Origin of the sequence: Streptomyces griseus subsp. griseus (genome assembly GCF_000720255.1) — a bacterium.
GTDB lineage: Bacteria > Actinomycetota > Actinomycetes > Streptomycetales > Streptomycetaceae > Streptomyces > Streptomyces griseus_I.
This window is the reverse complement of record NZ_JOJE01000009.1, coordinates 1-113,457: the sequence shown is the minus strand read 5'-3', so window position 1 is coordinate 113,457 and position 113,457 is coordinate 1. Positions and strand designations below refer to the sequence as shown.

General features: G+C 69.8%; 105 protein-coding genes, 1 pseudogene and 1 riboswitch (1 of these 107 only partly in view). Of the genes and pseudogenes, 49 read left to right on the top strand and 57 right to left on the bottom strand.

Translation table 11 applies throughout. The features are described from left to right. The 7 genes from rsrA to IG99_RS15205 all read left to right on the top strand — a co-directional run. Positions 1-268, top strand: the 3' portion of a protein-coding gene (gene rsrA, locus IG99_RS15235; RefSeq protein WP_037674159.1) for a mycothiol system anti-sigma-R factor. The gene continues 44 nt to the left of window position 1, outside the view; only the last 268 of its 312 coding nucleotides appear in the window; its start codon lies beyond the left edge, outside the window; its stop codon occupies positions 266-268. A 155-nt stretch (positions 269-423) separates the two neighbouring features. After that, positions 424-1,728: an HD-GYP domain-containing protein gene (locus IG99_RS15230; protein ID WP_037674157.1), complete on the top strand. Its 1,305-nt coding sequence runs from the start codon at positions 424-426 to the stop codon at positions 1,726-1,728. After that, on the top strand, positions 1,725-2,972 hold the full coding sequence (locus tag IG99_RS15225; protein WP_037674155.1) for an HD-GYP domain-containing protein: 1,248 nt from the start codon (positions 1,725-1,727) through the stop codon (positions 2,970-2,972). Before IG99_RS15230 ends, IG99_RS15225 begins: the two co-directional genes overlap by 4 nt. A gap of 107 nt (positions 2,973-3,079) precedes the next feature. Then, positions 3,080-4,060, top strand: a complete 981-nt coding sequence (locus IG99_RS15220; protein WP_037674153.1) for a tetratricopeptide repeat protein — start codon at positions 3,080-3,082, stop codon at positions 4,058-4,060. A gap of 83 nt (positions 4,061-4,143) precedes the next feature. After that, positions 4,144-4,794 (top strand): peptide deformylase, encoded by a 651-nt coding sequence (gene def / locus IG99_RS15215; RefSeq protein ID WP_037674152.1) that lies wholly within the window; start codon positions 4,144-4,146, stop codon positions 4,792-4,794. A 277-nt stretch (positions 4,795-5,071) separates the two neighbouring features. Next, positions 5,072-6,169 carry an epi-isozizaene synthase gene (cyc1, locus tag IG99_RS15210; RefSeq protein WP_199815522.1) on the top strand — a complete coding sequence of 366 codons (1,098 nt, stop codon included), beginning with the start codon at positions 5,072-5,074 and terminating at the stop codon, positions 6,167-6,169. Then, a complete protein-coding gene (locus tag IG99_RS15205; RefSeq protein WP_037674144.1) occupies positions 6,166-7,536 on the top strand; it encodes a bifunctional albaflavenone monooxygenase/terpene synthase in 1,371 nt (456 codons plus the stop codon). The genes cyc1 and IG99_RS15205 overlap by 4 nt, the downstream gene beginning before the upstream one ends. A gap of 24 nt (positions 7,537-7,560) precedes the next feature. Here the strand turns inward: IG99_RS15205 and IG99_RS15200 are convergent, their stop codons facing one another. Next, complete coding sequence (locus tag IG99_RS15200) at positions 7,561-8,523, bottom strand: GlxA family transcriptional regulator (RefSeq protein ID WP_037674142.1); 963 nt, start codon at positions 8,521-8,523, stop codon at positions 7,561-7,563. A gap of 92 nt (positions 8,524-8,615) precedes the next feature. Between IG99_RS15200 and IG99_RS45430 the strand changes: the two genes are divergently transcribed. Then, the gene (locus IG99_RS45430; RefSeq protein ID WP_078947721.1) at positions 8,616-8,822 is read left to right on the top strand and encodes a hypothetical protein; all 207 of its coding nucleotides are present in this window, start codon (positions 8,616-8,618) and stop codon (positions 8,820-8,822) included. Here IG99_RS45430 and IG99_RS15195 read toward each other — a convergent pair. The 3 genes from IG99_RS15195 to IG99_RS15185 all read right to left on the bottom strand — a co-directional run bounded on the left by IG99_RS15195 (position 8,735) and on the right by IG99_RS15185 (position 12,944). After that, on the bottom strand, positions 8,735-9,748 hold the full coding sequence (locus IG99_RS15195) for a ribonucleotide-diphosphate reductase subunit beta (protein ID WP_037674291.1): 1,014 nt from the start codon (positions 9,746-9,748) through the stop codon (positions 8,735-8,737). The genes IG99_RS45430 and IG99_RS15195 overlap by 88 nt on opposite strands. A 14-nt stretch (positions 9,749-9,762) precedes the next feature. Further along, positions 9,763-12,135: a ribonucleoside-diphosphate reductase subunit alpha gene (locus tag IG99_RS15190; protein WP_037674140.1), complete on the bottom strand. Its 2,373-nt coding sequence runs from the start codon at positions 12,133-12,135 to the stop codon at positions 9,763-9,765. Between the two features lie 121 nt (positions 12,136-12,256). Next, positions 12,257-12,385: riboswitch (cobalamin riboswitch) on the bottom strand. A gap of 52 nt (positions 12,386-12,437) precedes the next feature. Next, positions 12,438-12,944 carry a GNAT family N-acetyltransferase gene (locus tag IG99_RS15185; protein ID WP_037674138.1) on the bottom strand — a complete coding sequence of 169 codons (507 nt, stop codon included), beginning with the start codon at positions 12,942-12,944 and terminating at the stop codon, positions 12,438-12,440. 163 nt (positions 12,945-13,107) lie between these two features. On the opposite strand from IG99_RS15185, the gene IG99_RS15180 reads away from it, so the two are divergent. Beyond that, complete coding sequence (locus IG99_RS15180; protein WP_037674136.1) at positions 13,108-16,728, top strand: NACHT domain-containing protein; 3,621 nt, start codon at positions 13,108-13,110, stop codon at positions 16,726-16,728. 137 nt (positions 16,729-16,865) lie between these two features. Here the strand turns inward: IG99_RS15180 and mctP are convergent, their stop codons facing one another. From mctP to IG99_RS15165, 3 genes are all read right to left on the bottom strand, one after another. Further along, positions 16,866-18,494, bottom strand: coding sequence for a monocarboxylate uptake permease MctP (mctP, locus tag IG99_RS15175; protein ID WP_037674133.1), 1,629 nt, complete (start codon positions 18,492-18,494; stop codon positions 16,866-16,868). Beyond that, positions 18,491-18,757, bottom strand: a complete 267-nt coding sequence (locus IG99_RS15170; RefSeq protein WP_078947720.1) for a DUF3311 domain-containing protein — start codon at positions 18,755-18,757, stop codon at positions 18,491-18,493. The genes mctP and IG99_RS15170 overlap by 4 nt, the downstream gene beginning before the upstream one ends. A gap of 129 nt (positions 18,758-18,886) precedes the next feature. Next, positions 18,887-19,651 (bottom strand): GntR family transcriptional regulator, encoded by a 765-nt coding sequence (locus IG99_RS15165; protein WP_037674129.1) that lies wholly within the window; start codon positions 19,649-19,651, stop codon positions 18,887-18,889. 366 nt (positions 19,652-20,017) lie between these two features. Here IG99_RS15165 and IG99_RS15160 point away from each other — a divergent pair, with 366 nt between their 5' ends. The 4 genes from IG99_RS15160 to IG99_RS15145 all read left to right on the top strand — a co-directional run bounded on the left by IG99_RS15160 (position 20,018) and on the right by IG99_RS15145 (position 24,753). Beyond that, on the top strand, positions 20,018-21,301 hold the full coding sequence (locus tag IG99_RS15160; RefSeq protein WP_037674126.1) for an extracellular solute-binding protein: 1,284 nt from the start codon (positions 20,018-20,020) through the stop codon (positions 21,299-21,301). Between the two features lie 75 nt (positions 21,302-21,376). Further along, entirely contained in the window at positions 21,377-22,366 is a 990-nt protein-coding gene (locus IG99_RS15155; RefSeq protein WP_037674123.1) for a carbohydrate ABC transporter permease, read from the top strand. A 32-nt stretch (positions 22,367-22,398) separates the two neighbouring features. After that, on the top strand, positions 22,399-23,250 hold the full coding sequence (locus IG99_RS15150; RefSeq protein ID WP_394298019.1) for a carbohydrate ABC transporter permease: 852 nt from the start codon (positions 22,399-22,401) through the stop codon (positions 23,248-23,250). A gap of 9 nt (positions 23,251-23,259) precedes the next feature. Beyond that, entirely contained in the window at positions 23,260-24,753 is a 1,494-nt protein-coding gene (locus IG99_RS15145; RefSeq protein WP_037674121.1) for a glycoside hydrolase family 3 protein, read from the top strand. 126 nt (positions 24,754-24,879) lie between these two features. Here the strand turns inward: IG99_RS15145 and nagB are convergent, their stop codons facing one another. Together nagB and IG99_RS15135 are read right to left on the bottom strand one after the other, a co-directional pair. Next, entirely contained in the window at positions 24,880-25,665 is a 786-nt protein-coding gene (gene nagB, locus IG99_RS15140; protein ID WP_037674117.1) for a glucosamine-6-phosphate deaminase, read from the bottom strand. Between the two features lie 119 nt (positions 25,666-25,784). Beyond that, the gene (locus tag IG99_RS15135) at positions 25,785-26,537 is read right to left on the bottom strand and encodes an SDR family oxidoreductase (protein ID WP_037674114.1); all 753 of its coding nucleotides are present in this window, start codon (positions 26,535-26,537) and stop codon (positions 25,785-25,787) included. Between the two features lie 97 nt (positions 26,538-26,634). Between IG99_RS15135 and IG99_RS15130 the strand changes: the two genes are divergently transcribed. Then, positions 26,635-27,267, top strand: a complete 633-nt coding sequence (locus tag IG99_RS15130) for a TetR/AcrR family transcriptional regulator (RefSeq protein WP_037674112.1) — start codon at positions 26,635-26,637, stop codon at positions 27,265-27,267. A 418-nt stretch (positions 27,268-27,685) separates the two neighbouring features. Beyond that, complete coding sequence (locus tag IG99_RS15125) at positions 27,686-29,152, top strand: sensor histidine kinase (protein WP_037674109.1); 1,467 nt, start codon at positions 27,686-27,688, stop codon at positions 29,150-29,152. Between the two features lie 204 nt (positions 29,153-29,356). Here the strand turns inward: IG99_RS15125 and IG99_RS15120 are convergent, their stop codons facing one another. Both IG99_RS15120 and IG99_RS15115 read right to left on the bottom strand, forming a co-directional pair. Beyond that, positions 29,357-29,614 carry a WhiB family transcriptional regulator gene (locus tag IG99_RS15120; protein ID WP_003992873.1) on the bottom strand — a complete coding sequence of 86 codons (258 nt, stop codon included), beginning with the start codon at positions 29,612-29,614 and terminating at the stop codon, positions 29,357-29,359. A gap of 320 nt (positions 29,615-29,934) precedes the next feature. Further along, positions 29,935-30,903, bottom strand: a complete 969-nt coding sequence (locus IG99_RS15115) for a diacylglycerol/lipid kinase family protein (RefSeq protein ID WP_037674107.1) — start codon at positions 30,901-30,903, stop codon at positions 29,935-29,937. A gap of 131 nt (positions 30,904-31,034) precedes the next feature. Between IG99_RS15115 and IG99_RS15110 the strand changes: the two genes are divergently transcribed. Continuing rightward, positions 31,035-31,484, top strand: coding sequence for a hypothetical protein (locus IG99_RS15110; protein ID WP_234311858.1), 450 nt, complete (start codon positions 31,035-31,037; stop codon positions 31,482-31,484). A 36-nt stretch (positions 31,485-31,520) separates the two neighbouring features. Here the strand turns inward: IG99_RS15110 and IG99_RS15105 are convergent, their stop codons facing one another. The 3 genes from IG99_RS15105 to IG99_RS15095 all read right to left on the bottom strand — a co-directional run bounded on the left by IG99_RS15105 (position 31,521) and on the right by IG99_RS15095 (position 33,591). Continuing rightward, entirely contained in the window at positions 31,521-32,660 is a 1,140-nt protein-coding gene (locus IG99_RS15105) for an RNA polymerase sigma factor SigF (protein WP_107055928.1), read from the bottom strand. After that, the gene (locus tag IG99_RS15100) at positions 32,657-33,070 is read right to left on the bottom strand and encodes an ATP-binding protein (RefSeq protein ID WP_004925829.1); all 414 of its coding nucleotides are present in this window, start codon (positions 33,068-33,070) and stop codon (positions 32,657-32,659) included. The genes IG99_RS15105 and IG99_RS15100 overlap by 4 nt, the downstream gene beginning before the upstream one ends. Positions 33,071-33,330: 260 nt before the next feature. Further along, the gene (locus IG99_RS15095) at positions 33,331-33,591 is read right to left on the bottom strand and encodes a UBP-type zinc finger domain-containing protein (protein ID WP_037674099.1); all 261 of its coding nucleotides are present in this window, start codon (positions 33,589-33,591) and stop codon (positions 33,331-33,333) included. Positions 33,592-33,651: 60 nt separating this feature from the next. Between IG99_RS15095 and IG99_RS15090 the strand changes: the two genes are divergently transcribed. After that, a complete protein-coding gene (locus IG99_RS15090) occupies positions 33,652-35,250 on the top strand; it encodes a Na+/H+ antiporter (protein WP_037674096.1) in 1,599 nt (532 codons plus the stop codon). Here IG99_RS15090 and IG99_RS15085 read toward each other — a convergent pair. Continuing rightward, positions 35,232-36,158, bottom strand: coding sequence for a 1-aminocyclopropane-1-carboxylate deaminase/D-cysteine desulfhydrase (locus IG99_RS15085; RefSeq protein WP_037674094.1), 927 nt, complete (start codon positions 36,156-36,158; stop codon positions 35,232-35,234). The two genes, IG99_RS15090 and IG99_RS15085, sit on opposite strands and share 19 nt — an antisense overlap. 140 nt (positions 36,159-36,298) lie before the next feature. Then, positions 36,299-36,889, bottom strand: coding sequence for an N-acetylmuramoyl-L-alanine amidase (locus IG99_RS15080; RefSeq protein ID WP_037674091.1), 591 nt, complete (start codon positions 36,887-36,889; stop codon positions 36,299-36,301). A gap of 305 nt (positions 36,890-37,194) precedes the next feature. Between IG99_RS15080 and IG99_RS15075 the strand changes: the two genes are divergently transcribed. The 3 genes from IG99_RS15075 (at position 37,195) to IG99_RS15065 (ending at position 40,721) form a co-directional block, all read left to right on the top strand. Further along, on the top strand, positions 37,195-38,601 hold the full coding sequence (locus IG99_RS15075; protein ID WP_037674088.1) for a family 2B encapsulin nanocompartment shell protein: 1,407 nt from the start codon (positions 37,195-37,197) through the stop codon (positions 38,599-38,601). Between the two features lie 112 nt (positions 38,602-38,713). Continuing rightward, positions 38,714-39,847, top strand: a complete 1,134-nt coding sequence (locus IG99_RS15070) for a family 2 encapsulin nanocompartment cargo protein polyprenyl transferase (RefSeq protein ID WP_107055927.1) — start codon at positions 38,714-38,716, stop codon at positions 39,845-39,847. 274 nt (positions 39,848-40,121) lie between these two features. Next, positions 40,122-40,721 carry a GNAT family N-acetyltransferase gene (locus IG99_RS15065; RefSeq protein ID WP_037674085.1) on the top strand — a complete coding sequence of 200 codons (600 nt, stop codon included), beginning with the start codon at positions 40,122-40,124 and terminating at the stop codon, positions 40,719-40,721. Positions 40,722-40,755: 34 nt separating this feature from the next. Here the strand turns inward: IG99_RS15065 and IG99_RS15060 are convergent, their stop codons facing one another. Further along, on the bottom strand, positions 40,756-41,346 hold the full coding sequence (locus tag IG99_RS15060; protein WP_037674084.1) for a TetR/AcrR family transcriptional regulator: 591 nt from the start codon (positions 41,344-41,346) through the stop codon (positions 40,756-40,758). A gap of 109 nt (positions 41,347-41,455) precedes the next feature. Here IG99_RS15060 and IG99_RS15055 point away from each other — a divergent pair, with 109 nt between their 5' ends. Both IG99_RS15055 and IG99_RS15050 read left to right on the top strand, forming a co-directional pair. After that, positions 41,456-42,040 (top strand): dihydrofolate reductase family protein, encoded by a 585-nt coding sequence (locus IG99_RS15055; protein ID WP_037674082.1) that lies wholly within the window; start codon positions 41,456-41,458, stop codon positions 42,038-42,040. Between the two features lie 275 nt (positions 42,041-42,315). Further along, positions 42,316-42,516, top strand: a complete 201-nt coding sequence (locus tag IG99_RS15050; protein WP_051865424.1) for a hypothetical protein — start codon at positions 42,316-42,318, stop codon at positions 42,514-42,516. 54 nt (positions 42,517-42,570) lie between these two features. Here IG99_RS15050 and IG99_RS15045 read toward each other — a convergent pair whose 3' ends face one another. The 4 genes from IG99_RS15045 to sodN all read right to left on the bottom strand — a co-directional run bounded on the left by IG99_RS15045 (position 42,571) and on the right by sodN (position 44,748). Then, entirely contained in the window at positions 42,571-43,323 is a 753-nt protein-coding gene (locus IG99_RS15045) for a VOC family protein (RefSeq protein ID WP_037674080.1), read from the bottom strand. Positions 43,324-43,366: 43 nt separating this feature from the next. Further along, on the bottom strand, positions 43,367-43,783 hold the full coding sequence (locus IG99_RS15040) for a VOC family protein (RefSeq protein WP_037674078.1): 417 nt from the start codon (positions 43,781-43,783) through the stop codon (positions 43,367-43,369). Between the two features lie 9 nt (positions 43,784-43,792). Next, positions 43,793-44,185: a helix-turn-helix transcriptional regulator gene (locus IG99_RS15035; RefSeq protein ID WP_037674077.1), complete on the bottom strand. Its 393-nt coding sequence runs from the start codon at positions 44,183-44,185 to the stop codon at positions 43,793-43,795. 167 nt (positions 44,186-44,352) lie between these two features. Next, positions 44,353-44,748, bottom strand: a complete 396-nt coding sequence (gene sodN / locus IG99_RS15030) for a superoxide dismutase, Ni (protein ID WP_037674075.1) — start codon at positions 44,746-44,748, stop codon at positions 44,353-44,355. Between the two features lie 145 nt (positions 44,749-44,893). Between sodN and sodX the strand changes: the two genes are divergently transcribed. Further along, the gene (gene sodX / locus IG99_RS48730) at positions 44,894-45,346 is read left to right on the top strand and encodes a nickel-type superoxide dismutase maturation protease (protein ID WP_158973189.1); all 453 of its coding nucleotides are present in this window, start codon (positions 44,894-44,896) and stop codon (positions 45,344-45,346) included. Here sodX and IG99_RS15025 read toward each other — a convergent pair. Further along, the gene (locus IG99_RS15025; protein ID WP_037674073.1) at positions 45,232-45,879 is read right to left on the bottom strand and encodes a CGNR zinc finger domain-containing protein; all 648 of its coding nucleotides are present in this window, start codon (positions 45,877-45,879) and stop codon (positions 45,232-45,234) included. The two genes, sodX and IG99_RS15025, sit on opposite strands and share 115 nt — an antisense overlap. A 100-nt stretch (positions 45,880-45,979) precedes the next feature. Here IG99_RS15025 and IG99_RS15020 point away from each other — a divergent pair, with 100 nt between their 5' ends. Continuing rightward, the gene (locus IG99_RS15020) at positions 45,980-46,750 is read left to right on the top strand and encodes a class I SAM-dependent methyltransferase (protein ID WP_037674071.1); all 771 of its coding nucleotides are present in this window, start codon (positions 45,980-45,982) and stop codon (positions 46,748-46,750) included. Positions 46,751-46,838: 88 nt separating this feature from the next. Here the strand turns inward: IG99_RS15020 and IG99_RS15015 are convergent, their stop codons facing one another. From IG99_RS15015 to IG99_RS15005, 3 genes are read right to left on the bottom strand one after another with little or no spacing between them, the layout of a single operon-like run. Continuing rightward, on the bottom strand, positions 46,839-47,645 hold the full coding sequence (locus IG99_RS15015; protein ID WP_051865421.1) for an amino acid ABC transporter ATP-binding protein: 807 nt from the start codon (positions 47,643-47,645) through the stop codon (positions 46,839-46,841). Continuing rightward, the gene (locus tag IG99_RS15010) at positions 47,642-48,580 is read right to left on the bottom strand and encodes an amino acid ABC transporter permease (RefSeq protein ID WP_037674069.1); all 939 of its coding nucleotides are present in this window, start codon (positions 48,578-48,580) and stop codon (positions 47,642-47,644) included. The genes IG99_RS15015 and IG99_RS15010 overlap by 4 nt, the downstream gene beginning before the upstream one ends. A 39-nt stretch (positions 48,581-48,619) precedes the next feature. Then, positions 48,620-49,585: an ABC transporter substrate-binding protein gene (locus IG99_RS15005; protein ID WP_037674065.1), complete on the bottom strand. Its 966-nt coding sequence runs from the start codon at positions 49,583-49,585 to the stop codon at positions 48,620-48,622. 550 nt (positions 49,586-50,135) lie between these two features. On the opposite strand from IG99_RS15005, the gene IG99_RS15000 reads away from it, so the two are divergent. The 4 genes from IG99_RS15000 (at position 50,136) to IG99_RS14985 (ending at position 53,405) form a co-directional block, all read left to right on the top strand. Next, positions 50,136-51,359 carry an NAD(P)-dependent malic enzyme gene (locus tag IG99_RS15000; protein WP_037674062.1) on the top strand — a complete coding sequence of 408 codons (1,224 nt, stop codon included), beginning with the start codon at positions 50,136-50,138 and terminating at the stop codon, positions 51,357-51,359. 194 nt (positions 51,360-51,553) lie between these two features. Next, a complete protein-coding gene (locus tag IG99_RS14995; RefSeq protein ID WP_037674058.1) occupies positions 51,554-52,522 on the top strand; it encodes a zinc-binding dehydrogenase in 969 nt (322 codons plus the stop codon). Positions 52,523-52,626: 104 nt separating this feature from the next. Continuing rightward, positions 52,627-52,836 carry a helix-turn-helix domain-containing protein gene (locus IG99_RS14990; RefSeq protein WP_037674056.1) on the top strand — a complete coding sequence of 70 codons (210 nt, stop codon included), beginning with the start codon at positions 52,627-52,629 and terminating at the stop codon, positions 52,834-52,836. After that, positions 52,836-53,405, top strand: a complete 570-nt coding sequence (locus IG99_RS14985) for a Clp protease N-terminal domain-containing protein (RefSeq protein WP_037674054.1) — start codon at positions 52,836-52,838, stop codon at positions 53,403-53,405. The genes IG99_RS14990 and IG99_RS14985 overlap by 1 nt, the downstream gene beginning before the upstream one ends. A 40-nt stretch (positions 53,406-53,445) precedes the next feature. On the opposite strand, the gene IG99_RS14980 is transcribed toward IG99_RS14985, so the two are convergent. The 7 genes from IG99_RS14980 to IG99_RS14950 all read right to left on the bottom strand — a co-directional run bounded on the left by IG99_RS14980 (position 53,446) and on the right by IG99_RS14950 (position 62,735). Further along, positions 53,446-54,522 carry a PadR family transcriptional regulator gene (locus IG99_RS14980; protein WP_037674052.1) on the bottom strand — a complete coding sequence of 359 codons (1,077 nt, stop codon included), beginning with the start codon at positions 54,520-54,522 and terminating at the stop codon, positions 53,446-53,448. A 1-nt stretch (position 54,523) separates the two neighbouring features. Then, entirely contained in the window at positions 54,524-55,546 is a 1,023-nt protein-coding gene (locus tag IG99_RS14975) for a DUF4097 family beta strand repeat-containing protein (RefSeq protein ID WP_158973187.1), read from the bottom strand. A gap of 175 nt (positions 55,547-55,721) precedes the next feature. Then, positions 55,722-55,907 (bottom strand): DUF6104 family protein, encoded by a 186-nt coding sequence (locus IG99_RS14970; RefSeq protein WP_037674049.1) that lies wholly within the window; start codon positions 55,905-55,907, stop codon positions 55,722-55,724. A 90-nt stretch (positions 55,908-55,997) separates the two neighbouring features. Next, a complete protein-coding gene (locus IG99_RS14965; protein WP_037674047.1) occupies positions 55,998-59,792 on the bottom strand; it encodes a multifunctional oxoglutarate decarboxylase/oxoglutarate dehydrogenase thiamine pyrophosphate-binding subunit/dihydrolipoyllysine-residue succinyltransferase subunit in 3,795 nt (1,264 codons plus the stop codon). Between the two features lie 290 nt (positions 59,793-60,082). Next, the gene (locus IG99_RS14960) at positions 60,083-61,189 is read right to left on the bottom strand and encodes a HAMP domain-containing sensor histidine kinase (protein ID WP_037674044.1); all 1,107 of its coding nucleotides are present in this window, start codon (positions 61,187-61,189) and stop codon (positions 60,083-60,085) included. Beyond that, on the bottom strand, positions 61,186-61,923 hold the full coding sequence (locus IG99_RS14955) for a response regulator transcription factor (protein ID WP_037674041.1): 738 nt from the start codon (positions 61,921-61,923) through the stop codon (positions 61,186-61,188). Before IG99_RS14955 ends, IG99_RS14960 begins: the two co-directional genes overlap by 4 nt. Positions 61,924-62,057: 134 nt before the next feature. After that, positions 62,058-62,735 (bottom strand): spermidine synthase family protein, encoded by a 678-nt coding sequence (locus tag IG99_RS14950; protein WP_037674039.1) that lies wholly within the window; start codon positions 62,733-62,735, stop codon positions 62,058-62,060. 161 nt (positions 62,736-62,896) lie between these two features. Here IG99_RS14950 and IG99_RS14945 point away from each other — a divergent pair, with 161 nt between their 5' ends. Then, positions 62,897-63,694, top strand: a complete 798-nt coding sequence (locus tag IG99_RS14945; RefSeq protein ID WP_037674036.1) for a rhomboid-like protein — start codon at positions 62,897-62,899, stop codon at positions 63,692-63,694. Here IG99_RS14945 and IG99_RS14940 read toward each other — a convergent pair. Further along, complete coding sequence (locus tag IG99_RS14940; protein WP_037674034.1) at positions 63,666-64,328, bottom strand: GNAT family N-acetyltransferase; 663 nt, start codon at positions 64,326-64,328, stop codon at positions 63,666-63,668. The genes IG99_RS14945 and IG99_RS14940 overlap by 29 nt on opposite strands. Positions 64,329-64,505: 177 nt before the next feature. Between IG99_RS14940 and lon the strand changes: the two genes are divergently transcribed. Both lon and IG99_RS14930 read left to right on the top strand, forming a co-directional pair. Beyond that, positions 64,506-66,929, top strand: coding sequence for an endopeptidase La (gene lon, locus IG99_RS14935; protein ID WP_037674033.1), 2,424 nt, complete (start codon positions 64,506-64,508; stop codon positions 66,927-66,929). Between the two features lie 217 nt (positions 66,930-67,146). Further along, positions 67,147-67,578: a MarR family winged helix-turn-helix transcriptional regulator gene (locus tag IG99_RS14930; RefSeq protein ID WP_037674032.1), complete on the top strand. Its 432-nt coding sequence runs from the start codon at positions 67,147-67,149 to the stop codon at positions 67,576-67,578. Between the two features lie 45 nt (positions 67,579-67,623). Here IG99_RS14930 and IG99_RS14925 read toward each other — a convergent pair whose 3' ends face one another. After that, positions 67,624-68,412 (bottom strand): protein phosphatase 2C domain-containing protein, encoded by a 789-nt coding sequence (locus tag IG99_RS14925; protein ID WP_037674030.1) that lies wholly within the window; start codon positions 68,410-68,412, stop codon positions 67,624-67,626. A 404-nt stretch (positions 68,413-68,816) separates the two neighbouring features. Here IG99_RS14925 and IG99_RS14920 point away from each other — a divergent pair, with 404 nt between their 5' ends. Genes IG99_RS14920 through IG99_RS14900 form a run of 5 tightly spaced genes read left to right on the top strand, consistent with a single transcriptional unit; the run spans position 68,817 to position 74,842 of the window. Further along, positions 68,817-72,017 carry a sensor histidine kinase gene (locus IG99_RS14920; protein WP_037674028.1) on the top strand — a complete coding sequence of 1,067 codons (3,201 nt, stop codon included), beginning with the start codon at positions 68,817-68,819 and terminating at the stop codon, positions 72,015-72,017. Continuing rightward, entirely contained in the window at positions 72,014-72,517 is a 504-nt protein-coding gene (locus IG99_RS14915) for a roadblock/LC7 domain-containing protein (protein ID WP_037674027.1), read from the top strand. The genes IG99_RS14920 and IG99_RS14915 overlap by 4 nt, the downstream gene beginning before the upstream one ends. Beyond that, positions 72,514-72,924: a DUF742 domain-containing protein gene (locus IG99_RS14910; protein WP_037674025.1), complete on the top strand. Its 411-nt coding sequence runs from the start codon at positions 72,514-72,516 to the stop codon at positions 72,922-72,924. Before IG99_RS14915 ends, IG99_RS14910 begins: the two co-directional genes overlap by 4 nt. Next, positions 72,905-73,576, top strand: a complete 672-nt coding sequence (locus IG99_RS14905; protein ID WP_037674022.1) for a GTP-binding protein — start codon at positions 72,905-72,907, stop codon at positions 73,574-73,576. The genes IG99_RS14910 and IG99_RS14905 overlap by 20 nt, the downstream gene beginning before the upstream one ends. A 12-nt stretch (positions 73,577-73,588) precedes the next feature. Beyond that, positions 73,589-74,842 (top strand): styrene monooxygenase/indole monooxygenase family protein, encoded by a 1,254-nt coding sequence (locus tag IG99_RS14900; RefSeq protein ID WP_037674019.1) that lies wholly within the window; start codon positions 73,589-73,591, stop codon positions 74,840-74,842. Here the strand turns inward: IG99_RS14900 and IG99_RS14895 are convergent. From IG99_RS14895 to IG99_RS14845, 11 genes are all read right to left on the bottom strand, one after another. Further along, positions 74,839-75,951: a C40 family peptidase gene (locus IG99_RS14895; RefSeq protein WP_078947729.1), complete on the bottom strand. Its 1,113-nt coding sequence runs from the start codon at positions 75,949-75,951 to the stop codon at positions 74,839-74,841. The genes IG99_RS14900 and IG99_RS14895 overlap by 4 nt on opposite strands. A gap of 150 nt (positions 75,952-76,101) precedes the next feature. Then, positions 76,102-76,431, bottom strand: coding sequence for a hypothetical protein (locus tag IG99_RS14890; protein ID WP_037674016.1), 330 nt, complete (start codon positions 76,429-76,431; stop codon positions 76,102-76,104). Positions 76,432-76,445: 14 nt separating this feature from the next. Then, positions 76,446-77,102: a TetR/AcrR family transcriptional regulator gene (locus IG99_RS14885; RefSeq protein WP_037674013.1), complete on the bottom strand. Its 657-nt coding sequence runs from the start codon at positions 77,100-77,102 to the stop codon at positions 76,446-76,448. Between the two features lie 38 nt (positions 77,103-77,140). Further along, positions 77,141-78,079: an AurF N-oxygenase family protein gene (locus IG99_RS14880; RefSeq protein ID WP_037674010.1), complete on the bottom strand. Its 939-nt coding sequence runs from the start codon at positions 78,077-78,079 to the stop codon at positions 77,141-77,143. Positions 78,080-78,773: 694 nt separating this feature from the next. After that, the gene (locus IG99_RS14875) at positions 78,774-79,283 is read right to left on the bottom strand and encodes a DUF3291 domain-containing protein (protein WP_037674007.1); all 510 of its coding nucleotides are present in this window, start codon (positions 79,281-79,283) and stop codon (positions 78,774-78,776) included. A 45-nt stretch (positions 79,284-79,328) separates the two neighbouring features. Next, positions 79,329-80,786 carry a penicillin-binding transpeptidase domain-containing protein gene (locus IG99_RS14870; protein ID WP_037674003.1) on the bottom strand — a complete coding sequence of 486 codons (1,458 nt, stop codon included), beginning with the start codon at positions 80,784-80,786 and terminating at the stop codon, positions 79,329-79,331. Next, a complete protein-coding gene (locus IG99_RS14865) occupies positions 80,783-82,153 on the bottom strand; it encodes an FtsW/RodA/SpoVE family cell cycle protein (RefSeq protein WP_037674001.1) in 1,371 nt (456 codons plus the stop codon). The genes IG99_RS14870 and IG99_RS14865 overlap by 4 nt, the downstream gene beginning before the upstream one ends. Before the next feature lie 67 nt (positions 82,154-82,220). Then, complete coding sequence (locus IG99_RS14860) at positions 82,221-82,559, bottom strand: SH3 domain-containing protein (RefSeq protein ID WP_037673998.1); 339 nt, start codon at positions 82,557-82,559, stop codon at positions 82,221-82,223. Positions 82,560-82,628: 69 nt separating this feature from the next. Next, positions 82,629-83,897: an ATP-binding protein gene (locus IG99_RS14855; RefSeq protein WP_037673996.1), complete on the bottom strand. Its 1,269-nt coding sequence runs from the start codon at positions 83,895-83,897 to the stop codon at positions 82,629-82,631. Further along, the gene (locus IG99_RS14850) at positions 83,894-84,640 is read right to left on the bottom strand and encodes a hypothetical protein (protein ID WP_037673995.1); all 747 of its coding nucleotides are present in this window, start codon (positions 84,638-84,640) and stop codon (positions 83,894-83,896) included. Before IG99_RS14850 ends, IG99_RS14855 begins: the two co-directional genes overlap by 4 nt. A 111-nt stretch (positions 84,641-84,751) precedes the next feature. After that, entirely contained in the window at positions 84,752-85,258 is a 507-nt protein-coding gene (locus tag IG99_RS14845; protein ID WP_037673994.1) for a protein-tyrosine phosphatase family protein, read from the bottom strand. Positions 85,259-85,357: 99 nt separating this feature from the next. Here IG99_RS14845 and IG99_RS14840 point away from each other — a divergent pair, with 99 nt between their 5' ends. Continuing rightward, positions 85,358-86,161, top strand: coding sequence for a nuclease-related domain-containing protein (locus IG99_RS14840; RefSeq protein WP_037674277.1), 804 nt, complete (start codon positions 85,358-85,360; stop codon positions 86,159-86,161). An 87-nt stretch (positions 86,162-86,248) separates the two neighbouring features. Here IG99_RS14840 and ligD read toward each other — a convergent pair whose 3' ends face one another. Further along, entirely contained in the window at positions 86,249-87,130 is an 882-nt protein-coding gene (ligD, locus tag IG99_RS14835) for a non-homologous end-joining DNA ligase (RefSeq protein ID WP_037673993.1), read from the bottom strand. Between the two features lie 85 nt (positions 87,131-87,215). On the opposite strand from ligD, the gene ku reads away from it, so the two are divergent. From ku to IG99_RS14815, 4 genes are all read left to right on the top strand, one after another. Next, a complete protein-coding gene (gene ku, locus IG99_RS14830) occupies positions 87,216-88,262 on the top strand; it encodes a non-homologous end joining protein Ku (protein ID WP_037674276.1) in 1,047 nt (348 codons plus the stop codon). An 87-nt stretch (positions 88,263-88,349) separates the two neighbouring features. Then, a complete protein-coding gene (locus IG99_RS14825) occupies positions 88,350-89,336 on the top strand; it encodes a DJ-1/PfpI family protein (protein ID WP_037674274.1) in 987 nt (328 codons plus the stop codon). Then, on the top strand, positions 89,333-90,115 hold the full coding sequence (locus tag IG99_RS14820; protein WP_037673990.1) for a DJ-1/PfpI family protein: 783 nt from the start codon (positions 89,333-89,335) through the stop codon (positions 90,113-90,115). Before IG99_RS14825 ends, IG99_RS14820 begins: the two co-directional genes overlap by 4 nt. A gap of 90 nt (positions 90,116-90,205) precedes the next feature. Continuing rightward, the gene (locus tag IG99_RS14815; protein ID WP_037673988.1) at positions 90,206-90,472 is read left to right on the top strand and encodes a hypothetical protein; all 267 of its coding nucleotides are present in this window, start codon (positions 90,206-90,208) and stop codon (positions 90,470-90,472) included. On the opposite strand, the gene IG99_RS14810 is transcribed toward IG99_RS14815, so the two are convergent. Next, a complete protein-coding gene (locus IG99_RS14810) occupies positions 90,473-90,883 on the bottom strand; it encodes a DUF6234 family protein (protein ID WP_037673986.1) in 411 nt (136 codons plus the stop codon). Between the two features lie 142 nt (positions 90,884-91,025). Beyond that, positions 91,026-91,610, bottom strand: a complete 585-nt coding sequence (locus tag IG99_RS14805; protein WP_037673982.1) for a DUF488 domain-containing protein — start codon at positions 91,608-91,610, stop codon at positions 91,026-91,028. Between the two features lie 166 nt (positions 91,611-91,776). Here IG99_RS14805 and ctaD point away from each other — a divergent pair, with 166 nt between their 5' ends. Both ctaD and ctaF read left to right on the top strand, forming a co-directional pair. Next, positions 91,777-93,495, top strand: a complete 1,719-nt coding sequence (ctaD, locus tag IG99_RS14800; RefSeq protein WP_037673980.1) for an aa3-type cytochrome oxidase subunit I — start codon at positions 91,777-91,779, stop codon at positions 93,493-93,495. Continuing rightward, positions 93,492-93,881: an aa3-type cytochrome oxidase subunit IV gene (ctaF, locus tag IG99_RS14795; RefSeq protein WP_037673977.1), complete on the top strand. Its 390-nt coding sequence runs from the start codon at positions 93,492-93,494 to the stop codon at positions 93,879-93,881. Before ctaD ends, ctaF begins: the two co-directional genes overlap by 4 nt. A gap of 38 nt (positions 93,882-93,919) precedes the next feature. On the opposite strand, the gene qcrB is transcribed toward ctaF, so the two are convergent. Further along, positions 93,920-95,557 (bottom strand): cytochrome bc1 complex cytochrome b subunit, encoded by a 1,638-nt coding sequence (qcrB, locus tag IG99_RS14790; protein ID WP_051865420.1) that lies wholly within the window; start codon positions 95,555-95,557, stop codon positions 93,920-93,922. A 159-nt stretch (positions 95,558-95,716) separates the two neighbouring features. Between qcrB and IG99_RS14785 the strand changes: the two genes are divergently transcribed. Both IG99_RS14785 and IG99_RS14780 read left to right on the top strand, forming a co-directional pair. Further along, positions 95,717-96,280, top strand: a complete 564-nt coding sequence (locus IG99_RS14785) for a hemerythrin domain-containing protein (RefSeq protein WP_037673976.1) — start codon at positions 95,717-95,719, stop codon at positions 96,278-96,280. 103 nt (positions 96,281-96,383) lie between these two features. Further along, positions 96,384-96,947 carry a hemerythrin domain-containing protein gene (locus tag IG99_RS14780; RefSeq protein WP_037673974.1) on the top strand — a complete coding sequence of 188 codons (564 nt, stop codon included), beginning with the start codon at positions 96,384-96,386 and terminating at the stop codon, positions 96,945-96,947. Between the two features lie 160 nt (positions 96,948-97,107). Here the strand turns inward: IG99_RS14780 and IG99_RS14775 are convergent, their stop codons facing one another. The 6 genes and pseudogenes from IG99_RS14775 to IG99_RS50270 form a co-directional block, all read right to left on the bottom strand. Further along, the gene (locus IG99_RS14775) at positions 97,108-98,217 is read right to left on the bottom strand and encodes an enolase C-terminal domain-like protein (RefSeq protein ID WP_037673972.1); all 1,110 of its coding nucleotides are present in this window, start codon (positions 98,215-98,217) and stop codon (positions 97,108-97,110) included. Then, positions 98,214-100,037, bottom strand: a complete 1,824-nt coding sequence (locus IG99_RS14770; RefSeq protein WP_037673970.1) for a thiamine pyrophosphate-requiring protein — start codon at positions 100,035-100,037, stop codon at positions 98,214-98,216. The genes IG99_RS14775 and IG99_RS14770 overlap by 4 nt, the downstream gene beginning before the upstream one ends. A gap of 133 nt (positions 100,038-100,170) precedes the next feature. Continuing rightward, positions 100,171-103,251 carry an FAD-binding and (Fe-S)-binding domain-containing protein gene (locus tag IG99_RS14765; RefSeq protein WP_037673968.1) on the bottom strand — a complete coding sequence of 1,027 codons (3,081 nt, stop codon included), beginning with the start codon at positions 103,249-103,251 and terminating at the stop codon, positions 100,171-100,173. Positions 103,252-103,530: 279 nt separating this feature from the next. Continuing rightward, on the bottom strand, positions 103,531-104,142 hold the full coding sequence (locus IG99_RS14760; RefSeq protein WP_051865415.1) for a MarR family winged helix-turn-helix transcriptional regulator: 612 nt from the start codon (positions 104,140-104,142) through the stop codon (positions 103,531-103,533). A 439-nt stretch (positions 104,143-104,581) separates the two neighbouring features. Continuing rightward, positions 104,582-105,247, bottom strand: a complete 666-nt coding sequence (locus IG99_RS14755; protein ID WP_037674270.1) for a hypothetical protein — start codon at positions 105,245-105,247, stop codon at positions 104,582-104,584. A 194-nt stretch (positions 105,248-105,441) separates the two neighbouring features. Next, positions 105,442-105,608 (bottom strand): annotated as a pseudogene (locus IG99_RS50270) (IS630 family transposase); the annotation flags it as partial. A gap of 235 nt (positions 105,609-105,843) precedes the next feature. Between IG99_RS50270 and IG99_RS14750 the strand changes: the two are divergent. From IG99_RS14750 to IG99_RS45390, 4 genes are all read left to right on the top strand, one after another. Beyond that, positions 105,844-107,193, top strand: a complete 1,350-nt coding sequence (locus IG99_RS14750; RefSeq protein ID WP_037673967.1) for a hypothetical protein — start codon at positions 105,844-105,846, stop codon at positions 107,191-107,193. A 1,006-nt stretch (positions 107,194-108,199) separates the two neighbouring features. Further along, positions 108,200-109,273, top strand: a complete 1,074-nt coding sequence (locus tag IG99_RS14745; RefSeq protein WP_051865412.1) for a DUF262 domain-containing protein — start codon at positions 108,200-108,202, stop codon at positions 109,271-109,273. Further along, a complete protein-coding gene (locus tag IG99_RS45395; RefSeq protein WP_078947717.1) occupies positions 109,270-110,022 on the top strand; it encodes an MAE_28990/MAE_18760 family HEPN-like nuclease in 753 nt (250 codons plus the stop codon). The genes IG99_RS14745 and IG99_RS45395 overlap by 4 nt, the downstream gene beginning before the upstream one ends. Continuing rightward, positions 110,019-111,110, top strand: coding sequence for a DNA cytosine methyltransferase (locus IG99_RS45390; protein WP_078947716.1), 1,092 nt, complete (start codon positions 110,019-110,021; stop codon positions 111,108-111,110). The genes IG99_RS45395 and IG99_RS45390 overlap by 4 nt, the downstream gene beginning before the upstream one ends. 185 nt (positions 111,111-111,295) lie before the next feature. Here the strand turns inward: IG99_RS45390 and IG99_RS14735 are convergent, their stop codons facing one another. Both IG99_RS14735 and IG99_RS14730 read right to left on the bottom strand, forming a co-directional pair. Next, positions 111,296-112,030: a phospholipase D-like domain-containing protein gene (locus tag IG99_RS14735; protein ID WP_158973186.1), complete on the bottom strand. Its 735-nt coding sequence runs from the start codon at positions 112,028-112,030 to the stop codon at positions 111,296-111,298. 4 nt (positions 112,031-112,034) lie between these two features. Then, on the bottom strand, positions 112,035-113,180 hold the full coding sequence (locus IG99_RS14730; RefSeq protein ID WP_158973185.1) for a hypothetical protein: 1,146 nt from the start codon (positions 113,178-113,180) through the stop codon (positions 112,035-112,037). Positions 113,181-113,457 lie beyond the last annotated feature (277 nt).

Genomic DNA, 113,457 nt, shown 5'->3' with positions numbered 1-113,457 from the left:
CGACCACCTCTACGAGTTCCTCGACAGCGAGATGCCGGACGTCGACCGCGACAAGTTCCAGCACCACTTCGAGGAATGCTCGCCGTGCCTCGAGAAGTACGGCCTGGAGCAGGCCGTGAAGAAGCTGGTCAAGCGCTGCTGCGGGCACGACGACGTGCCGACCGATCTGCGGGCCAAGGTCATGGGGCGGATCGAGCTGATCCGCTCCGGCCAGGCCGTGCCCGAGCACGACGTGACGGCCGCGCCCGTCGCCCCGCGGGAGTCCTGACTCCCGGAGCACGGCCGGCCGACGGCCGCTGCGTTCATCGAACCCGGCCGTCACCCGAACGTAGTAATCCGCGGGTGATACGCCCGCGCGCCTCCCCTTGGCCGCCCTAGGCTCCCAGCCTGGTAGGGCACCGTCATGCCGGGGGAGGGGCGACAATGGAGGCGGTTCCGGCACGAGCACGCGTGTACGTCATCGCCATCGGCCTTGTCGCGCTCCTCTGTCTGCTGCCCCCGCCGACGGCGCGTACGCACGCGTGGGTGGTCCTCGCGCTCGCCGCGCTGTACGCCGGCTGCGAACAGGTCGCCCGCAGGCGCTTCGCCGGCACCTTCTACCCCGTGCTGCTCGCATCGGTCTTCCTGCTGCCGCCGGCCGCCGCCGCGTTCGTCCCGCTACCCGCGGCACTGCTCTCCCACGTCGAGCGACGGCCCTTCCTGCTGCGCCGCGTCTGGCGCGCCGCCCGGCTGGTCCTCGGCGTGTGGGCCGCGGCCGGCGTCCACGAGGCGCTCGACGGCTGCGACGCCGTCGACACCTCCGACTTCCCGTACGCCCTCGGCCCGGCCGGGGCGGCCGTCCTGGTGCTCTGTCTGGTGCTCGCCCTGCTGGACGGCGGGATCCTCGCGCTGGCCGAGAAAGCGCCGGCGCGGCGGGCCTGGCGCGAACTCCTCCCGCGGTCGCTCGCGCCGGTCGCGGTGCACGGCACGGCCGGGCTGATGATGGCAGTGCTGTGGCGCAGCCCCTACGGACCCGTCGCCGCGCTGCTCGTGCTGTTGCCGATGGGGGTGTCGTGGTGGGTGTACGCCCAGTACCACCGGGAGCGGGACGCGCACCGGGCCACCATCCGGGCGCTGGTGCAGGCCGTCGACATCAAGGACGGCTACACCCGCGGGCACAGCGAACGGGTCGGTCAGGCGTCCGTGCTGATCGCGCGCGAACTCGGCATGGACGAGGAGCGGGTGGAGGTCCTGCGCTTCGCCGGGATCCTGCACGACGTGGGAAAGCTGGGGGTGCCCACCCGGCTGCTGCGCAAGGACGGGCCGCTGACGCCCGAGGAGCGGCGCGTGATCGAACTGCATCCCGAGTACGGGCACGAGATCGTGCGCGGCATCTCCTTCCTCGGCGAGGCCCGGACGGCGGTGCTGCACCACCATGAGCGGCTGGACGGCAGCGGGTACCCGTACGGGCTGGCGGGCGGTCAGATCCCGGAGTGCGCGCGGGTCGTCGCCGTCGCGGACGCGTTCGACGCGATGACCTCCAACCGGTCGTACAGCAGGGCCCGGCCGGTCCCCACGGCGCTGGAGGAGCTGGAGCGGTGCGCCGGGACGCACTTCGATCCCCGGATGGTGGCCGCCCTCGTGCGCGCCGTGAGCCGGTCCGGCTGGCACCCCGCGGTGACGGCCGACGAGCCCGCGCGGCCCGGGGAGCGTCCGCAGGTCTCCAGCCTGCCGGGAGCGAGGCCATGATCCGGCACCGGTGCCCCCTCTCCCTCCCCGTCATCCACACCTCCGCCGCCGTCCTCACCCTCACCTCCCTCTGTGTCACCTTCCGCACCGGCGTCCACGAGGGCTTTCTCGCCCTCGCCTTCGGAGCCCTCGTCGCCGTGGGAGAGCTCACCCGGTGGAGGGGGCCAGGGCTGCGGGAGATCGCGCCGCTCGGCGCGGCCGGGGCGCTGGCGTACGCGCTGCTCGGGGAGAACGCCGGACTCCACACCCACCACGGCGTCTGCCAGTCCGTCACCATCGTGTTCGCCGCGTCCCTGCTCGGCAGCGTGCCGCACATCGCCCGCGGGCGCAGTCCCACGCTCGACCACCTGGCCCGGCGGGTGCTCACCGTGGGATTCGCCGCCGTCTGCTTCCAACCCCTCTGCCACAGCGGCACGTTGGCCGCCTGGAGCGGGCCCGCCCACGCCCTGCTGCTGCTCGCGCTGCTCACCCTCACCGTCCTGTGCGACGCCGTCCTCGCCGCCGCGCTGGCCCACGCCCGCACCGGCTGGCCCTTCGGTCCGCTGCTGCGGGACGAGCTGCGTTCCACCCTCTGCATCGGGTCGGCCGTGTGCGCCACCGGCGCCGTGATGGCGCTCGCGGTGGCCGTGGCGGGCCTGTGGGCGCTGCCCGTGTTCTCGCTCCCGCTGCTGCTCACCCAGCTGTCCCTGCGCCGGTACGCCGCCGTGCGGACCACCTACCGGCAGACCATCGCCTCCCTCGCCCGGGCCACCGAGATCGCCGGGTACACCCCGGCCGGGCACGCCCTGCGGGTCGCGGCCCTCAGCCAGGCCGTCGGGCGGGACCTGGGCCTCACCGAGCCCGAACTCACCGTGCTGGAGTACGCGGCACTCATGCACGACATCGGCCAGCTCAGCCTCGTGGACCCGGTACCGGCGGGTGCCACGGCCGCGCTGCCCGTGGAGCGGCAGCGGCGGATCGCGCTGCTGGGCGGGGCCGTCGTACGGCAGACCGGGGTGAGCCCACAGGTCGCGGTCGTCGTGGAGCGGCAGGCCGACCCGTGCCGGGAGCAGCCGCTCGCCGCGCGGATCGTGCGGGCGGTGAACGCCTACGAGGAGAAGGCGCGGGACGCCGGGCCGGACGGGCCCCTGAAGGCGCTGGAGGAACTGCGGCTGGGAACCGCCGACGACTACGCGCCCGAGGTCGTGGAATCACTGGCCCGCGTTCTGGCGCGGGGCTGTCTTACCCTGCCCGGAGTGGGGTAACCCATGGGTAATGAGCGCCCTTCCAGCCGTACGTGGTTGGATGCGAAGGAGAGAGAGTGTCCGGGGGCACTGGCCAGCCCACACCACGGAACTGGCAGGCGGGAATCGTGAGGATCTTCGGCAAGGGACGGCACCGGCCCTCCGCCTCCTGGCGGCAGGCCACCGACCGTGCGTTCACCCTGATCGGTGACGGTCGGTACGAGGACGCGGGTGCGTTGTTGACACGTGCCGCCGATCTGGAGCCGTGGTTGTCGGAGTCCTGGTTCAACCTCGCACTGCTGCACAAGTTCCGGCACGACTGGGAGCAGGCCCGGGCCGCCGGCCTGCGGGCAGTGGCGCTGCTCGACCGGGAGGCCGGGGCGCCCGACTGGTGGAACGTCGGCATCGCGGCGACCGCCCTGCAGGACTGGCCGCTGGCCCGGAGGGCCTGGCAGGCGTACGGGTTGCAGGTGCCGGGCGGAGCCACCGCTTCGGGTGAGCCCCTCGGCATGGATCTGGGCAGCGCGGCGGTCCGGCTGTCGCCCGAGGGCGAGGCGGAGGTCGTGTGGGGCCGGCGGCTCGACCCCGCCCGGATCGAGGTGCTGTCCATCCCGCTGCCGTCGTCCGGGCGGCGCTGGGGCGAGGTCGTGCTGCACGACGGCGTACCGCACGGAGAGCGGACCACGGCGGCCGGGCACGCGTACCCGGTGTTCGACGAGATCGAACTGTGGGCGCCGTCGCCCGTGCCGACCTGGGTGGTACTGCTGGAGGCGGCGACGGAGGCGGACCGGGACGCGCTGGAGCGGCTGGCCGCCGACGCGGGGTTCGCGGCGGAGGACTGGTCGTCGTCGGTGCGGCTGCTGTGCCGGACGTGTTCGGAGTCACGGATGCCCTCCGACGAGGGGGACGGTGAGCATCTGGACCCCCATGATCACAGCGAACCCGGGCATCCGGGGCCGCTGGGGCACCGGACGGACGGGCAGCTGTGGGTGCCGGAGCGGGAGTGCGGGGTGGCCGCGCCGGCTTCGCTGGTTCGGGGGTTGCTGGACGGGTGGGTCGCGGACAGTCCGGATTCCCGGGACTGGCGGGACCTGGAAGAGGTCTGCTGAGGAGCAGCCTGTGCCTTCCCTGAACCACCCTTAGGCTGTACAAGCAGAAAATTCTCATGGTTGCAGGAAGGCTCACGTCGGTCATGGCGCAGCAGGACATCGATCAGCAGCACGAGGGCGTGCTCCCCGTGGACGACGACGGCTTCGTCATCGACACCGAGGAGACGGAAGAGCGCGAGTCCGCCTGGCGGGAGGCCGGCACCTCGCGGCCGATCACCGTCGTCGGGAACCCGGTGCTGCACAAGGAGTGCAAGGACGTCACCGAGTTCGGCGAGGAACTCCAGCAGCTGGTCGCGGACATGTTCGCCTCGCAGCGCACCGCCGAGGGCGTGGGGCTCGCCGCCAACCAGATCGGGGTGGACCTGAAGGTCTTCGTCTATGACTGCCCCGACGACGAGGGCACGCGGCACGTCGGTGTGGTGTGCAACCCGAAGCTGGTCGAGCTGCCGGCGGACAAGCGCAGGCTGGACGACAGCAACGAGGGGTGTCTGTCGGTGCCGACGGCGTACGCGCCGCTCGCTCGGCCCGACTACGCCGAGGTGACCGGGCAGGACGAGAAGGGCAACCCGATCAAGGTGCGCGGCACCGGCTACTTCGCTCGGTGTTTGCAGCACGAGACCGACCACCTGTACGGGTACCTGTACATCGACCGGCTCTCCAAGCGTGAACGCAAGGACGCGCTGCGGCAGATGGCCGAGAACGAGCCTCGGTACCCCGTGGTCGCCAACGACTGACGTCCCACTGGCCCCGTACGTACGGCGTCTGTTCAGGTCTCGCGGCCGAACAGGCGCCGTTCGTGTATGCGTCGTACGTTCGATCGCTTCTCGTCCTCTAATGATCCAGAACCAGTCAGGCAAGGGGCATTCTCGGCACTGTGGGGTAGTGAATGGTGCAAATCCGTTCCCACGAAGGTCAGTTGTGGGGCTGAATAGGGGTGCGGGGATTCGCAACGGCGCACGCCCGGCACAACGGGAGGGGCGTGCGGCCACTGGCGGCTGAGAGGGGTAGTTCGTGCCTGCTTTCCCACACAGCACCACATACAGCACCACTTCGACGGCGACGGTGGTGGCGGTCCCACCCTCGCTCTCCCTTCCGTTGATCGAGGCGGCCTTTCCTCGGCAACTCCACCCGTATTGGCCGAGGCTTCAGGAGAAGACGCGTACCTGGCTCCTGGAAAAACGGCTGATGTCCGCGGACAAGGTCGCGGAATATGCCGATGGTCTGTGCTACACCGACCTCATGGCGGGGTACTACCTCGGCGCCCCGGACGACGTCCTGCAGGCGATCGGGGACTTCAGTGCCTGGTTCTTCGTCTGGGACGACCGGCACGACCGCGACATCGTGCACGACCGTCCTGCCGCCTGGCGCCGGCTGAAGGCCAGGCTGCACCGAGCACTCGACTCCCCACGGACCCACCTGCACCACGAGGACCCGTTGGTGGCAGGGTTCGCGGACAGCGTGGGGAGGTTGTACTCGCTCCTGCCCCGGACCTGGAACGGGCGGTTCGCCCGGCACTTCCACGCGGTGATCGAGGCCTACGACCGGGAATTCCGCAACCGTCGCGAGGGGATCGTCCCGACGGTCGAGGAGTACCTCGCGCTGCGCCGCCTCACCTTCGCCCACTGGATATGGACGGATCTGCTGGAGCCCAGTGCGGGCTGCGAACTCCCGGATTTCGTGCGGAAGTACCCGGCATTCCGTCGGGCGGCACTGCTGAGTCAGGAATTTGCCGCCTGGTACAACGACCTCTGCTCACTTCCCAAGGAAATGGCGGGCGACGAGGTGCACAATCTCGGGATCAGTCTCGTCACCCACGAGGGACTGACCCTGGAAGAGGCGGTCGAAGAAGTCAGACGACGCGTCGAGGAATGCGTCACCGAATTCCTCCACACCGAGCGGATGGCTCTTCGGTTCGTCGAAGACCTCGACGACGGCACGGTGCGCGGAAAGGAATTGAGCTGTGCGGCCCGGGCCTGCCTGGCCAACATGAGGAACTGGTTCAGTTCCGTCTACTGGTTCCACCACGAGTCCGGCCGCTACATGGTCGACAGCTGGGACGACCGGTCCACGCCCCCCTACGTCAACAACGAAGCGGCAGGTGAGAAATGACGGTCGAGTCCGTGCAGCCGGTGGAACCCCGGATACCCGAGCTGCGGGAGCCGCCCCTCGCGGGTGGTGGCGTTCCGCTTCTCGGCCACGGCTGGAAGCTGGCACGCGACCCGCTGGCGTTCATGTCACGGCTGCGCGACCACGGCGACGTGGTCCGCCTCAAGCTCGGTCCGAAGACGGTGTACGCCGTCACCACCCCAGCCCTCACCGGAGCGCTCGCGCTGAGCCCCGACTACAAGATCGGCGGGCCGCTGTGGGAGTCCCTGGAAGGCCTGCTCGGCAAGGAGGGCGTGGCCACCGCCAACGGCTCCCGGCACCGGCGGCAGCGCCGCACCATCCAACCCGCCTTCAAGCTCGACGCGATTCCCGCCTACGGGCCGATCATGGAGGAGGAGGCGCACGGCCTCACTGAGCGCTGGACGTCCGGCGAAACCATCGACTGCACCTCGGAGTCGTTCCGGATCGCCGTGCGGATCGCGGCGCGCTGTCTGCTGCGCGGCGACTACATGGACGAGCGGGCCGAGCGGCTGTGCGTCGCGCTCGCCACCGTCTTCCGCGGTATGTACCAGCGGATGGTGATCCCGCTCGGGCCGCTGTACCGGCTGCCGCTGCCGCCGAACCGTGAATTCAACCGGGCGCTGGCCGATTTGCATCTCCTCGTCGACGAGATCGTGGCCGAGCGCCGGGCATCCGGTCAAAGACCGGACGATTTGCTGACGGCATTGCTGGAGGCGAAGGACGACAATGGTGACCCCATCGGGGAACAGGAGATCCACGACCAGGTCGTCGCGATAGTCACTCCCGGCAGTGAAACCGTCGCGTCCACGATCATGTGGCTGCTCCAGGTCCTCGCGGAACACCCGGAACACGCGGACAAGGTGCGCGCCGAGGTGGAATCGGTGACGGGGGGCCGTCCTGTGGCATTCGAGGACGTCCGCAGGCTCACGCACACCAACAATGTCGTCGTCGAGGCCCTGCGACTGCGGCCCGCCGTATGGATTTTGACCCGGCGGGCCATCACCGACACCGAACTCGGCGGGTATCGCATTCCGGCCGGGGCCGACATCGTCTACAGCCCTTACGCGATCCAGCGCGACGCCCGCTCCTACGCCGGGCACCTCGACTTCGACCCCGACCGCTGGCTTCCGGAACGGGTGAAGGACGTCCCCAAACACGCCATGAGCCCCTTCAGCGTGGGCAACCGCAAGTGCCCGAGCGACCACTTCTCCATGGCACAGCTCTCGCTGATCACGGCGGCCGTGGCGACGCGGTACCGACTGGAGCAGGTGCCCGGCTCCAACGACGCGACCCGGGTCGGCATCACCCTGCGCCCGCACAAGCTGCTGCTGCGACCGGTGCCGAGGTGAGGGGACAGCAGGTCGGTTGAGGAGTCAGGCGGCCTCGGGGCCACGGAACGTGCGGCGGTAGGCGTTCGGGGTGGTGTCCAGGGCCCGTACGAACTGGTGGCGCAGCGCGGCCGCGGTACCGAACCCCGTTCGGCCGGCGATCGCGTCCACCGTCTCGTCCGTCGCCTCCAGCAGATGCTGGGCCAGCAGCACACGCTGCCGCAGGAGCCAGCGGTAGGGAGTGGTGCCGGTCTCCTGCTGGAAGCGGCGGGCGAAGGTGCGCGGGGACATGTGGGCACGCGCGGCGAGCTGCTCGACGGTGACCTCCTCGTGGAGGCTGCGCTCCATCCACGCGAGCACCTCGCCGACCGTGTCGCAGGAGGAGCGCGGCAGCGGCCGCTCGATGTACTGGGCCTGGCCGCCGTCGCGGTGCGGCGGTACGACCATGCGCCGGGCGATCTTGTTGGCGACCTCCGGCCCCTGCTCCTTGCGCACGATGTGCAGACAGGCATCGATGCCGGCGGCGGTGCCGGCCGAGGTGATCACCGGGTCGGCGTCGACGTACAGAACGTCCGGCTCGACGGTGATCCGCGGATAGCGCCGGGCCAGTTCCTCGGCGTGCCGCCAGTGCACCGCGCAGCGCCGGCCGTCTAGCAGCCCGGCCGCAGCCAGCACGAACGCCCCTGAGCAGACGCTCAGCACTCGCGCCCCCCGGTCCACGGCCGTGCGCAGCGCCGCCAGCAGCGCCGGCGGAAAGGCGCGCGCGGCGTAGGCCTGCCCGGCCGGAACGGTGATCAGGTCGGCGCTCTCCAGCCGCTCCAGGCCGTGCTCGAGCAGCATGGAGAAGCCGGCGGGCGTGGTCAGGGTCGGGCCCTCGGCGGAGACCACCGCGAAGTCGTACACCGGCAGGCCCTCGTCGCTGCGGTCGATGCCGAACACTTCGCAGACGACACCCAGTTCGAAGGGATGCACACCGTCGAGGAGCACGGCGGCCACGTTCTTCAGCATGCCGACAGTGTGCCCACAAAGTGGCAGGAATTTGAAGGTGCGCGGCAGTCCTGCCACTGTCAGGAGTGTCGAGGCCACAAGATGCTTACCTCATGAACGAACTCACGGAATTCATCACCGTCCTCGCCATGTTCCTCCTCCTCGCGGGTCCGGCGCTCGTGGGGCTGGCCCACGAGCGCCGGATCGACCGCCAGTTGCGGCAGGCGCAGGATCAGAAGTCCTCGTCGAAGTCGACGGTGCCCTCCACCGCGACCTGGTACGCCGAAGGACGCCGCTCGAAGAAGTTGGTCAGCTCCTGAACCCCCTGCAGCTCCATGAAGGAGAAGGGGTTCTCCGAGCCGTACACCGGCGCGAAGCCCAGGCGCGTCAGGCGCTGGTCGGCGACGCACTCCAGGTACTGCCGCATCGAGTCGGTGTTCATGCCCGGCAGGCCGTCACCGCACAGGTCGCGCGCGAACTGCAGCTCGGCCTCGACGGCCTCCCGCAGCATGTCGGTGACCTGCCGGCCGAGCTCGTCGTCGAAGAGTTCCGGCTCCTCCTTGCGCACGGTGTCGACGACGTCGAACGCGAAGCTCATGTGCATCGTCTCGTCGCGGAACACCCAGTTGGTGCCGGTCGCCAGGCCGTGCAGCAGACCCCGGCTGCGGAACCAGTAGACGTACGCGAAGGCACCGTAGAAGAACAGGCCCTCGATGCACGCGGCGAAGCAGATCAGGTTGAGCAGGAAGCGGCGGCGGTCGGCCTGGGTCTCCAGGCGGTCCAGTTTCTCCACCTCGTTGATCCACCTGAAGCAGAACTCCGCCTTCTCGCGGATGGACGGGATGTTCTCGACCGCCGCGAAGGCGGCCGTCCGGTCCTCCGGGTCGGGCAGATAGGTGTCCAGGAGCGTCAGATAGAACTGGACGTGCACGGCCTCCTCGAAGAGCTGCCTGCTCAGGTACAGGCGCGCCTCGGGGGAGTTGATGTGCTTGTACAGCGTCAGCACCAGGTTGTTCGCGACGATCGAGTCGCCCGTCGCGAAGAACGCCACCAGACGGCCGATGAGGTGCTGCTCTTCGGGGCTGAGCTTGGCGAGGTCGGCCACGTCCGAGTGGAGGTCGACCTCCTCCACGGTCCAGGTGTTCTTGATGGCGTCCCGGTAGCGCTCGTAGAAGTCGGGGTAGCGCATGGGGCGCAGGGTCAGCTCGAAGCCGGGGTCGAGCAGGTTTTTGGAAGATGCAGCCATGGCTTCGGTGGTCATTACTGGCAGGCCTCGCAGGACTCGGGGTTTTCCAGGGAGCAGGCGACGGCGTCGGGGTCGGCCACCTGCTGGACGGGAATGGTCTTCTCGGGCTGGGCCTGGGCTCGGGCGGCGCGGGCGATGCGGGTCGCCGGGCGCGAGCGCAGGTAGTACGTCGTCTTCAGGCCCGACTTCCAGGCGTACGCGTACATCGAGGAGAGCTTTCCGATGGTCGGCGTCTCCAGGAAGAGGTTCAGCGACTGCGCCTGGTCCAGGAACGGGGTCCGGGCGGCGGCCATGTCGATCAGGCTGCGCTGCGGGATCTCCCACGCCGTGCGGTACAGGGCCCTTACGTCCTCGGGGATCCAGGCGAAGTCCTGCACCGAGCCGTTGGCGTCACGCAGCGCCTCGCGGGTGCGGGCGTCCCACACGCCCAGCTCCTTGAGGTCGTTCACCAGGTAGGAGTTGACCTGGAGGAACTCGCCGGACAGCGTCTCGCGCTTGAACAGGTTGGAGACCTGCGGCTCGATGCACTCGTAGACGCCCGCGATGGAGGCGATGGTGGCGGTCGGGGCGATGGCGAGGAGCAGGGTGTTGCGCAGGCCGCCGATCGCCATCTCGCGGCGGAGTGCCTCCCAGCGCTCCGGCCAGGTCAGGCGGACGCTCGCATAATGGTCGGGTTGCAGCCAGCCCATGGCGGTACGGGTCTTCTCGAAGGCCGGTGCCGGAGCGGTGCCCATGGCGAGGTCGACGGACGTCTCGTACGCGGCGAGCATGATGCGTTCGGCGATCCGGGTCGAGAGCTCACGGGCCTCGGCGGAGTCGAAGGGCAGGCGCAGCTTGAAGAAGACGTCCTGCAGGCCCATCGCGCCCAGGCCCACCGGCCGCCACTTGGCGTTCGAGCGGCGCGCCTGCTCGGTCGGGTAGAAGTTGATGTCGACGACGCGGTCGAGGAAGGTGACGGCCGTGCGGACGGTCGCGTCCAGCCGCTCCCAGTCGATGTCGCCGTTGTCCACGAAGGCCCCGAGGTTGATGGACCCCAGGTTGCAGACCGCCGTCTCCCCGTCGTTCGTGACCTCCAGGATCTCCGTGCAGAGGTTGGAGGAGTGGATGACATTGCCCGGGAGCGCCGTCTGGTTGGCCGTCCGGTTGGCCGCGTCCTTGAAGGTCATCCAGCCGTTGCCGGTCTGCGCGAGGGTGCGCATCATGCGGCCGTACAGGTCACGGGCGGGAATGGTCTTCTTGGCGAGGCCCGCGGCCTCCGCCTTGCGGTAGGCGGCGTCGAACCACTCGCCCCACAGGTCGACCAGCTCGGGCACATCGGCGGGGGAGAAGAGGGACCACTGCTCGTCGGCGTTCACGCGGCGCATGAACTCGTCCGGCACCCAGTGCGCGAGGTTCAGGTTGTGCGTACGGCGGGCGTCCTCGCCCGTGTTGTCACGCAGCTCCAGGAACTCCTCGATGTCGGAGTGCCAGGTCTCCAGGTAGACCGCGGCCGCGCCCTTGCGCCGGCCGCCCTGGTTCACGGCGGCGACGGAGGCGTCGAGGGTCTTCAGGAACGGGACGATGCCGTTGGAGTGCCCGTTGGTGCCCCGGATCAACGAACCGCGGCTGCGGATGCGGGAGTACGACAGACCGATGCCACCGGCGTGCTTCGAGAGGCGGGCCACCTGGTGGTAGCGGTCGTAGATGGAGTCCAGCTCGTCCTTCGGGGAGTCGAGGAGGTAGCAGGACGACATCTGGGGGTGGCGGGTGCCGGAGTTGAAGAGCGTGGGGGAGGAGGGGAGGTAGTCGAGGCGGCTCATGAGCCCGTAGAGCGAGGCGACTTCGTCGACGGACCGGGACGTGTCGCCCTTGGCGAGGCCCGCGGCGACGCGCAGCATGAAGTGCTGCGGGGTCTCCACGACCTTGCGGGTGAGGGGGTGCCGCAGCAGGTAGCGGCTGTACAGGGTGCGCAGACCGAAATAGCCGAAGCGGTCGTCGGCGTCCGTGTCGACGAGGGCGTCGAGCCGCTCGGCGTGCGCGCGCACGAACTTCGCGGTGCCGTCGGCGATGAGGCCTTCCCGGTGCCCCACGGCCACCGACTCGGTGAAGCACGTGACGCCCTGCGAGGCGGCCTCGGCGCGGATGGAGATCGTCAGCAGGCGGGCGGCCAGCCGGGAGTAGACGGGGTCCTCGGAGATGAGGCCGGCGGCCGCCTCCGTGGCCAGCTCGCGCAGCTCCGTCTCGTCCGCCCGCGCGGACCGGCCCCGCAACGCGGCGGCGGCGACCCGGCCGGGGTCGGCGTCGGGGAGGTCTGCGGTCAGCTCGGTCAGGTTCCGCAACAGCGCGGCACCGGGACCGTCGGACTCCGGCTCGATGGCTGAAGCCGGATCGGCTGGCGCGATGGTCACGTGGGGCTCTCCCTCGCTCGGCACGGGGCCTGGCGGAGGGCAGGGGGCGGCACGAGCGCACGCGGCGTCGCGTCCACCGGCCCATTCCACGAGGCCCGGACGTCGGGCACCCGGACCGGACGGGCCGGGCGCGCTGTCGGCAGGTCCTCGGACTGAAGCTCATACGCGGGCATACGCGCATGAGTACACCGTTGCGGGACAGTTCCGGATTCGCACCGGATTCCCCTGCGGCGACAGCGAGCATGAGCATACATCTTGTGCCGGGCTGCGGTGTCACCCCCAGATGTTGTGTTGCGATGGTTTCAGAGCGTCAACTCGTAGGTGAGGAGAGTGATGTCGTCCAGCTCCGGCAGCGGGTTCCAGTCGCGCTCGGGGGTGCGGGTGAAGCCGAGGCGTTCGTAGATGCGGTGGGCTGTGTGCATGGTGCGCTGGGTGGAGAGCACCATCGCCGTGCAGCCCTCGACGGCGCGTGCGCGCTCGACGCAGACCCGGACGAGGGCCTCTCCGACACCCCGCCCGCGTGCGCTGTGCGCGACCGCGAGCATCCGTATCTCGGCCTCTCCCGGCCGGGCGATGTCCGCCATGGGACCGCCCGCCGGCACGAACGTGACGCCGCCGAGCACCCGCCCCCGCTCCACCGCGACCAGCACCTCCGCGGCCGCGGCCCGCTTGCCGACGTCTCTCAACTCTCCCAGGTACGCGTCGCTCTCACCGAAGTCGAGGAGACCGTCCTCGAGGTAGGCCTGAGCGGTGATCTCGCCGACGGTCGCGTACTCGTCGGGGTGTGCCGGTCGGATGACGATGTCCATGCGCGCGAGTCTGCCGGACCCGCAGACGATGATCCCGCGGTTTCCGCACCGGTTGCGAGGCCGCCCGCAAGTGCTTCCATGGAAGTAGGTGCCGGTACCCCGCGGAGCCCTCCGTCCCGAGAACGCACTCGGGTCCCGAGAACGCACTCGGAGGGAGCGCACGATGACGAGTGTCGTCCGCCGCCCACCCGGCAAGGAACGACCGCGCAACGCGCCGATGGCCACGCTGGACCTGAGACGCGCGTGCAGTCGGGTGCGCAGCGCCCTCGTGGGCCGCTGGCACACGCTGACCATGCGTCTCGAGGCGCGGCGCGGCGCCACCCGGCCCAAGAAGTGGCGGAGATGGTTCTCCTACGCCAACGCGACCAGGTTCGTCTGGGCCCTCGCCGTCCTCGCGCTGCTGGCCTGGTGCGGGGAGGGCCTGTACATCTGGATCACGGGGGAGTCGACCCGCTTCGAGGAACTGCGCAAGCACGGGGCGCTGGACGCCGTGTTCCAGTTCGTCGGCCCCGTCCTGACCGCCTCGATCGCCGCCGCGCTCTTCCTGTTCTGCTGGTACGGCTGGACCAAGCGGCGCTACCTCGGGAAGGCGAGCAGGAGCCCCGGCCGGCTGGTCCTCCCCGTCGGCCAGGACACCGGCGACATCGTGGGCCGCGACGACGTCGCCGAGGTCATCGCCGAACGGCTGCGGGACCGCGACACCCGGCGGCCCTATCTGCTCGTCGGCGGCGTCGGAGTGGGCAAGACCGCCGTCCTCGTACGGCTGACCGAACTGCTCGCCCGGCAGCACGCGGTGCCCGTGCCGGTCCGGCTGCGGGACGCGGCCGGCGAGGCCGACCTGAACTTCGAGCGGATGGCCAAGCAGCGCTTCGCCGACGAGACGCCCCAGGGAACCCTGGCGCGCACGAAGAACGACCGGGTCTGGCAGCAACTGCTCGCCGACGACAAGCCGGTCGTCATCGCCGACGGACTGGAGGAGGCGCTCCTCGACGACAGCCTCCAGCAGAACCGGGACAACATCATCCGCCGGGCCATCGAGCGCGCCCACCGTGAGAAGCTCCCGCTGGTCATCGCCTCCCGGCCGCACAGCCCCCTGGAGAGCACCGCCGCCGCGATCGTGGAGCTGGAGCCGTTGAGCGAGGAGGAGGCCCTGCACTTCGTCGAGGCCCGCGCGTCGGGCAGGGACGAGCAGTACCTGGACGCCGTCGTCGAGACGGCCGAGGTCACCGAGTCGCCCGTCTACCTCCAGATCGTGCGCGAGCTGCACCGCGACGGCCTGCTGCGCCACGACGACTCGGAGCCCCTGGACACCTCCGGCCGGGACCGCAGCACGCTGCGGCTGCAACTGCTGGAAAAATGGGAACGAGCCCTGTGCGAGGGGCGGCTGCGGCAGGACGTGGCCCTGAGCCGGCAGGAGCGCGGCGACACCGTGGAAGTGGTGTCCGCCCTGGCCTGCATCGGCCTGCTCAACGACACCCTGGAGGTCGGCTTCGCGGAGCTGCTCGGCGACGACGCGCACCCCGGCCCGCTGCGGCGCGCGAGGACCCGGGCAGAACACCTGTGGACCAGCTCACGCGGCTTCGACCAGTACGGCAAGCGCGACACGGTCTTCTCCGAGTGGCATCGGGAGCGGATCTGGAACACGCTCTGCGCACGGCTCAGCGCTGAGGAGGGCAGGCGGCTCAGGGAGGGGAGCAGGGACCAGTGCCAGGCCATCCTGGCCCGTTTCGCGGCCAACGCGAACAAGCTCAGGCTGCTGGAAGGCCTGGAGCGGAAGGTCCGCTTCCCGCACAGCATCATCCAGGCGTACCTCGGCTTCCGCGCCCTGGACAAGCTGGGAGAGCGGGTCGCCGGCGAGCTGGTCGAGGAGGCGCTGCAACCGCCGGGCCCCGGCCGTGAGCTGCTGGTCGCCCTGGTGTTCCTGTCCCGCCGATCGGCGTCCAGGCGCGCGATCCGCAGCGGTGGCGTCCGGGCCGAGGCGAAAAGGGAGATCCAGGAGCTGGTGCGGCAGGCACCCGTGCACGGGCGCACTCTGACTCAACTGCTCCGCACCGCCGCGAGTCGCCGCACGGACGACCCGAAGGTCCTGGACCTCTACGCGGCGGCGCTGGAGGTCGAGAGCGTGGAGGAAGCTCCGGAACGGCTCAAGGACATCGTCCGCGCGGTGCACGACTGCTGGCCCGGCATCAAGGGAGACCGGCGCACCCTCGACGACGCGAAGCTGACGCTGATCAAACAGCTGGGCGCGGTGTTGCGCAGGGTCTCCGACCGGATCGACACCGGCGGGCTGTACTGGCGGCTCTTCGTCCTCGGAGTCGAGGAACCCTCCTATGGCATCAGCCTGGCCGCCGCCCAGGAGTGCGGCAGCGGGGGCAGTGCCGCGTTCGCCGTGATACGCGAGCACTTCGGTCTCCACAACGACCCCGTGCGGGAGTACAACGACGCGGTCGCGGATCTGAAGGCCCGCAAGAGCGCGCGATACGCGGCCTGGGCCAAGGAGATGGCGGCAGCGCAGGAGACGAACGCCGGTGTGCGCTCCGGGACCCCGTCGCCCGACCGTACCCAGCGGCAGCAGGACGAGCTGCGCGCACTCAACGCGGAGTACGGGGGCGAACGGGTGCGGCTGCTCCGGAACTTCGTGATGCGGGCCTGGATACTTCCCATGCTGCTGGGGTCCGTCGACGAGGCCCACCGCGACGAGGCCCAGGACCGCCTCGCCAGGTGGCTGAGCCACCTCGACCCGGTCCACGCCGGGGGCACCGCTGACCTGCCGCTCGCCCTGGAGGCCGCGCTGGCCAAGGGCTTCAAGTACGCGGCCAACCGGCGCAGGAGCCACCCGCACACGGACCAGGGCAGCCGCGCCGACCTGATCCGGCAGGCCGAGACGTTCCTGCAACGGAGCCGCTGCTGGTACGCGCAGCTCAGCCTGCTCCACGCCCTGTGCCTGTGGGAACTCCCGGACGCCGTCGGCCCCCCTGGGCAGGTCGACGGTGACCTGTCCGGCCGGCCGCCCAGGAGGATCGGCGGGACGACCGCCGTGGACACCGTCAAGCGCTGGCTGTCGACGGCGGGTACGGTCAACAGAGCCCCCGGTTCGCTCGGTGGGAACGGCGGGAACGGCGGGAACGCGGGGAACGACTGGACCGGCTTGCCCCGGCGGTGTCTGCATCCCTTCGTCAGCGAGGCCGGAGACCTGGTGGCGCTCGCCCTGGAGACGGGGCAACCCGAGCGTTTCCTGTGGATCGACGAGAAGGGTGTCGCCGACAACATCGGCTCCCGTGTCGGCCATGTCGACGGATCCCGTCGGCACAACCTGTGGGTCCCGCCCTCGGTCGGCTGGAGCACGCTGGACGGGCGCGCCCAGCGACTCGTCGCCGACGTACTGGTCCTGCTGAACCTCGTCGAACGGGACGGGAACCCCGACGAGGTCGAGGAACGGATGGCCCGCGCGGAGCAGCCGGGCATGTCGCTCCCGCCGTGCATCCGGACGAGACGGGAGCCGCTGGAACCCGGCATGCCGGCCGGTACCGCCGTCCCGCCCGCGCCGGGTTCGAACTGCCTGCCCGACTGCAAGTTCAAGCTGTGCCCCTATCCGCCGCGCGGCAGTGTGCCCCGGGACGAGATCCGTGAGCCGTTCTGCCGGCAGCAGCAGGCCCTGCTGCCCGGGCGGGTGCGGCGGTGCTTCCCCCGGGGGCTGCGGAGGAAGACGCCGCCGTGGGTCAGCATGCGGGTGCGCGAGCTGGACGGGTTCTGGGACGCGATGGCCCGGCGTACGCGTTCGTAGTGACGGTGCCGGCAAACGGGTGGCGGGCCGCCGGTGGAGGTGCTGTCCGGCGGCCCGCCGCGGGTGGTGTTCGGTTGTTCGCGCCCTCGCGGCGGGGCCGCAAAGTGTCACAGCCCCGCACCCCTGCGGGGCACGTCTCAGTGGCTCGTGCCCGCGGTGGCCGGCGGCAGTTCCACCTGGACGCCCGGGTCGCCCGCGTCCGCCGTGTAGTCCTCCGGGCTTGTCTCGTCGATGCCCTCGGGGGCCTTCGCGGCCTTCAGGACGAAGGTGAGGATCACGGTGACGACGACGTTCAGGACGAAGGCCGTCAGGCCGATGTAGCCGATCTCGCCGATGCCGGGGATCTCCTTGGCGGAGCCGCCGAAGTGCTTCTGGGTCGGTGAGGCGACTCCGTACGCCGCGACCGTGCCGTAGACCATGCCGACGGCCCAGCCGGCCAGGAGGGCCCAGCGGTGGAACCAGCGGGTGAACAGGCCGCCGACGAGGGCCGGGAAGGTCTGCAGGATCCAGATGCCGCCGAGGAGCTGGAAGTTGATGGCGACGGTCTTGTCCATGGTGAGGACGAAGACCAGGGCGCCGACCTTCACCAGGAGCGAGACGAGCTTGGAGACACGGGTCTCCTCCTTCGGCGTCGCGTCCGGCTTGATGAAGTCCTTGTAGATGTTGCGGGTGAAGAGGTTCGCGGCCGCGATGGACATGATGGCCGCGGGGACGAGGGCGCCGATGCCGATCGCGGCGAAGGCCACGCCCGCGAACCAGGCCGGGAACATGGTCTCGAACAGCTGCGGGATGGCCAGCTGACCGTTGGTCACCTTCACGCCGGCGGCGATGGCCATGAAGCCGAGCAGGGCGAGCAGCCCCAGCATCAGCGAGTACAGCGGCAGGATCGTGGTGTTGCGGCGGATCACGTTACGGCTGCGCGAGGACAGCGTCGCCGTGATCGAGTGCGGGTACATGAAGAGGGCCAGCGCCGAGCCCAGTGCCAGCGTGGCGTACGTCCACTGGCCCGCCTCGGCCGGTGCCAGCGCGCCGCGCGGCTTGCCGGTCGCCGGGTTGGTCTGGCTGAACGCCTCGCCCGCCTTGGCGAAGATGTCGTCGAAGCCGCCCAGCTTGATCGGGATGTAGATGATCGCCACCGCGATGACGATGTAGATCAGCGTGTCCTTCACGAACGCGATCAGCGCGGGAGCCCGCAGACCCGACGAGTAGGTGTACGCCGCGAGGACACCGAAGGCGATCAGCAGCGGGAGGTCCTTCACGAACCAGTTCGTGTTCTCGCCGCCGCCGACGCCCATCACGTCCAGTACGGCCTGGATGCCGACCAGCTGGAGCGCGATGTACGGCATCGTCGCGAGGATGCCGGTCACCGCCACCGCCAGCGACAGCCCCTTGGAACCCCAGCGGCCGCGCACGAAGTCGGAGGTCGTCACGTACCCGTGCTTGTGGGAGACCGACCACAGGCGGGGAAGGAACGTGAAGATCAGCGGGTACACCAGGATCGTGTAGGGCACCGCGAAGAAGCCGGCCGCGCCCGCCGCGTAGATCGCCGCCGGTACGGCGACGAAGGTGTACGCCGTGTACAGGTCGCCGCCGAGCAGGAACCAGGTGATCCAGGTGCCGAAAGACCGTCCGCCCAGACCCCATTCGTCGAGGCTGTGCTCGTTCTCGGCCTTGCGCCAGCGCGCGGCCAGGAAGCCCAGGACCGTGACGGCCAGGAAGAAGAAGATGAAGACGCCGAGCGCCACGCCGTTCACGCCGTCGTTCACTGCGACGCACCGCCCTTCTCCGCGGTACGGGCGCGCTGGTCAAGCTGCCACAGCTTGTACGCGATCATGGTCAGCACCGTGGAGATGAGCACCCACAGCATCTGGTACCAGTAGAAGAACGGGATGCCGATGAAGGTGGGATCCGTCTTGGCGTACGAGCCCACCCACAGCATCGCCACGAAGGGCGCGACGAGGCAGAGGGCGATGACGACGCGCACAGGCGTCACCACCGGTCCTCGGCTCACTTCCGGGGCTTGCGACATGTGTGATTCCGTCCCCTCACTGATCACCTGTAATGCGCAGGAAATCTAGGTGACGGCGTCACGACAACGGAAGCCCCCGTCCGCATATCGATCCACAAACGTTGCAGGTGGGCTGGGCTGACGGGGTGCCTAATCGGTGGGGCGCTTGAGGCGGGCCACGAACTTGTAGCGGTCGCCCCGGTATACCGAGCGCACCCACTCCACCGGCTGCCCGTCGTGGTCCAGCGAGTGCCGGGAGAGCATCAGCATCGGCAGGCCCACGTCCGTGCCGAGCAGGCCCGCCTCGCGCGGGGTGGCCAGGGAGGTCTCGATGGTCTCCTCGGCCTCCGCGAGATGGACGTCGTACACCTCCGCCAACGCGGTGTAGAGAGAGGTGTACTTGACCAGTGACCTGCGCAGCGCCGGGAAGCGCTTGGCGGAGAGGTGGGTGGTCTCGATGGCCATGGGCTCGCCGTTGGCCATGCGCAGCCGCTCGATGCGCAGGACACGGCCGCCCGCGGTGATGTCCAGGAGGTCGGCGAGGGTGTCGTCGGCCGTGATGTAGCCGATGTCGAGGAGCTGCGAAGTGGGTTCGAGGCCCTGGGCGCGCATGTCCTCGGTGTACGAGGTCAGTTGCAGCGTCTGGGAGACCTTCGGCTTGGCGACGAACGTGCCCTTGCCCTGGATGCGCTCCAGACGGCCCTCGACCACCAGCTCCTGCAGCGCCTGGCGGACGGTGGTGCGGGAGGTGTCGAACTCGGCCGCCAGCGTCCGCTCGGGCGGGACCGGCGTACCGGGCGCCTGGGTCTCCGTCATGTCGAGCAGGTGCTTCTTCAGGCGGTAGTACTTGGGCACGCGCGCGGTACGGACCGTCGCCCCAGCCTCGTTCTCCGCACTGCTGACGTCGGTGCTCATGGCCTGCCTTCCCGGCTCCGGGTGCCGAAATGACCGACACACCGTCGGCCGCGGATCACATCGTGGCACGTATGCGGCGGTACTGCCCCGCCGCTTGCCTGATCTCTTCTGTATACCGTCGCAACCTTCTCTGGTCTAGTCCACCAGGCAAGTGGTCTACCTGGCACGTGCCTCCGAGCCTGATGTTTTCGACGGTTTCTTACTTAAAGGTTCCTGCATATGTAGGTCCCATAACGGCTGGTCGGAGGGGGTTCGGCCACTCTTGACAGGTCGATTGGTCTGAGCCAAGCTCTGCGCACTGGTCTACACCATTGGTCCAGGTCCCGGCCCGTGGGCGGGGGGTGTGGCATCCCTGAGGAGGGTGGCGTGAAGCGCAAGCTGATAGCCGCGATCGGTATCGCGGGCATGATGGTCTCCATCGCGGCGTGCGGGGACGACAAGGGCAGCGGGGGCTCGGACAAGGGCGCGGACGCGAAGGAGCTGACCGTCTGGCTCACCGTCGACGCCCAGAACAACTGGCCGGACCTGGTGAAGGCCGCCGACGCGGCGGTGCAGAAGAAGCACCCCGGCGTGAAGATCAACCACGAGTACTACGGCTGGCCCGACAAGAACGCCAAGCTCGACGCGGTCCTCGCCACCGACAAGGCCCCCGACGTGGTCGAGATGGGCAACAGCGAGATGCTGAGCTACATGGTCAAGGGCGCCTTCGCCCCGGTCGACCCGGCGAAGTTCACCAACTCCGACCAGTGGCTGGACGGCCTCAAGACCTCCGTCACCTACGACGGCAAGACCTACGGCGTGCCGTACTACGCGGGCGGCCGCGTCGGCAACTGGCGCAAGGACGTCTTCGCCTCCGTCGGCGTCAAGTCCACCCCCAAGACGTACAAGGAGCTGACCGCCGCCCTGGACAAGGTCCAGAAGAAGGAGGGCAAGAAGTTCAGCGCCTGGTACCAGCCCACCCGCGACTGGTACGCGGCCATGTCCTTCGTCTACGACGCCGGCGGCTCGATCGCGGTCGAGTCGGGCGGCCAGTGGAAGGCCAACCTCTCCTCGCCGGAGTCCGTCAAGGGCCTGAAGGAGTTCAAGAACGTCGTCGACAAGTACATGCACGGCGACAAGACCAAGGACGAGTCCGACCGCTACATCGTCTACGGTCAGGGCAAGTCCGGCATGATCTTCGGTGCCGCCTGGGAGGGCGCGACCTCCGAACTCCCGGACAACGACAAGACCGGCAAGCTCAAGGGCAACCTCGAGAACTTCGTGATGCCCGGCCCGTCCGGCAAGAACCTCCCCGTCTTCCTGGGCGGCTCCGACCTCGCCATCCCGGTGAAGTCCGACGCGCAGGCCCTCGCCGCCGAGTGGATCAACGCCTTCACCGGCCCCTCCGGCCAGAAGGGCCTGATCGCCAAGGGCAACCTGCCCAACAACAAGACCGACCTCGCGCCCCTGAAGAACGACCCCGCGACGGCGGTCCCGGCCACCGCGGCCGAGTCCAACTGGTTCGTCCCGATGGCGCCCGGCTGGGGCCAGGTCGAGAAGGCCCAGGTCCTGCAGACCATGCTGCAGAACATCGGCACCGGCAAGGAGTCGGTCGAGGACGCCGCGAAGGAAGCGGACGCCGCGATCGACAAGGTCATCAACACGAAGTGACCTGAACGCGGGGCCCTGTCCGGCGACGGGGCCCCGCTTCTCGTACGACCCGAGGGACCGCTGAGGAGCGCGCGGATGAGTGCCGCAGACACGACAACCCCCGCCAAGGTGCCGCCGACGCGGCCGTCACCGCCACCACCGACCGCCGTGACCAAGCCACCGGGACGGCCGAAGTCCGCCGCCGTCGCGACCCCCTGGCTGCTGCTCGCGCCCTGTCTGCTGATCCTCGCCCTCGTCATGGGCTATCCGCTGGTCCGCCTGGTCACCCTGTCGTTCCAGAAGTTCGGGCAGTCCCAGCTGTGGGGCTTCCAGCCCGCCGAGTCGGTCGGCTTCGCCAACTTCTCGAACGTGCTGGACGACGGCGAGTTCTGGCAGGTCGTCGTCCGCACGATCGTCTTCGCCGCCGGCTGCGTGATCTTCACGATGGTCGCCGGCATGCTGATCGCGCTGCTGCTCCAACGGGTCTCCGGCTGGGTGAAGACCCTCGTCAACATCGCGCTGGTGGCCAGCTGGGGCATGCCGATCATCGTCGCCACCACCGTGTTCAAATGGCTCTTCGACGCCGACTACGGCATCCTCAACGCCCTGCTCAGCAAGTTGCCCGGAGTCGACTTCGTCGGCCACAACTGGTTCGCCAGCGGGCCGCAGGGGCTGGCCGTGATCATGCTGCTCGTGGTGTGGGGAGCCGTGCCCTTCGTCGTGATCACCCTCAGCGCCGGTCTCACCCAGGTCCCCGCCGAACTGGAGGAGGCCGCCCGGCTGGACGGCGCCGGTCCTTGGGGGGTCTTCCGGTACGTCACCCTGCCCATCCTCAAGCCGATCATCGTGATGCTCACGACCCTGTCGGTCATCTGGGACATGGGTGTCTTCCCGCAGGTCTTCGTGATGCGCAACGGCCACCCGGAAGCCGAGTTCCAACTCCTCACCACCTATTCCTACGACCGTGCCTTCGTGGTCAACGACTACGCGCAGGGCTCGGCGATCGCTCTCATCACCGTGGTGCTGCTGCTGGGCGTGGTCGCCGTCTACATGCGTCAGATGCTGAAGATCGGAGAGGTGGAATGAGCAGCGTGAGCAGCACAAGCGGCACGACCGACATGAAGGGCATGAGCGCGCTCGCCTCCGCACCGCCCCGGAAGAGGAAACTCGGCTGGAACCTCCTCGGCCTCCTCGTCTTCGTCACCGTCGGCTTCCCCGTCTACTGGATGCTCAACACGGCCGTCAAACCGGCCAAGGACGCCATCGACCCGGACCCGAGCCTGCTGCCCACCGGGGTCACCCTGGCCAACTTCCGCCGCGCGTTGGCCATCGCCGACTTCTGGGGCCCGGTCGGCCGCAGCCTGATCGTGTCCCTCGCGGTGGTGGCGATCGGCATCGTGGTCGGCATGCTGGCCGCGCTCGCCATCTCCCGGTTCGCCTTCCGGGGTCGCAAGATCGTGATCGTGGGCATCCTCGCGGTCCAGATGGTCCCGCTGGTCGCCATGATCATCCCGGTCTTCCTGCTCCTCAACGACCTGGAGCAGTACGACAAGCTCACCGGCCTGATCATCACCTATCTCACCTTCATCCTCCCCTTCACGGTGTGGACCCTGCGCGGCTTCATCGTCAACATCCCCAAGGAGCTGGAGGAGGCCGCGATGGTCGACGGCTGCTCCCGCACCGCCGCCTTCGTCCGCGTCGTCTTCCCGCTCCTCGCCCCCGGCATGGTCGCCACCTCGGTGTACGGCTTCATCCAGGCCTGGAACGAGTACCTCTACGCCCTCATGCTCCTCAGCCAGAAGCACCAGACCGCGACCGTCTGGCTCGGCAACTTCACCACCAAGCACGGCACGGAGTACGCCCCGATGATGGCCGGCTCCACCATGATGGCCGTGCCCATCGTGGTCCTGTTCCTCCTCGTCCAGCGCAAGATGGCCGCGGGCCTGACCGCGGGCGCCGTGAAGGGATAACGACACCCGATGACGACAATCGCCGGCGGTACCGACACCCTGACCCGAGACGCCCTCACCGTCCTCCAGCCCGGCTTCCCGGGCACCACCGCCCCCGACTGGCTGCTGCGCCGCCTCGGTGAGGGACTCGCCTCCGTCGGCCTGTTCGGCCGCAACATCACCTCGCCCGAGCAACTGGCCGCCCTCACCGCCCAGCTGCGCGCCGAACGCGACGACGTGCTCGTCGCGATCGACGAGGAAGGCGGCGACGTCACCCGCCTCGACGTGCGCACCGGCTCCAGCTTCCCCGGCAACCACGCCCTCGGCGCGGTGGACGACGTCACCCTCACCCTGGAGGTCGCCGCCGAGCTGGGCCGCCGGCTGGCCGCCTGCGGGGTGAACCTCAACTGGGCCCCGTCCGCCGACGTGAACTCCAACCCGTCCAACCCGGTCATCGGCGTCCGCTCCTTCGGCGCCGACCCCGCCCTCGTCGCCCGCCACACCGCGGCCTACGTCACCGGCCTGCAGTCCGCCGGCGTCGCCGCCTGCACCAAGCACTTCCCCGGTCACGGCGACACCTCCGTCGACTCCCACCACGCCCTCCCTCGCATCGACGCCGACCCCGCGGTCCTCGCAGAACGCGAACTGGCTCCCTTCCGCGCCGCCATCGCCGCCGGTACCCGTGCGGTGATGAGCGCCCACATCCTGGTCCCCGCCCTGGACCCCGACCGCCCGGCAACGTTGTCCCGCCGCATCCTCACCGACCTCCTGCGCGGCGAACTCGGCTACCGGGGCCTGATCGTCACCGACGGCATGGAGATGCAGGCCATCGCGGGCACCTACGGCATCGAACGCGGCAGCGTCCTCGCCGTCGCGGCCGGCGCCGACGCGATCTGTGTGGGCGGCGGCCTGGCCGACGACGAGACCGTACGGCGCCTGCGGGACGCCCTCGTCTCCGCGGTGCGCACGGGCGAACTCCCCGAGGAGCGGCTCGCCGACGCGGCGGAACGCGTCCGGGCGCTGGCCCGCTGGACTGCGGCGGCCTCACCCGGGGACGGCGTCGGGGGACGGCCCGACGTCGGCCTCGTCGCCGCCCGCCGTGCCCTCCGCCCCACCGGCGCCGAGCGCTTCACCCCCCTCACCGAACCGCCCTACGTCGCCGCCCTCACGCCCGTCGCCAACTTCGCCGTCGGTGACGAGACACCCTGGGGCGTGGCCGCCGAGCTGTCGCGCCGACTGCCCGGCACGCGGACCGGCAGCTTCGCGGGAGAGGACGCGGCGACCGCGGCGTCCGCCGTGCTCAGGGCGGCCGGGGAACACCGGATCGTCGCCGTCGTCCGCGACGAACACCGCCACCCCTGGATGACGCAGGCCCTGGACACCCTCCTCACGGCCCGCCCCGACACCGTGGTCGTCGAGATGGGCCTGCCCCAGGCCCCTTCACGCGGCGCCCTGCACATCGCCACCCACGGCGCGGCCCACGTCTGCGGCCGCGCTGCGGCGGAGTTCCTCACGGGGCAGTAGGGCCGAAGCAGGGTCCCGAGCAAGAGCAGCAGCACAGCAGCGCTGAGAATGAGGCAGCGGGGCAACAGAGCCCAAGAAGAAGGCGCCGGATTCCCCACGGGACCGGCGCCTTCGGGCGTTCGGCGCTCAGATCCCCTGCCAGTCCGGCTTGTTGGCGTAGGTGTGGCGGAAGTAGTCCGCGAGCTTCAGCTTGGACGCGGCAGCCTCGTCCACCACGACGGTCGCGTGGGGGTGGAGCTGGAGCGCGGAGGCCGGGCAGACCGCCGCGACCGGACCCTCGACGGTCGCCGCGACCGCGTCCGCCTTGCCCTCGCCCGTGGCGAGCAGCACCAGGTGACGCGCCTCCAGGATGGTGCCTATGCCCTGGGTGATGACGTGGTGCGGGACCTGGTCGATGTCGCCGTCGAAGAAGCGCGCGTTGTCGATCCGGGTCTGCTCGGTCAGCGTCTTGATGCGGGTGCGCGAGGCCAGCGACGAGCACGGCTCGTTGAACCCGATGTGCCCGTCGGTCCCGATCCCGAGCAGTTGGAGGTCGACCCCGCCGGCCTCGGCCAGCGCCCTGTCGTACGCCTCGCTCGCCGCCTGGACGTCCTGAGCCGTGCCGTCCGGCCCGAGGAAGGCGTCCATACCGATCCCCAGCGGCTCCAGCACCTCGCGCCTCACCACGGAGCGGTAGGACTCCGGATGGTCCGCGGGCAGCCCCACGTACTCGTCGAGCTGGGCTATCCGCGCGCGTGAGGTGTCCACCGCGCCGGAGCACACCCTGGCCGCGAGGGCCTGGTAGATGGGCAGCGGGGTCGAGCCGGTGGCCACACCGAGCAGCGCGTCGGGTTTGCGCCGCAGGAGCCCCGCCATGGCCTCGGCGATGAGCTCGCCGCCCGACTCGGCGTCCGGAACGATGACTACTTCCACGCTGGGCCTGCCGTCCTGGAGTGATCTGCGGAATCTGAAGGGGCCGAAAGAGGTATGTGGTTTAGACCAATCTAGCAGAGTTGGGTCATCGGGGAATGGCCGGTGCGAGGCCAATCGGGCTAGGTCAGCGAGCCTCCCGTCGCGTCCACCCAGCTTCCCGTGATCCACCGGCCGCCGTCGCCGGCCAGGAACGCCACCACGTCCGCGACGTCGGCCGTCTCGCCCACTCGTCCCAGCGCGGATATCCCGGCCGCCCGGGCCCACGCGCCCTCGTCGGCGTGCAGCAGCTCATGTGTGTTGTCGGTGGCGATGATGCCGGGCGCCACCGAGTTCACCGTGATGCCCCTGGGTCCCAGCACCTTGGACAGGTCCCGGGAGAAGACGTCGAGGGCGCCCTTGGTCATCGCGTACGCCATGTTGTGCGGAAAGACGGCCGTCCTGGACAGCCCGGACGAGATGTTGATGATCCGGCCTCCCTCGCGCAGCCGCGTCATGCCGTGCTTGACGACGAAGAACGGCGCTTTCACGTTCACCGCGAAGACCCGGTCGTATTCGAGCTCGTCGATCTCCTCGATCGGCCGCGAGACGCCGATCCCTGCGTTGTTCACCAGGATGTCCAGCCCGTCGGCGTGCCGGTCGAACTCCTCCCACAGTGCCCGCGCGTCCCCGGGCTGCCCCAACTCGGTGCCGATCGCGAACGCCGAGCCGCCGGCCGCCTCGATCGCGGCCACCGTCTCCTTCGCCGCCGCCTCGTTCCTGCCGTAGTGCACGGCGACCCGTGCGCCGTCGCGTCCCAGCCGCTCGGCGATCCCTCGCCCGATCCCCCTGCTCGCCCCCGTGACGAGTGCCGTCCTGCCGGTGAGCACGCCCATGTCGGCGCCCCCCTTCTCATTTTCTAGCGGTCGCTACAGAAAAGACCGTACAACAGCCGGCCGACATTTCTCTAGCGCCCCCTATAGAATTCACCCCATGGTGGACAGTGGCACGGAGAAGGCGCAGGTCGGGAAGGTTTCGAGGCCGCGGGGCCGTCCTCGCTCCTTCGACCGGGCGACGGCGCTGGAGAAGGCGCTCATGGCCTTCTGGGAGCACGGCTACGAGGCGACCTCGGTCTCCGAGCTCACCTCCGCCATGGGCATCGGCGCCCCCAGCCTGTACGCGGCGTTCGGCGACAAGCAGGCGCTCTTCGCGGAGGTCGTGCGTGAGTACGGCGTGCGGTACGGGTCCTTCGGCGACCGCGCCCTCGCCGAGGAACCCACGGCCCGGGCCGCCGTCGAGCGGATGCTGCGCGAGGCCGCCGTCGAGTACACGGCCCCCGGCCGCCCGCACGGCTGTCTCGTCATCCACGCGGCCACCAACTGCACCAGCCCCGAGGTGGAGGGGTCCCTCAGGGATCGGCGCAACGCGAGCATCGCCGCGTTCGAGCGCCGGATGAGGGACGACGTCGAAGCGGGGGAGCTGCCGGCGGACACGGATGTCGCCGCACTGGCCCGGCACACCGGAGCGATCATCCAGGGCATGTCCCAACAGGCACGTGACGGGGCGAGTCGGGAGGAACTGGAGGCGCTCGCCGAAATTGCCATGGCCATCTGGCCCCGCACATGAACCCACAAGCGTTAGGCTGCGTGGAGGACGCCAGGGCGTTCGACCCTTGCAGACCGCTCCCGGGACATCGCGGAACGCCCCGGGAAAGCGCCAACAACAAACAGGCTTCAACGCATGGACACGCACAGTGGTCTAGTCCAGAATGCGTAGGAGAAGCGCAGTCGAGAACAACGCAGACCTCCGTCTTCCCCGCACAGGAAGGCGGATCGAGGATCCGGAGCTCTCTGCCCTGACTGCCCCGGTTCCTCATCCTTCGGCCGAACGGGACCGCACACCCCGCGGCCGATATTGCTCCGGGCTGCGGTGCCGGGAGGGTTGAGGGTCCCTCTCAGGCGCCGCGGCCCGCGGGTGGTTTCGGGGCCGTGGCCGCCTAGGGGCCTCGCCCGTACCGCCAGGTACGCTCGCACACGTGCCCTCCATGAACGAACTCGTACGCCAGCACACCGCCCTCGACGACTCCGATCTCGAGTGGCTCCACCTGCTGGTCTCGGAGTGGCAGCTGCTCTCCGACCTCTCCTTCGCCGACCTCGTCCTGTGGGTTCCCACGAGCGACGGCACCCGCTACGTCTCCGTCGCCCAGATGCGGCCGAACACCGGTCCCACCTCCTACCAGGACGACATGGTCGGCCACCTCGTCCCGCGTGGCCGCCGCCCGATGCTGGACGCCGCCCTCGACGAGGGCCGGATCGTTCGCGAGGGCGATCCCGAGTGGCGCGAGGAGGTCCCGGTCCGGGTCGAGTCGATCCCCGTACGGCGCGACGGACGTGTCCTCGGTGTCATCGCCCGCAACACCAACCTCCTCACCGTGCGCACCCCGAGCCGCCTGGAGCTGACCTACCTCCAGAGCGCGTCCGACCTCGCGCAGATGATCGCGGCGGGCTCCTTCCCCTTCCCCGACCAGCAGATGGACATGGACGCCGCGCCCCGCGTCGGCGACGGTCTGATCCGCCTGGACGGGGACGGCATCGTCCAGTACGCCTCCCCGAACGCGCTGTCCGCGTACCACCGCATGGGCCTCGCCTCGGACCTGGTCGGCCAGCACCTGGGTCAGATCACCGCCGAACTCGCCCCGACCCGGGGCCCGGTGGACGAGGCGCTCTCCAAGGTGGCCAGCGGCTGGGCGCCGCGCGAGTTCGAGATCGAGGCCAACGACGGGGTGATCCAGTTCCGGGCGATCCCGCTCAAACCCAAGGGGATCCGCATCGGTTCACTGGTGCTGCTCCGTGACGTCACCGAACTCAGGCGGCGTGAGCGTGAGTTGATCACCAAGGACGCGACCATCCGGGAGATTCACCACCGGGTGAAGAACAACCTCCAGACGGTCGCGGCCCTGTTGCGTCTCCAGGCGCGGCGCATCGAGTCCGAGCGCGGCCGGGAGGCACTGGAGGAGGCCGTACGGCGGGTGGGCTCGATTGCGATCGTGCACGAGACGCTCTCTCAGAACCTCGACGAGCGCGTGGAGTTCGACGAGATCGCCGACCGTGTCCTGGCGATGGTCGCCGAGATCTCACCGGGCAAGGTCACCGGCCGGCGCAGCGGCCGCTTCGGCATCCTGGACGCGGAGGTGGCCACCCCGCTGTCGATGGTGCTGACGGAGATCCTCCAGAACGCCCTGGAGCACGGCTTCCGCGAGGGCGACACGGGCACCGTCGAGGTCTCGGCGGTCCGCGGCGGCACCACGAAGGAGGCCCGCCTCCTGGTCACCGTCCAGGACGACGGCGTCGGCCTGCCCGACGGCTTCGACCCGCACACCTCCGGCAACCTGGGCCTTCAGATCGTACGGACGCTGGTGGAGGGGGAGTTGGGGGGAACGTTCGACATGGTCCCGGCGCCGGAGCGGGGGACGCGCGTGATCCTGGACGTCCCCGTGCGGGCACAGAAGTAGCGCCGGGCCGCATCGCGGTCGTACCTGGGCGGGGTCGCACATGGGCAGCAAGAAGCCCCGGACCGTTCAGGGGGCCGGGGCTTCGAATGCTCGTTGCCAGCTTGTGCTGCGCATCGGGGGTACTGCGCGCTGCGGCTCGGGGGCGGGAGAAGCGTACGCGGTGTACGCGCCGCCAAGCTCAGGCTGTCAGCAGGGGTGGGTGTGTCAGGCGGAGGCCTGACGGGCCCGGTTGCGGGCGGCGCGGCGCTTCATGGCGCGGCGCTCGTCCTCGCTGAGACCACCCCAGACGCCGGAGTCCTGGCCGGACTCGAGCGCCCACTGCAGACACTGCTCGATAACCGGGCAGCGACGGCAGACGGCCTTGGCTTCCTCGATCTGCAGCAGCGCAGGACCGGTGTTGCCGATGGGGAAGAAGAGCTCGGGGTCTTCCTCGCGGCAAACGGCGTTGTGACGCCAGTCCATGGCTGCTACCTCTCCTTGGTATTACGTGCAGGGTTGCTTGTGAATGTGAACGCTTTCACGAATCCCTCAACAAGTGAAGGGCCTACTGCCAGGTACCCTGGCGTGGTCCTTTGATTCGTAGAGGGGTTCTGGTGATCAGTGGAGGCCGGTCCTGCGGGCCGTCCCGATCGCCACGTAGAGACTCGCAAACCTCAGCGGCGGATACAACCCCTTCTGGAAAGTTTTTTTTGATTCCTCGGTGTCGACTAGGTCACAGCCGTACTTCCATGGGGTGGACCCTGGTCTAAACGTTCGAGTGAAAGGACTTTAGCCAGTTCTGCTCACACAATCACACGCAGTGCACGGCGTACGCCTGTGAACGTCACGCTGGTACGCAGCCCGAGGTGGTCGCCGTCCATCTGGAGGGGCAGCGGGACCTTCGAATGCAAGGTGAACTGGGTCAAGTCATGCAGGGAGACCGCGTGCTTGCCACGGGGCCCGCGCTCGGGGGACGAAGTGAGCAACTGGGTGCCATATCGGGCAACCGAGGCGGTGGAGAGGCGGCTCAGACCGAAGATGTCGAGCCCGGTATCGAACGAAGCCTTAGGCGACGCGTACACCGGGCGATTACCCAAATACGTCCACGGAGACGTGTTGCAGACTATGGACAGCACCAAATCGGTCACCGGGTCGGCGTCCGGCCGCTCCAGCGTGATCGTCCCGTGCCGACGGTGCGGTTCCCCCAGCAGTTGGCGCACGGCCTGGCGGACGTAAAGAGCGTGTGTGGATTTCCTGCCACGTTCGCGGTGCTGTTCCACCCGCCCCACCACACCCGCGTCGAAGCCGAGCCCCGCGTTGAAGGTGAACCAACGGGAGGGGACCGCCTCGTCGTCGGTGCCCGGCGTGCCCGAGGCCAATCCCAGGCCGACCGTGCGCTCGCGGCCCTCGCGCAGGGCGTCCAGCAGGGCGCCGGTGGCCTCGACGGGGTGGTTCGGCAGGTCCAGGGCGCGGGCGAAGACGTTGGTGGAGCCGCCGGGGACCACGGCGAAACCGGGCAGGCGCTCCGGGTCGGGGCCGGCGTGCAGCAGGCCGTTGACGACCTCGTTGACCGTGCCGTCGCCGCCGAGGGCCACCACCAGGTCGACGTCCGCGCTCTCGGCAGCCTGGCGTCCCAGGTCACGCGCGTGTCCGCGGTACTCGGTGGTGACCGCGTCGAGCTTCATCTCGCTCGCCAACGCATGGATCAATACATCGCGCGTACGTGCGCTTGTGGTGGTAGCCGCCGGATTGACCACGAGAAGTGCACGCATGCATCGCAGCGTACCTACTGGGTGGTACCGGGCACAGGGCGAGGTGGGGATCCGGTAAGAGATCGCCGCGTGAGCCTCGACACGGGAGCGCGCGGGGTGCGGGCTACCCTTCAAGGGTGAGCAGTGAGCAGATGTCCAGCAGCCCGGAACGCAGCCCGCAGGGCACTCCGGCAACCGACGGTCCGCGTCCGCGGCGGCTGACGTACGCCGCCGTGCTCGCCGCGTTGGAGGGACTGGCGCTGGTGGTCGGCGGGGTCTGGATCCTCGTCCTCGGGCTGACGGGCGACCCGGACGACCGTCAGCAGGCCGTCACCGGTGGGGTGACGCTGGTCGTCCTCGCGCTGCTGCCGCTGCTCGCCGCCCGCGGACTGCTCGCCCGGCGCAGCTGGAGCCGGGGGCCCGCCGTGATCACGCAGATCATGGCGCTGCCGGTGGCCTACAACCTGCTCCAGGCCGACAGTATGGCGATCCCCGCGGGCATCGCTCTCGCGGCCGTCGCCATCGCGGCGCTCGTCCTGCTCCTCAACGGCGAGACGACCCGGGCCCTCGGGATCCGCGGGCCCGGCAACGCGCAGAAGTAGCCGTCACTTCCGCGCCGTCACTGCGGCGACGAGCCGTCATTCCTCCACGAGAAGCTTCTCCCGCAGCTGTGCGAGGGTTCGCGCCAGCAGCCGTGAGACGTGCATCTGGGAGATGCCGACCTCCTGCGCGATCTGCGACTGGGTCATGTTGCCGAAGAAGCGCAGCAGCAGGATCCGCTTCTCGCGCGGCGGCAGGTCCTCCAGGAGCGGCTTGAGGCTCTCGCGGTACTCGACGCCCTCCAGGGCCTCGTCCTCCGCGCCCAGGGTGTCCGCGACCGCCGGGGACTCGTCGTCGGTGTCGGGAACGTCCAGGGACAGCGTGGAGTAGGCGTTGGCGGACTCCAGGCCCTCCAGGACCTCCTCCTCCGAGATCGACAGCTTCTCGGCGAGCTCGTGGACCGTGGGGGAGCGGCCGTGCAGCTGGGACAGTTCGGCCGTCGCCGTGGTGAGCGCCAGGCGCAGCTCCTGGAGCCGGCGCGGGACACGCACCGCCCAGCCCTTGTCGCGGAAGTGCCGCTTGATCTCGCCGACGACCGTCGGGGTCGCGTACGTCGAGAACTCCACGCCGCGGTCCGGGTCGAAGCGGTCGACCGACTTGATCAGGCCGATGGTGGCGACCTGGGTGAGGTCGTCCAGCGGCTCGCCACGGTTGCGGAACCGACGCGCTAGGTGCTCCACGAGCGGCAGGTGCATACGGACCAGCTGGTTGCGCAGCTGCGCGTACTCGGGGCTGCCGTCCTGAAGTCCGCGCAGCTCGACGAACATGGCCCGTGCCCCACTCCGGTCGTGGGGGTCGTGCCGCGCGGCCTGCACGGCCCGCGTCCGGTGTTCGTCGTCTCGCTCGTGCTCGCTCATCGTCCCGCCCGTAGCCCTTCCCCGAGCCCTCGCCTCGTCCCCCAGTCCCGGCTTCGCTCGAGCGGGGGTGCCCCCATGGACGGGGGAGCTCCCGATCCGTTGCTCCCGAGGCGCGCTGTGCACGGCACCGTCCCGATCCCGCTGCCGTTCGTCGTCCTGGAAGCTGGCCTCCGTGGAGTCGTCCTCCGGATGCGGCCGGGCCTGCTCGGGGATGCCGTCGATGCCGTCCGTCATGGGTTGGGAACCACCCGGGGCCTCCTCGGCCCGGCGTCCCCGTGTGCCGCGCTCTTCGTCGCGCACCGGCCCGTCCCCGTTCCTCACGCCGGCCCGGGTCCCGCGCCGCGCTGTTTGTAGAGACTGATCGACACGGTCTTGTCCTCGTCCACGGCGGAGGAGACCTTGCCCGCGAGAGCGGACAGGACGGTCCAGGCGAAGGTGTCCCGCGAGGGGGCGTGGCCGTCCGTGGTCGGAGCCGAGACGGTGACCTCCAGTGAGTCGTCGACCAGCCGGAAGACGCAGCTCAGCACGGAGCCGGGAACGGCCTGCTGGAGCAGGATCGCGCAGGCCTCGTCGACCGCGATGCGCAGGTCCTCGATCTCGTCCAGGGTGAAGTCCAAACGGGCCGCGAGGCCGGCCGTGGCCGTCCGCAGCACCGACAGGTAGGCACCCGCAGCCGGCAGCCGGACTTCGACGAAGTCCTGGGTCGCGGGCTCGCCTGCGATCTGGGACACCCTCACCTCCATGGTGGTACAAGCTTTTCAGGGCCGAGGGTCGCCCCCCGGGTAACGCGACATGTGGTTCAGCGGTGACGCTACCGCGCTCCGAAGTCTCCTGTCCCCAGGACCCCAACCCCTTGCTGTCACTCATAGTAAACACATGAATACACACAGTGGCTAGAGGTTCTGCGGGCCCAAATGGGAAGAGCGCGCGCCGGATTGACGTACCCAGACGTCAGACGGTCGAACCGTCCGGGCCCGGGGGCGTCCCGGGGTCATACGAGTACATGGTCCACGAAGCACCAACGCCAGTTCTCGCCGGGCTCGAAGGTCCTCATCACGGGATGGTCGGAGCCCTTGTAGTGCTCCGTGGCGTGCCGACCCGGTGAGGTGTCGCAGCAGCCGACGTAGCCACAGACCAGACACTTCCGCAGCTGTACCGGATGAGAGCCTTCGGCCAGGCACTCCGGGCACGTCTCGCTGAGCGGAACGGGTTCGGGGTCCGGCAGCGCGTCGGCGTGCGTGCACTGTTTCATGATTGCCAGGTTACGACGGGCGCGCGGGGGACCGCGCGGAAAAACGAGGGCGGGCGGGACATGGACGTGATGCCACTGCTGTTGCTGGTGGCGGGCAGCGCGGCGATCGCCGCGGCGGCCCGGCGCACCCCGGTGCCGGCCCCCCTCCTGCTGGTCGCGGTGGGCCTCGCGGTGTCGTACGTCCCCGGGGTCCCCGACTACACCCTCGACCCCGACGTCGTCCTGCCCCTCCTGCTGCCGCCGCTGCTGTACACCTCGGCCATCGACAGCTCCTACCTCGATCTGAGGGCGCAGATGCGGCCGGTGGCGCTGCTGTCGGTCGGGTACGTGCTCTTCGCGACCTTCGCCGTCGGCTGGGCCGTCTATCTGATCGTGCCCGGGCTGCCGCTGACCGCCGCGCTGGTGCTCGGCGCGGTCGTGGCACCGCCGGACGCGGTCGCGGCCACCGCGGTGGCACGGCGGGTCGGTCTGCCGTCGCGGATCACCACGATCCTCCAGGGCGAGTCCCTGCTGAACGACGCCACGGCGATCACCGCCTACAAGGTCGCCCTAGCGGCGGTGATCGGCGAGGGTGTGACGTGGGCGGGCGGGTTCGGCGAGTTCCTGCTCGCGGCGGTCGGGGGCGTCGGGGTCGGCCTCGTCCTGATGGCACCGATCCACTGGCTGCGCACGCACCTCAAGGAGCCGCTGCTCCAGAACACCCTCTCCCTGCTGATCCCGTTCGTCGCGTACGCGACCGCCGAGCAGTTCCACGCCTCCGGCGTCCTCGCCGTGGTCGTCGTGGCGCTCTACCTGGGTCACCGCGCGTGGGAGGTCGACTTCGCCACCCGTCTCCAGGAGGAGGCGGTGTGGAAGATGGTCGCCTTCCTGCTGGAGTCGGCGGTCTTCGCCCTGATCGGCCTGCAATTGCAGGTCGTCCTCAGGGGCCTCGGCGAGTACGAGGGGATCGACGCCGCCTGGTACGCGATCGTCGTCTTCCTCGTGGTCGTGGCCTGTCGGTTCCTGTGGGTGTATCCGGCGACGTTCCTGCCGCGCCTGCTGTCCGCGCGGATCAGGGAACGCGAGGACAATCCCACCTGGCGGGGCCCGATCGTCATCGCCTGGGCCGGCATGCGGGGCGTGGTCTCCCTCGCCATCGCCTTCTCGATCCCGCTCACCGTGGACCACGGCGACGCGCCCTTCCCCCAGCGCAACCTGATCCTCTTCCTGACGTTCACGACCGTCATCGGCACGCTCGTCGTGCAGGGACTGACCCTGCCCCCGCTGATCCGGTTGCTCAAATTCCCCGAGGCCCACCCGCAGCAGGCGACGCTCGCCGAGGCCAACGCCCAGGCGCAGGCGTCCCGGCTCGCCGAGGAGCGCCTCGACGCCCTCCTGTCCGACGAGCGCAACTCCCTGCCGCCACCTCTCGCCGACCGTCTGCGCAGCGTCCTGGAGCGCCGCCGCAACGCCGTCTGGGAGCGGCTCGGTCAGGTCAACCCGGTCACGGGGGAGACCGTCGACGACACCTACCGGCGGCTCGCCGGCGAAATGATCAGCACCGAACGAGAGGTGTTCGTCCGGCTGCGCGACGGCCGCTACATCGACGACGAGATGCTGCGGACGCTGCTGCGCAGACTCGACCTGGAGGAGGCGGCGGCCTACCGGGAGGCGACGTAGGAGTGCTGGGGCCGTCCCGTGACGATCGCCGTCAGAGTGGTGCCCCGGGGGAAGGCGCCTTCCTCCGTGAGGGTGACAAGTCCGCAGAGCAATTTGGCGACATAGAGACGCTCGACGGGCAATCCGTGCCGTTGCTCGAAGTCGTCCGCGAAGGCCTCCAGCTCGGGGGTGGTACGTGCGTAGCCGCCGCAGTGGAAGCGGTCGTCGAGGGTCCAGTCGCCGCGGCGGGAGCCGAAGGCCCGTATCTGGAGGGCCTCGGTGGCGGCGGTCAGGAAGCCGCCCTTCAGGACGGATATGCCGAGGGCGCGCTGACCGGGGGCGAGCCCCGCCGTCAGGCCGGCGAGGGTACCGCCGGTGCCGCAGGCGACGGCGACGACGTCGGCGTGCCCGCGCAGCTCCTCGCCGAGCGCCCGACAGCCCCGTACGGCCGCCTCGTTGCTGCCGCCCTCTGGGACCACGTACGCGTCCTCGGCCTCCGTCGCGCGCAGGATCGCCGCGAGAGTGCCGGGCTCGGTCTTGCGGCGGTACGTCGCCCGGTCGACGAAGTGCAGCCGCATGCCGTCGGCCGCGCACCGGGTCAGGGTGGGGTTCAGGGGGCGGTCGGCCAACTCCTGTCCCCGGACCACGCCCACCGTGGACAGGCCCAGCAGGCGGCCCGCGGCGGCGGTGGCGCGCAGGTGGTTGGAGTACGCGCCGCCGAACGTGAGGACCGGCCGCCCCGCCGCGGCGGCCAGGTTGGGTGCGAGCTTGCGCCACTTGTTGCCGATCAGCTCCGGGTGGATCAGATCGTCGCGCTTGAGCGACAGCCGGACCCCGCGCCGCTCGAACCGCTCGTCCACGACACCCACCAGCGGAGAGGGCAGCCGTGGACGCAGCGCGGCGAGGTCGGGGACGTCATGGCTGCTCACACCACCATTGTCGCCCGCGTCCGCGCCCTCGCCGGATCGGAGACGGAGACGGGCGCCGGCCCGGCCGCCACGGCCACCGTCGGCGCGGTCCGCCGCCCGTACACAGCCCCTGCTGCCGCCCCTCAGCCGTCAGGCGATTCCTACTTCAGGCGGTCGCGTACCCGTTGCCGCATCGACGCCATCGTGAACCCGCGCGGGTCCACCTTTCCGGGGCGCCACTCCAGGTGGCCGATGACCGACCGTTCCGTCCAGCCGTGGTGGCGGCAGATCGCCGCGGCGGCGCGTGCGATCGCCTCCAGCTGGGCCGCGGGCCAGGGGTCCTCGCCGTCTCCGAGGTTCTCGCACTCGAAGCCGTAGAAGTGCCGGTTGCCGTCGGTGTTCTTCTCGTTGTCCGGGGGCAGCGCCTTCTCCGCGATCACCGCGCGCAGGACGTCGTCGTCCCCGGATCCCGCGTGGTTGGCGCGTCCGTAGCCGACGAGGTGGACGGTGCCGTCCTTGGTGATGACGCCGTGGCACAGCGGCCCCGGCAGATCGTCGTGGCCCTCCCGGCAGATCCGCACGGTCCGCTCGGTGCCCTGGCTCACCGTGTGGTGGATCATCACGCCGTGGACGGGGCCCCACGGCCCCTTGTGGTTGCGGTTGTGGTGTCGCCAGTCACCGACTTCGACGACCCTGAGCCCTTCGGCTCTCAAGGCTTCAAGGAACGCGCCCGCGGACATGGGAAGGGCCATGACCCCCTCCTTCGTGCTGCGGACAGCCGCCGGTCGCGGCCGCCTCGTACCGCATGCTTCTACCGAAACCGGACGCCCCGGGTCACCATCAGTCGCACATTGTGCGAGTAGTTCCGGACAAGTCGGGAATCTCGTCCTTCAGTGGGCGAGGAGGAGGCGAAATCCCTCTCCCTGCCCCGCGGCGCAGTGATCCATTCCCGCTCTTTCGGGTAATAGCACCGGCACGCTGCGTGATGGAAGGCTTGCCCGTGAGATCAGTGCCCGGCGCAGACCGGCGCCGTGGCATCACTTGGAGGGCATTCTCTATGTCGGTAGGCGAAGAGGTCCGCTCGGATCAGGGCAAGCCGCAGCAGAGCCTCGGCACGGCGGCCGCGCGGAACCTGGCCACCACCACCAAGTCCGCACCGCAGATGCAGGAGATCAGCTCCCGCTGGCTGCTGCGGGTGCTGCCCTGGGTGAATGTGCAGGGCGGTACGTACCGGGTGAACCGGCGCCTGACCTACGCGGTCGGTGACGGCCGCATCACGTTCGTCAAGACGGGCGACCGCGTCGAGGTCATCCCCGCCGAACTGGGCGAGCTGCCGGCGCTGCGCGGTTTCGAGGACGAGGAGGTGCTGTCGGAGCTCGCCCAGCGCTGCCTGCAGCGGGAGTTCGCCCCGGGCGAGGTGATCGCCTCCTTCGGCAGCCGGACCGACGAGGTGTACCTGCTCGCACACGGCAGGGTCGAGAAGGTCGGCACCGGGCCCTACGGCGACGACGCCGTACTCGGCGTGCTCGCCGACGGCGGCTACTTCGGCGACCAGGCCCTGCTCGACCCCGACGCCATCTGGGAGTACACCGCCCGCGCCGACACCGCCTGCACGGTGCTGGTCCTCTCCCGCCAGGACGTCGACCAGGTCGCGGAACGCGCCGACACCCTGAGCGAGCACCTCCAGCGGCTGCGGGCCATCCCCGAGCAGCGCACCAACAAGTACGGCGAGAAGGAGGTCGACCTCGCCGCGGGCCACTCCGGCGAACCCGACATCCCGCACACGTACGTGGACTATGACGCCCGGCCGCGCGAGTACGAACTGAGCATCGCCCAGACCGTGCTGCGCATCCACTCGCGCGTGGCCGACCTCTACAACCAGCCCATGAACCAGACCGAGCAGCAGCTGCGGCTGACGGTCGAGGCGCTGAAGGAGCGCCAGGAGCACGAGCTCATCAACAACCGGGAGTTCGGCCTGCTCCACAACTGCGAGTACGACCAGCGGCTCCAGCCGCACGACGGCGTGCCCGGCCCGGACGACATGGATGAGCTGCTCAGCAGGCGGCGAGGGACCAAACTGTTGCTCGCCCACCCACGGGCCATCTCCGCGTTCGGCCGCGAGCTCAACAAGCGCGGGCTCGTCCCCGAGACCATCGACGTGGCCGGCAACCGCATCCCCACCTGGCGCGGGGTCCCGATCTACCCGTGCAACAAGATCCCGGTCAGCGAGGCCCGGACCAGCTCCATCATCGCGATGCGTCTCGGCGAGGAGGACCAGGGTGTCATCGGCCTCCGGCAGGCCGGCATCCCGGACGAGATCGAGCCGAGCCTGTCCGTGCGGTTCATGGGCATCAACGAGCAGGCGATCATCAAGTACCTGGTGACGGCCTACTACTCCGCCGCCGTGCTCGTGCCGGACGCGCTCGGCGTCCTGGAGAACGTCGAGATCGGCCGCTGGCGGTGACCTTCCCGCCGCGCAGGCCGTGTTCCCGCCCGTCAGGGCGGGTACACCCCGCAAGCAAGCGCCCGGCCGGAGCGGAGACGCCACCGTCCGCGGTCCTGTCGAGGAGGACCTCATGGCCGAGTTGCTGACGGAGCCGGTTCAGCCGCCGACGGCCGGGTGCACGGAGACGCTCGAAAGGCGGAGGCCCATCGGGTCCCAGAAGGACAACCGGCCGGGTCCGCCCGACGGGCACGAGGCGACGGCGATCCTGGAGCGCACGCGGGCGTCGGTCGATCCCGAACTACGGGCGGCGGTCGAATCGTTGCCCGCCTCGATGCGGCGGATCGCGCTGTACCACTTCGGCTGGGAGCACGCCGACGGCACCCCGGCCGCCGGGCACGCAGGCAAGGCGATCCGCCCCGCGCTCGTCCTCACCGCGGCCGCCGCGCTCGGTGGACCGTCGGCCCGCTCGACGGCCGTCCGGGCGGCCACGGCGGTGGAGTTGGTGCACAACTTCACGCTGCTGCACGACGACGTGATGGACCGGGACACCACCCGTCGGCACCGGGCCACGGCGTGGACCGTGTTCGGCGAGGCCGACGCGATCCTCGCCGGGGACGCCCTCCAGGCGCTCGCGCTCAGGCTGCTGGCCGAAGACCCGCACCCGGCGTCCCCGGCGGCCGCCGCCAGGCTCGCGGACTGTGTCGTGGAGCTGTGCGCCGGACAGCACGCCGACACCGCGCTGGAGCGGCGGCCACCCACCGAGGTCACCCTCGACGAGGTGCTCGCCATGGCGGAGGCCAAGACGGGCGCGCTGCTGGGCTGCGCATGCGCCCTGGGCGCGCTGTACGCGGGCGCGTCGGCCGACGACGTCGACGCCCTGGACGCGTTCGGCCGCGAGGCCGGGCTCGCCTTCCAGCTCATCGACGACATCATCGGCATATGGGGCGACCCGAGCCGCACCGGCAAGCCGGCCGGCGCGGACCTCGCCGCCCGCAAGAAGTCCCTGCCGGTGGTCGCCGCGCTCTCCGCCGGCACCACGGCGGCCGCCGAACTCGCCGAGCTGTACGGAGCGCCGTACGAGGAGGACGAGCTGGAACGGACCACGCTGGCCGTCGAGCGGGCGGGCGGCCGGGACTGGGCGCAGGGGCAGGCCGCCGACCGTATGGCCCGCGCGATGGACGAACTGTCCCGAGCGATCCCCGACCCCGAGGAGGCGGGCGGTCTCCTGGCCCTGGCGGAGTTCGTGACGCGGCGCAGTAACTGAGTCCGAGCCACGGCGGCCGGGAAGGCGTGCCCACAGCGACTCGGTGCGGTGAAGGTCGCTGTCGGCCGGTTCGGACTCCGGGGACACCCGGGCCGCGCGGCTCCTGACACCGCGCGGCCGGCGGGGGCCCCGGACCGGGGGGTCCCGCACATCCCCACGGTGTGCGGGGCCCGTCCTGGTGACCAGGGGGCCGAGCCCTCGCGACCGCCGGTGGAACTCCGCCCGCTAGGCTCAATTTCCGCATGATCGACGGTCATTGAGCGAGGGGCGAGACATGGGCGTGGCGATACGGACGGCGGGCGAGGGCGATCGTGAGCGGGTCGTCCGACTGCTCGACGAGGCCTTCCAGGACGACCCGGTGAGCACCTGGGTGTTCCCCGGTGCGGAGCAGCGCCGTACCTTCCACCCCCGGCTCATGGCCGCCTTCGCCGACATCGTGTTCGGCGAGGGCCGCATCGACCTCACCGAGGACGGCGCCGCGTGCGCGCTGTGGCTGGACATACCGGCCGGAGGGGAGGACGAGCACACCGAGGACGACGGCCCCGCCCAGGTGCGCGAGGCGGTCGAACCGGCGAACGAACGCGTCGAGACCGTCGGCCGGCTGACGGCGGGGATCCATCCCTCGGACCGCGCCCACGCCTACCTGTGGATGATCGGCGTGGCGCCGGAGCGCCAGGGCGAGGGACTGGGCACCGCACTCGTCGCCCACGTCCTCGACCGCTGCGACCGCGAGGGACTGCCGGCCTATCTGGAGGCGAGCAACGCCCGCAGCCGCGCCCTGTACGAGCGCCTCGGCTTCGAGTTCACCGGCCGCGCACTGGACCTCCCGGACGGCCCGACCATGTGGCCGATGTGGCGCGAGCCGCGGGGCTGAGTCCGCCGAGCCGGTCCCGCCTCCCTACGCACCCCTACTCCTCCGGCACGATCGTCGCCACGATCCTTTCCACCAGCCCCTCCGGCACGCTCACCCCGGGCAGCACACTGTCCAGGACGTCGGGCAGGGTCAGATGCTCCAGGAGGAGGCCGAGCATCGCCAGGTAGAGGACGGTGACGGTCTCGTCGCCGCCAGGCAGCCCGGCGCCGCGGTGGAACTCCAGGGCCTCGTCGAGGTCCCCGCGCACCGACTTGGTGAACGACGCGCGCAGTTCCGGGCGCCGGGTGGCCTCCAGACGCATCTCCATCAGGGCCAGGTAGCCACTGTGGTCCCGTGTCGCGCGCGCCATCAGGTCGTGCATGAACGCCGTGACCAGTGAGCGGTCCCTGGGCTTTTCCAGCAGTCGGCCCACCACCTCGGGATCGGGCGCGAGCCGGACGTGCAGACGGGCGTCGATCTGGCGCAGCAGATCGTCGCGGCTGGTGAAGTAGTTGGACGCGGTGCCCACGGGCACCGCCGCCGCCGCGTCCACCGCGCGGAACGTCAGTCCCCGCGCGCCCTCACGTGCGAGCACCTCGACCCCCGCGTCGACGAGGGCGGCCCGGCGCTCCGGGTTGCCGGCCATTCGGAATCCTCTCTCCCACTTGATCCGTTCCGGGAAAACCTCTTGTAACCACTACAACTGAAGTACTACAACTGTCGTGGTCGCCATAGCCTACGGAAAGAGACCTGGCTTGCGAAAGCTCACGTACTACATCGCCTGCTCGCTCGACGGCTTCATCGGCGACCCGAACGGTGACGCCTCGGCCATGTTCCCCTTCGTCGACGCGGAGTTCCTCGAATTCCTCACGGCGGAGTATCCGGAAACCCTGTTCACCCCGGCGCGCAAGCAGCTCGGCATCGACGACCTGCCCAACAAGCGGTTCGACACCCTCATCCAGGGCCGGGCCAGCTACGACCTTGCTCTCAAGGAGGGCGTCACCCGCCCCTACGCCCACCTGCGCGAGTACGTCGCCTCCCGCACCCTGGGCGAGTCGCCCGACCCGGACGTCGAGATCATCGCCGACGACCTGGTCGGCAAGGTGCGCGAACTGAAAGCCGAGAACGGCGAGTTCGGCATCTACCTGTGCGGCGGCTCCCGGCTCGCGGGGGCGCTGCGCGACGAGATCGACGAGTTGGTCGTCAAGACGTACCCGGTCGCGTACGGCACGGGCATGCCGATGTTCGGCTCGGACTTCGACGTCACCGAGTTCACCCTCGACGACGTGCGCGCCTTCGGCAACGGCGTCCTGGTACGGACGTACGGCAGGAAGCGCTGAGGCCGCACGCGTCCTACGCTGAGAACATGGACAGCGAAGGACACGTCTGTCCCGTCTGCGGACAGCCCGTCGCCACGGTCGTCCGGCGTCACAAGACGCTGGGCGCCTGGGTCCCGAAGTGGGTCGCGGGACCCTGCCGAAACCCCGGGTGCGAGGCGTACGTCGTGGAGGGCGCCGGGCCTGAGGAACCGTCTCGCAAGGAACACCAACACACGTCCACGCAGGGGGACTAGCGTGTCCCCGTAGCGCTGGCGGCGGGGGCCGAAGGAGTGGGAGTGCGAGAAGCGGGGGGACGCCGCCGGTGGTGGCGCTGGGTCGTCGTCGCGTGGGCCGTGACCGCCGTCGCGGGGGGCGGGCTGACGCTGTGGCTGCGCGACGCTGCCGAGCCGCCGGGGCCGTACGTCTGGGAGAACAACCAGGATCCCAGTGAGGTACCGGCGCCTCTGCTGAGGCTGGACGAAATCGATCCTCCCTGACCGACCGCCGAGCCGGGTCCGCAGGAATGTGCGCCTGTACGACGATCCGTTGGCTCACCCCGTCCGGCGCGGCAGTCCGCCCGTCACCGGATCGCGGCCGGTCAGGCAGTACGTGCCGCCCGCCGGGTCCCGCATCACCGTCCAGTGCCGCTCGCGGGCGACCAGGGTCGCGCCGAGGCGTTCGTGCGCGGCCCGGGTCTTCTCGATGTCCGCGCAGGCCAGGTCGAGGTGGGCGGAGACGGGCCGCTCCTCGTCGAGGCGCTGGAGGAGGATGCGGATCGGCAGCCCGGGCGGCGGTGCCACCACGTGGAACTCGGGGAGCGAGCCGGGCACGGAGTGCCAGCCGGGGAGCAGCTCGCTCCAGAAGTCGACCTCGTCGTCGTAGGCGGACGGCGGTACGTCGACGCAGACCTGGTCCAGCCGGCTGCCCCGCACCACCGGCGGCCGCACCGACTCCCCGTGCCACCACGGGCCCACGCAGAACAGCTGCCCGGCGGGCGAGCCGAGGACCGCCCACCGCCCGTGGTCGGCGACGAGCTCGCCGCCCAGGTCCAGCACCCCCCTCACGAACTCCGGGACGTGGTCCACCGCGAAGTCGAGATGGGCACCGCCCTCACCAGCGGCGACGCCCTGAACCTTGACGCAGGCGTCGGCGCCCGCCGGCAGGAGGGTGACGAACTCCTGCCGCTCACCGCGCAGGCGGGACAGCCGGGTGTTGGTGACCGCCGACCAGAAGGCGCAGGCGCGGTCGAAGAGTTGCAGGGGCCGGTCGACGAAGGCGTGGGTCCACAGGATGGGTTGCGGCATGGGGACGATCGTAGGGCGGCGCGCAGGACGCTCCGCGCGCGCGTCACCCGGCCGGGCGCTCCAGGAACCGCAGCACGTTGCCCGCCGGATCCCGGAACGCGCAGTCGCGGACCCCGTACGGCTGGTCCATCGGCTCCTGGAGCACCTCACCGCCGGCCTCCTGGACCCGGGCGAAGAGCTGGTCGCAGTCGGTGGTGGTGAAGATGACGCCGCGGAGCACACCCTTGGCCAGCAGCTCGGCCATCGCCTGCCGGTCGGCGGGAGAGAAGTCGGGGCCGGCGGCCGGGGGCTCCAGGACGATCTCCACATCCGGTTGCAGCGGGGAGGCGACGGTCACCCAGCGCATCCCCTCGAAGTTGACGTCGTTGCGGACCTTCAGGCCCAGGACGTCACAGTAGAACCGCAACGCCTTGTCGTGGTCGTCGACGGCGATGAAGCACTGGTGGAGTTTCAGGTCCATACCACGAGCCTAGGACCGTTTCGGGCGTGTGTACGTTCGCGCCACGCATGGGGGGATCGCCGCACCGGCCTGGTGCGACCGGGCCCGGTACGCGCTCGGGGTCTCGCCGACCAGCTCGGTGAAACGGGAGCTGAAGGAGCCGAGCGAGGTACAGCCGACCGCGATGCACACCTCCGTCACGGTCAGGTCGCCGCGGCGCAGCAGGGCCTTGGCGCGTTCGACGCGGCGGGTCATCAGATAGCCGTAGGGCGTCTCGCCGTAGGCCTGGCGGAAGCTGCGCTGGAAGTGGCCGGGGGACATCAGCGCGGTGCGGGCCAGCGCGGGAACGTCCAGAGGCTCGGCGTACTCGCGGTCGATGCGGTCCCGCGCCCGCCGCAGCCGGACCAGTTCCTCGGTGTTCACCCCGTCAGGGTCGCACGGTCTCCACCGGCCGCGCGCGGAGTTCCGGAACAGCCAGGGCCTGTGACGACAAGCCGCCCCCGGTCCGTCGGGACGCCGGGGTCGGCGGCCGGGACGGGTCGGGGGCGGAAGAGGACTGCGACCGATGTCACAGTGGAAAAGGCCCGGAATCAAGCCTTCTTGGTCTCCCAGAAGATCTTGTCGATCTCGGCGATGAGCTGGAGAGCCTTCTCGCCCGTGCTCGGGTCCGTCGAGCCCTTGGCGGCGGACAGAGCCTTCAGGGTGTCGTTGACGAGCTGGTGAAGCTGCGGGTACTTCTCGAAGTGCGGGGGCTTGAAGTAGTCGCTCCAGAGCACCGAGACGTGGTGCTTGGCGAGCTCGGCGCGCTGCTCCTTGATGACGGTGGCACGCGCCTGGAAGTGCGGGTCGTCGTTGGCGGCCATCTTTTCCTGGACGGCCTTCACCGACTCCGCCTCGATGCGGGCCTGGGCCGGGTCGTACACGCCGCAGGGCAGGTCGCAGTGCGCGCTGACCTTGACCTTGGGGGCAAACAGGCGGGAAAGCATGGAGCATTCCTTCCTCGTGATCGTCTTCTCAGGTGGGACATTACTCCCTGCGGAACCGGTTTTCGCGAGTGCCCCCTTGGGCTTAGGACAAAAGTCCGGGGTCAGACTGAGACTGGTGGAGGAACGGACCGGGGAGGTGCCGGGCATGCCGGAGCTGTCGCAGGAGACCGAGCGGGGGAGGTCGGCGGTGCCCTTTGGGCTGGCCGAGGTGACCGGGCCGTCCATGGTGCCCACGCTGTACCACGGGGACCAGCTGGTGGTGCGGTACGGAGCGCGGATCAGGGTCGGGGACGTGGTCGTCCTGCGGCACCCGTTCCAGCAGGACCTGCTCGTCGTCAAGCGGGCCACGCAGCGGTGCGAGGGTGGTTGGTGGGTGCTCGGGGACAACGCGTTCGCAGGCGGCGACAGCACCGACTACGGGACCGTGCCCGACGAGCTGATCCTGGGCAGGGTCCGCTTCCGGTTCCGTCCGCCGGCCCCGGCTCAGCGCTCGCCGTTCGCGCTGGTGCGCTGGGCACTGTCGGCGGCCAGACCGGTGCGCTCGGTCCGCCCGGGGCGTTCGGAGCGGTCGGCCTCCTGGCGTTTGCGGGCGCGGTAGGCGGCCACGTTGGCGCGGGTGGCGCAGCGGTCGGAGCAGTAGCGCCGGGAGCGGTTGGTCGAGGTGTCCAGGTAGGCGTTGCGGCAGGGGGCGGCCTCGCACAGGCCCAGGCGGTCGACGCCGTACTCGGTCAGGTGGAACGCCAGGCCCATGGAGGCGATGGCGGCGAAGCCGGCGGTGACGTTGGACGGGTGGTCGGCCAGGTGCATGTGCCACAGCGGACGGCCGTCGTCGTCGCGGAAGTCGTGCCCGGAGATCTGCGGGCTGACCGGGAACTCCAGCATCAGGGCGTTCAGCAGGTCCACCGCGAGCGTCTCGTCGCCCTGGTCGGCTGCCTCGAAGACGGCGCGCAGCCGGGTGCGCAGCGAGCGGAACCGCGTCACGTCCGCCTCCGTGGCGCGACGGGCGGTGTGCCGGTTGCGGCCGAAGAGGTCGCGGACCGCCTCGACCGAGGTGAGCGAGTCCTTGCCGCGCAACGGCTCCTCGCTGTTCACGAGCCGTACGGCATAGTCCGAGTAATAGGCCAGTTCCACTTGTAGTCCTTACGGCGGCGCTCTATGGTCGTTGGTGCGGCCGCGTAACAGCCGGTCGTGCTTCCAGGGTATTACGCGAGCTATCTGGTGGAGGGGTTCGATGACGGACGCGCGCATGACCACGACGGGCGCGGACTGGCCTGCCTGGCAGGAGAGCTGGGACCGGCAGCAGGAGTGGTACATGCCCGACCGCGAGGAACGCTTCCGGATCATGCTGGACATGGTGGAGGCGCTCGTCGGCCCCGCCCCACGCGTCCTCGACCTGGCCTGCGGCACCGGCAGCATCACCGCCCGGCTGCTCGCCCGGTTCCCGGACGCCGTCAGCACCGGCGTCGACCTCGACCCGGCGCTCCTCGCCATCGCCGAGGGCACCTTCGCGGGCGACGAGCGCGTCCGGCTCGTCACCGCCGACCTCAAGGACCCCGACTGGCCCACGAGGCTGCCGTACGACTCCTACGACGCCGTCCTGACCGCCACGGCCCTGCACTGGCTGCACAGCGAACCCCTCGCGGTCCTCTACGGTCGGATCGCGGAGCTCGTCCGCGACGGCGGTGTCTTCTTGAACGCGGACCACATGATCGACGAGACGACCCCCAGGATCAACGCGGCCGAGCGCGCACAGCGGCACGCGCGCATGGAACAAGCCAAGCGGGACGGCGCCCTCGACTGGGCCGAGTGGTGGCAGGTCGCCGCCCAGGACCCCGCCCTCGCCGGGCCCACGGCCGAGCGCTTCGAGATCTACGGCGAGCACGCCGACGGTGACATGCCCTCCGTCGCCTGGCACGCGCGTGTGCTGCGCGAGAAGGGCTTCACCGAGGCCCGCCCGGTGTGGTCCTCCCCGTCGGACACGCTCCTGCTCGCCCTCAAGTAGGCCCCGGGCCCGGGCACCCGGCCGGCACCCGGCTGCGCAGACGCGTGAGGGGCGGTACGGAATTCCGTACCGCCCCTCACCACGTCGGCTACAGCACCTTCGACAGGAAGGCCTGCGTGCGCTCGTGCTGCGGGTTGGTCAGCACCTCGCGCGGGTTGCCGGACTCGACGACCACGCCGCCGTCCATGAAGACCAGGCTGTCGCCCACCTCGCGGGCGAAGCCCATCTCGTGGGTGACGACCACCATCGTCATGCCGGACTCGGCGAGGTCGCGCATGACGTCGAGGACGTCACCGACCAGCTCCGGGTCGAGGGCCGAGGTCGGCTCGTCGAACAGCATCAGCTTCGGGTCCATCGCCAGCGCCCGGGCGATCGCCACTCGCTGCTGCTGACCGCCGGAGAGCTGCGCGGGGTAGCTCCCGGCCTTGTCGGCCAGGCCCACGCGCTCCAGCAGCTGCATCGCGCGCTCCCGGGCCTGGGACTTGCTGACGCCCCTGACCTGGACCGGGGCCTCGACGACGTTCTCCGCCGCCGTCATGTGCGGGAAGAGGTTGAAGCGCTGGAAGACCATGCCGATGTCCCGGCGCTTCAGGGAGACCTCGCTGTCCTTGAGCTCGTACAGCTTGTCGCCCTTCTGGCGGTAGCCGACCAGCTCCCCGTCGACGTACAGCCGTCCGGCGTTGATCTTCTCGAGGTGGTTGATGCACCTCAGGAAGGTCGACTTGCCGGAGCCGGAGGGACCGATGAGGCAGAACACCTCGCCGGACTTCACCTCCAGGTCGATCCCCTTGAGGACCTCGACGAGGCCGTACGACTTGTGGACGCCCTCGGCCTTGACCATGGGCTCCCCGGAGCCCTTCACCGGGGTGTCGGACTTGCTGAGCTTCTTGGTCATGCCAGGCCTCCCTTCTCACGGCCGAGCGACAGGAGGTTGGCCCTGATCTTCTGCAGCGGCGTCGGCGCCAGCTGGCGGGTCGCGCCACGCGCGTAGTACCGCTCCAGGTAGTACTGGCCCACGCTGAAGATCGAGGTCAGCAGCAGGTACCAGGCCGCGGCCAGGAACAGCATCTCGGCGGGCGCGCCGGAGGTCTGGCCGATGTCCTGGGCGACGCGCAACAGCTCGGAGTACTGGACGACCGAGACCAGCGAGGTCGTCTTCAGCATGTTGATGACCTCGTTGCCCGTCGGCGGCACGATCACGCGCATCGCCTGCGGGATGACGATCCGGCGCAGCGTCTTGCTGTGGCTCATGCCCAGCGCGTGCGCGGCCTCCGTCTGGCCCTCGTCGACCGCGAGCAGACCGGCACGGCAGATCTCTGCCATGTACGCGGCCTCGTTCAGGCCGAGGCCCAGCAGCGCGGTCAGGAACGGGGTCATGAAGTCCGACCACTCGTCCTTGTAGAACGGGCCGAGGTTGATGTACTCGAAGACCAGGCCCAGGTTGAACCAGACGATCAGCTGGACCAGGACCGGTGTGCCACGGAAGAACCAGATGTAGAACCACGCGATGGCCGAGGTGACGGGGTTCTTCGACAGGCGCATCACGGCGAGCATGATGCCGCCGAGGATGCCGATCACCATGGACAGGACGGTCAGCAGGAGCGTCTTGCCCACGCCGCTGAGAATGCGGTCGTTGAAGAAGTAGTCCGGGATCGCGCCCCAGTTGATCTTGCCCTGGGAGAACGCGTAGACGACCCCGCCCAGAATGGCGATGGCGAGAACGGCGGAGACGTACCGCCCGTAGTGCCGGACCGGGATGGCCTTGATGGCCTCCGGTCCGGCCGGGGGCGTGTCGGCCGGCCCCGTCGTCTTGTCGGTGTCAACAGTCACGGGTGTTGCCTTTCAGTGCCCGCTTTTGGCGGCGAGCCGTCACTTGCCGCCGTTGACGACGGCGTTCTTGACGGCGCCGTCCTCGACGCCCCACTTCTTGATGATCTTGTCGTACTCGCCGTTCTTGATGATGGCGTCCAGCGCGTCCTTCAGGGCGTCACGCAGCTGGGCGTTGTTCTTGGCGACCGCGATGCCGTACGGGGCGGCCTCGACCTGCTCACCGACGATCTGGAAGTCGTTGCCGCCGCCGGAGGTCTTCACGGCGTACGCGGCGACGGGGAAGTCGGAGGAGCCGGCGTCGGCGCCGCCCGCGCGCAGGCGGGTCTGGGCCTGCTGGTCGTTGTCGAAGGCCTGGATGGCGATCGTCTTGCCGCCGGTGCACTTCTTGGCCTCGGCCTTGGCGAGGTCCTCGGAGACCGTGCCGCGCTGCACGACGATCTTCTTGCCGCACAGGTCGGACCAGGTCTTGATGCCCTGGTCGTCGCCCTTCTTGGTGTAGATGGAGACGCCGGCGGTGAAGTAGTCCACGAAGTCGACGCCCTCGCCGACCTTCTTGCCGGTATCGGCGTCGACGCCTTCCTGGCGGTCCTTGGTGTCGGTCATCGCGGACATGGCGATGTCGTAGCGCTTGGAGCGCAGACCGGTGATCAGGGTGTCGAAGGTGCCGTTCTCGAACTGGAACTTCACCCCGAGCTGCTTGCCCAGGGCATCGGCGACGTCCGGGTCGATGCCGACCGTGTTGCCGGAACTGTCCTTGAACTCGACCGGCGCGTACGCGATGTCCGAGCCGACCTTGATGACACCCTTGTCGCGAATCGCCTGAGGCAGCTTGTCGGCGAGCGGGGCCGAACTCGAGGCGGAGGCGCTGTCGCTGCTCCCCGAACCGGAGTCCTTGGTCTGGTCACCGCAGCCGGCGAGGAGCAGGGTGCCCGCGACCGCGATTGCACCGACCGCTGCTAGCCGGGAGCGCGCGGCGGTCGTACGACGGGTGGAGCTGGCGGTCATTTTGGGTTCCTCCGGCGGATGGGTGGAGTTGCCGATGGGTCGACGAGAGCACACGTCTTCGAGTGTCGCGACCTTGTGTGATTACGGCATCTTGCCATTCGGACTGAACCGTTCAGGGGACCGGCTATGTCAAAATCGGATAACGGGTGACCCCCGAACCGCACCACTCCGGTACATCACGGCCGGACCTTCTACGGGAATCGACCGTTCCGGCCGGAAGATCTGCGGCAGTTTTCACGAGGGGCGCAGGCCAGGTGTCTGACGTGTGTCCACTTGGGCCCTTGTCAAGAGGTTGTCCAGAACTTGTCCCCATATTCAGCCTTGAGTGCTCCCATGACGTGTGACCTTCGCGTTATGGACTCGTCCTGAGCGCGGTCCGTCGGGTAAGAAGGTTCTTTACACCCCTCATCCGGGGCCCAGGGCGCGTGTGCGGCGCGCCCGTCGCGTACGAGCCCGTACGTATCAGTGACAGGGCCGTGCGTGGTGCCCGCCCACCCCTCACCAGGGAGTGGCCACCCTCAAACCATGAACATCTAAGGGGTAACACAAAGTGGCAGCGGAGATCTTCAATCCTCGCGGCGAGAACAAAACGGACCAGGAGGGCGGTGCGGAGCCCCTCGATTCCTTCGATCCGGCGTTCGCGCTGCACCGCGGCGGCAAGATGGCCGTGCAGGCCACCGTCCCGCTCCGGGACAAGGACGACCTGTCCCTCGCGTACACCCCCGGCGTCGCTCGCGTGTGCACCGCGATCGCGGAACAGCCGGAACTGGTCCACGACTACACGTGGAAGTCGTCCGTCGTCGCCGTCGTGACCGACGGTACGGCCGTCCTGGGGCTCGGGGACATCGGCCCCGAGGCCTCCCTCCCGGTCATGGAGGGCAAGGCGATCCTCTTCAAGCAGTTCGGCGGCGTGGACGCCGTGCCGATCGCGCTGGCCTGTACGGACGTCGACGAGATCGTCGAGACCGTGGTGCGGCTCGCTCCCTCGTTCGGCGGCGTGAACCTGGAGGACATCTCGGCGCCGCGGTGCTTCGAGATCGAGCGCAGGCTCCAGGAGCAGCTGGACATTCCCGTCTTCCACGACGACCAGCACGGTACGGCGGTCGTGACGCTGGCCGCGCTGCGCAACGCGGCACGGCTGAGCGGGCGGACGATCGGCGACCTGCGGGCGGTCATCTCGGGCGCGGGCGCGGCGGGCGTCGCCATCGCGAAGATGCTGATCGAGGCCGGTATCGGGGACGTGGCGGTCGCGGACCGCAAGGGCGTCGTCTCCCGGGAGCGCGACGACCTCACGGCGGTCAAGGCGGAGCTCGCCGAGTTCACCAACAAGGCGGGGATCTCCGGGTCGCTGGAGGCGGCACTGGAGGGCGCGGACGTCTTCATCGGTGTCTCCGGCGGTACGGTGTCGGAGGAGGCCGTGGCCTCGATGGCTGAGGGCGCGTTCGTGTTCGCGATGGCCAACCCGAACCCCGAGGTGCATCCGGACGTCGCCCACAAGTACGCGGCGGTCGTGGCGACCGGGCGGTCCGACTTCCCGAACCAGATCAACAACGTGCTGGCGTTCCCGGGCATCTTCGCCGGGGCGCTTCAGGTGCGGGCCTCCCGGATCACGGAGGGCATGAAGATCGCGGCGGCGGAGGCGCTCGCGGCGGTCGTGGGCGACGACCTCGCGGCCGACTACGTCATCCCCTCACCCTTCGACGAGCGCGTCGCTCCGGCGGTTACGGCCGCGGTGGCCGCGGCGGCTCGTGCGGAGGGGGTTGCTCGGGCCTGAGGTCGGCTCCGCGCTGAGCTTGCGTCGAATGGCCCCGCCGCTTGCGGCGGGGCCATTTTCTTCACCCACCAGCGCCCGCTCGGGGGAGGCGCGGGCGCACACCTCGCCGCAGCAGGCGCAGCGGTTCGCAAGAGGGGATGTGTCACACGGCCCCCTGGTTTCGTCGGCCGGGCCGGGACCCTATCGTCGGCTTCATGTTCGCCGTCTACGCCGCCCGAATCGACCGTGACCAGCCGCTTTCCGGACTGGAGTTGGGGGAGCGTCCCGCCCCCGTGGCCCGGCCCGGCTGGAGCATCGTCAATATCAGGGCCGCCTCCCTCAATCACCACGACCTGTGGTCCCTGCGCGGCGTGGGCCTCGCAGAGGACAAGCTGCCGATGATCCTCGGCTGTGACGCCGCCGGCGTCGACGAGAACGGCAACGAGGTCGTCCTGTACTCCGTCATCGGACAGTCCGGGCACGGGGTCGGCCCCGACGAACCCCGCTCCATCCTCACCGAGCGCTACCAGGGCACCTTTGCCGAGCAGGTCGCCGTACCGACCTGGAACCTCCTGCCCAAGCCCAAGGAGCTCTCCTTCGAGGAGGCCGCCTGCCTGCCCACCGCCTGGCTGACGGCCTACCGCATGCTCTTCACCAACGCCGGTGTACGCCCCGGCGACTCGGTCCTCGTCCAGGGCGCCGGCGGCGGAGTCGCCACGGCCGCGATCGTCCTCGGGAAGGCGGCCGGGCTGCGGGTCTTCGCCACCAGCCGCGACGAGGCCAAGCGGAAGCGGGCCGTGGAACTCGGGGCTGTCGAGGCGCTGGAGCCGGGGGCGCGGCTGCCGCAGCGGGTGGACGCCGTCATCGAGACCGTCGGTGCCGCCACCTGGTCGCACTCGATCAAGTCCCTGCGGCCCGGCGGCACGCTCGTCATCTCCGGTGCGACGAGCGGCGACCGGCCCTCCCACGCCGAGCTGACCCGCGTCTTCTTCCTGGAGCTCAAGATCGTCGGCTCCACGATGGGCACCAAGGACGAGCTGGAGGACCTGCTCGCCTTCTGCGCCGCGACCGGCGTGCGCCCTGTCATCGACGAGGTACTGCCGATGGACCGGGCCCGCGAGGGCTTCGAGCGGCTGGCCTCGGGTGACCAGTTCGGAAAGATCGTCCTCACGAACAACTCCTGAGACCACTACCGCAGAGGCGGGCCCGGCGCTGCGGGCCCGCCTTTCCGCTGTCCCATGTGTCAACTTCGGTTGACGTCCCCTTGGTGTCAACGTAAGTTGACGTCATGACCGAAGCAACGGATCTCGCCGAGCGCGCGGGTGACCGCGATCCGCGGGTCGGACTGCGCGCCGTCGCCGCACTGCGCAGGCTGCTGGAGCAGCTGGAGGCGGTGCAGGTGCGCAGTGCGCGCCATCAGGGCTGGTCGTGGCAGGAGATCGCCGCGGAACTCGGCGTCAGCAGGCAGGCCGTGCACAAGAAGTACGGGAGGCAGTGATGTTCGAACGCTTCACGCAGGACGCCCGCGACGTGGTGCGGGGCGCCGTCGCCCACGGCCGGCGCTCCGGCTCGCAGTGCGTCGACCCCGAGCACCTGCTGCTCGCGCTGCTCGACCGCGAGGCGAGCCGCGCCTCCTTCGCGCTGGCCGCGTTGGGCCTCACCGAACGCCGGGAGTCGGTACGGCAGGCGCTGGACGCCGCGCGCCGACGCGCCGGTCTGACGCGGGCGGAGGCCGACGCCCTGGCCGGGCTGGGCATCGACCTCTCCGCGATCGTCTCCCGGGTCGAGGAGGCGCACGGTGTCGGGGCACTGTCCGGCGACCGCGCGGACAAGGGCCGGTGGTCGGGCCGGCGCAGCTTCAGCCGGGGTGCGAAGGATGTTCTCGAAAGGGCCCTGCGCGCCGCGGTGGCCCGCCGTGACCGTCATGTCGGCGACGAACACATACTCCTCGCCCTGACCACCCTTCCGGGCGTCCCCGCTGAGACCCTCGCCGACCACGGCGTGACCCACGCGTCGGTGACGCGGGTGCTGTACGGCGAGGGGGGCGAGGCCCGGGCCGCCGGCTGAGGCCGCCCCTCGCCCCTCAGGCCCTCAATCCCTCAATCCCTCAGCCCTTCGGCGTTCGCAGTATCGCTCCGATGTGTGCCGCCGCCGTCGACAGGTGACGGCGGGCGTCGGTCAACTGGCCGGGGCTGATGCCGTGGTCTCGGGCCGCGTCACGGATGTCGTCCCGGAAGCGGTCGAGGAGGCGGTCCAGGTCGCGGGCGGGATCGCCGGTGGGGTCCTCGTGGGCCCAGGCGGGCTGGTAATCGGCGGGGAAGTCCTCCGGGGTCTGCCCGTACTCGGGTTCCGCGGTCGCCGCCCGGCCGCCGGGCCCCGTCCGGCCGAACCCGAAGTCCTTGCCGAACTCCTTCCCGAAGTCCTTGCCGAACTCGCCGAACTCCTTGGCCAGCTCGGTCAGTCCCTCCCGCAGCCCCGTGGGCCAGTCACCCCGCGCGAAGTGGTCCTGCACCTGCTCCTGCACCCGCCGGGCGATGCGCTGCACCTCCTCCTGCGTCTGTGTCCGGGCCCGGTCCTGGGCCTCCTTGGCCTGGCGCCGGGCCCGCTGGGCCTCGTCGCGGGCCCGGCGGCTCTCGTCCTTTGCCCGCCTGGCCTGCTCCTTCCACTCCTGCTTGACGCGGCGCATCTCCTCCTTCGCGGCGCGCCACGCCTCCTTGTCTCCGTACTCGCCGTACGCACCGGGGTCGCCGAGATCTCCGAAGGGGACATGCTCGCCCCCGCCGGTGCTCGTGCCCCGGCGGGCCTCGGTGGCCGCCGCCCGCATCTCGCGCCGCAGGTCACCGGCCGCGCCGCGCACATCGGCCCGTATCTCGGCGGCCAGCTCCGCGACCGACTCCCGGATCTCCAGTTCCAGGTCGGCCAGCTCACCGCTGCGGTCGGCCAGTTCGGCGCGGCCCGCGTCCGTGATGGCGTACACCTTGCGGCCGCCCTCGGTGGTGTGGGTGACCAGTCCCTCGGCCTCCAGCTTGGCCAGGCGGGGATAGACCGTGCCCGCGGAGGGAGCGTAGAGCCCCTGGAAGCGTTCCTCGAGGAGGCGGATCACCTCGTAGCCGTGACGCGGGGCCTCGTCCAGCAGCTTCAGCAGGTAGAGGCGGAGGCGGCCATGGGCGAAGACGGGGGGCATGTCAGAGCACCTTCTTGTCGGTCGTGCCGTCGGCCGGGGCATCGGTCGAGGTCGCGTCGCCGCCCGGGCCGGAACCGGAATTGTCCCCCGAGGAGACCCGCGCGCCATCCGCAGGGTCCGTCGGGGCCAACGGGGCGGAAGCGGAAGCCGCAGCGGATGGTGACGGCCGGGTGGTCGCGGACGTGGGGTCGGCCTCCCAGGCGTCGCTCTCCCCGTCCTCCTGCGGGCGCCGCAGCAAGGCGATCGAGCCGGACACCGTCGTCGCCTTCAGCCGGCCGTTGCCCGCGCCCAGGCGTCCGGTGATCCGCTTGGCTCCCCACTGGCCGCTGACCCGCAGGTCCTCGAAGGCGTTGGAGACCGCGCCGCTGGCCGTGTTGGCCTCCACCTCCGCGTCCGCCGGGTGGGGCAGCCGGATGGCGATCTCGCCCGAGACGCTCGAGAGGGTGACGTCGGTGGGGCGGGCCGTCGGGTCGAGGTCGACGATCATCGAACCGCTCACCGAGTCGGCCTTCACGGAGGAGCCGGCGCCGTCGACCACGGTCAGGTCCCCGGAGACGGAATTGAAGCGCAGGTCGCCGGAGAGGGCCTGGGCCTCCACACTCCCCGAGACGGTGTCCGCACGCACCGGCCCGGCGAGACCCACGAGGGTGGTGTCCCCGGAGACCCCCTTGACCTCGGCTCGCGCCTCGATGCCCGACACCACGGCCGCGGCGCTCACCACGCCCACCTCCACGCGGGTGCGCGCCGGAACGGCCAGCGAGACCACGGCGGTGCGCCGCCAGCCCTTGCGGTCGAGCCACTTGAGGAAGCCCTTCCAGGGCAGGTCCTCGTACGCCACCGTGAGGATGCCGTCCTGCTGTGTGACCACCAGGGGAGGGCCGTCGATCTCGGAGACCTCCAGACGGGCGGAACCCTCGTCGGTCCCCACGACGTTCACTGTTCCACGGACGATGCGCACCTGGAGCTCGCTCACCGGCTCGTCGAAGGTGAGCTTCCCGGGCTCTGAGACGGACCACTCGGACATGCTGACGACCTCCCCGACCACTGCCCAACACGCCATATCGCGTCTTACGTGATTCACGATATATCGCGGGGGTGGAAAGTCAAGGCACCCGTTCTGGTGATCAGGGGGCTGCGGACGGGCATGCAAAAGGGGCGCCATACAGGCGCCCCCAGGCAAAGCGTCGGACGACCGACTCCTACTCCTCGTCGTCGTCCTCGTCGTCCAGTCGAGCCAGCCACGTCGCCAGCCGCTCCACCGGGACCTCGAAGTCCGGGTTCAGGTCGACGAACGTCCGCAGCTGCTCGGCGAGCCACTCGAAGGTGACTTCCTCCTCGCCGCGCCGCTTCTCCAGCTCTTCGATGCCACGGTCCGTGAAGTACATGGCTCAAGGATAAGTGCGCCGAAACGGCCGGGCCGCACCCCCGACAACAGGGGGTGCGGCCCGGTCACGTACGACCTGCGAGGGCGGCGGTTACGCCTCGAACACCTCGCGCACCAGCTGCTCCTGCTCGGCCTGGTGGCGCTTGGCGGAACCGACGGCCGGGGACGAGCCGTGCGGGCGCGAGATGCGCCGCAGACGCTCGCCGTGAGGCACGTCGGCGCCGACCGCCAGGTCCAGGTGGTCGATCAGGTTCAGGGCGATGAACGGCCAGGCACCCTGGTTCGCCGGCTCCTCCTGGGCCCAGAGGTACTTCTCGGCGTTCGGGTACTTGTTGACCTCCGCCTGGAGCTCGGCACCCGGCAGCGGGTACAGGCGCTCGACGCGGATGATCGCCGTGTCCGTGACACCGCGCTTCTGACGCTCGGCCTCCAGGTCGTAGTAGACCTTGCCCGCGCAGAAGACGACCTTGCGGACCGCGGCCGGGTCGACCGACGCGTCGCCGATGACCGGGCGGAACTGGCCCGCCGTGAACTCGTCCGCCTTCGAGGCCGCCGCCTTCAGGCGCAGCATCGACTTCGGGGTGAAGACGACCAGCGGCTTGTGGTGCGGGTTGTGCACCTGCCACCGCAGGAGGTGGAAGTAGTTCGACGGCAGCGTCGGCATGGCGACCGTCATGTTGTTCTGGGCGCAGATCTGCAGGAAGCGCTCCGGACGGGCGGAGGAGTGGTCCGGCCCCTGGCCCTCGTAGCCGTGCGGCAGGAGCAGGGTGACGCCGGAGGTCTGGCCCCACTTCTGCTCGGCCGACGAGATGAACTCGTCCACCACCGTCTGCGCGCCGTTGACGAAGTCGCCGAACTGCGCCTCCCACATCACCAGCGCGTCCGGGCGGGCCAGCGAGTAGCCGTACTCGAAGCCCATGGCCGCGTACTCGGAGAGCAGCGAGTTGTAGACGTTCAGCCGCGACTGGTCCTCGGCGAGGTAGTTGAGCGGCGTGAACTCCTCGCCGGTCTCCCGGTCGATGATCACCGCGTGGCGCTGGCCGAACGTGCCGCGCTGGGAGTCCTGGCCGGCCAGGCGGACCGGGACGCCCTCCAGGAGGAGGGAGCCGACGGCGAGGGTCTCTCCCATGCCCCAGTCGATCGTGCCGTCCTCGACCATCGCCGCACGGCGCTGCAGCTGCGGCAGCAGCCGCGGGTGCGCGGTGATGTGGTCGGGGATGTTGACCTGGGACTCGGCGATCCGCTTGACGACCTCGGCGGAGACCGCGGTGTTCACCGCGACCGGGAAGGTGTCCTGACCGTCGTGGGAGTCACCGGAGGCGGGCTGCGAGGTGGCCTCGCGGACCTCGGTGAAGACCTTCTCCAGCTGGCCCTGGAAGTCCTGGAGCGCCTGCTCGGCCTCTTCCAGGGTGATGTCGCCGCGACCGATCAGGGACTCGGTGTACAGCTTGCGCACCGAGCGCTTCTTGTCGATCAGGTCGTACATCAGCGGCTGGGTGAAGGCCGGGTTGTCCGTCTCGTTGTGACCGCGGCGGCGGTAGCAGATGAGGTCGATCACCACGTCCTTGTTGAAGGCCTGGCGGAACTCGAAGGCCAGGCGCGCCACGCGGACGCAGGCCTCCGGGTCGTCGCCGTTCACGTGGAAGATCGGGGCCTCGATCATCCTCGCCACGTCCGTCGCGTACATCGACGAACGGGAGGACTCCGGCGCGGCCGTGAAGCCGACCTGGTTGTTGATGACGATGTGGACCGTGCCGCCGGTGCGGTAGCCGCGCAGCTGCGACATGTTCAGGGTCTCGGCCACCACGCCCTGGCCCGCGAAGGCCGCGTCGCCGTGGATCGCCACCGGCAGGACGGTGAAGTCCGTGCCGCCCTTGTTGATGATGTCCTGCTTGGCGCGCGAGACGCCCTCCAGGACCGGGTCCACCGCCTCCAGGTGCGAGGGGTTGGCGACCAGCGAGACCTTGATCTGCTCGCCGTCCAGGCCCGTGAAGGTGCCCTCGGCGCCCAGGTGGTACTTCACGTCGCCGGAGCCGTGCATCGACTTCGGGTCGAGGTTGCCCTCGAACTCGCGGAAGATCTGCGCGTACGACTTGCCGACGATGTTGGCGAGGACGTTGAGGCGGCCGCGGTGGGCCATGCCGATGACGACCTCGTCCAGGCGGGACTCGGCGGCCGAGTCGAGGACCGCGTCCAGCAGCGGGATGACGGTCTCGCCGCCCTCCAGGGAGAAGCGCTTCTGGCCGACGTACTTGGTCTGGAGGAAGGTCTCGAAGGCCTCCGCCGCGTTCAGCCGGCGCAGGATGCGCAGCTGCTCCTCGCGCTCCGGCTTGGTGTGGCTGCGCTCGACACGGTCCTGGATCCACTTGCGCTGCTTGGGGTCCTGGATGTGCATGAACTCGATGCCGGTGGTGCGGCAGTACGAGTCGCGCAGCACGCCGAGGATGTCGCGCAGCTTCATCATCGACTTGCCGGCGAAACCGCCGACGGCGAACTCGCGCTCCAGGTCCCACAGGGTGAGCCCGTGCTCGGTGATGTCCAGGTCGGGGTGCTTGCGCTGCTGGTACTCCAGCGGGTCGGTGTCGGCCATGACGTGGCCGCGGACCCGGTAGGAGTGGATCAGCTCGAAGACGCGGGCGGCCTTGGTGACGTCGTCGTCGTGGCTGGCGTCGATGTCCTTGAGCCAGCGGACCGGCTCGTAGGGGATGCGCAGCGACTCGAAGACGTCGTCGTAGAAGCCGTTCTCGCCGAGCAGGAGGTTGGCGACGGCGCGCAGGAACTCGCCGGAGGCGGCGCCCTGGATGACCCGGTGGTCGTAGGTCGACGTGAGCGTCATGACCTTGGAGATGCCGAGCTTGTTCAGGGTGTCCTGGGAGGTGCCCTGGAACTCCGCCGGGTAGTCCATGGAGCCGACGCCCATGATCACCGACTGGCCGGGCATCAGACGCGGCACCGAGTGGACCGTGCCGAGGCCACCGGGGTTGGTCAGGGAGACCGTCACACCGGTGAAGTCGTCCATCGTCAGCTTGTTGTCGCGGGCGCGACGGACGATGTCCTCGTAGGCCTGCCAGAACTCGAAGAAGTTCAGCGTCTCGGCCTTCTTGATCGCCGCGACGACCAGCTGGCGGTCGCCGTTCGGCTTGACCAGGTCGATGGCGAGACCGAGGTTGACGTGCGGCGGCTTGACGAGGGTCGGCTTGCCGTCCTTCTCACCGAACGCGTAGTTCATCGACGGCATGGCCTTGATGGCCTGCACCATCGCGTAGCCGATCAGGTGCGTGAAGGAGATCTTCCCGCCCCGGGCGCGCTTGAGGTGGTTGTTGATGACGATGCGGTTGTCGAAGAGCAGCTTCACCGGCACCGCGCGCACGGACGTGGCCGTGGGCAGCTCCAGGGAGGCGTTCATGTTCTTCGCGACCGCGGCGGACGGGCCGCGCAGCGTCACGAACTCGGGCCCCTCGGCGGGCGCCGCGGCCTCGGCGGCCGGTGCGGCCTTCGGCTTGGCGGCCGCGGGCTTCGCGGGAGCCGGAGCAGGCGCGGCGGCCTTGGCGGGAGCCGGCGCGGCGGCCGCGGGCTTCGGGGCCGCGGGGGCCGGCGCGGCGGCCGGAGCCGCAGGAGCGGCGGCGGCCGGGGCCGCAGGAGCCGTGGGGGTCTCTGCGACCCCCGCGGCCGCAGTACCCGCCGGAGCCGGGGCGCCCGCGGCGCCCGGCTTGTAGTCGGCGAAGAAGTCCCACCAGGCGCGATCGACCGAATTCGGGTCCTGGAGGTACTGCTGATAGATCTCGTCGACGAGCCACTCGTTCGGACCGAACGCGGCAGCGGGGTTCTTGCCCGCTTGGTCGGCGTCGGTCGAGATGCTCGAGTTACTGGGGGACTGTGGCGACACGGCGGCAACCGCCCTCTTCCGCTTCACAAGGTGATGGACAGCGGGAATAAAGGCTACGCCCCCAAGACGGTGAAGGTCAGGTCGGGCCCGTTCATCGTCGTGTAAGTCACATCTCAGAGCGCGTTTCACGGCTGTAAATGGCGGGAAACAAGCGTGGTTCCGCTTCGGAACGGCCGTGGGGGATACAGAGATGAGGGCCGTACGCGCCCAGCGCGCAGACCTGTGCCTGATCACACGTGTCCGTCAGCGCGGACTCCGGTGGATCTTGAGGCTCCGGTTCGGACTTTACGTCAACTTGGCACAGATGTCTCTCCCGGAAGAGTGATGAGAATCCGGCAACCTCGCTCGGATTCAGCCACTCCGATCCGGCCTCCGTGGAGATCCACGGCCCAGCGGGCGATCGCCAGCCCGAGCCCCGTACCGCCGTCGCTGCCCGGCCCGTGCGGCCGGCGCACCGCACCCCGGTTGAATCGCTCGAACACACGGTGCCACTCCGACCGGGGGATGCCGGGGCCCTCGTCCAGGACCTCCAGCTCCAGCGACTCGGGCACCGCCCCGCGCCGCGCCTTGACCGTCACGCGGCCGTGCGGCGGGCTGTGCTTGACCGCGTTGTCGATCAGATTGGCGACCACCTGGTGGATGCGCTCCGGGTCGGCGTGCGCGGTCAGCTCCGGCGGGGAGACGTCCAGGTGCAGATGGACGTCGGTCCGGGTGTGCGAGCCGCCCGAGCCCATCGTCGCCCGCGCGGAGGCGACCATGTTGGCCTCCTTCAGCACGCCCGAGAGGTACGGCCACACCTCGAAACGCCGCTTGCGCAGCGGTACGACGCCGTTGTCCAGGCGGGAGAGGTCCAGGAGCGTCTCCACGAGCCGTCCCAGGCGCTCGGTCTGCTTCAGGGCCGTGCGCATCGTCTCGGGGTCGGCCTCGGCGATGCCGTCCACGACGTTCTCCAGGACGGCGCGCAGACCCGCGATGGGGGTGCGCAGCTCGTGCGAGACGTTGGCGACGAGCTCCTTGCGCTGGCGGTCCTGCGCCTCCAGCTCGTCCGCCATGGCGTTGATCGTCTGAGCCAGGTCGCCCAGTTCGTCCCAGCGGTTCTCCCGCACGCGGCGCGTGTAGTCACCGTGCGAGATGGACCGGGCGACCGTGTTCATCTCGTCCAGCGGAGCGGTGAGTGAATGAGCCACGAACTGCGTAATGAGCAGTGTGGCGATCATCGAGAAGACCGTGATGAAGCGCAGTTCCGTCTTGGTGTGCACCGCGATCATCGACAGACCGGTGGTGATCAGCACCGAGATGACGACGAGCGCGCCCAGCTTGGTCTTGATCGAGAACGGGCGTACGCCGCCCCAGGGCTCCCCGGGGCTCCTCCGTGCGGCCGACCGCCCTTCGCTCATGGATTCGGGGTCTCCAGCGCGTAACCCACGCCGTGGACCGTACGGATGCGCTCGGCGCCGATCTTCCGGCGCAGCGCCTTGATGTGGCTGTCGACCGTGCGGGTGCCGGAGGCGTCCGCCCAGTCCCACACCTCGGCCAGGAGCTGCTCACGGGAGAGCACCGCGCGCGGGGTGTTGGCCAGGCAGACCAACAGGTCGAACTCGGTGGGCGTCAGGTGCACGTCCTCCGAGCGCACCCGCACCCGGCGCTGCGCGTGGTCGATCTCCAGCTCGCCGAGCCGCAGGATGCCGCTGCGCGGCGTGGTCGCGGCGAGCGCGGCCCGCTCCACACGGCGCAGCAGGACGTGCACGCGCGCGGCCAGCTCCCGCATCGAGAAGGGTTTGGTCATGTAGTCGTCGGCGCCGACGCCGAGCCCGACCAGCATGTCGGTCTCGTCGTCACGCGCGGTGAGCATCATCACCGGCACCGGGCGGGCGGCCTGCACACGACGGCAGACCTCCAGACCGTCGAAGCCGGGCAGCATGATGTCGAGGATCAGCAGATCGGGCTGCCAGGCCTCTGCGGTGTCGACGGCCGCCGGACCGTCGCCCGCCGTTTGCACGAGGAATCCCTCGGCGCGCAGGCGGGCTGCGATGGCGTCGACGATCGTCGGGTCGTCCTCGACCACCAGGACGCGTCGCTGGGCGCCCGGAGTCGCCGTCGTCGTGCTGTGGGAGGTGTGTGTCTGCTCCATCGCCCGCCCCTGAGTGTGCTTTCCGGAACCAGTGGGGTGATCCCGTCTGACTGGCTGTGCCTGCGCATGGTTGCGATTGACGCTTGAATGATCCGCGTCAGGGGAGCAGCGTACGGGGAGGCACCGCGCCTTTGCTATCCAGGTCTTACCGCGAGATGCACTACGTCGGGAACGCCTCGGGCAACCGGGATCTCTTCGGTACGCACCTGTTGGAACCCGGCATTCCTCAAGGTTCCCTCGAAATCCGGCGACGGCTTCGCGGACCACACCGCGAGCACCCCGCCCGGTCTCAACACCCTTGCACAGCTTGCCAGTCCGACCGGACCGTACAGCCCGTCGTTGCCGTCGGTGACGGTCCAGTCGGGCCCGTTGTCGATGTCCAGGCACAGCGCGTCGTACGTGTCGCATGTCTCATTGACGAATTCGAGCAGGTCCGCTGCGACGATCTCGGTGCGAGGGTCGGCGAGGGCGTCGCGGGACAACCCGGACAGGGGGCCGCGGCGGTGCCAGTCGATGACGGCGGTCTCGCGCTCGACGACCGTGATCCGTCCCCAGCGGGGGTCGGCGGCGGCGTGCGCCAGAGAGAAGCCGACGCCCAGGCCGCCGATCAGGACGTGCGGTGCGGCCCGCCCGCCGAGGGCGCTCAACGTGGCGTCGACGAGCAAGCGTTCCGAGCGGCCGTCGGAGGTGTCCATCAGGAAGCAGCCGTTGGCGATGATCTGGAGCAGCTCGCCGTGGCGGCGCAGGACGACCTCGCCGTAGGGACCCTCGCGACGGTCCAGGACTTCGGGAATGTCGTAAGCGATGGCCATGTGCTCATCCTGGCACCGATGTGACGGACCGTTGGAGGAATTAAGACGCAGGTGAGTGCGGGCTGGGAAGTCGCTGAGAATCGGCGTCCGGGTGGCGCCGGTCACAGACAGGCGGTCCGTGCGGAGCGAAAGGTGAGGCGAAACGGAAGGAGCGCCTCACCTTGGAACGGACTGCGCGGGCCGACACCCAGGCCCCTTCGGCGCCTGCGTCCCCGCCCCTGCTGGACGGGATCCCGAGCCAGCGCGGGCCGCTGCACCCCACCGCTCCCGTGGTGCCCGTGGCGCCCGAGGCACCCAGTGCCGCCGCCCGCCGGGCCCCCCGCCCCTGGCGGCTCCTCCCCACGCCCACCGGCACGCCGTTCACCTTCGTCTACGTCGCCGTCCTCGCCGTCACCTCGCTCATCACCGAATACGCGGGACCCGGGCTGGTGTACGCCCTGCACCAGGGGTCCAGCACGGACGTGGCGCACCTGGTGCGGACACCGGTGCTGGTGCTGGTGGGGAGCGCGCTGTGGATCGCGGGCGGGGTCCTCTCGCCCTACGCGATCGGGCTCGTCCTCGTCCTGACCGGCCTGGAGCGACGGATCGGCGGTGCGCGTACGGCCGGTGTCTTCCTGCTCGGGCACGTCCTGGCCACCCTCGCCACCGAGGTCCCGGTGGGCCTCGCGGTCCTGGCCGGCCATCTGCCCGACAGTTCCCTGCACCGCCTCGACTACGGCGTCAGCTTCGGCGTCGCCACGAGTGTCGGCGCCCTCGCCGGTCTGCTGACCCCCTGGCTGAGGTGGCCCCTGCTGGCCGGGGTCGGCTGGACGCTCGTCGCCGACCTGATCGCCTTCACGGACCCGATGACGAACTGGGGCCACCTGATCTCCCTGGCCATCGGCATCGCGACCTGGCCGCTGGTGCGACGGTGGCGGCGCGCCCGCGCGCTCACGCAGGCCCGTCCGGTCGCCCGGTGAACTTCGCGCTGGTCAGTGGTGACACCACTTGCCAGCCCAGGCTCTCGTACAGCGCGCGTCCCGCCGGAGTCCCCGCCAGAACGCCGGTCTCCGCGCCCTGTTCGGCCGCCGCACGCTGCAGGACGCGGACGACGAGGCCGCCGAGGCCGCGGCGGCGGTGGGCGGGGGAGGTCCAGATCCGGTCGACGACCGCGGTGACCCCGGTCGGTGCGACCTGGCCGCGTGCGGCGAGGGAGCCGTCCGCGGCGGTGACCAGGACGCGGGTCACACCGCCGCGCGACCAGGTGCGCAGTCGGCAGCCGTCCGGGGCCGACGCGTCCCCCGCGGCGTCCGTCAGGGGGGCCGTCATCAGGTACCCGGGCTCGGGGTCGACCCACCAGTCCGGTCCCAGCCGGCCGCCGACGACCGACGGCTCCTGGAACACCTTGAGCCACACGCCGGCGCCGGTCACCGCATCGGCCACCTTGCTGACCGTCTCCTCGTCGACGGCGTCGTTCGTCGCGTCGAGGACGTGGCGCGAGACATGGTCCGCCTCCCCGACGTCGATCGTGAATCCCCAGGGCTCGCGCACCGGAGACGAGGCCCCGCGTGACACGACCCACCCGTCCACCCACGCCCGTACGACACCGTCCATGGATCCCCCCGCCAGTAATAGCTGTAACTGCCTATTGCTTATTACAGACGCACGTCGGGCGGTCTGTCGACCCGTGCCGCGGAGGTGATCGCTCAGAGCGAACGGCGGTGGGGGAACATTCAAAGACTCCCGAGCATTGAGTCGGCATAGCTCAACTTGACTGCCGAAGGGGAGATCATGGCTGCTGAGTCCACGGCCTTCACACCGCTCACCTTGCCCGTGCTGCCGCTCGACGACGAGGTCGTGCTGCCCGGGATGGTGGTTCCGCTGGACCTGAGCGACGCCGATGTGCGCGCCGCGGTGGAGGCCGCTCAGGCCGCCGCCCGCTCGGAGCCCGGCAAGCCCAAGGTCCTGCTGGTTCCACGCATCGACGGGACCTACGCCAGCACCGGCGTCCTCGGCACCGTCGAGCAGGTCGGACGGCTGGCCGACGGTGACCCGGGCGCCCTGATCCGCGGCCGCGGCAGGGTGAGGATCGGCGCCGGGACGACCGGGCCGGGTGCGGCCTTGTGGGTCGAGGGCACCCGCGTCGACGAGAGTGTGCCCGAGCCGCTGCCGGGCCACGTCTCCGAACTGGTCACCGAGTACAAGGCCCTGGCCACCGCCTGGCTGCGCAAGCGCGGCGCCTGGCAGGTCGTGGACCGCGTCCAGGCCATCGACGACGTCTCCGCCCTCGCCGACAACTCCGGCTACTCGCCCTTCCTGACCGTCGAGCAGAAGGTCGAACTGCTCGAGACCGCCGACCCCGTGGCCCGCCTCAGGCTCGCCACCCAGCAGCTGCGCGACCACCTCGCCGAGCAGGACGTCGCCGAGACCATCGCCAAGGACGTCCAGGAAGGCGTCGACAAGCAGCAGCGCGAGTTCCTGTTGCGGCGTCAGCTGGAGGCCGTACGCAAGGAGCTGCGCGAACTCAACGGGGAGAAGGACGGCGAGGAGTCCGACGACTACCGCGCCCGGGTCGAGGCCGCCGACCTGCCCGAGAACGTCCGCGAGGCCGCCCTCAAGGAGGTCGACAAGCTGGAGCGGTCCAGCGACCAGTCCCCGGAGGGCTCCTGGATCCGCACCTGGCTCGACACCGTCCTGGAGCTGCCGTGGAACGAGCGGACCGAGGATTCGTACGACATCCAGGGCGCCAAGGCCGTGCTCGACGCCGAGCACTCCGGTCTTGAGGACGTCAAGGAGCGGATCACCGAGTACCTGGCGGTGCGCAAGCGGCGCAACGACCGTGGCCTGGGTGTCGTCGGCGGGCGGCGCGGCGGTGCCGTGCTGGCGCTGGTGGGTCCGCCCGGCGTCGGCAAGACCTCGCTCGGTGAATCCGTCGCGCACGCCATGGGCCGCAAGTTCGTCCGCGTCGCCCTCGGCGGCGTCCGCGACGAGGCCGAGATCCGCGGCCACCGGCGTACGTACGTCGGCGCGCTGCCCGGCCGGATCGTGCGGGCGATCAAGGAGGCCGGGTCCATGAACCCGGTGGTGCTCCTCGACGAGATCGACAAGGTCGGCTCCGACTTCCGCGGCGACCCCGCGGCGGCCCTCCTGGAGGTCCTCGACCCGGCGCAGAACCACACCTTCCGCGACCACTACCTGGAGGTCGAGCTCGACCTCAGCGACGTCGTCTTCCTCGCCACGGCCAACGTCCTGGAGGCCATCCCGGAGGCCCTGCTCGACCGTATGGAGCTGGTCCGCCTCGACGGCTACACCGAGGACGAGAAGGTCGTCATCGCCCGCGACCACCTGCTCCCGCGCCAGCTGGAGCGGGCCGGACTGGACAAGGACGAGGTGACTCTCGACGAGGGCGCGCTGCGCAAGCTCGCCGGCGAGTACACCCGCGAGGCCGGCGTGCGCAACCTGGAGCGGTCTGTCGCCCGGCTGCTGCGCAAGGTCGCCGCCCAGCACGAACTGGGCGAGCGGAAGCTGCCGTTCACCGTCACGGACGGCGACCTGCGGGCCCTCATCGGCCGGCCGCACCACGTGCCGGAGTCCGCCCAGGACCCGGCCGAGCGGCGGACGGCGGTGCCGGGCGTGGCGACCGGCCTCGCGGTGACCGGCGCGGGCGGCGACGTGCTGTACGTCGAGGCGTCGCTGGCCGACCCGGAGACGGGCGCGGCGGGGCTGACGCTGACGGGTCAGCTGGGCGACGTGATGAAGGAGTCGGCGCAGATCGCGCTGAGCTTCCTGCGCTCGCACGGCGCCGAGCTGGAGCTGCCGGTCGGTGACCTGAAGGACCGGGGCGCGCACATCCACTTCCCGGCGGGCGCGGTGCCGAAGGACGGGCCGAGCGCCGGCGTCACGATGACGACCGCGCTGGCCTCGCTGCTCTCGGGCCGCCTGGTCCGCACGGACGTGGCGATGACCGGTGAGGTGTCGCTGACCGGGCGGGTGCTGCCCATCGGCGGGGTGAAGCAGAAGCTGCTCGCCGCGCACCGGGCCGGGGTCACCACCGTGATCATCCCCAAGCGCAATGAGCCCGACCTGGACGACGTCCCCGCCGAGGTGCTGGAGAAGCTCGACGTCCACACCGTCACGGACGTCCGCCAGGTCCTGGAGCTGGCGCTCGCGCCGGCCACGAACGGTGCGGCACCGGAGGTTCCGGTGGCGGCGTGACGGACGCGACCGGATGAGGAAGGCCCGGGTTCCCGCGAAGGGGGCCCGGGCCTTCGCGGCCCGGGCGGGTGCAGCGCTGTGACCCACGCAGGTCATTGGTCCGGTTCTGCGAAACTTGGCGGGCTGCGGCGGCGGCCGGACGGGCTCGGGTGCGGCAGGATTCTTCATGAAGAGCCGGTAACCGGACAGGGGTGCTGACGTGCACGAGGACGCAAACATGGACCAGGAGTTCCTGTCCCTGGAGCGGGAGCTGACCGTCCTGCTGCGGCGCGCCCGGGCCAGCCAGGGCGAGATGGCCCGCGAGGTCCACCCGGACCTGGAGTCCGCCGCGTACGGTCTGCTCGTCCGGCTGGAGGAGTGCGGCCGCCAGCGCGCCACGGCGCTCGCCGGCTACATCGGTGTCGGCAAGGCGACCATGTCCCGTCAGCTGCGCGCCCTGGAGCAGCTCGGCCTGGTGACCCGCGAGCCCGACCCCGCCGACGGACGGGCCTGGCTGGTCGACCTCACTCCGGAGGGCCGCTCCCGGGTCGGCAAGGTGCGTGAGGCCCGCCGCGCCCGCTACGTCACGCAGCTCTCCCACTGGGACCGCGGCGAGGTCGCGGAGCTGGCCCGGCTGCTGAACCAGCTGAACCGGGGCGTGGAGAAGTAGTCCGCCCTCGATGAGCCCGACGCCGGGGACCGGTGTCGCCGGGCCTCACAGCTCCACGTACACCGCGGTCGCGTCGTCGTGCGTCTTGGCGCGTCCGAGGAACGCCCGCTCCTCGGCGTCGGCCCGCTCCAGCGCCCGTACCCGGTCCACCAGGGATCGCGGGCCCTCCTTGCGCACGAACGTGAACAGGTCCGTCCAGTCGCCCTCGCGGAACTTCTCCGTCCACCGCGTCGCGCCGTCCGTCAGGCCGGCCAGCGCACGGACCTCGGCGCGGGGCACTGCGCCGGTGACCGCCCGGGCCGCCACCGCGGGATCCGCGGCCGCCGTGAAGAAGCCGCCCTCCTTGTTGCGGAGCGTGGCGTCGATCACCGTGTCCGAGACCAGGGCCGAGCGGGGCAGCCGGGAAAGGCGGTCGTCGAGGAGCGGGGTGACCACGCCGTCGGGGGACTGCAGCAGCAGGGCCGCGTCGGACAGGAGGAGGTACTCGACTCGGTCCGGGGACCAGCGGGCGACGGCCACCGTGGCCTGTGGGGTCCGTGGGTGAGAAAGGTCACAGGTTGCGGCGTGGGCTTCGGAGGTACGCGCGATGGCGCGGGCCAGGGCGTCGGACAGGGGGACATCCATGAGCGAAACGGTCAGTTCGGTCAACGCCCCGCCCAGGCGCGCGGTGTACCAGGGGACCGAATGAAGACAGCCCGTCCCGCCCCGAGGCGGCGTCACGCCGTCCAGGACGACGAGCGAACCGCCCTGTCCGGAGGCGGGCAGCCCGATGCTCGCGAAGTCCTCGTTGGGGTACGCCCGGCCGCCGGGCTCCGACACAAGTTCCGTTCGCATCCGGCCAGTCTGCACGAGGTCTCCACAAGGTCCGCGAAAGGCTGGCATCCGGCGCCGGATGGGTGCGCTGAAGCAGGTCAGGCGCCCGGTTTGAGGCGGAATACTGTGCTCCGGGAAGGCGTGGCGGCGAATCCTGCCAAACCCCGTCGCCCACGTCCAACCGGCCCACCGCACAAGGCCGTCGCACACGCCGGAGGAACTTGCCCGCCAACTCTCCTTACATGTTCACTCCTTCGGGTGGCGGGTCAGGTGATGCGCGGCCACTGCCCATCGGCGCTGGGAGGGTCGGGGACCGGTGGGGCCCCCTGCTCGACCGACGCTGAGAGCGCGGGGGAAGACGTACGCAGCAGTTGACGAAGAGTCACCCCGACCCATGGGCACACGAGTCAGGAATGCGAGCACCGGTGCAGAAGACGCGGCCGCGGCGCACAGGCAGGCAGACGGCCCCCGAGGGGGACGCGGAGCGCACCCCCGTCGGCACGGGCCGCCCCACCCACGTACGCAACCGGCTGATCGTCGCCGTCGCCGTCGTGGCCGCCGCCATCGCCGGAGCCGGCGCCCCCTCGATCCTGGCCGCCTCCGAGCAGCTCAAGGACTCCCAGGACCTGGTGGTCCTCGCCGAGCAGACCCAGGACGCGCTCACCCTCGCCCACTCGCTCGCCGACGAACGCGACGAGATCACCTCCTACATCGCGGCCGGCCGCGTCAAGTCCGAGGCGCCCTCCGAGCAGCGCGGCGCCCGTGTCGACCGGCAGGTCGAGGAGATGCGCGCCGACCCGGACACGCCCTCCGCGGTACGCGCCGACCTCGACGCGATCGCCACCGTCCGCCGGTCCGCCCTCACCGGCAAGGACAGCGCCCTCGAGGCGCACCAGGCGTACTCCGCCACCATCACCGCGCTCCACCGCCTCGCCGAGCAGCTGGCCGCCCAGATGCCGCCCCGCGCCGGCTCCGGCACGTACTCCCTCGCCGAGCTCGACGCGGCCGTGCAGCAGTCGGCCGCCGCCCGCGGGCTGCTCCTCGCCGCCCTCAACGTGCCGACGAGCAAGCAGACGGTCATCAACCCGCTCACCGGCGTCGCGAGCACCCAGCGCGTCTCCTCCCAGGCCGACACCAAGCAGCGCGACGCGCTCAGCGCCGCCGCCCAGCAGGCCAGGCTGCGTTCCGACGCCGCCCTCGCCGATTTCCGGGACAGCGCGCCCAAGGAGGCCGTGTCGTCGTACGACTCCACGGTCACCGGCTCCGAGGTCCAGTCCGCCGACGGCTACCTCGCCTCCCTCACCGACCAGCCGCGACTGAGCGACGACGAGCTCGGCACCGACACCAAGAAGCTGGACGAGGCCCTGTCCGGCCGCGTCGACGCGATGCGGGGCGTGGAGTCCTCCCTCTTCGACCACCGCACCAAGGACCTCGAGAAGCTGCGGGACGACGACGTCACGGCGCTGGAGATCCGGATCGCCGCGCTGGGCGTGCTGATGCTGGTGGCGGTCGGCATGGCCACCGCCATGGCCCGCAGCCTCACCCGCCCGCTCGCCGTCCTGCGGCTCGGTTCGGCCCGCCTCGCCGGGGCGGAGAACCCGGCGGCCGAGGAGCCGGTGAAGTTCACCGGCCGCAACGACGAGTACGCCCAGGTCGTCCGCTCCGTCAACGCCCTGCACGCGCACGCCGTCGCCCTCCACGAGCGGGTCGCCACCCTGGAGGACGACCGCAAGCACCTCGTCGGACAGCGCCAGAAGATGGCCGACGCCCGCGAGGAGCTGCGCGCCGAACTGAGCGACTCCGCGGCACAGCTGGAGCGGCTGCGGGGCAGCATCGGCGGCACGTTCGTCAATCTCGCCCTGCGCACGCTGGGCCTCGTCGAACGGCAGCTCGCCGTCATCGAGAACCTGGAGGAGCGCGAGCAGGACCCCGAACGCCTCGCCACGCTCTTCAAGCTCGACCACTTCGCCACGGTCATGCGCCGGCACAGCGAGAACCTCCTCGTGCTGGCCGGTACGGAGCACGTCCAGCAGAGCGCCGGTCCGGTGCCGCTCGTCGACGTGGTCCGAGCGGCGGTCAGCGAGATCGAGCGCTACGAGCGGGTCCGCATCGCGGCCCTGCCGCCGCACGCGCACATCGCCGGCTTCGCCGCGGACGACCTCTCCCACCTGCTGGCCGAACTCATGGAGAACGCCACGTCGTTCTCCCCGCCCGACCTGCCCGTCGAGGTCTCCGGCTGGCTGCTGGAGAACGGCGAGGTCATGCTCTCCGTGCAGGACGAGGGCATCGGGATGACGGGAGACCGTCTCACCCGCCTCAACAGCCGCCTCTCCGAGTTCGACCCGGAGACGCCCTACGACCAGGAGGGCGAGGAGGGTCTCGGCCTCGGCCTCTACGTCGTCGCCCGCCTCGCCCACCGCCACGGCGTCCGCGTCCAGCTGCGCGAGCAGAAGCAGGGCGGTATCGCCGCGGTCGTCGTCCTTCCCCAGTCCCTCCTCGCACCGGCCCCCTCAGCCGCCGTCCCCTCCTCGTCGTCCTCGCCGCTCGTCGGCACGGCCCACACCTTCTCCCTCCCGGGCGCCGACGCCGAGGCCAACTCCAATGTCCTCTCCGGCCGCTCGGCGGGCGCGGACCCGCTGGTGAGCCTGGCGGAGAAGGCCGTACGAGACTCCGACGACGCGGGGACGGAGAGCGCGGCGGAGGCGGAGCCGGACGCGGGGGCCACGGAGGCCGAGGCGGGCGCGGAGGCCGCGGAGGCCGAGGAGCCCGTAGAGGCGACCGGGGACGCGCGGAGCGCCGTACCGGCGGAGTCGGTGGCACGGGAGCCGGAAACGGCAGCGTTCGACGCCGATCGCGGGCGCGAGGCCGAGCAGGCCGAAGCGGTCGCGTCCGAGCCGGAGCAGGAGAACGGACCCGAGCCGGAGACGGTCGTCCCCGAGGAGCCGGCGTCCGAGCCGGAACCCGTTCGGGAGCGTCCGGCCGAGACCACGATGGAGCTGCTGCTCCCGCTCCAGACTCCCGCCGAGCCGACGCCGCCTACCCCCGACTCCCCGGCGCCCGTGACCGAAGCGCCCGAGCAGCGTGCGCCCGGGGAGGAGGAGCGCGCTCCGACCGCCGGGCAAACCGCCCGTGAGCGCAGGGCCGCCCTGCGGGCCGTACTCGAAGGGGCGTCCGGTCGGCCCGCGACCTCCGAGGCCGGGCAGTCCACGACCGCCGCGTCCTGGCCGCCCCCGGCCGCCGAGCCCGAGCGGCCCGCGACCTCTGCCTCCCCTTTCCCGTCGGCGGGAACCGACGGGGAAGCCGAGGCGGTGCATGAACGTGTTCCGGACGAGCCCGAGGACGTGCTCACCGACAAGGGGCTGCCCAAGCGGACACCGAAGATCAACGCGCCTGCCGCACCGCCGCGGCAGCGCACCGGTTCCGTCGACGCCGAGGCGCTGCGTCGCCGACTCGGTGGCTTCCGCCGGGGGGCGGAGGCGGGGTACCGCGACGTGGAGGCGGAGATCGCCGAGAGGACCGGTCAGAACCAGGCACCCCCGGTGCCCGGCGAGGCCTCGTCACCCGCACCGCAGCACGCACATGCCGAAGAAGACACGGGGGGCACAGTCGAGGAGGCAAGCAGTTGACCGCGCCCAGTACCTTCGGACTGAGCAGTGAAGCCCGCAACCTGCACTGGCTACTGACGAATCTCGTCGAGGAGGTGCCGGGCATCCAGTCGGTCGCGGTGGTCTCCTCCGACGGCCTGCTCCTCCTCTCCTCCGACCCCGGCCGGAACGCCGAGGCCCGCAAGGCGCGGACCGGCAAACCCGCCGGCCCGCGCGGTTCCTCCGCCGACCTCGCCACCATCGTCTCCGGCATCGGCAGCCTCACCATCGGCGCCGCCAAGCTGATGGAGTTCGGCGGGGTCAGGCACACGATGGTCGCGATGGATGAGGGCAGTCTCTTCGTGATGTCGATCAGCGACGGCTCCCTGCTCGGCGTGCACGGCTCCGCGGACAGCGACATGAGCGTGGTGGCGTACCACATGGCGCTCTTCGTCGGCCGCGCCGGCCACGTGCTGACGCCCGAACTCCGCAGCGAGCTACGGCAGTCCATGGAGAACGAGTCGGCGGGGAGCACCCGATGAGCACCGCGCCGAAGAGGCTGCCCGTCCGCGGCGGCGACCGCAAGCCCGCCCGCGTCCGCCCCTACTCGCTCACCGGCGGCCGTACCCGCTTCGGCCACGTCCTCCTCGTCGAGACGTTCGTGGCCGCGCTGGACGCGCCCGAGGAGCGCAAGGAATTGACGAACGGTTCGCTCAAGACGGCCGTCATGCCGGAGATGCGGGCCATCGTCGAACTGTGCCGCCGGATGCGCACGGTGGCCGAGATCGCCGCGCTGCTGAGGATGCCGCTCGGCGTGGTCCGCGTGTTGCTCAGCGACCTTGCGGACCAGGGAAAGATCCGTGTGTACGGAACCGGGACGGGACACGGCACCGGCCGCCCGGACCGAGCTCTGCTGGAAAGGGTGCTGAGTGGACTCCGTCGTCTCTGACGCCGCTCGTGGTGTCTCCCCCCGCGTCGCACCTCGCGGCGGCGAACCTCCCGTCGAACCCGAGCCCGACGAGACCCTGCAGCCCTGGCAGACGGACCGCACCCGCGCCCCGATCGCCACGAAGATCGTCGTGGCGGGCGGCTTCGGCGTCGGCAAGACCACGCTCGTCACCGCCGTCTCGGAGATCACGCCCCTGCAGACGGAGGCGCTGATGACCGAGGCCAGCGAGGAGGTCGACGACCTCACCGCCACGCCCGGCAAGCTCACCACGACCGTGGCCATGGACTTCGGCCGCCTCACGCTCGACGACGACCTGGTGCTCTACCTGTTCGGCACGCCGGGCCAGCAACGGTTCTGGTTCATGTGGGACGACCTGGTGCGTGGCGCGATCGGCGCGGTCGTCATGGCCGACACCCGCCGCCTCAAGGACAGCTTCCCCGCGCTGGACTACTTCGAGAGCTGCGGGCTGCCGTACGTCGTGGCCGTCAACCACTTCGACGGCAGCGAGCGGTTCGAGCCGGAGGACGTGCGGGAGGCGCTGACGATCCCCGCGCGCGTACCTGTCATGATCATGGACGCGCGGCGCCGGATCTCTGTGATCGAGACCCTCCTGGCCCTGGTGGGCCACGCGCTCGACGAAACCCCCGAGTAGGAAGTCCCCCGCATGCGGAAGATACTCGTCGTCGGAGCCGGTCAGTCCGGACTCCAGCTCGCCCTCGGCCTCCAGTCGCACGGGTACGAGGTCACCCTGATGTCCAACCGGACGGCGGACGAGATCCGCGCCGGCCGGGTCATGTCGACGCAGTGCATGTTCCACACGGCCCTCCAGCACGAGCGCGATCTCCAGCTGAACTTCTGGGAGAACCAGGCTCCGAAGATCGAAGGACTCGGCGTCTCGGTCGCGGCCCCCGGGTCCCACGACCCGGGCCCCACCCAGCGCGCGATCGACTGGGTGGGCAAGCTGGACGGATACGCCCAGTCCGTCGACCAGCGCGTGAAGATGGCCGGCTGGATGGAGACCTTCGCCCAGCGCGGCGGCCAGCTCGTCATCCACGGCGCCGCCGTCTCCGACCTCGACTACTTCTCCCGTACGTACGACCTGGTGCTGGTGTCGGCCGGCAAGGGCGAGCTGGTGTCGATGTTCGGCCGTGACGCCGAGCGCTCCCCGTACAGCGAGCCGCAGCGCGCCCTCGCGGTGTCCTACGTGCACGGGCTGGGCCCGCGCCCGGAGCACCCGGAGTTCGAGGCGGTCCGCTGCAACCTGGTCCCCGGCGTCGGTGAGCTGTTCGTCATGCCGACGCTCACGACCTCCGGCCGCGCGGACATCCTCTTCTGGGAGGGCATACCCGGCGGCCCGCTCGACGTCTTCAACGGCGTCAAGGACCCGGCTGAGCACCTCTCCCTGACCCTGGAACTCATGGAGAAGTTCACGCCGTGGGAGTACGCGCGGGCCACCAAGGTCGAGCTGACGGACGCCGGTGGCACGCTGGCCGGCCGGTACGCGCCGACCGTGCGCAATCCGATCGGACGGCTGCCCGGTGGCGGCCTGGTGCTCGGTGTCGCCGACGTCGTCGTCGCCAACGACCCGATCACCGGGCAGGGCTCCAACTCCGCGTCCAAGTGCGCGGCTTCCTACCTCGCGTCGATCCTCGAACAGGGGGAGAAGAAGTTCGACGAGGAGTGGATGCGGGCGACGTTCGAGCGGTACTGGGACACGGCGCGGCATGTGACGAAGTGGACGAACGCGATGCTGGCCCCGCCGCCGGAGCACATCCTGAACCTGATCGGAGCGGCGGGGCAGTTGCAGCCTGTGGCGGATCGATTCGCCAATGGGTTCAACGATCCCTCCGACTTCGAGAACTTCTTCTATGAGCCGGAGAAGGCGGGGGCGTATCTCGCGTCGGTTTCGGGAGCCTAGGGGTTCGACGGCGGCTGCGGGTCGTCTTGTGGCTGGTCGCGCCCACGCGGCGGAGCCGCAAATGTCTCAGCCTCGCGCCCCTGGGCATCTCCGTCCGGGCGTACTGCTCCCAGTACCGGATTCGATGCGATGGGGGAGAGCTTGACCGTCTCACCCGTTCGGGGCGCCTGGATCACCCAGCCCTCGCCCGCGTAGATCGCCACGTGGGTGGCGTCGGGGAAGTAGATGACGAGGTCGCCGGGGCGCAGCTCCTCCAGGGGGATCCTGGGGAGCTGCGCCCATTGTTGTTGGCTGGTGCGGGGGATGGGGGTGCCGGCGTCGGCCCAGGCCTGGGAGGTCAGGCCGGAGCAGTCGTACGACGTGGGGCCCTCCGCGCCCCACTCGTAGGGTTTGCCGAGTTGCTGGGCGGCGTAGCGCAGGGCGCGGTTGCCGGACGGGGAGGGCTCGCGGGGGGTGCTGAGGGCGCCGGAGGCCATGAGGGTGTGCTGGGCCTGGTCGACGCCGTCGCGTTCCAGGTCGGCCAGGGCGGTCAGCTGGTCGGTGGTGAGGGAGGCGAGCAGTCTCTCGACCTCGTCGAGCCGGGCGCGGACCCGGTCCCGCTCCTTCTTCTGGCGGTCGGCGAGGGTGAGCTGGTCGTCCAGTGCCTTGCGGGCCCTGCGGGCGAGCTCGTCGGCCCGGTGTTCGGTTCCCGTCAGGCGGCCCACCGTCTTCGCGCGCTCCCGCGCCAACCGGCCGATCACGTGGCCCTGGTCGAGCGCGTGCTGGGGGTCGCGGGCGAGGAGGAGGCGTACGTAGGGGGAGATGCCGGAGGTGCCCTGGTACTGCTGGCGGGCCAGGCGGCCGGCCGCGCCCCGGCTGTCGTGCAGGGAGAGGCGGGCGTGGGCGAGTTCGCGCTCCAGCCGGTCGGTCTCCGTGCGTTGCCGCTTCAGCTTCTCCTCGGTGGTGTTGTAGGACTCGGTGGCCTGCTCGGCCTGGCGGTACAACTGCTGAAGGTCCGTCAGCAGACTTGTCATGGACCGATCGTCGACTTCCGGAGCGGCCGAGGTGCGCCCGTCCGGTTCCGGGGCGGCCGCCGCGGGCACCGGTGCGAGGGCGATGTGGGCCGCCATCGCCGCCGTACAGACCACACGCAGCATCCTGCCTGACACGTCATCACCTCCGGTGTGGGGCAGGCGGTTTCTCCGCCTCCCTCCGCACCTGAGCATCCGACGGCCGCTCGTGCCCCGCACCTCGTGCGTGCGCGATCCGGCGCAACCCGGTCACTCGTCCGCGTCATCCGGCTTGCCGCCCGGCGTGGTGTCTGGATCGGTGCGGGGCGGAGTGTCCGGCTTCGACCAGGGCCACCTCGGGCGGCCGGCGCCCTTCCTGGCCTCGGGGTCGTACTCGTACTTCCAGCCCTGGGGCAGCCCCAGGCGCTTGCTGTGCCCCCGGGGCGCGCGCCGGTAGACCAGCACGGTGGGCGGGCCGCCGGCCGCGTCGGGGACGGGGATGCGGTACGTCTTCGGAGGCTGGCCGGTGGGGCCGACGAGCACGGGCAGGACGCGGCCGTCCATGGGCCCGCCCTCGAAGGGGGTGTCTTCGCTCTTCACGGCACCAGTGTCGGTCAGGTCTCCGCGGCGAGCGCACCCCGCACCAGCTCGGCGGTCTGCGCGTCCCGGCGCGCGGTGACGGTGAGCAGGGCGACGAACTGTTCCACCAGCCAGTCCCGCAGCTCGTCGGCGGGCGGCTGCTTGTCCTCGTCGAGCCAGATCAGGGAGGCCGCCTCCACGGCGGTGATCCACATCCGGACGGTCATGCGCAGCCGGGGCCCCGGGCCGGTGATCTCCAGGTGGCTCATGATGTGCTCGGCGGCGGCCCGCCGCACCCCGTCCACGATGGCGGTCGTGCGGGACGTCTCCACGACGCTGCCGCCCTGGAGCAGGGCGGTGAAGCCGGCGTCGTGCTCGTCGACGAAGGTGAGGTAGCGGTCGAGGGCGCGTCCGAGGCGGGGGAGGAGCGGGCCCTCGCGCGGCTCGTCGAAGCACTGGCGCAGCTCCTCCGCGGCGGACCGCAGGGCGGCCTCGTACAGCTGTTGCTTGCCACCAGGGAAGTACCGGTACACCAGCGGACGGGACACTCCGGCCGCCTCCGCCACGTCATCGAGGGAGACGTCCTCGGGGGCGCGGTGCGCGAAGAGGTTCAGCGCGGCGTCGAGGAGCTGGCTGCGTCGCTCCTCGACACCGAGCCGACGGTAGGCGGGTGAGGCGGCGGGCGGGGTCATGCCTTGCAGGGTAATCGCAGGCCGGCGTGGAGACTGCCTCAAGCCAGCAGTCCCGACGACCTCCACAGCTTCCTGCCCACTCCCCGCAGCACCCCGATGTCGTCCAGGAAGTCGGTCAGCCGCTTCGCCCCCGTCTGCATGACCTCCCGTCGATGACCGCTCGCCTTCACCTGCGCCATGGCCTCACGCTGGTCCAGCCCCACATTCGTGTACACCTCCGGATTCACGAAGGCGACGGAGAACACCCGCGCGAACTCACCGGAGGTGACCCGGGTGAACTCCTGCGACCACCTCGGCGCCGTCACCATCTGGCGCCGCAGCTCCTCACGGGCGTACCGCACATGCCGGGCCTCCTCGACCACATGGATGCGCGTGACACCCCGGATCAGCGGCTGGACCCGCTCGTCCGGGAACGTCAGCCGCTGCATCCAGTCGAGCACCTCCTCGCCGAGCAGGGTGGCGGTGAAGGACCCCGGTGTGGTGGAGATGGTCTTGAACAGGCGCCCCAGCCGCTGGTGCGCCCGGCTCACCGGATACCACGGGGTCTCACCGCGGGTGATCAGCCGCGCGAACATCTTCGAGTGCCGGCACTCGTCCTCGATCTCGGTGAGGGCGTAGCGCACGTGCGCGCTCGTGGCGGACTTGTCGTAGATGTGCCGCACGAGCAGCTGCATGAGGATGATCTCGAACCAGATGCCGAGCGAGGCGAGTGCGGCGGCCTCGTGCCGGGAGAGCAGGATCCGCTGCTCCTCGCTCATCCGCTTCCACATCGGCGTGCCGTACAGCGACACCAGCTCCGGCGGCCAGAACCACTTGCCCTCCTCGAAGGGCGCGTCCCAGTCGAGTTCCTCGTCCGGGTCGTAGGAGTGCTTGGCGGAAGAGACGAGCAGCCGCTCGGCCACCTGCTCGCGGTCCTTGAGCAGGCCGAGCGCGTCCCGCGGCCCGTCGAGCGCGTCGGCTTCCGTCTGGGTCGTCATCGCTGTTCCACCTCGTCGTACGGGGGCGTGTCCGGTTACCGGCGGTTCACTCGCTCCTTATGAGACTGCCTGTCAGCAAGCCCGTCAATCCCTCGCGCACGACTTGTTGGCCGACGTTCGATCCAGGTGTGGGGCACCCCCGCATCCGGGACACGGGCCGAACGACTCCCGCCGACCGCGCCACTGTCCGCGGGCCTCGCCCTCGGTGGCGCGTTCGGGGAGCGCTGGTTCCCGCTGTTCCGTGAACCGCGTCAGTATTTCGCCGCCGAACAGAGTGCGCGCCAACTCGGGCCAGGGCTGGGGTTCCGGCAGCGGCGCGGCGATACGGGCGGCGCCCCTCGGCGCGTGGTTCCGCGCCGACCCGCGAGGAGTTGGCGCCCCTGACGCCCGACAGCGCCCTGCGGGCAGGGCTCGTCCGGGCGGCGGGGCTGCCCTTCACCATCGAACCCTGGAAGGCTCGGACCTGCCGGGCAACGGACAGCGGATCCGGGCCGACGACACCGTCCCCTTCGCCGCGTGGTCGGCGGCCCGGCACCCGGACGACCTGGTCTCCGCGCTGTGGACCACCGCCGAGGGCTTGGGTGACGTCGACCACGTGTGCCATCACGGGCGGTGTCGTCGCGGCGCGTACAGGGGTCGACCGGATGCCGGAGGAGTGGCTGAGCCGACGGGAACCGCTCCCCGGGAGGACCGCCTAGGCGGGGCAGCCCAGGCCGTCCGGGACGTCCAGGGCGACCGGCTCCCCGGCGCCGGGCGGGAAGGACACCCGAAGGGTGAAGGCGTACGGCGTCGGGCCGTGGGTGCGCAGGTGCAGCAGGCGCGCCTCCGCCTCGGCGACGGTGGGGCGGTGACCCGCCGGGACCCACCACAGGGTCGTCATCGCCTCCTGCACACGCTCGAACCACTCGCGGCGGCGGGCCAGCATCTCGCGGTGCCGGCCCTGGTACATGTAGGCGGTCAGGGCGTCGGCGTCCCGCCACACCGACATGTTGATGATCAGCCATGCGTCGCCGAAGACCTCGATGTCCGTCGCGTCGCCGTCCTCGCTCTGCAGTCGCCAGACGAAGCCGTCGGCGGTGTCGGCGTCGGCGTTCACAGGGTCGAGGTTGTCGACGAAGTCCTTCAACTGAGGCGAATCCAACGGGGCCTTGAGGCGGGAGATGTTGACCTGGGCGAGTTCGAACGCGGCTGCTGAGTCAGTCATGACCGAACGTTAGGTCGGCCCTCCACGCCTCCGACAGCCCCCGTCTCACGAGTTGAGCACCGCCTCCATGACCGCCCGGGCGATCGGCGCCGCCATCCCGCCCCCGGTGATCTCCCCCCGGTTGCCCGAGGCGTCCTCGACGACCACCGCGACCGCGACCTCCGCCTGGAGGGCGGTGTGGCTCTGCGCCCACGACACGAACCAGGCGTACGGCGTCCCCGCGTTGCCCAGGCCGTGCTGGGCGGTGCCGGTCTTGCCGCCGACGGTCGCGCCGCGGATCGCGGCGTTCGTGCCGGTGCCCTCCCGCACCACATCCCTCATCAGCTGCCGCAACCGGGCCGCGGTCGCCGGCCGCATCACCTGGCGCGCCGGACGCGAACCGGCCGTCGACACCGTCGCCCCGTTCGCCCGCAGCCTGCGCTCCACCAGGTACGGAGTCCGCAGCTGACCCCCGTTGGCCACCGCCGCCGCGACCATCGCCATCTGCAGCGGTGTGGCCCGCGTGTTGTACTGGCCGATCGACGACAGCGCCAGCTGCGCCCGGTCCACGGACGTGTCGAAGGTGCTGCGCGCCACCGAGAACGGGATCCGCAGGTCCGGGTCGTTGAAGCCGAAGGCCTGCGCCGTGGACACCATGTCGTCCACGCCGACGTCCACGCCGAGCTTCGCGAACACCGTGTTGCACGACCACTGGAAGGCGACCCGCAGCGGCGCGTCCTCGCAGCCCTCGGCCTCGTTGGCCAGGCGGGTCCTCGTCCCGGGCAGGGTGTACGGGGCGGGGGAGCCGGTGGGCGCGTCGACGTCCCGGACCACCCCCGCGTCCAGCGCGGCCGCCGCCGTGACCACCTTGAACGTCGAACCGGGCGGATACGTCTGCCGTACGGCCCGGTTGAGCATCGGCTTGTCCGGGTCGCCGGTCAGCCGCGCCCAGGCACGGGCCGTCGCCGGGCCGTTGCCGGACAGTTCCGACGGGTCGTAGGAGGGGGCGGAGACCAGTGCCAGGATCCGCCCGGTCGCCGGCTCGATCGCCGCCACCGCGCCCTTCCGGCCGCCCAGCCCCTGGTACGCCGCCTGCTGCGCGGCCTGGTTGAGGGTCGTGACGACGTCTCCGCCGGGGTTGCGGGCGCGGGTCACGTCGGTGAAGAGGGGGAGCGGGGTGAGCAGCGGGTCGGTGCCGGACAGTACGCCGTCCTCGGTGTGCTCCAGGAGGGTCGTGCCGTACCTCTGTGAGGAGTAGCCGGTGACCGGCGCGTACAACGGCCCCTCGGGGTACGTCCGTTCGTGGCGGAGTCGGCCGCCGGTGTCCCGGGAGCCGGTGACCGGCCGGTCGCCGATCAGGATGTTCCCGCGCGGCTGCCGGTAACGGGCGATGTCGGGGCGGCGGTTGGCCGGGTTGTCGTTGTAGGAACCGGCCTGGACGACCTGGACGCGGGCGGCGTTGGCCAGGAGCGCCAGGAGCAGCAGGGCGCAGAAGGCGGCCGCGTGCCGGATGTGCCGGGTCACAGGACAGCCTGTCCGTCGTACTGCCGGCGGGCCGAATGGCTCACCCGGATCAGCAGGGCCACGATCGCCCAGTTGGTGACGACCGACGAGCCGCCCTGGGCCAGGAACGGCATCGCCATGCCGGTCAGCGGGATCAGCCCGGTCACCCCGCCGGCGATCACGAACACCTGGAGTGCCCAGATCGACGCGAGGCCCACCGCGAGCAGCCGGCCGAAGGGGTCGCGCAGGTCGAGGCCCGCCCGGTAGCCGCGTTCCACGAGGAGGCCGTAGAGGAGGAAGATCGCGCTGAGGCCGGCCAGACCGAGCTCCTCGCCCGCGGTGGCCAGGATGAAGTCCGACTTGGTGGCGAAGCCGATGAGCACGGAGTGGCCGAGGCCGAGGCCGGTGCCGAGGATCCCGCCGGCCGCGAAGGCGAACAGGGACTGCGCGAGCTGGTTGGGGCCCTGGCCCGCCTCGATCGTCGCGAACGGATGCAGCCAGTCCTCCACCCTGCTGTGCACGTGCGGTTCCAGCCTGCCCACGGCGACCGCGCCGAGCACCGCGAGCAGCAGGCCGACCGCGATCCAGCCGGTGCGGCCGGTGGCGACGTAGAGCAGGATCACGAACAGGCCGAAGAACAGCAGGGAGGTGCCGAGGTCGCGCTCCAGGACCAGCACGCCGACGCTCAGCAGCCAGATGGCGAGGATCGGGCCGAGTACGCGCCCGGTGGGCAGTTGGAGCCGGGTGAACCTCCAGACCGTACGGCCCGTGTACGCCAGCGCGTTGCGGTTGGCGGCGAGGTAGGCGGCGAAGAAGACGGCCAGCAGGACCTTTGCGAACTCGCCCGGCTGGATGGAGAACCCGGCGATCCGGATCCAGATCCGGGCGCCGTTCACCGCCGGGAAGAAGATCGGCATGGTGAGCAGGGCGAGGGCGCCGACCACACAGACGTACGCGTAGCGCTGGAGGATCCGGTGGTCGCGCAGGGCGGCGACGACCACGATGAACAGGCCCACTCCGAGGGTGGACCACACCAGCTGGGTGGGGGCGGCCCGGTCCTCCGGGGTCTCCAGGTCGAGCCGGTAGATCAGCACCAGGCCGAGGCCGTTGAGCAGCACCCCGATGGGCAGCAGCAGCGGGTCGGCGTACGGGGCGCGCAGGCGCACCGCGAGGTGTGCCAGCAGGGCGAGCACGCCGAGCCCGGCACCGTAACCGGCGGCGCCGGGCGGGAGGGTGCCGCTGCGGGCGATGCCGACGGCGCAGTAGCCGTACACGGACAGCAGGAGGGCCACGAGAATGAGGGCGAGCTCGACGCCCCGGCGCCGGGGGAGGCGCGCGGTGGGCGCGGGCGCGTCCGGCGCGGCCAGGGGGGTGCCGACCTTGGTCATGTCCGGAACTTACCCAAATAGAGCCTCTTGTGAGGTTCGTGCGGCTTGAGTGTTGCCCTTCGGAGGGTCAGCACCATCGTGGGGACGCTCCGATGGTGGCGATGTACCGGGCCGACCCCCAGGCCCAGACGCCGTCCGTGAGGCGGTACCAGGTGCGGTCGCCCCGCACGTTCTGGCCCGTGGTCCTGCAGTAGATGGTCACGTAGTCGCCCCGCCGGGCGACCCCGACTGCCCGGCTGCCGCTGGTCGGCTCGCTGCGCAGCACCAGCCGGTTCGCCGTGACGATCCCCTTGTACAGACGCGGGGCGCGCGTGTCGCCGCCCTGGGCGGCGGCGGGGGTGATGGCGGCGGTGGTGGCGAGGGCGGTGGCTATGAGCAGGCGGGCGACATGGGAACGAGCGGACATGGGATACCTCCCGGAAGGGGGTAAGGCTGACCAATCGCCACATTAGGAGGGGTGTACGGAGAGCGCCCGTCACACTGCGCCATCGGGGACGCCCGGCCCCCGCTGAGGCAGGGTCAGGGTCGCCACCGCCCCGCCGTCCGGCGCGTTGGCGAACTCCAGCCGGGCGCCCAGCACCTCCGCCTGCCCCAGGGCGATCGTCAGCCCCAGCCCGTGCCCCTTCGCCCCGCCCTCGGTGCGAAAGCGCTGCGGCCCGTGCGTCAGGAGGTACTCCGGATAACCGTCCCCGTGGTCCCGCACGGTCACCACCGGGCCGTCCACCGTCAACAGCACCGCCGGACGCCCGTGCCGGTCCGCGTTCGCGACCAGGTTGCCGAGCACCCGCTCCAGCCGCCGCCGGTCGGTCTCCACGCGCGCGTCCCGCACGACCCGCACCTCGACGTCGGTCCCCGAGGCCCGCACGACCCGCTCGGCCAGCGCCCCGAGCTCCTCCGTGTCGGCCTCCAGCCGCTCCCGCCCGGTGTCCAGGCGGGAGATCTCCAGCAGGTCCTCGGTGAGGGTGCGCAGCGCGGACACCCGGTCGCGCACCAGCTCCGTCGGGCGGCCTGCGGGCAGCAGCTCCGCCGCCGCGTGCAGACCGGTCAGCGGGGTGCGCAGCTCGTGCGCCACGTCGGCGGTGAACCGCTGCTCGCTCAGCAGCTTGCCCTGGAGCGAGGACGCCATGGAGTCCAGCGCCGCGGCGACCGCGGCCACCTCGTCCTGCGGCTGCGCCGGCTGCTTCGTACGGGGGTCGTTCACGCGCGCGTCCAGGTCACCGGCGCTGATCCGCCGCGCCACCCGCGCGGTCTGGTGCAGCCGCCCGGTCACCCGGGTCACCGCGAACGCCCCCACCAGCAGCGTCGCCCCGATCGCCAGCCCGGACGACCACTGGATGGCCGAGTCCAGCCCCTGGATCGTGCGGGCCTGCTGCCCGTAGTCGACCGCGACGGCCAGCGCGCGTCCGCCGTCGGCGGGGCCCGCCGCCCACATCGTGGGCCGTCCGCGGTGCTGGGCGACCATCGTCCCGCGCTCCCCGGCCGCCGCCAGCTCCCGCAGCGGCTCCGGCAGCCCCTCCGGGTCGACGGCCGCGCCCGGCCGCAGCGAGTCCCCGGCCTCGAACGCCGCCGTCGCGTCCGTCAGCCGGGACAGCGCGAGGTCCCGGGCCTGGCCGACGGTCTGGTTCGTCACCTGCACATGCACGAGGACGCCGAGCAGGGCGGCCAGCGCGCAGCACATAACGGTGATGAAGACCGCGGCCTTCACGGCGAGCGTGGCGGTCCACTGGGGGAGCGCGAGTCTCATCGGGAGGCCGCCGAGGAGGGCGACTGCGACGGCCGGGGGGAGTGCGGGGTGTGCGGGGCGTGTTTCCGGCCGTCGCTGCGGAGCATCTCGTCGTGGGTGAGCAGCAGCGCGTTCTGCTCCGCGTCCCAGGTCCACTGGAGGCGGTACTCGTACCCCGCGACGTCCGACGGCGAACGGACGATCACGGACCGCCCGGCCAGCTCGACCGCGCTCACGGCGTCCTCGTAGTGCATGACCCGCACCAGCCGGTGCTTCTCCACGGTGTAGACGCGGACCGCCGTCAGTGTGCCCGGCAGCAGCCGGAAGCCCAGGGTCAGGTCGTCGCGCCCGTCGCCGGTCAGGTCCCGGTAGTACGGCTTCAGCACGGGACACCTGGCGCGGTCCCCCGCGGACCCGCAGTCGGCCATCCGCGCGGTCGTCTGCCGGTACGGCGCCTTCGCGCCCGCGTAGTCGTCCGGGCTCCCGGCGATCTCCTCGCGCACGATCGCGGCCGGGTCCACCCGGCGGATGTCGTCGTCCGGCACGTTGACCCCCTTCACCACCTCGGTCTCCGCCTCGTCGAAGTCGAAGGCGGGGGAGGACGCCGGCGGCAGGTCCGGCCAGAGCCGGGCCGGGCTGATCGCGGTCGGGGTCGCCCCGGCGCCACGCAGCCCACCGGTGTCACCGCAGGCCGCGGTGGCGGCTGCCAGCAGGGTGACGGCACCTAGGGTGCGCAGGGCGCGTGAGGGGCGTCTGAGGGGCACGGGTCTCCTGTGGTCGGGGTTGACTCTCGGCCCGAACACATTATTCGTAAGGATTCGTAAGGACGTCCTATTTGGTGTTCGCGTCGCCTGTGGGGAGGGGCCCGCGCCTGCCTACTCCGCGAGCTCCTCGAGGAGCCGGGCGGTCGACAGGCCCGCCCGCAGGTACTCGACGAACAGCTCGTTGTGCAGCGCCCACGGAGAGCGGCGGGAGCGTATCAGCCGGATCGCCTCCTCGGCGGAGTGGCCGCGGCGGGCCAGGGCATGGGCGACGACCAGCCCCGAGCGGTTGTACCCGTGGTAGCAGCGCACGAGGACCGTACGCCCCGCGTCCAGCGCGTCGCTCGCCGCCTGTGCGAGCCGCATCACCCCCGCGAGCTGCGTCCCGTCCAGCGGGCCGTCGGGGATGGGCCACACCTGGTGCTCCACGCCCGGCTCGGGCCCGTGTCCCGGCATCCGCAGCAGCGTCTGCACGAGATCGAACTCCTCCCGCACGACGGCCGACTCCAGTTGCCCCGTCCGGCCCCGGAACTCGTGCCCGCCCATCCACAGACCAGGCAGGATCTCGCTCCACGCACGGTCCGGAGCCGGTACGTCGGGCTGCTTCCCGCGGGTACGCAATCGCGCCTCCCCAACTCCCGCTCCCAACTCCTCTCAAAGGTAGCCGGGTTCTTGCCCCTGGAGCACCCCGCCTGTTCCCATGGTCGTGGGGTGATGCTCATGACTGGACTGCGCGTCATACCGACCTGGCGCCACGGCCAGGAACGGCTGTACGTCTGCCTCCCGGACGGCAGGAACGTCGCCTGGTACGACCGTGAGGCGGCCCGGGTCAACCTGCTGAGCGAGGACCGCGCGGAGGACGTGCTCGAAGCCCTCCGCCCCTTCCTGACCGGCCAGGTCACGGTGGGCCCGCCGCCCGTCCCGACCCCCGCCGAGCTGGCCCGGCTATCCCTCCACCCGGACGACGACCTGGCCCCCAACCGCCCCGGCGAGGCCCTGCTGGTCGCCCTCGACCGGGACCCCGGCCCACCCCGCCGCCTCCGCCCCGACCCACGACGCCGTGAGCTGGCGGCACAGCAGGCGGTCGGTGACGCCCTGGACCGGCTGGACGGCGCCGGGTGGCACGTCCTGCACTCCGTCGTACTGCCCGGCGGCGACGTCGTTCACCACCTGGCCATCGGGCCGGCCGGCCTGTTCGCGATCCACGCCCTGCACGCCCACAGACAGCGCGTCCAGATCACCGACCCCCTGGTCGCCCTGGGCCGCCGCGACCCCCACCCCCTGCTCCGCCGAGTCCGCTCCGCCGCGGACCGCGCCTCCTACGCCCTCACGGCGGAGGTCCACCCGGTCCTGGCTCCCGTGGGGCCGACGGACGTCATGGTCACCGGCCCGGTGCGCGAGGTGCGCGTCCTGAGAGACACGGAGATCGGAAACCTGGCCCGGCTGGGCGGCGTACTGAAACCGGCGGACGTGGAGGCGCTGCACGCGGTGGCGAGGGACAGGAACACATGGACGCGGGTTTAGCGCACCCACTCAGGGGCGCGGGGCTGTGTCGGCATGCGGCTCCGCCGCGTGGGCGCGACAAGCCACTGACGGCCCGCACCCGGCGTATCAAGGCAGCACCCCCGCGCACCGCGCATCAAACAACGGCGCCAACAGGTCCCCGTGATCCTGCACGCGAGCCCCCACCTCCCCCGCCCCGAACACCAGCTGCGCAGCATCCCCGCACTCCTCCACCTCACCCCACGTGACCGGCGCCGAAACGCTCGGCTCCGCCCGCGCCCGCAAGGTGTACGGCGTGGCCGTCGTCTTCCGGGCGGTGTTCTGACTCCAGTCCACGAACACCTTCCCGGGCCGCAAGCTGCGCGTCATCCGATGCACGACAAGCTTCGGCATCGCCTTCTCCGCCTCCACGGCCAGCGCCTTCGCGTACTCCGTCGTCCGCTCCGAGGACACCGGCCGCAGCGCCGCGAGCAGATGCAGCCCCTTCGCCCCCGACGTCTTCGCGTATGCCTCGATCCCGTCCACCGCCAACCGCTCCCGCAGCCACAGCGCGACCTCGCAGCACTCGACGACGGTCGCGGGCGCCCCGGGGTCGAGGTCGAACACCAGCCGGTCGGCCTCAGCGGGCGCCTGGATCAGCCACTGCGGGGTGTGGAACTCGGTGACGAGGTTCGCCGCCCACATCAACGAGGCCAGGTCCTGCACCAGCACCATCCGCGCGGGCCCCTCCGACCGGGGCACCTCCGCGGTGGTGACCCACTCGGGTGTACCCGGCGGCACGTTCTTGGCGAAGAACATCTGCCCGTCCGGACCGTCCGGATAGCGCAGGAAGGACAGCGGCCGGTCACGCAGATGGGGCAGGAGGGCGTCGGCGGTCGTGGCGTAGTAGTGCAGCATCTCGCCCTTCGTGAAGCCGGTCGCCGGATACAGCACCTTCTCCAGATTGCTGAGCGCGAGCCGCCGCCCCTCCACCTCTGTGATCGGCGTCATACGATGAGAATCCCAGAGATTACGGTGGAAACCCATACAGAACGCCCGAACCGAACGTCTCGAACCGATCGAAAGGGTGCCGCACGTGAGATCCATCTGGAACGGCGCGATCTCGTTCGGCCTGGTCAGCATCCCGATCAAGCTGGTGAACGCCACGGAGAGCCACTCGATCTCCTTCCGTCAGATCCACACGGAGGACGGCGGCCGCATCCGCTACCGCAAGGTCTGCGAACTGGAGGACCGCGAGGTCAGCCAGGCGGAGATCGGCAAGGGGTACGAGGACGCGGACGGCACCATCGTCCCGATCACCGACGACGACCTGGCTCACCTGCCGATTCCGACCGCCCGCACGATCGAGATCGTGGCCTTCGTGCCGGGCGACCGGATCGACCCGCTCCAGATGGACGCGGCCTACTACCTCCAGGCGGGCGGCGCCCCGGCCGCCAAGCCGTACACCCTGCTGCGCGAGGCCCTGAAACGCAGCCGGAAGGTCGCCATCGCGAAGTACGCCCTGCGCGGCCGGGAACGGCTGGGCATGCTCCGGGTGGTCGGCGACGCCATCGCCATGCACGGGCTGCTGTGGCCGGACGAGGTCCGCGACCCCCAGGGCGTCGCCCCCGACACCGACGTCACCGTTCGCGACCAGGAGCTCGACCTCGCGGACGCCCTGATGGACACGCTCGGCGAGGTCGATCTGGAGGATCTGCACGACGAGTACCGCGAGGCCCTGGAGGAGGTCATCGCGGCGAAGGCGGCCGGCGAGACCCCGCCCGAGGCGCCGGAGCCCGCGGCGGGCGGCAAGGTCCTCGACCTGATGGCCGCCCTGGAGAACAGCGTGCGGGCGGCCAAGGAGTCGCGGGGCGAGGACGCGGAGGTCGCCCGCCTCCCCGCCCGCGCGACCCCGAAGCAGACCGGCGGGAAGAAATCGACGTCCACCGCGAAGAAGACACCCGCGAGGAAGACCGCCGCGTCCGGCTCCACGACGAAGTCCACCGCGAAGACGGCGAAGTCCACGAAGTCGGCACAGGCAGCGAAGAAGACGGCGGCGACCAAGAGCACGGCGAAGAAGTCGACGTCCACGGCGAAGAAGGCGCCCGCGAAGAAGACGGCATCCCGCAAACGCACCGCCTGACCGCACCCCTGCGCTGGACGCGCCCCTGGTGCATCAGGCCGCACGCGCCCCTGGTGTATCAGAGGGGGCATGACCACCACCCGGCGCATGCTGATCGCCGCCTACGACGACGCCCAGATCCTCGACATCGCCTGCCCCAGCGGCGCGCTGGACATCGCCAACCGCTACGGGGCCGCGCCCCCCTACACCATCGAACTGGGCACCCTCGGCCGCCGGGCCGTACGCAGCTCGGCAGGCGTGCTGATGGCGGCGGGGAGGAGCCTGGAGGCCGTGGCCGGACGGCTGGACACACTGATCGTCGTGGGCGGCGTCGGCTGCGAGGACGCGGCGGCGGACGAGCGCTTACTGGAACAGGTGCGCCGACTGGCCGGCCTCAGCCGCCGCGTCGCGTCCGTCTGCACCGGTGCCTACGTCCTGGCTGCCGCCGGCCTCCTCGACCACAGACGGGTGACGACCCACTGGGGCTGGGGAGAGCGGCTGGCCGCACGCCACCCCGACGTGGCCGTGGACGTCCACCCCCTGTGCATACGCGACGGCAACGTCTACACCTCTGCCGGAGTCACCAGCGCGCTGGACCTCACGCTGGCCCTCATCGAGGACGACCACGGCCCGACGCTGGCCCGCTCCGTCGCCCGCGAGCTCGTCACCCACCTCCACCGCCCGGCCGACCAGGCGCAGATCTCCCTGTTCCTGGCCGCACCGCCGCCGGAGGACCGGCTGGTACGGGACCTGACCGGCTACATCACCGGCCATCTCGCCGAGGACCTGACGCCCACCGCCCTGGCGGCCCGCGCGGGCGTCAGCCCCCGCCACCTCACCCGCCTCTTCAGCACCCACCTCGGCACCACCCCGGCCCGCGCGGTCCGCGCCGCCCGCACCGAGGCCGCGGCGCACCTCGTCCGGTCCAGCGGGCTGTCCCTGAGCGCGATCGCCCGCCGCTGCGGCTTCCGCTCACCGGAGACACTCCGGCAGGCCTTCCTCGACCACTACGGGGTCACGGGGGACAGGATCCGCAGGATGCCGGACATGCCGCCCCCGCTCACCGCGCCGCGCCAGCAGACTCCCGTGGCATGAGCCCTACGACGACACGCAGAAACGTACTCCGAGGCACCCTGGCCACCGCGGCGCTCGCCACCACGGCCGCGACCACGACGGATCCCGCGCGGGCCGCCACCCCGACCAGGCCGGACCCCGCCGGCTCCGGCCCGCACATAGGCATCCTTCTCTACGACGGCTACAGCCTCCTGGACCCCACCGGCCCCGCCGAGATCCTCTCCCGGCTGCCGGACGCGACGGTCACGACGATCGCCGAACACCGCGGCCCGGTCCGCACCGACACGGGGGACGTGGCGGTGGTCGCGGACCGCTCCCTCGCCGAGGTCGACCGCCTCGACGTCCTCCTCGTCCCGGGCGCCGGCAACCGCGGCACCGTCGCCGCGATGACGAACGAGGCGCTCCTGGCCTGGATCCGCCGGATCCACCGCCACACCCGCTGGACCACCTCCGTCTGCACCGGCAGCCTGATCCTCGCCGCGGCGGGCCTGCTGGACGGACGGGAGGCAACGACGTACTGGGCCTCCGCCGACTACCTCCGGACCACCTTCGACGTCACCTACCTGCCCCGGCGCTACGTCCACTCCGGCCGGATCGTCACCGCCGCCGGAGTCTCGGCCGGCCTGGACATGGCCCTCTACCTCGCCGCGCTGATCGCCGGAGAGGACACGGCCAGAGCCATCCAACTCGCCGTCGAGTACGCGCCTCACCCGCCCTTCGACTCCGGCGACGCGACCAAGGCCACCCCCGAACTGAAGGAACGCGCCCTCAGCCTCCTCGCCGCGTCGCAGGTTCAGTAGCCGACAGGCCACCAGTTCGCGGCACGTCCGGGGCTACCAACGGGTAGATTGAGAACGGGAGTTACGGTACGCAGAACAGCGGGGGAGAGCATGATCGAGGGAATAGCGTGTGTCGTCGCGGTCGTCTTGTCGCTGGTGATCAGCGTCGCCGGCGACCGCTCGGCAAAGAAGCGTAAGCAGGCTTTCTGGGACAGGTATGGATCCTTCGAAGGATTCCGCAACCAGGTCGACCAGGAGCGCATCCAGGGGGTTCGCAGAAAGCGTGGCGACGTGGCCGCCATGAAGGCGGTCCGCGACGAATACCCGTACGTCTCGCTCGTCATGGCGAAGCGTTACGTGGAGGAGCTGCCCGCGTAGTCAGTCCGCGCATCCCGACGCGGCCGGGGTGTCGCGGCACACCGCGTCCTCGTGGGACTGCACCATGGCCCCGCCGAACACGAGCAGGCAGATCAGCGCGGCCATGACCCCCTGACTCACGACGGTCACGACGGCCCCGGCCCGAGCGGCGATGGCGGCCGCCACGACGGCGAGAGCCCCGATCCCTCCGGTGGCGGCCAGATAACCCCACAACGAGTCGATCTCGACGGCCGTCCCGGGGTCGAGGTCGAACCCCGACAGGAGCCACAATCCGAAGATCACCACCAGGGCGATCAGCTCCAGCAACACCAGACCACATCCGGCTCCGACATCGGCACCCCGGTCGGCGCGACCTCGCTTCCCGGGACCACCGGCGTCCTCGAAGGCGGGCGGCGCAACAGGCAGGTTCATGGCCCCACACTGCCCGTACCGTCACGCCGGGCGCATGAGTAGGGATACTCAGCGGCGCCTGCCTGCTCAGGAACTCCCCGCTGGTCCCGCTGCTTCCGCCGTGGCCCCTCTGGAACGGCTGAGCTCACGGCGGCGGCCGAGATCACGGCGGCACGGCACCGGCGTCGTCGTACACGAGAAGGCCGTCACCACGAAGGCGCGCGCCCGGTGTCGGCGTGTGGGGGATGAGGCGCCCGTCGTGCATCAGGTGGTGGACGCCCACGCCGCGGGCCAGGACGGCGAAGTCGGCGATGAGGCGCCGGTGGCAGCGCCACCACACCGCCTCACTGCACATCACCGCGGTGCGCTGTTCGGCCGCCTGGCGCAGCACTTTGTCCATGGCGGCGACGAAGTCCGGGCTGCGCGTGTGAGCGGCGTAGCCGCGGAAGGACGCGTTGCGCCATACCGTGTCGGGTGAGTCCGGGGGCGTTGTCCTGAAGCCGCCGAGGCGCTTCTCCCACCGGTAGGCGATGTTCTCCTCGGGCAGCCACACGGCCAGGCGCTGCCGTGACAGGTCCGGGTCACGGCGGCTGCCCGGAGCGGTCCTGACGTCCACGACGGCGGTGACTCCGGCCTCCCGGAGGAGCCTCGCCAGGGTTCCCCGCTCAGCTGTGCTGTGGCCGAAGGTGATCAGTTCGACCTGGGGTGCACGGGACTGGCCCGGCGGGTTGGTCCGGTCCTCGTCCATACATCGAGTGCAACAGCTCCTGGCCTCGACGGCACCGCGGGCGACGACCCTGCCGGACGACGACCGCTGGATGGCTCACAGCGGCGTTTGGCGCGCGGGACGAAGGGCTACACCCACCAGGCGCAGCCACGAGCCGGAGCTGTAGGCCAGTGTTCTCGGAGGGGTCATGTCGCAGCTGGAGCAGGACAGGCGTGCGGAGACACCGGACGATTCCTCCAGCCCGCGCGTCATCACGGGCAGACGGATCAGGAACTACCTGACCACGACCGATCACAAGACGATCGGCAACATGTACCTGGTCACCGCCTTCGCGTTCTTCCTCCTGGCCGGCGTCCTCGCCATGCTGATGCGGGCGGAACTGGCGCGGCCCGGCCTGCAGATCGTCAGCAAGGAGCAGTACAACCAGCTGTTCACCATCCACGGCACGGTCATGATGCTGCTCTTCGCGACCCCGACGTTCGCGGGGTTCGCCAACGCGATCATGCCGCTGCAGATCGGCGCACCGGACGTCGCCTTCCCCCGCCTCAACGCGCTGACCTACTGGCTCTTCCTCTTCGGCGGCCTGATCGTCGTCTCCGGCGTGGTGGTCCCGGACGGTGCGGCGTCCTTCGGCTGGTTCGCCTACGCCCCGCTGAACAGCGCCCTCCACACACCGGGAGCCGGCGGGGACCTGTGGGCGATGGGGCTGGTCGTGGCCGGACTCAGCACCACCCTGGGATCGGTGAACTTCATCGCCACCATCATCACCTTGCGCGCCCCGGGCATGACGATGTTCCGGATGCCGATCTTCACCTGGAACATCCTCTTCACCTCCATCCTCGCCCTGCTGGCCTTCCCCGTGCTGACGGCGGCCCTGCTGGCCCTGGAGGCGGACCGCAAGTTCGGCGCGCACATCTACGACCCGGCCAACGGCGGGGCGATCCTGTGGCAGCACCTGTTCTGGTTCTTCGGCCATCCCGAGGTCTACATCGTCGCCCTGCCGTTCTTCGGCGTCATCACCGAGATCGTCCCCGTCTTCAGCCGAAAGCCGATCTTCGGATACGTCGGCATGGTCGGCGCGACCACGGCCATCACCATGCTGTCGGCCACCGTCTGGGCCCACCACATGTTCGCCACCGGCGCGGTCCTGCTGCCGTTCTTCGCCCTGATGTCGTTTCTCATCGCGGTGCCGACCGGGGTCAAGTTCTTCAACTGGATCGGCACCATGGTGAGGGGGAGCCTGTCGTTCGAGACGCCGATGCTCTGGTCCGTGGGGTTCATGGTCACCTTCCTCCTCGGCGGTCTCAGCGGGGTCCTGATCGCCTCACCCCCGCTGGACTTCCACCTCACGGACTCCTACTTCATCGTCGCCCACCTGCACTACGTGCTGTTCGGCACCATCGTCTTCGCCATGTTCGGCGGCTTCTACTTCTGGTGGCCGAAGATGACCGGGAAGATGCTCGACGAACGCCTCGGGAAAATGCACTTCTGGACCTTGTTCGTCGGCTTCCAGACCACGTTCCTGGTCCAGCACTGGCTCGGCGAAATGGGCATGCCCCGCCGGTACGCCGACTACCTGGCGGCCGACGGCTTCACTCTCCTCAACACCGTCTCCTCGATCGGCGCGTTCCTGCTGGGGCTGTCCACGCTGCCCTTCCTCCTCAACGTCTGGAAGAGCGGCAGATACGGGAAGAAGGTGGAGGTCGACGACCCGTGGGGCTACGGGCGCTCACTGGAGTGGGCGACGTCCTGCCCCCCGCCCCGCCACAACTTCCACGCGCTGCCCCGGATCCGCTCCGACTCGCCCGCGTTCGACCTGCACCACCCGGAAGTGCGGGAAATCCGTCCAAGCGCGAGCGGCCAGGTCGAACCCACACCCAGCCCCCTCGGAGGGCAGAGCGAATGAAGTCCGAGGCGTATCTCTTCGCGGGCGTCGCAATGTTCTTCCTCGTCACCGACGCCGTCTACATCTGGTTCGCCCGGGAACCGGCCGGGATCGCGGCGCTCACCGTTTCCTTCGGCATGTCCGCGGTCATCGCCTTCTTCTGCGCCGTGAACTATCGCCGCAAGGGAAAGCGACCCGAAGACCGCCCGGACGCCGAGATCCACGAGCGCTCCGGCCCGCTGGACTTCTTCCCGCCGCACAGCGGCTACCCGCCGATGACCGGATTCGGTGTCGGCCTGATGGCCGTCGGCGTCGTCTACGGACTCTGGCTGTTCCTCATCGGGTTCGGTGCCACGATGGCAGGCATCCTGGGAATGACCTTCCAGTTCGCCGGGCGTGCCGACTGACGGAGCCGGCGGAGGCCACCGCGCGTGGCCGCCGACGATTACTTCTCCTCTTCGCCTCCGCCGACCGGATCCAGCGTCCTGCCCGTGATCTGCAGGCGTTCCTCCGTGGTGGCGGGCATGTCCACCCGGTCGCGGTAGTACCAGCCGCTCAGCCTGGCCCGGAGCCGGTGCCGACGCGGTGCCCGCTCGCCGGGATGCTCCAAGGGCTGCGGCATGTCCCGCACCAGCAGCCGGTATCGCCGCCCGGCGTCGATGGGCCGGTGGCTGTCGCTGATGCCCCCGTTGACGTTCTGGCTGACGTTGCCGGTCTCCTCTCCCTCCTCCAGCACCCGCCGGTCGTGTGCCTGGAAGGCGAGACAGACCCGCTTGGTGGTCAGGAAGGCGAGTACCGGGCCGGCGATCACAGCCACCCGGAAGATCCAGGTGAGAGCCTCCACGGAGATGCGGAAGCCGGCGGCGATCACGTCATTGGCTCCGGCCATCAGCAGGACCGCGTAGAACACGATGGCGGCCACTCCCAGACCCGTCCGGGTGGGCCGGTCGCGCGGCCGGTCGCACAGATGGTGCTCCATCAGGTCCCCGGTCACCCACTTCTCGAAGTACGGGTACAGATACAGGACCAGGAACAGCAGCCCGGGAAGTACCACCGCGGGGAGGAAGACGTTCCACATGATGGTGTGCCCCGCGACGTTGTTCTCCCACGGGGGCATGAGCCGCAGGGCGCCTTCGAGGAAGCCCACGTACCAGTCCGGCTGCGAGCCGGTCGAGGACTGGTCGGCCCGGTACGGACCGTACAGCCAGACCGGATTGATCTGGGCCACGCCGCTCAGCGCGGTGATGGCGCCGAAGACCATCAGCAACAGGCCGGAGGACTTGGCGGTGAACTGGGGGAACATCGGCTGCCCGACGACGTTGCGGTTGGTCTTTCCGGGAGCGGACCACTGGGTGTGCTTCAGGTAGACGACGAGCACGAGATGGGCGCCGATCAGGGCGATGAGAAGGCCGGGGACGAAGAGCACGTGCACGATGTACAACCGGGGAATCAGCACGTGTCCGGGGAAGGACCCACCCCAGATGAAGAAGCTCAGATACGTGCCTACGACGGGAATGGACAGCACGATGCTGTTCGCGGTGCGCAGCCCGGTGCCGGACAGCAGGTCGTCGGGGAGCGAGTAACCGCAGAACCCCTCCAGGAGCGCCAGCAGGAAGAGCGTGACCCCGAGCACCCAGTTCAGTTCACGCGGCCGGCGGAACGCGCCGGTGAAGAAGACACGCAACATGTGGACGCCGATGGCGGCGACGAAGACCAGCGCCGCCCAGTGGTGCGCCTGCCGGATCAGCAGGCCGCCCCGCACATCGAAGCTGATGTGGAGCGTCGACTCGTACGCCTTCGTGACCTGCAGTCCCTGCAGAGGTACGTAGGATCCGGCGTAGGCGCCTTCGCTCATACCGGGATCGAAGAACAGGGTCAGATAACTGCCGGTCACCACCAGCACGACAAAGCTGTACAGGGCGATCTCGCCCAGCAGGAACGACCAGTGGTCCGGGAACGCCTTCCGCATCAACTGCTGCCCCGCCTCGGACACCGGCGCGCGGCGGTCCACCCCGACATATCCGGTGAACGCCGCTTGTCGAGCTCTGGCCTCCAGCCCCGCCATCCGTTTCCGGAACAGCATGCACACGCTCCCTCGGCCCTTGCCATTCGCTGCCATGGGGACTATGCGTGACCTGTTGCGCAATTCCTCGCATTACGCACAACAGGGGCACGGCTTCGAAACCGTCGATGTCGTTCGTCTGCCGGAGTTCACGCTCCGGCGTGGAGTGAAAGGAATCCGGTGGCTCAGGGCGTGGACGTCATCCAGGAACTCACCGCCGATCACCACAAGGTGCGGCGACTGTTCGACCGCATCCGCTCCGCCGAGCCCGGAAGCGCGGCACGCCGGGAACTCGTCGAACACGTGGGCATCGAACTCGTGCGTCACGCGGTGGTCGAGAGGGAGTACCTGTATCCAGCGGTGCGCGACCACGTGGCGGAAGGGCCGCGGTGGGCCGAGAGAGAACTCGCCGAGCACACCGAGATCGAGGAGATCCTCCAGGCGCTGCGGGGCTCGGAGCCGGACCAGGAGACCTTTGACCGGCTGGTGCTGGAACTCGTCACCCGCGTCACGGTTCACCTGCGCGAGGAGGAACAGCTCCTCTTCCCGCGACTGCAGGCGGTCTGCCCCGCCGACCTCCTGGAACAGCTCGGCGAAAAGGTACGGCACGGCAGGGCGACCGCCCCGACCCGCCCCCGCCCACAGCTCCCCGACTCCCCCCTGGTCACCAAACTGGCCGCCCCGGAACTCGGCGTCATCGACCGGATCCGTGACGTCCTCACGGGCCGGGGACGCGCACGGTGACGTGGCCCGGGGTGCTCGGCCGTCCGGGTGGTGACGTGCCGGGGCCGTGAAGCCTTGGCACTCGGGTGGGACGTATGGCGTGCACCGAAAGGAGTGCCCCGTCATGGGACATGAGGGAAACGTCATCCAGGAACTGATCGTCGATCACCGCGAGGTCGAAGGGCTCTTCGAGCAGATCGAAAGGCACACGGCGGACGCCGCGACGCGCCGTGGCCTCGCCGACCAGTTGACGATGGAGCTGGTCCGGCACTCGGTGGCCGAGGAGCAGCACCTGTACCCGGCGGTCCGCCGGTACGTCGACGACGGTGACGATCTCGCCGACAAGGAGCTCGCCGACCACAGGGAGGTCGAGCGACTGCTGAAGGAGCTGGAGGGCTGCCAGGCCGATGACGCACGGTTCGACCTGCTCATCGCCCAGCTGAAGTCCTCCGTCACCGAGCACGTGAGGGACGAGGAGGACCGGCTCTTCCGGCTGCTCGCCGACGCGTGCCCGGCCGGGACACTCGACGAGTTGGGGGACAAGGTCCGCGCCGCCAAGAAGACCGCTCCGACCCGTCCGCATCCCGCCGCACCGGACACTCCGCCGCTCAACAAGCTCCTCGCACCCGGGGCCGGCCTGGTCGACCGGTTCCGCGACATGCTCACCGGGCGAGGCAAGCAGGGCTGACGGTCTCGTCCTCGTCTTTCCGGCGGTCCCGGGAAGGCCGCCGCGACACCGCTGCCCGAGCTGCCCGAGGTCGGTTCGGCGAAGCACAGGACCATGACGTTCTCGCGGACCGCGGAGGAGCGGGGTCCGCTGTCGGCCGAAGGCATGACGCGCGTGACGGTCAGCCGACCCGGTAGGCCCCAGCCCGCTCGGTGTTGAGCGCGAGGCCGAGGCCGGGTGCGCCGTCGGCGCCCGGGGTGAGGGCGCCACCGGCGGGGGAGAGGACACCGTCGAACAGGATGCGTTCGATGCGGACATGGTCGTGGAACCACTCCAGGTGCCGCAGGTTGGGCACGGCGGCTGCGGCGTGCGCATGGGCGTGCGGGGCGCAGTGTCCGGAGATCTCGATGCCGCGGGCCTGGGCGAGGGCGGCGGCGCGCAGCCAGACGGTGATGCCGCCGCAGCGCGTGACATCGGCCTGGAGGCAGTCCACGGCTCCGGCGGCGAGCATGTGCTCGAAGTAGGGCAGGGTGTAGCCGTACTCTCCGGCCGCCACGTCTAGGCCGACCTGGGCGCGGATCGCGGCGAGGGTGGTCAGGTGGTCGGAGGAGACGGGCTCCTCGAACCAGGTCACACCCTCGTCGGCGAGCACCCCGCCCACGCGCACGGCCTGCTTGGCGCCGTAGCCGCCGTTGGCGTCCACGTACAGGGCGACGGTGTCGCCGACGACGGCGCGGGCCCTGGCGACGCGCCGCCGGTCGCGTTCCTCCTCGCTCCCCCACGACTCCGCGATCTTGATCTTGACGCGGGGAATGCCCTCTTCCTCGACCCAGCCGCGCAGTTGACGCTCCTGCCGGTCGTCGTCGTAGGTGGTGAAGCCACCGCTGCCGTAAACGGGCACCTCGTCGCGGGCCGCGCCCAGCAGGTGGACCAGAGGCAGGCCGAGCAGGCGGGCCTTCAGGTCCCACAGCGCGATGTCCACGGCCGCGATCGCCTGCGCGGCGACGCCCGGCAGTCCGGCGTTGCGCACCGCACGGTGCATGGCCTCGTTCATCCGCGGCACGTCGAGCGCCGGCAAGCCGGTGACCACGTCGGCGAGCAGGTCCTCGATGACGCGTGCCGTGGCGGCGGGCGCGTAGGTGTAGCCGAGGCCCGTGACGTCCCCGCAGCGGACGGTGGCCAGGACGACGGTGGTGCTGTCCCAGCCGAGCGTGCCGTCCGCCTCGGGGAAGTCCGTGGGCACGGTGAACACGGCGGTGTCCACCCCTGCCACGACCGGAGCGTCGCTCACGTGTCGCCCTCCGTACCGGGCCGGTCCGCGCGGTGGTGGTTGCCGGGCAGGAACTCCTGCACCTTGGCCTTGAAGCCCTGGCGGACCATGCCCGCACGGTCGCTGTCACCCTTGAGGATCGAGCTCGCGGCGGCCTCGATCTGGTCCAGGGTCGCGTGCGGCGGGATCGGCGGTACGGCAGGGTCGGTCACGAAGTCCAGCACACAGGGCCTGTCGGCGGCCAACGCCGTCTCCCAGGCGCCCCGGACGTCCTGCGGCTTCTCGATGCGCAGCCCCTCCAGACCGGCCAGGCGCGCGAAGTCGGCGTAGGGGAAGTCGGGCAGCGACTGGGAGGCTTCGAACTGGGGGGCGCCCTCCATGGCGCGCATCTCCCAGGTGACCTGGTTGAGGTCCTGGTTGTTGAGGACGGCCACGATCAGCCGCGGGTCCTCCCACTCCCGGTAGTACTTGGCGATGGTGATCAGCTCGGCCATGCCGTTCATCTGCATCGCCCCGTCGCCGACGAGGGCGATCGCCGGACGGTCGCCGTGTGCGAACTTCGCGCCCATCGCGTACGGCACCCCGGGTCCCATGGTGGCGAGCGTGCCGGACAGCGAGCCGCGCATGGCGCCGCGCAGCTTCAGGTGCCGGGCGTACCAGTTGGCGGCCGAGCCGGAGTCGGAGGACAGGATCACGTTCTCCGGCAGCAGGTCGTTCAGCGCGTGCACGACGTACTCGGGGTTGACCGGGTCGGCGTCGACCGCGGCGCGCCGCCGCATGACCTCCCACCAGCGGGCGGTGTCCTTCTCGATCTTCTTGCGCCAGCCGGTGTCCTTGGCCGAGTCGAGCAGCGGCAGCAGCCGGGCCAGGGTCTCGCGGGCGTCACCCACCAGGTTGACCTCGAACGGGTAGCGCATGCCGACCATGTGCGGGTCGATGTCGATCTGCACGGCCCGCGCCTGCCCGAACTCCGGCAGGAACTGGGTGTAGGGGAAGGAGGACCCGATGACCAGGAGGGTGTCGCAGCCGGTCATCAGCTCGTACGACGGCCGGGTGCCCAGCAGGCCGATGGAGCCGGTGACATAGGGCAGGTCGTCGTCGAGGGCGTCCTTGCCCAGCAGCGCCTTGGCCACTCCCGCGCCCAGCCGGTCGGCGACCGCCATGACCTCCTGACGGGCCCCGCGCGCGCCCTGCCCGACCAGCACCGCCACCTTCTCGCCCGCGTTGAGGACCTCGGCGGCGCGAGTGAGGTCCTCGTCGCCCGGTACCGGCGCGTAGTGCGGCATGCCGAGGCTGGAAGGGACCATCTTGAAGGCGTGGCCGGGCGGCGAGTAGTCCAGTTCCTGCACGTCGGCGGGGATGATCACGGCTGTGACGGAGCGGCGTGACATGGCGGTGCGCATCGCCCGGTCCAGGACGTTGGGCAGCTGCTCGGGGACGGTGACCATCTCGCAGAAGTCCGAGGCGACGTCCTTGTACAGGCTCAGCAGGTCGATCTCCTGCTGGTAGGAGCCGCCCATCGCGCTGCGGTTGGTCTGTCCGACGATCGCGACCACCGGAACGTGGTCCAGCTTGGCGTCGTACAGCCCGTTGAGCAGGTGGACGGCGCCGGGCCCGGAGGTGGCGGCGCACACGCCGACCTTGCCGGAGAACTTGGCGTAGCCCACGGCCTGGAAGGCGGCCATCTCCTCGTGGCGGGCCTGGATGAAGCGGGGGTTGTCGTCGGCGCGGCCCCAGGCCGCGAGCAGGCCGTTGATGCCGTCGCCGGGGTAGGCGAAGACATGCTCGACTTCCCATTCGCGCAGGCGCTCGAGGAGGTGGTCGGAGACCTTCTTCGACATGTTCGAAGACCTTTCCGGTAGTGCGTGCGGGGCGGGTGAGTGTGGGGACCGTGCGTGCGGGGCGGGTGAGTGCGGGGCGGGCCATGGGCGAGGCGGACTACGCGGGGCGGACTACGGACGGGGGCGGGGCGGACTACTGACGGGGGCGGGGCACCGAGCGCAGGGCCGCGCGGCCGACCGCCGTCGCGACGGTCGCCGTCAGGGCGGCCGCACCCGCCACGGCCGCCCAGCGGGCCGCGCGGGAGGGCCGGTCGGGGCGTGCGGCCAGGCGTTCCGGGTGCTCGGCCGGGAGCGTGCCCTCCAGGCCGAGGGCCAGGACCTCGGCCAGGTGCAGCGCCCGCCGTCCGGTGCCGCCCTGCTCGATCTGCGTACGGCAGCTGAAGCCGTCGGCGAGGACGAGGCTGTCCGGGGCGGCGGCCTGGACGGCGGGCAGGACGCCCTGTTCGGCGACGGCCATGGAGACCTCGTGGTGGCCGCGTTCGAAGCCGAAGTTGCCGGCCAGGCCGCAGCAGCCCTCGTCGAGGACGTCGGCATCGAGGTGGGCGCGGCGCATCAGCTCGCGGTCGGCGTCGAACTTCATGATGGCGTGCTGGTGGCAGTGGGTCTGCACGGTCGCCCGCCGGCCGAGGCGCGGGGGCCGCCAGCCCTCGGGAGCGTGGTGGACGAGGTGCTCGGCGAAGGTGCGGACCTGCCCGGCCAGCCGCTGCACGTCCTGGTCGGCGGGCATCAGCTCGGGGGCGTCGGAGCGGAAGACGGCGGTGCAGGACGGTTCGAGGCCGATGACCGGCGTGCCCGCCTCCAGGTACGGGCGCAGCACGTCGAGGGTGCGGCGCAGCACCTTCTGCGCCAGTGGCAGCTGCCCGGTGGAGATCCAGGTCAGTCCGCAGCACACCGGCCGGGTGGGTACGGCGACGCGGAAACCGGCGTCCTCCAGGACGCGTACCGCCGAGACGGCGATCGAGGGGTGGAAGTAGGTGCTGAAGGTGTCCGGCCACAGCACGACGGTGCGCGGGTCGGCCGGGTCGGGCTCCTCGACGCCGCGGGCCCGCCACCACTGCAGGAAGGACTGATCGGCGAACACGGGCGCCGAGCGGGCCTCGTCCACGCCGGCCAGGCGCTTGCCCGCCCGCGCCAGACCGGGCGCGTGCAGGAGGCCGTTGACCAGCCCCGGCGCGATACGGGACAGACGCGCCCACACGGGGAGCCAGCCCATGGAGTAGTGGGCGGCGGGGCGCAGCCGGCCCTCGTAGTGGTGCGAGAGGAACTCCGCCTTGAGGGTGGCCATGTCGACCCCGGTCGGGCAGTCGGACTTGCAGCCCTTGCAGGCCAGACACAGATCCAGCGCGTCGCGCACCTCGGTGGAACGCCAGCCGTCCGTGACGGCCGAGTCGGCGTGGCCGTCGAGCATCTCGAACAGCAGCCGGGCCCGGCCGCGTGTGGAGTGTTCCTCCTCCATGGTGGCCCGGTAGGAGGGGCACATCACGCCGCCGGAGTGACCGCGGCAGTTGCCGATGCCGACGCAGCGCATCACCGCCCGGTTGAAGGAGTGGTCGTCCTCAGGGAAGCCGAAGTGCGTCGCCGGGGTCTCCGGGCGCCAGGTCGGGCCGAGGCGAAGCTGCCCGTCGACGGGGTTGGGGTGGACGATCTTCCCCGGGTTCATCCGGTCGCCGGGGTCGAACAGCGACTTCAGTTCCCCGAACGCGGTCACGAGCCGCTCGCCGAACATACGGGTGAGCAGTTCGCCTCGGGACTGGCCGTCACCGTGCTCGCCCGACAGGGAACCGCCGTAGGAGGCGACGAGGTCGGCGGCCCGCTCCACGAACCGGCGGAAGCCGGCCACGCCCTCGGCGGTCTTGAGCCCGAACGGGATCCGGGTGTGGACGCAGCCCTGCCCGAAGTGGCCGTACAGGGACGGGTGGTCGTAGCCGAACTCCGCGAACAGCTTCTTCAGGTCCCGCAGATAGTCACCGAGCCGCTCGGGCGGTACGGCCGAGTCCTCCCAGCCCTCCCACGTCTCCCGGTCGTCCGGCGGGCGGGCGGTGACACCGAGCCCGGCCTCGCGCGCCTTGAGCATCCGCTGCTCACGCTCGGGGTCGTCGGAGAACGCGACGTCGGCGTCCTTCTCGGTCCGGCCGACGGCGCGCAGCAGCGCGTGCGCCTGCTCGTCGACCTCCTCCTGACTGTCGCCGGCGAACTGGAGCATCAACCAGCTGTCGCCCTCCGGCAGCGCGTCCAGGGACTCCAGGTAGGCGCCCTCCTCGCGCATCAGCTGGGCCATGCGCCCGTCCAGCGCCTCCAGCTGGCCGGGTTCGCAGTGCCGCAGCAGGTGGGTGACGTCGTCGGCGGCCGCGCAGATGTCGTCGTAGCCGAGGACCAGCAGCGACTGGTACGCCGGCACCGGCACCAGGTCGAGCTCGGCGTGCAGTACGGTCACCAGCGTTCCCTCGCTGCCGACCAGCGCCCTGGCCACGTCGAAGCCGTTCTCGGGCAGCAGCGAGTCGAGGTTGTAGCCGGAGACCCGGCGCGGGATCTTCGGGTAACCGCGCCGGATGTCCGCGAGGTACTCGGCGACGATACGGTCCAGGCCGTCGTAGAGCTCGGCGCGTCGGCCGCCCTCCGCGGTGATCCGCGCCCGCTCGGCCTCAGAAGTCGGCCCCACCCACATCCGCGTGCCGTCGTAGGTGAGCACCTCCAGGCGGCGCACATTGTCGACGGTCTTGCCGTACGCCTGCGCGGACGCGCCGCACGAGTTGTTGCCGATCATGCCGCCCAGGGCGCAGTGGCTGTGCGTCGAGGGCTTCGGCCCGAACTGCAGCCCGTGGTCGGACAGCCGACGGTTGAGGACGTCCAGCACGATTCCCGGCTCGACCACACAGGTCCGTGCGTCGGGATCGACGGAGACCAGCCCGTGGCAGTACTTGCTCCAGTCGATCACCACGGCCGTGTTCGTCGACTGGCCGGCGAGACTGGTGCCACCGCCTCGCGACAGGACAGGGGCACCGAAACGGGCGCAGACCTGCACCGCACGCGCACCGGCCTCCACCGAACGGGGCACCACGACGCCGATCGGCACCTGACGGTAGTTCGAGCCGTCGGTGGAGTAGGCCCCCCTGCTGCCCGCGTCGAACCGGACCTCGCCATCCACGGCCTCACGCAGCGCCGCCTCCAACTCGGCGGCGTCCGTCCCGGAGGCGTCGAAAGGGGGGTGAGTCATCAGAGCGATCCGCCTTCCCGAGCCGTTGACAGTCCGCGACGGCCGGCCTCGTCGGCTCCTTCTCCTGCCGCCGCTGCGCCCGAGTACCCAACATTGCAGAGTGCAAGAGCGCGTCTTCCGGTGGATTTCCGGAGCGGGGCTCAGATGCGCTTGAGCTGCTCAGACGCATACGCGGCTGAGGGCTGAGAGCCTGTGGGCTGAGGCCCGCTTGCCCGCCCTTCCATGGTCTCTCGAATGGTGCATAATGCAAGAAATGCGCGGATGCGTCGACGGTCGGGGTCAGACCGTTCCGCCTTTGGGGCGACGGCGGCCTCCCTGGGGCGAATCCGGCGGGGCCGGGTTGAGCGGATCGTCGATGAGGCCCCGCACGCGGCGAACCTCGTCGAAGGGGTCCACGGCCATTTCGTCCGCCGCCTCGGTCAGCGCCCTCAGGGCGGGAACGAGAGCCGCGCGCGCTTCGGCGGGCAGCCGTTGTACGAGTGCGCGGATCTCGGTACGCCGGTGGGCGAGGACGCGCCCCACCAGGTCTCGCCCGGAGGGCGTGAGGCGGAGGATGACCTCGCGCCGGTTGTCGGGATTGGTCTTGCGGTCCATGTGGCCCGCGGACTCCAGGCGTTCCACCATGCGCAGGGCCGTCGAGGGGTTGACCCCCAGCGTCGCGGCCATGGCGGCGAGCTTGACGGGTCCGCAGGTGTCCAGCACGACCAGCGCCCGCAGCTGGGGCAGGGTCAAGGTGTCGTCGGTGGACGCGAGCGCGCGGGCGGAGACCGCCACGAGCAGCCTGGACGCCGCCATGACGGAGAGCGTGACCTCCTCGGCCTCCTGGTCGAGTTCAGCGGGGGAGGCCGGCTCGGCCGCGGGCTCGAGCCGCTCGGGTTCCTGCCGCGTCATCGTGTCCGTTCCATCTCTTTCACGGTCTTCTCCGCTCACGGACTACTCCGCCGCTACGATCATTGCAGAATGCAATGTTAAGCTGAGTGCGACAAGTCTGGAGCCGCGCGGGCGCGACGATTCCGGGACAAGGGCGTGATGACGATGAAGGCCGAGTCGATACATGAAGCCTATTCGTTCGTGTGTCTGCGCTGCGGACACGCCTGGGAGGGCGCGTACGAGATCCGGCACTCGGTCGATGGCCAGGGCCGCGTACACGCGGACTACTACGTCCACAGCCTCAAGGTCCCTTCACCGCTGACCGCGAACCGGTGCCGCGTGTGCCGCGGCTCCCGGATCCGGATCCTTCGGCCCGGTCGAGTACGGTCAGCCAGCCCGCGCTCGGACTGACATCGTCGGCATCCTCGTCGTCAGACCGGCCTTGTCGTTGCCGGATGTCTCAGCTCAGCGGATAGCCGGCCTCCGCGATGTCCCGCGCGAGATCGGGCAGGGTGATCTCCGGGTTCAATGCACTGACCACTCGCTCGGTCAGGGGGCGCGATGAGAAAACGTGACGAACCGCCTCCAGGTCGACAGGGACCTCGTAGTAGTCCTGGGCCCACTCCTGAAACGCCTCCGGCGAGCGATCCACCAGCAACTGGAAGAGGTAAGCGGCGCCGTCCGGGTCTTCCGTTGTCTCCTCGGGGAAGTCGATCGTCCCTGTTCTCCAGCCGTCGTCTCCGGTCTCTCGCCACATGCACGCAGTGACGAGGGGCATCCCGTCCTCATCCGAGAACGCGACCTCCTCAACCCAGGGTCGGAAGACGTCGGGAACCTCATCGAGCACTCCGGGCCAAAGCCCGTCCTCCGCGTAGGGGCTCATGGGTGATTCGTGATCGAACCCACGGATGTAGGCGCCGCCGGCAGTGAAGACGATTGAGTACTCGTCGCCCGATCCGTTCTGCATGGAGGCCATCGACGCGCCCTCCGACCAGCGGCAGGTGAAGGAGTGATAGCGGCCCGCCCACTCAGGGCTCAGGGCCGCCTCCAGGACGGCCAGGGAACGGCAGTGCTCACGAAGGACGGCAATCTCGGGCATCTGCCCGGCAACGTCTTGAACGGTCACGCCCTCATCCAAGCGCACACCACTGACACGCCAGTTTCCTCTCAGGCGGGTGACGGTCTCAGTAGACGTGCCAACCGCGAAAAGGCCTGACTCACCTGTGGCAACGCTCCAAGATCCCCGCGGTCTCTCGCCGCAGACCCCGCCATACAGCGGCACACGTTTGCACATACGCGAAGACCCCGTCTCAGCGAAAGCGCTGGTGGCAGCCGGGCGATCACCGGCACCCGGTTCCCGCCGGCTGAGGCCAGCAGCATCATCGCGCGCCGGTAACGCACCGAACTCGTGCTGCCCCGGCGCACGATCTGCTGCAGCCGCTGCCCCTCCTGGTCGGTCATCTGCGCACACGGACAGGCTCGGCCACCACGCCTCCAGCGGTCGGCACGGACGTCAACCCACATCCAACCGCCACGGCCATCCACCCGGCGAACCTACGCGGTCAAAGCACTGGCAATTCCCGTCTGCTCGGCGGCGTACGGGGCCACCTCCCACGCGGCTTGGCAAATGGATCCTCAAAGAATTCCGTGAACTCCGCCTACTTCACGTGCCCATGACAGCATTTGGGCCGATGTTCCACTTGTTGTCGAACGGGGAGCGGGATGAGGAAGAGACGTAAGGTCGCAGGAGTGTTGGCGGCGGCCGCCATGGCCGTGCTGGCGTGGGGAACACCGGCGCAAGCCGAGACCCCGGTGCCCACACCCGGGAAGCTGCTCGACAACGGGAGCACTGCAGCGCTGAGCAAGCTGGAGCTGACCGAGCACCGTGTGTCCCCCACGACGATCAGCACGCTGGACGGGCATCTGCCCAATGTCGGGGTGGACACGGTCCTGAAGTCCGCCAACCACCCCATGTACAGCAGCTCCAGTTCCGGATGCACGAGCACCGAGTCGGCCGCGCGGCCGATCAACCCTTCGGCGTCATCGGCCTACTGCTGGGACACCGGGGACGCCCTCACCCAACAGTTCGTACCCCAGGGACTGACCTCGTCCGGCGACGCCGACGACGACGGCATGTGGGGCACGAACAAGGTGATCCTCTCGGGGTGGACCAACAACGACGACCTCCCGAGCTCCACCGCCGATGACAAAGGCCTGGCGCGGGTGGCGTTCATCGACGCCAACACCCCCGGCGCCTTCAAGTACCGGTGGGTGCTGCTGGTCGTGCCCACCGAAGGCGGCGACGACTTCGACAAACTGGGCTCACACCTCGGCGGCATGGTCTGGTACGGCGACAAGCTCCTGGTCACCGCGTCCCGCGGCGACGACAGCGACAACGCGCTGTTCGTCTTCGACTTCAAGCACATCCTGCAAGCGACCGTGAACTCCCACGAGATCGGCAAGGTCAGCGGCGGCTACTCGGCACGCGGCTACCAATACATCATGCCCGCGATCGGTTCCTACAGCCTGGGCGGCGCTTGCAACGGCACATCGATCGACGGCTACCCCTGCTTCGACGGGCTCACCATGGACCGCAGCACCAGCCCGTACAGCATCGTCGCCAACGAATGGCGCAGCACTGGCGGTACCGCCAAGCCCGCCCGGATCTTCCGCTACGACCTCGCCGCTCCCGGCGGGGCCATGCCGCTCGTCACAGCCGGGGGGAAGGCCTATGCCGACCCGACCAAGAGCTACGTGACCAACAACGCGGCGGGGTTGCAGGCGGTGCTCGCGAACAACGACAAGTACTACGCCGCCGACGCCCTGTGGGGGCCAGGGGTGCACGGCATCATGTGGAAGATGAGCACCGCCGGCTCCGCCACGTCGCACACCTGTAGCGGACAAGTCCAGGCGAACGCATGCTGGGCCCAGCACAGCGAGGGCATGTCGCTGTGGTGGAGCACCCAGCAGCTGTGGTCACAAACCGAATGGGCCGCGAACTCCGCCGGACAGTGGAGTGAACCGGCGGTGCCCGAAAGAGTGTTGTTCTCCGTGCCGTTCTCCAACATGTGACGGCGGCGCCGGGCGGGGAGAGGTGGCCCGCAGCGCCGTGGGCCACCTCCTCACTGTCGGGTCAGGACTGCGGGCACTGCTGCCACGTGTCTCGACGGTCTGCAGGACGTCGCCAACTGTCGGATCGCCGAACTCCTCGGCGAGGAAGACGACCAGGAGGACGAGACCGGCGACGACGGGCGCTTAACCCGACACACCTCCGACACGCGCACCTGCGGCATGATGGCCCCTGAACTTCGGTCCGGGGGTCTCGGCGTTGCCGGGGCCTGACCTGCGGATTCCTGCCTCGCGGCCGGTCCCGCATAGTCAATAGCCCCTGACAGACAGCCGCTCCGAGTGGCACACGCCTGCACATACGCGAAGACCCCGCCTCAGCGAAAGCGCTGATGGCGGGGTCTTCGGGCACCTGAATCAAGGTGCCCCCGGCAGGATTCGAACCTGCGCACACGGCTCCGGAGGGCCCGTGCGTCTCACAGGTCTCAGCTGGTCAGAATGCCTTGACGCTCGTCGGGAAGCCCATCCGTCCACGAATAGTCCGCGCCCGCCGTGCGCTGGTCCGGCTGGCCGTCACGGTGAGCCACGCGGTAGCACCCCATCCAGAGTGCCGGCGGAAGGGTGGTTGGCGGATGCCATGTCCCCGCGGCAGTCGTGAAGGCGGCAGTGGCTTGTGCATCGACACGTGCAACAGCAGCGTGACGGCTACGCTCACGATGGACGTGGATCAGTCGTAAGGGGCTCGATCATAGCAAGCAGGCGTGCATCGGGCCGTTCTGGGGCAGAGGCAGCAGGCCTCCCTATTTCCGAGTCCGTCCCCGGGCTGGCGCAGCAGTGGCCGCCCTGAAGGGGAGTTCGGCTGCATGAGCCAAGTCGGGTGAGGTGTCAGCCCGTTGCGTTGAAGCCAACTTGAGGGCTATACAGCCTGGTGAGCCAGCCTGTGACATCATCAACTAGCGCCAACAGGTTGTCCAACCAGCGCGAGAAGACGTCACCGGGGAGGCACCAAGCGATGTCGAGCGAAGCCATCATGATCACGCCCGACGAACGCGATGCTGCCGAGCAACAGATCGCTGACCAATCCAAGCGTATCGATTTCTACATCACCGAATACTCGGTTGAAATCCTCGCAAACAAGATGAAAAGCGGCGAATATGTCGTTCCCGACTATCAACGTGAATTCACTTGGGAGCCTGAGCGTAAGTCAAAGTTCATTGAATCTCTGATTATGGGCCTACCCATCCCCTTTATCTTCTTCTGGGAGATGGAGGACGGCAAGTTGGAGATCGTCGATGGCTCCCAGCGTCTGAGGACCATTGAAGAGTTCCTGCACAAGGGCCTCCGGCTGGGAGAGCTTGACCAGCTCAGCAACGTTTCATACTTCACCTTCGACGATCTTCCGGAGTCCCGCCAGCGGAAGATTCGCAACAGGTCAATCCGTGGCATCGTTCTCAATGAACACGCTGATGAAGCAGCCCGGTTGGACATGTTTGAGCGCATCAATACCGGTAGTAAGAATGCCAATACCGCTGAGATCCGCCGTGGCGCTTTGGCTGGACCGTTTATGAGGCTAGTGATAGAACTCGCGTCGGATGCCCGGTTCGCGAGGCTTGCCCCAATGAGCGCCAAGAGGAAAGATGAGCGTGGATACGAAGAACTGGTGACTCGGTTCTTTGCGTATGGCGACGGTCTCACCGGATACAGGGATCGACCCGCCGACTTCATCTTCGACTATGTCAAGAAGAAGAATGTCGTCTTTTCGGAGAGGCCGACGCTCTCGGATGAATATAGGCGGCGATTCCAGGAAACTCTTGATTTTGTGGAACAGATCTTCCCGTACGGCTTCCGCAAGACGCCCACAGGTAGGGCTACTCCGAGGGCTCGATTTGAAGCAATCGCAATTGGCTCCTATCGAGCTATCCAGGACAAACCTCAGCTTCGTAATATGAGTCGCGGGCAGCTGAACGTTCTCCCCTGGCTGGAGGGTGAAGATTTCCTAGACGTCACTGGATCTGATGGTGCGAATGCTCGTGCGCGTCTTGAAGGTCGCATCGACTTTGTGCGTGATCGGCTGGTGCAAGAATGAATTCTGTCGATCTTCTCACCTTCTTTGAAGAGAGATTCGAAGAGGTCGACGCTTACGTAGATTTACTTGAGGAGCTTGAAAAGGCGGCACAGGATGGAGCTCCTCGCCTTCACGGAACTGAGTACAAGATCTCGGCTATGCAACAAAAAATCCTGTACTCCAGCCTGTATCTGCAGCTGTACAACCTCGTCGAAGCGACGGTCTCTCGGTGCGTTGATGCAATAACTCAAGCTGCGGCTCAGGCTGGCCAGTGGAAGCCGCATCAACTGAGTGACGAACTTCAGCGTGAATGGGTCCGTTCCATAGCGCGTACTCACACCGATATGACTCCTGAGCATCGCTTGAAGCACGCGATGCAGCTCAGTGAGCACATCGTCCAACAGCTTCCTGTGGGCAGGTTCAGTGTGGAAGCCGGCGGCGGGGGCAATTGGGACGACGAGGCAATCTTCGCCATGGGCAAGCGCCTTGGGTGCGTGATCTCCGTCACGGAGCAGACTCGACGAGGCGTCAAGGCCAACATGCGGGATGACCTGGGGCCCATGAAGCTCGTCAAGGATCGAAGGAACGGCCTGGCTCACGGGTCCATCTCGTTTGTCGACTGTGCGGACGGCGTGGCGGTCGACGAGCTGCGGCGGATGGCGTCTAGTGTCGAAAGTTACTTGCGCGAAGTGATAGAGTGCTTCATTCGACATATTGAATCTCATAATTTTCTTCGGCCGAATTTCAGGCCAAACGGCGGTGCACCATGACCAGTACGATCCCGACTATCTCTGCAGTCGATCTTTTCTGTGGGGTCGGCGGGCTCACGCACGGTCTGGTTCGGAGCGGCGTTAATGTCACCGCTGGAGTCGACCTCGATCCGTCATGTCGGTATCCGTATGAGGCCAATAACGACGCGAAGTTCATTGAGCGAGACGTCAATGAGTTGACATCTGCAGAAGTTGAGCCTCATTTGAGTGAGGGAGATTTCTCCCTGCTCGCTGGCTGCGCTCCTTGCCAGCCTTTCTCATCTTACAGCCAGAGCGGCCGTAGCAAGAAGCGCGGCAAGGACTGGCAACTCGTCTCCAGTTTCGGAGATCTGGTTGCTGACCTGCAACCGGACCTTGTGACCATGGAAAATGTTGCTCAACTTGCCTCGCACAGTGTCTTTAAGCGTTTTTTGAAAAGCCTGAAAGGCTATCACGTTCATTGGTCGGTTGTAGAGTGCACCAAGATTGGTGTTCCCCAATCGAGGAAGCGCTTGGTTCTCTTGGCGTCGAAACTAGGGGATATTGGTCTTGACCGAATTGATCGGATGACTTCACCGACCCGTACGGTTCGAGATGAGATCGCCGATCTTCCTGAGATTCGTGCCGGTGAGCAGCACCCGAGCGATCCATTGCATACCGCCTGCTCTCTCAGTGAAATGAACATGCGGCGGATAAGGGCATCCAAGCCAGGCGGCACGTGGCGCGACTGGGACCCTGAGCTCCTTGCTGCGTGCCATCGGAAGACCACGGGTGCAACATATCCCAGTGTCTACGGGCGTATGGAGTGGGATATGCCAGCTCCGACAATGACGACCCAATGTTTCGGCTACGGTAACGGCCGTTTCGGTCATCCGACACAAGACCGCGCTATTTCCTTGAGGGAAGCAGCGATGATTCAAACATTTCCGCGTTCCTACAAGTTTCTTGAGGAAGGAGAGGTGGTTCGATTCAATCGGCTCGGCCGGCTGATCGGTAACGCCGTTCCCGTGCGATTGGGTGAAGTGATCGGGGAAACCCTGAAGCAGCACGTTGCGGCAGTCGTAAAGAGCGACGGATCGCCATCCGAGATTTCCGGGCGGCTTTTCTGATTCCTGCGGGTGTCGGAACGGAGTGCACAGTGGTTTCAAGGTAGAGTCAACGCGACGGGCGCTGGCCCCCAAGTGAGGACGACGCTCCCGCGAGGCCCCGAGGCGCACTCCAGCGGTTGCGTGCCGAACCGCTCGCGGCTGTCCTATGGCCCCTGGACGAGCTTAGAGGCCCTGCCGCGGACCAGTCAGGAACTGCGATAGATGTCGAGGACGCGCTCAACCACCATGACGGGCTCGCCACGAACTAGAACGCCGAGCTCAAGATTGCGACCACCAATGCCGGCTCCTGTGACGTTGGCGCTGCCGATATAGGCTGCTTTGGAGTCCGAAGTGAGCACCTTAAGGTGTGCCCAGGGCGCATCCTCTCGAAGTCTCGAGACCAAGAAGTTTGTCGAGCGTCCCTCGGCTGAGATGGTCGTAGTTAGGTCGTCAATGGCGTCATCTGCGCTGGTCGAACGGGTTGGGAGAAGGATCTCAAGTCGCACGCCTCGTGTCGTGGCAGCTGCGAGTGCCTCGGCCAGGAACGAAAGACCGGGCTGGTCGATAAAGGGAGCCGCGAGGCGGAGGGTCTGTGTCGCCTGGACGACGAGTTGGATGAGAGTTTCCCCCGTTGTTCGGCGCAAGCCCTCCGGCACGTCTGTTCTCGGTAGGGATGCCACGAGCTCCCACGGCTCGGCGCTGGCTATCGACCTCCGTCCCAGCACCCAAGCCGCAGCCTCCTGGCACAACGCGGGGATCCGCTCCCGATCGTTGGCGTACCGGCTGCGTAGTACCTCCACAAGTTCCGGCTCCAGCCCGGCTCGAATGGCTGCGGCGCGGTCCAGTTGCGTCGCCATCATGAACCGGGTGAGGTCGCCGGCGGAGGCTCGGGGGTCAGGGCAGTCGACGAGTACACCACCCACTAGTTCGGCGTGATCCACAGCGTCACGTCCCAGTGTTGAGGAAGCCATGAGCGCCGAAGAGCTCTGAGCGATCGAGAAACCGATTGAACCAGCGGCAGGACGGCTCACCAAGGTGGAGACAGCCCATGCAGGCGCCACCGCCGCTACGGCAACCAGGGTCCAACGCGCAGCGCGACTCGCCCTCGACTACGTCAGCGAGGAAGCGGTGCAGAGAGGACTCAAAGACGGATTGGAGTCCACCGAGCACGAAGTCACCCCGCGATGCCGCGTAGACGACGAAGCTGAGGTGGTGCGGGACGAGATACTCGGCAAGGCCGTCGCGTTCGATACCGGCGAAGGAAGCGAGCCGGCGGATCGCCCGGTGGGCGTACGAGTGCACGAGCCGGAGCAGGTCACCGCCCAGCGGTTGGAACCGCTCCTGCGTCGGGTACGGAAGCTCCATCGTTTGCAGCAGAGCGATACGCGCCGCTCGGGCATCCTTCACATCAGGCAGTGCGTGCCCCCGACTCGCGAGGTGCCGATATACGCTGAGCGGGTCCAGACGGAAGAGCAGGGCTTCGGTACGGGACAGCGACCCATAGGCGCGGATGCGTCCGCGTTCGCGGAACGGAACCAGGCGAGCAGCTCCGGGCGAGAGGTCCCCTCGGGTGTACCCGAATGCCAGTGTTGCCACGGGGAAGTTGGCGAGCAGCTCAACCCCCTCAAGTTGCGCCTGTCGCATTGAGTTCCCGTACGCGCCCTCGTACAGGGTCCGCAACGGTGGGGTCGTACCGGCGACCATGTCGTTGACCCTGATCCGGCCGCCATTGACGGCCGAGGCGAGGCTCAACGCTTCCTCGTGCACCTTGTCACGAGTGTTGTCGGGCAAGACAATTTCGGCTCCACCATGTCCGGCGTCGACCTCTCCACGCATGACGGCTTCCTGAGCCATTCGTTGCGCGGTCTCTTCGGACAGGTTCGCTAGGCGAAGAGTTTCGACGAGCCCGGCGACGGTCTGTCTCCCAGCTGCTGGGTCGTTCGATGTCATCCCGTTGAGGACCCACTCAAGCGCACGAGCCCCTCCGCCGCCAGCACGTAGGCGTGCCGCCTCGGTGGGGTCCGGGGGGTTCACGAGTACGGCGAAGTGCGGCGAGAAGACAACAGCCGCTCGATGGACGGTGAACGACATGCCACCGTCTCCGCAGTTGCAGAACTGGAAGGGGAAGCCGCCAGGCGTCAACTGCCGATTGCACTGGGGACAGAAGATGCGGAGCTCGCGTGCCGTCGCCGTGCCAGGAAGGCGGACAGCGACGGCGTTGTGCGCCCTGCATCGCGGTAGGTACGGCTCACCCGATGCACCACACGTGTGTCCCTCCCCTCGTAGCGTAGAGACCGTGACTGCAGGGGAAGTTGGGAGTCATGGCGGAGAAGCGACGGAAGTTCGAGCCGGAGTTCCGCGAGGGGGC

Bases quoted from the DNA above. Each gene is read 5' to 3' on its own strand.
- IG99_RS15230 (WP_037674157.1), top strand. From the start codon at position 424: ATGGAGGCGGTTCCGGCACGAGCACGCGTGTACGTCATCGCCATCGGC.
- IG99_RS15225 (WP_037674155.1), top strand. From the start codon at position 1,725: ATGATCCGGCACCGGTGCCCCCTCTCCCTCCCCGTCATCCACACCTCC.
- def (WP_037674152.1), top strand. From the start codon at position 4,144: ATGGCGCAGCAGGACATCGATCAGCAGCACGAGGGCGTGCTCCCCGTG.
- IG99_RS15205 (WP_037674144.1), top strand. From the start codon at position 6,166: ATGACGGTCGAGTCCGTGCAGCCGGTGGAACCCCGGATACCCGAGCTG.
- IG99_RS15200 (WP_037674142.1), bottom strand. From the start codon at position 8,523: ATGCTGAAGAACGTGGCCGCCGTGCTCCTCGACGGTGTGCATCCCTTC.
- IG99_RS45430 (WP_078947721.1), top strand. From the start codon at position 8,616: ATGAACGAACTCACGGAATTCATCACCGTCCTCGCCATGTTCCTCCTC.
- IG99_RS15195 (WP_037674291.1), bottom strand. From the start codon at position 9,748: ATGGCTGCATCTTCCAAAAACCTGCTCGACCCCGGCTTCGAGCTGACC.
- IG99_RS15185 (WP_037674138.1), bottom strand. From the start codon at position 12,944: ATGGACATCGTCATCCGACCGGCACACCCCGACGAGTACGCGACCGTC.
- IG99_RS15180 (WP_037674136.1), top strand. From the start codon at position 13,108: ATGACGAGTGTCGTCCGCCGCCCACCCGGCAAGGAACGACCGCGCAAC.
- IG99_RS15170 (WP_078947720.1), bottom strand. From the start codon at position 18,757: ATGTCGCAAGCCCCGGAAGTGAGCCGAGGACCGGTGGTGACGCCTGTG.
- IG99_RS15165 (WP_037674129.1), bottom strand. From the start codon at position 19,651: ATGAGCACCGACGTCAGCAGTGCGGAGAACGAGGCTGGGGCGACGGTC.
- IG99_RS15155 (WP_037674123.1), top strand. From the start codon at position 21,377: ATGAGTGCCGCAGACACGACAACCCCCGCCAAGGTGCCGCCGACGCGG.
- IG99_RS15150 (WP_394298019.1), top strand. From the start codon at position 22,399: ATGAAGGGCATGAGCGCGCTCGCCTCCGCACCGCCCCGGAAGAGGAAA.
- IG99_RS15145 (WP_037674121.1), top strand. From the start codon at position 23,260: ATGACGACAATCGCCGGCGGTACCGACACCCTGACCCGAGACGCCCTC.
- IG99_RS15135 (WP_037674114.1), bottom strand. From the start codon at position 26,537: ATGGGCGTGCTCACCGGCAGGACGGCACTCGTCACGGGGGCGAGCAGG.
- IG99_RS15130 (WP_037674112.1), top strand. From the start codon at position 26,635: ATGGTGGACAGTGGCACGGAGAAGGCGCAGGTCGGGAAGGTTTCGAGG.
- IG99_RS15125 (WP_037674109.1), top strand. From the start codon at position 27,686: ATGAACGAACTCGTACGCCAGCACACCGCCCTCGACGACTCCGATCTC.
- IG99_RS15120 (WP_003992873.1), bottom strand. From the start codon at position 29,614: ATGGACTGGCGTCACAACGCCGTTTGCCGCGAGGAAGACCCCGAGCTC.
- IG99_RS15115 (WP_037674107.1), bottom strand. From the start codon at position 30,903: ATGCGTGCACTTCTCGTGGTCAATCCGGCGGCTACCACCACAAGCGCA.
- IG99_RS15110 (WP_234311858.1), top strand. From the start codon at position 31,035: ATGTCCAGCAGCCCGGAACGCAGCCCGCAGGGCACTCCGGCAACCGAC.
- IG99_RS15095 (WP_037674099.1), bottom strand. From the start codon at position 33,591: ATGAAACAGTGCACGCACGCCGACGCGCTGCCGGACCCCGAACCCGTT.
- IG99_RS15090 (WP_037674096.1), top strand. From the start codon at position 33,652: ATGGACGTGATGCCACTGCTGTTGCTGGTGGCGGGCAGCGCGGCGATC.
- IG99_RS15080 (WP_037674091.1), bottom strand. From the start codon at position 36,889: ATGGCCCTTCCCATGTCCGCGGGCGCGTTCCTTGAAGCCTTGAGAGCC.
- IG99_RS15075 (WP_037674088.1), top strand. From the start codon at position 37,195: ATGTCGGTAGGCGAAGAGGTCCGCTCGGATCAGGGCAAGCCGCAGCAG.
- IG99_RS15070 (WP_107055927.1), top strand. From the start codon at position 38,714: ATGGCCGAGTTGCTGACGGAGCCGGTTCAGCCGCCGACGGCCGGGTGC.
- IG99_RS15065 (WP_037674085.1), top strand. From the start codon at position 40,122: ATGGGCGTGGCGATACGGACGGCGGGCGAGGGCGATCGTGAGCGGGTC.
- IG99_RS15060 (WP_037674084.1), bottom strand. From the start codon at position 41,346: ATGGCCGGCAACCCGGAGCGCCGGGCCGCCCTCGTCGACGCGGGGGTC.
- IG99_RS15045 (WP_037674080.1), bottom strand. From the start codon at position 43,323: ATGCCGCAACCCATCCTGTGGACCCACGCCTTCGTCGACCGGCCCCTG.
- IG99_RS15040 (WP_037674078.1), bottom strand. From the start codon at position 43,783: ATGGACCTGAAACTCCACCAGTGCTTCATCGCCGTCGACGACCACGAC.
- sodN (WP_037674075.1), bottom strand. From the start codon at position 44,748: ATGCTTTCCCGCCTGTTTGCCCCCAAGGTCAAGGTCAGCGCGCACTGC.
- sodX (WP_158973189.1), top strand. From the start codon at position 44,894: ATGCCGGAGCTGTCGCAGGAGACCGAGCGGGGGAGGTCGGCGGTGCCC.
- IG99_RS15020 (WP_037674071.1), top strand. From the start codon at position 45,980: ATGACGGACGCGCGCATGACCACGACGGGCGCGGACTGGCCTGCCTGG.
- IG99_RS15015 (WP_051865421.1), bottom strand. From the start codon at position 47,645: ATGACCAAGAAGCTCAGCAAGTCCGACACCCCGGTGAAGGGCTCCGGG.
- IG99_RS15005 (WP_037674065.1), bottom strand. From the start codon at position 49,585: ATGACCGCCAGCTCCACCCGTCGTACGACCGCCGCGCGCTCCCGGCTA.
- IG99_RS14995 (WP_037674058.1), top strand. From the start codon at position 51,554: ATGTTCGCCGTCTACGCCGCCCGAATCGACCGTGACCAGCCGCTTTCC.
- IG99_RS14990 (WP_037674056.1), top strand. From the start codon at position 52,627: ATGACCGAAGCAACGGATCTCGCCGAGCGCGCGGGTGACCGCGATCCG.
- IG99_RS14985 (WP_037674054.1), top strand. From the start codon at position 52,836: ATGTTCGAACGCTTCACGCAGGACGCCCGCGACGTGGTGCGGGGCGCC.
- IG99_RS14980 (WP_037674052.1), bottom strand. From the start codon at position 54,522: ATGCCCCCCGTCTTCGCCCATGGCCGCCTCCGCCTCTACCTGCTGAAG.
- IG99_RS14975 (WP_158973187.1), bottom strand. From the start codon at position 55,546: ATGTCCGAGTGGTCCGTCTCAGAGCCCGGGAAGCTCACCTTCGACGAG.
- IG99_RS14970 (WP_037674049.1), bottom strand. From the start codon at position 55,907: ATGTACTTCACGGACCGTGGCATCGAAGAGCTGGAGAAGCGGCGCGGC.
- IG99_RS14960 (WP_037674044.1), bottom strand. From the start codon at position 61,189: ATGAGCGAAGGGCGGTCGGCCGCACGGAGGAGCCCCGGGGAGCCCTGG.
- IG99_RS14955 (WP_037674041.1), bottom strand. From the start codon at position 61,923: ATGGAGCAGACACACACCTCCCACAGCACGACGACGGCGACTCCGGGC.
- IG99_RS14950 (WP_037674039.1), bottom strand. From the start codon at position 62,735: ATGGCCATCGCTTACGACATTCCCGAAGTCCTGGACCGTCGCGAGGGT.
- IG99_RS14940 (WP_037674034.1), bottom strand. From the start codon at position 64,328: ATGGACGGTGTCGTACGGGCGTGGGTGGACGGGTGGGTCGTGTCACGC.
- lon (WP_037674033.1), top strand. From the start codon at position 64,506: ATGGCTGCTGAGTCCACGGCCTTCACACCGCTCACCTTGCCCGTGCTG.
- IG99_RS14930 (WP_037674032.1), top strand. From the start codon at position 67,147: ATGGACCAGGAGTTCCTGTCCCTGGAGCGGGAGCTGACCGTCCTGCTG.
- IG99_RS14925 (WP_037674030.1), bottom strand. From the start codon at position 68,412: ATGCGAACGGAACTTGTGTCGGAGCCCGGCGGCCGGGCGTACCCCAAC.
- IG99_RS14910 (WP_037674025.1), top strand. From the start codon at position 72,514: ATGAGCACCGCGCCGAAGAGGCTGCCCGTCCGCGGCGGCGACCGCAAG.
- IG99_RS14900 (WP_037674019.1), top strand. From the start codon at position 73,589: ATGCGGAAGATACTCGTCGTCGGAGCCGGTCAGTCCGGACTCCAGCTC.
- IG99_RS14895 (WP_078947729.1), bottom strand. From the start codon at position 75,951: ATGGCGGCCCACATCGCCCTCGCACCGGTGCCCGCGGCGGCCGCCCCG.
- IG99_RS14885 (WP_037674013.1), bottom strand. From the start codon at position 77,102: ATGACCCCGCCCGCCGCCTCACCCGCCTACCGTCGGCTCGGTGTCGAG.
- IG99_RS14880 (WP_037674010.1), bottom strand. From the start codon at position 78,079: ATGACGACCCAGACGGAAGCCGACGCGCTCGACGGGCCGCGGGACGCG.
- IG99_RS14875 (WP_037674007.1), bottom strand. From the start codon at position 79,283: ATGACTGACTCAGCAGCCGCGTTCGAACTCGCCCAGGTCAACATCTCC.
- IG99_RS14865 (WP_037674001.1), bottom strand. From the start codon at position 82,153: ATGACCAAGGTCGGCACCCCCCTGGCCGCGCCGGACGCGCCCGCGCCC.
- IG99_RS14860 (WP_037673998.1), bottom strand. From the start codon at position 82,559: ATGTCCGCTCGTTCCCATGTCGCCCGCCTGCTCATAGCCACCGCCCTC.
- IG99_RS14855 (WP_037673996.1), bottom strand. From the start codon at position 83,897: ATGAGACTCGCGCTCCCCCAGTGGACCGCCACGCTCGCCGTGAAGGCC.
- IG99_RS14840 (WP_037674277.1), top strand. From the start codon at position 85,358: ATGACTGGACTGCGCGTCATACCGACCTGGCGCCACGGCCAGGAACGG.
- ligD (WP_037673993.1), bottom strand. From the start codon at position 87,130: ATGACGCCGATCACAGAGGTGGAGGGGCGGCGGCTCGCGCTCAGCAAT.
- IG99_RS14825 (WP_037674274.1), top strand. From the start codon at position 88,350: ATGCTGATCGCCGCCTACGACGACGCCCAGATCCTCGACATCGCCTGC.
- IG99_RS14820 (WP_037673990.1), top strand. From the start codon at position 89,333: ATGAGCCCTACGACGACACGCAGAAACGTACTCCGAGGCACCCTGGCC.
- IG99_RS14815 (WP_037673988.1), top strand. From the start codon at position 90,206: ATGATCGAGGGAATAGCGTGTGTCGTCGCGGTCGTCTTGTCGCTGGTG.
- IG99_RS14810 (WP_037673986.1), bottom strand. From the start codon at position 90,883: ATGAACCTGCCTGTTGCGCCGCCCGCCTTCGAGGACGCCGGTGGTCCC.
- IG99_RS14805 (WP_037673982.1), bottom strand. From the start codon at position 91,610: ATGGACGAGGACCGGACCAACCCGCCGGGCCAGTCCCGTGCACCCCAG.
- ctaD (WP_037673980.1), top strand. From the start codon at position 91,777: ATGTCGCAGCTGGAGCAGGACAGGCGTGCGGAGACACCGGACGATTCC.
- ctaF (WP_037673977.1), top strand. From the start codon at position 93,492: ATGAAGTCCGAGGCGTATCTCTTCGCGGGCGTCGCAATGTTCTTCCTC.
- qcrB (WP_051865420.1), bottom strand. From the start codon at position 95,557: ATGCTGTTCCGGAAACGGATGGCGGGGCTGGAGGCCAGAGCTCGACAA.
- IG99_RS14780 (WP_037673974.1), top strand. From the start codon at position 96,384: ATGGGACATGAGGGAAACGTCATCCAGGAACTGATCGTCGATCACCGC.
- IG99_RS14770 (WP_037673970.1), bottom strand. From the start codon at position 100,037: ATGTCGAAGAAGGTCTCCGACCACCTCCTCGAGCGCCTGCGCGAATGG.
- IG99_RS14765 (WP_037673968.1), bottom strand. From the start codon at position 103,251: ATGACTCACCCCCCTTTCGACGCCTCCGGGACGGACGCCGCCGAGTTG.
- IG99_RS14760 (WP_051865415.1), bottom strand. From the start codon at position 104,142: ATGACGCGGCAGGAACCCGAGCGGCTCGAGCCCGCGGCCGAGCCGGCC.
- IG99_RS14750 (WP_037673967.1), top strand. From the start codon at position 105,844: ATGAGGAAGAGACGTAAGGTCGCAGGAGTGTTGGCGGCGGCCGCCATG.
- IG99_RS14745 (WP_051865412.1), top strand. From the start codon at position 108,200: ATGTCGAGCGAAGCCATCATGATCACGCCCGACGAACGCGATGCTGCC.
- IG99_RS45395 (WP_078947717.1), top strand. From the start codon at position 109,270: ATGAATTCTGTCGATCTTCTCACCTTCTTTGAAGAGAGATTCGAAGAG.
- IG99_RS45390 (WP_078947716.1), top strand. From the start codon at position 110,019: ATGACCAGTACGATCCCGACTATCTCTGCAGTCGATCTTTTCTGTGGG.
- IG99_RS14730 (WP_158973185.1), bottom strand. From the start codon at position 113,180: ATGTCGTTCACCGTCCATCGAGCGGCTGTTGTCTTCTCGCCGCACTTC.